Origin of the sequence: Chitinophaga sp. RCC_12 (assembly GCF_041360695.1) — a bacterium.
Lineage (GTDB): Bacteria > Bacteroidota > Bacteroidia > Chitinophagales > Chitinophagaceae > Chitinophaga.
In genome coordinates, this window is the sequence record NZ_JBFUPS010000004.1 from 403701 (window position 1) to 519043 (window position 115343).

Genomic DNA, 115343 nt, shown 5'->3' on the forward strand with positions numbered 1-115343 from the left:
TACCTACCGGATCGATAAACCTTTCAAGTGTGAGCTCGATCTGAAAATAGAGTACTGGAGTCAGCCCGACCAGGACGACCCGATTACCATTGAGCATGCGCGGTTGAATATTGATTATGATACCGCCTGGTTGACGCCCTACCAGGGAGAAAACATTTATTCCTTTACCAACGGCTACAAGGTAAAATTAACGGTCAATGATATCACGAGTAAAGAGCTGGGTACTGATCTGCCGGCAATTTTTTCGTTGAAGGGAGAGGTGATAGTGGACCGGCAGTATACCTCCAACAAGGAAGAAGAACTGTCGATGACCGCATTTTTTAAATCCGGGGAAACGGCCGCGGCTCCAAAGAAACAGGGGAAAGCAGCCATGGCGCCTATGGGTGCTACACCGAGTACGCCGCCTTTAACGGGTATTATAAACGTTAACTGGAATGAGATTATACCCGGGCAGGAATATGACCTGGAGTGGACCTATATCGACGATGAATCCACCAATGGGCAGTTCATCACTGCAAACCGTTCCTCGATAACGGATGCGCAACTGGAAGCAATGTTCCGGAATAATTCCACCCGTATCACCACCGATCAGCATAACTACGATATCACGCTTTTGCATAGCAGCAAATACCTGTTGCTCCGTATCCGTTATGTGATCTATGTAAATGGTTTTCGGGAAGAACATCCCTGGGTTTACCAGGCAAAGCTGGCAAGTGGGGAAGTGGCCAGGGTATTGGATCTGAGCTGGCATCAACCTGGGTTTAACTGGCAATTCAGCGCCAGTTATGCGGAAGGGGGTAAGAAAAAAGAAGTAGTCGCTTATTTTGATGGGATTTTAAAGAACCGGCAAACGGTTACCATCAACAACACAGATAAGAATGTAGTATTGCAGGAGAATGTGTACGACGAGTATGGAAGGGTAGCGGCCAATATTTTGCCCGCCCCTATTAACGCAACCGCTTTAACGTACTATGGGAGACAAAATCTGAACGCCCTCAACAAAGTATATTCCTACAAGGATATTTACAACAACAGCACAGGTGTCTGTGTCGTAAAGCCAGCGCCACTGGGAACGACAGGGGGCGCCGGTATGTACTATTCATCCGCCAATCCTTTTAAAGCGACGGACGCATCGATGAACTATGTTCCTGATGCCAGCGGATATCCTTTTGCCATTACTGCCTATACCAATGATAATACCGGTCGTGTGCGGGTAAAGGGTGGAGTGGGAGATGTAATGCAGCCTAACCAGGACGAAGCATTGAATCATTCCACCAGGTACTTCTATGGAAAACCTGTGCAATGGGAACTGGACCGGCTTTTCGGTTCAAGCGCGGGAAAGGCTTCCCACTTTTTGAAGAATATGACCATTGACCCCAATGGACAGATCAGTATCAGCTATCTGAATTCTTCCGGTAAGCCGGTGGCCACTGCTTTAAGTGGAGGATCGCCGGATAATGTGTTGCCCCTGGCTTCAAAAGGGGTTTCAGAACTGGTGGATGTGCCTGTGCTGGAACCGGAATCGTTTGTGTTTGATCCACAGGAACTGAAACTGAAGGGCGCCGCTACCTATCTCTGTGCGGTGCCGGATCATAATGCCAGCATCAGGTACCGGATAGATAAACTGATCAAGAAGTATAAAGAGAATGCGGTAGAGATCTGCAGTAATTGTTACTATGAACTGAAGATTGATGTGTATGATGATTGTAATAACAAGGTAGATGCGAATATAACACCGGTTAAGATTGGGAGTCTTGCTTCGAACTGTGCCGACGAGGGCAGTGTAGAAAACAGCTTTGTGGTAGACCTGGGAAAGGCTGGCGAGTACAGCATCCGCTTTGAATTGTCGCTGAACCCTGATGTCATTGCTGCCTATACTGATGACTTTATCAAGCGTAACACCAATTTGCAGCCGGAGTTCTATTTTATTATCAACCAGTTGAGAACAACTGATTTCACCGGCTGCGTGAGTGATTGTCATACCTGTGAAGTGGCGCTGGGTACAAAAGCGGAATTTCAACAGAAGGTATGGCAGCGAATTGCCGACAATCAGGTGAATGCGACCTTGTACACCAATGATATAAATAACTGGAGCGGCCCCTTGTATGATGTATTGAAGATGAGGTGTACCGCCGCCTTGTTGAATTGCGTACCTGATCCGTGTAGGGAGTTAAGAGAAACCCTGAAGCAGGATGTAAGTCCGGGTGGGCAATATGCGCAGTTCGACAGTTATGGCCGGCCGCTGGAACTGGCGGTGAATATATTATCCATTTATTTCAGAACAGTATTTCCGGTCGAAGCTATCGGTGGTTCACGTTATGAATCAACCAGGATAGTAAACGTTGATGGGGTAAGTATATCGCCCTGTGATGCCAGCTTTACATTGGAGGACCTGGTGAAGAACTGGAGACCGGAGTGGGCAGATCTGTTTTTGCCATATCATTGGGAATATTGTGCGCTGCAAAGCTGTGAGAGCCTGTCTGCCGTGAAGCGTTGGGATGAAAAGATCACTTCCCTGTGTTTAAAAGCATCCGACCTTCCTAAATATGTGGGAAGTAATTATGATCGTACTAATCCAACCTGGTTGCTGAATGCCGATCCTTTTGCAACAAACACCGCGGCGCAGCCGTTCATTGGTAGTTTTGTGAACGATCTAAACAATTATTCCAGGAACCGGACGCCGTTTAAAAGCAGCACTTTCAATAACAAGAATATCTGGCAGTATGTTGATTATCTGCTTTATTGTGCCGACAGCACAGGGAATACCAATGTTACTGCAGATGTGACTTTTGTATCCCGGTGGAATAACTGTGTGCCACAAACGCAGTGCCGGGTACCTGACAGGGAATGGCTGGCTTACGCGGAGTATTATTTCCAGTTGAAGGAGATTTATTATCAGCGTATCCGCGATGCGATGTGCGGCGATATCTGTAAAATAGGTCGCCCGTTGCCGATGCTGGGAGAAAGTTGTGCCACCGTGTCCGACTTTTCTTTTGCAGAAGATTCATTGGGCAATTGCAGTGCTGGAACAAAGCGGGTGCGGGTTAATTTTGAAGGAAACCGTTTTGTTACGGAAACGCGGGCGGCTGTTACATATTCCACAGGGACAACCAATACATCAGAGATATTAATATTTGGTGCAGGAGATCGATATAAGACGATATGCATACCACAATATCTTCCTTTGAGTGTGTTAAAAGTAGATTCGGTTTATTGCAGGAACAGTGGGGCTGTGTCTTTCCCTCCGAAAGGGCCCGTTACGCTCCCATGCAGGACCGATTATACGGTGGAGGTGGATCAAATAATACATAGTACATTAGGTTATAAGATAACATTTTTGTCTCCGCTATCAACTGATGTTGAGTATGTATTTACTCTGAAAATTGGAACAAATCCAAGCAATATAGTTACTGTTAAGATGAACCCACCTGATCCGGTTTATATTGGGTCAGTCTATATTGGTACTGATAGTCCAACGCCGGCAGAACAGCAAATTACGGTACTTTCTTATACCTGTAACGACCCCACTGGCGGCTGCTCTCCTTTATTCAGGAATAAAATCTCCCGTATGGAGAGAATTGACTATGATCAGACTTTCTCCATGAATCCGGATTCTTTAAGGAACGATGGTTTTGCACAGATAGCGAACCTTGTGGCAGACAATTGTGCCAACAATGCAGATGTATGGATGTCGCAATTAGAGGAAGGACTGAGTGGCTATACTTCTATTAAAAGAGATGCGCTTCGTCAGAAATTGATTGAGGTGTGCAAACTGGGTGGGGATACTGCTCACTTAAACGGTGCGAGTGCGGCAGTGCCTACCGCTACTGCGGAGGGTTATCGTTCCTTCAAGGATGTGATGTTGGGTGTATTGGGCGCAGGTAGTATTACAATGAAGAATAATCCCTGGATTCTTTCCGGGCCATATCCATTTAATGTGAAGGCACAAACAACAGAAGCGGTTATCGGCAACACGAACCCGGCTATCTGCGCCCGTTTGAGTGCTTTGCAGGCAACCTATAACAGCAATGCTGCGGGACGCACATTCTTAAAATATCTTACAGATACGTATGGCAGTGCGATGAATCTCAAACAGGAGGAGTTGGATCAGCTGATAAAAAGTTGTGGTAACTGCCGGTATCTGCTGGCCAGCCAGCTTACGCTGCCGGTATTCCTGGAAGTAAATACAAAAGGATGTATTACACCTGCTGAGTTCACTGCCGGAATGACGGCGCTTAACCAGGAGCCATGGTCAGGTGGACTGGATAACACGAAGGATAATTATGAAACCATTGTAGCTACTTATCTGAACCATCGCTGGGGTTTTTCGCTGGGGTATTTGGATTATGATGACTACAGGCAGAAGGTAACGGCGGGTACTTCGGCGTTGCTCTGCAATGAGCCGGTGTTCAGGTCAGTAACCCCTGATCCTGCTGAGTGTTTGATGGGAATGATAGATGGAGCAATTGCAGGTGGTCGTCGTCGTTATGTAGTATATATTGATTCTGTACGACAGGATTTCCGTAGACAATACGTTACCGTATGTGCCGGTTCAAAGGCTACTGCCAACCTGAAAACGCAGCAGCAGCTTTATCATTTTACGCTTTATTATTATGATCAGGCGGGTAACCTGGTGAGAACTGTACCGCCGGAAGGGGTGGATGTACTAAGTACGGAAAGATTGAATACCACCACCACGGAAGTTCCTGCCGACTTTACCTGTAATTACAATGGCGCTAGCGTTAATACAAGTTTGCCATTGACATTGACAGAACTGACTAATTCATTGAATATTCAGACCGGTGTATCGGTAGAAATGTGGATTAAAGGCCGGCCAACGGGAGCTACCCAGGTGTTGACTCCTACCTCCGATAATAATTACTTCTTTACTACCTGTATTAGCAGCACCTATTGCTATATCTCGATTTATAAGATGAATCCGGAGACTAATGCTATCAGTATTGTAAGGAGTAGTCATATAGCGGTGCCCATTACGGCTTTTAGCGGTGGCAACTGGCTACACCTGGTAGTACAGGGACCTAATTTGATGGATGGGGTACTGAGTACCTATGTAAATGGTCAATTACTGAATAATGATACGAAAGCACCACCGGCGCCTTGCGCCTGGGAGATTGTGGTTGGTACACGCGGAGTATCTATCACCAATGATCTCAGTGATCTGAAGCACTTAAGAACATATAACCGTCAGCTTACCGCCGATGAAATATGGATCAACTCCCAGGAGCCTTGTATGGCACAGATGGCGGGCCTGGATGCGAGACGTTTCTGGGGTCGTTTCAATGTACCGGCTAACGGTGCGCCGGGAACGGTAGGTGGTCCGAATTCCAATATTGAAGTACGGCCTATGCCGGTGCAGCCTCAACACAGGCTTGCTACTGATTATGCCTATACTTCTTTAAACCAGGTATCTAAACAGAAGACACCGGATGCCGGTGTCAGCGGTTTCTGGTACGATTACCTGGGAAGACTGATTGCCTCACGAAATGCAAAACAGTGGGCCCGAAATAACAATTATAACTATTCAGTATATGATGAACTTAGCCGTATTACAGAGAATGGCGAAGTTTTTAGTAACGCCAGTATTTTTGAACCTGGTTTTATTATAAACTATGGAGATCTATTGGTGAGTCCCGTTTCAAATCCTGAGCGCATTTATACTTTCTACGACAGCCCCATGCTGCCCTCCGGCTTGGGTACACAGGATAACCTTAAAAATAGGGTCTCAGCTCAGTACCGGTACGTTGCTGCCTCTACAGGAGGAACTACGACTGATAATTTTGTTTACAGCTATGATCTGCTTGGGAATGTGAAAACGTTCTGGCATGGGAATGGGTTGTACGACTACAAACAGACAGATTACAATTATGACCTGATCAGTGGAAAAGTGAATGCAGTTCGTTATCAGCCCGGAAAAGATGATCAGTTCTATTATGCCTATACATATGATGCGGAAAACAGGTTAGTAGAGGCAAAATCCGGTATCAATAGCGTATCTGTCGACAAGTGGGAGATTAGTGGTGCAGTTACAGATGCCTACTATCGCTACTATAAACATGGCCCACTCAGCCGCATGGAGTATCTTCGTAATGCCGTACAGGGTATCGATTACGCCTATACGTTGCAAGGATGGTTGAAAGGTGTTAACGGCAACTACCTCTCGCCGGCATCCGATATGGGAAGGGATGGTGACCCTTCGGGAACGAGACTGCATTTTGCCAAAGACGTGGCCTCGTATACCCTGGATTACTTCCAGGGTGACTATACCCCGATTGGCAAGCCTCCCACTGTTACGAATCCGTTCACATTGAAATGGGAGAGTAAGGCCGCTGATATTGCAGGTCAGGATTTGTATAATGGTAACATCGCCCGTTCAGAGCTTGCGCTGAAAGGCATAAACGGAGGAAATCCGATAGGCTATAGCTACCGCTACGACCAGTTGAACCGGTTACGAACCATGCGTCAGCATACACTAGTGGGAGGAGCCACCACCTGGGAAATGGGTACTACTCCTCCAACACCCTATGCAGAAGATATTACTTATGATGCCAGCGGTAATATTCTCACGTATAACCGTAATAATATGAGCGGTGCGGCGATGGACCGGCTCACTTATAACTATCCGCGGAATGGTGGTGGGCAGCTTACCCGCAACCGGTTGAGATATGTGAGGGATGGGATCACATCGCCACTTTATCCAGGTGTAGATATTGGAAATCAGGCTCCAGCTGTAGAAACAGCAAGTGAGATTGGGAATGTAGCGGGTGATGCCTACCAGTATGACGAAATTGGTAACCTGATAAAGGATGGAAACGACGTATCTGAAATAGAATGGAATATTATTGGAAAAATCAAGAGTTTTAAGAAAGGAACGCTTAAAACAGAGTATTTTTACGATCCGGCAGGTAACAGGTCCAGGAAAGTGGTGGAAACGTCTGCGCAAAACTTTACCACCACCGTCTATGAACGGGACGTAGCCGGTAATGTGTTGGCTACTTACGAATACAAAACAGGGTCAGCAGATATTACATGGAAAGAGCAGTATCTTTATGGTAGCAGCCGTCTGGGTGTGTGGAAGCCTAATATGAAATTGGGCTCTACCGCAACAAAGGATGCCCTATGGACCGCATTTAATAACCGGGAATACGAGATTACGAATCACCTGGGAAATGTGCTGACCACGATTACGGATAACAAGACACCAACCGGTAGCGTGTATGATGTGACGCTTAGCAGTGCCGTGGATTATTCGCCGTTTGGAATGCAGTTGGTTGGAAGGAAGATGAATGGAGGTGGTTATAGGTATGGGTTTAATGGAAAGGAGAATGATAATGAAATCAAAGGTGATGGGAACCAGCAGGATTATGGCTTTAGAATTTACAATCCTCAAATTGGTAGATTTTTATCTACAGATCCTTTAGCAAAAAAGTTTGCTTTTTATACGCCATATCAATTTTCTGGAAATAAGCCAACAGTAGCTGTTGATTTGGATGGTCAGGAAGATCATATATATACGATTTCATTTTTCAATAAACAAGGCCAGGCTGTATTTACAAGCTCCCACAACGAGGGACAGGTAGTTGGGATGGATAGGAATGGCTATGAAGTATATGATAGGCCAGAGAAATTTGTTGCAGCCTACAATATTGCGTTTATAGACGGGACGAGTTATAGCTTGACGCAATCATTTAACTCCTATAAAGAAATGCAAGGAGTTAAGCAATCTGGTTTTTATTCTCAAGCAGTTTCTCTTTCTCTATATAAAGGGTTTGACTTGGGACTGACTAGCTTTTACGGTTCAGAATTTGGATATGGATTGTATAATGCATCTTCGAGGATCGTAGGGAATCAGGTAGGTCGATTGGTTGCGGATAATACTCGTATAGCATCAAAATTAAATTGGGCCGCTCAAAACGAAGTATTGTTACCGGTGACTGCTTCTGAAAAGCTTGAAATTTTACGGGCAGCAAATAAGGTAGGGGGGCAAAAGACGCTTGCTATTGTTGAGGGAAATGTTGGCGGAAAGGATATATTTGAATATGCTGCCAGTGGGGATCATTTATTTCCAGGCGCATTAGCATTTCCGAAAGCAAGAGCATTTACCGTAGAAGCACCGCCTATCATTAGGCCAAATGATGCAGAGCCGAAGCTTTTAGAATACCTTAATAATTTGTTTAATAAGAATAAGCAAGTTCAAGGAAATATAAATATTATGACTGAGAAACCTGTTTGTGATGCATGTAAGGCGAAGATCGAGGATTTCAAGGGTGTATATCCTAATGTTAACGTAAAAATATCAGAACCCAGTAAATAATATGCAGCCTATTAATGATATGAATGACATTGCCAATTACTTAAGGTCTAATGGCGAGGATTTAGTTCCATGTACTGAGAATGAAGTAGCCTTTTTGCAAACTTATTTTAATATTTCATTCCCGCGAGTATATAAAGATTTTTTGTTAGTGATGGGAAAAGGCGCTGGTACCTATATGCGTGGAACTGACGTATTTTATGGACAATTGTTACCTCTTAGAGATTATGCCAGAGAAACTCTTGAAGAGGCAAAGCTTGATCCATTGCCTTGTGATGCTTTTGTTTTCTGGATGCATCAGGGCTATATTTATGCTTACTTTATGACAGACGGCGGCGAAAATCCTCCGGTTACTGTATTGTATGAATCTGGAAAGGTCATCAAATTTGATAATTTGTTGGAGTTTTTTAAAGCTGAGCTTCATTTGGATGGATTTGCGAAATTATGAGTACGATAAGGCAGATCATATGCTATGACGTATTCCGTAGCAAGAAGTAAGTGATGTCAGGTACAATTGATGTTTGTTGGTAGTGGTTATCGTTATGGGTTTAATGGGAAGGAGAATGATAATGATGTGAAGGGAGAAGGGAATCAGATAGACTACGGCATGCGTGTTTACGACCCACGGATAGGGAAGTTCCTTTCTACAGATCCTCTATCGAAACAATATCCACACTATACCCCATATCAGTTCGCAGGAATACGCCTATTCAGGCAATAGATCTGGATGGTGCAGAGGAATATCATTTTACACGAATAAAAGACAAGGATGGTAATACATCGCTTCGTTATTTGGGTAAGACTGATATTAAAGAGCGCGTTTTTGTTGGATATAGATTTGTTCATGGTTCATTTTATGATACGCCTACACCAGTTTATGAAACCCGTGTTAATCAGTGTGAGGCATTTACTATACATGACACATACAGGGAACCTGTAGATAGACATGGGGGACTTGATCCAAATCAATCGCAGGAGTGGAGGGATTTTGATGTAAGGACAACATATAGATCATTAGAAGATCTTTCTGCAGGGAAGAATGGTTCGAAATCAGCTGCAGATATCCTTGGGATGAGATTAACCCAATTTAGTGCAGCAATGGGGCCTGAGAATGCGGCACTGCCTGCGGGAGGACTGGGTAACTTACAGCGGCGTAGTGCTACTGTTTCTTTTTATACAGTTCAGAGTTCAGAAGATGCTTCGCGTTTATTGTCTGGTGGGAATCCTTGGCCAACAGCCTCTACGCGAGGCCAGTGGGGAGAAGGTTTGTATGCTTGGGGAAGCAAAGCGGAGGCACAGGCTTATTTAGATACGTATTTGAAGAGAGGTGTTACAAATGTATCAATTGTAGAATTTAAGATTGATGGATTTAAGCTTGGTAAACTAAGCCAGCACACAGTTATAAGAGGAACGGACGAAGCTACCTCGTTTTTTGACAAGTATAGCCGTCTTTATGGAGAAGGCTTGCCACATGGATTTGATTACATAAAAGCTCCAACTGCCAATTATGGTTCAGAACATTTTTTCTCAAAAGGAGTTTTTCAATTATTTAAAGGGAGTAAATAATAGATTATGGTTTATAAATTTGCGGTTTCAAAAAAAGGATATGGTGTAGCTATTTTTATTGACGTGGATGAAATTAGGTCTCCTATTCTTTTAGAAAATGACTTATTGATTGCTGATAGAATTTATTTGAGAATAAATCATCCAATATTTTTTTTATCAGGCGATGATGTTAATAAGTATATAGTTAGGGCTATAAGAGATCTTTCTAACGAAATCTATGATAAAATAAATGATTCAACAGTTTGTTTCTTTATTCATGGGTTAGATACTAATCCTATTTATTTTCAAGAGGAAGGGCTTTATTGTGCAATGAGAGGCTGGTTAGTTCAAAACTATAATCTTGAGGTAACTTCTATCTCTTTTGAGTTAGATGAAAAAAATAAGAAGTTTATTTTTGATTTTTAGCGGTATACTTACGTAATACAATTGTGTCCAAACGCATTAATAGTAAACCCAGGTCGCCGACTGGGGTTTACTATTAATGCGTATAGGTCTGTTTAGTTTTAACGTCCCTGATGAAGGCAGCGATAACCCGTAGTAATGCTGCTTTATCTTCTCCTGGTAGCGTCTCAATCTCTTTAAAATACCTGATTACTTCTGCGTCATGGAGTGCCGCACTGGCTTTGTCAGTAGAGCTACCGAAAATTAAATGATCCACAGCTTGGTACACGCCATACCAATTTGCAGGAAATAAACCCATTTGGGCGACTGATTTAGACGGTTTGGAAGAAAAGCCAAGTTTACTCAAACAGTTTATAGATGCGATAGGGTTGCCGAAGCTGATGCAAAAGCATTCCGATAATGTTGAAGAGGAAGCAGAGTTTCAACAGGTACAAGCACTCAAACATAGTGGACTTCAGCAAGTAACTTCAAATCTTAAAGATTTACATGATGCGCAGGGAATGGCAATTAGTTTTGTCCCGGGGGGAAGTACACTTTTCTCAATGCTTGATTATGGAATAGGAATTGACAAGAACCCATCAAACGTACTTAAGGCAGGAGGAACAGATCTCGCATTTGCATTTGGTGGGAGTTTATTTGGTAAAGTAGGTAAGGTTGGGGGATCATTACAGGATAAATTTATCAGTAATTTTAATAGGAGTGCGAAGAGGTTTGGTATAAGCTGGGGGACTTTGCATCAAAATGGGAAATTCACCATATCATACCTAGAGGATTGGCAGATCATCCATTAATTAAGAAATTAACAAATGCCAAATTGTTTGATATCGAAGGGCTTGAAAACGGTACTATCTTACCGAAATATAGTACAACAAGAGGTTTGTTTGATGGTATGCATGCTAGTCATCCTGAATATAACTTGTACATACAAAAACAGTTAAATCAGCTTGAGACTCAAGTTAAGGGTTTAAGGATGACTTTAGGAGAGGCAGAAAAAGAGGTGAGGCAAATAAATCAAAAGATTATTAGTGTCTTTGAAGATATAATGAGAGACAATAATAAAGTAGATAAAAGAATAAACGAGTATTTTCGGGAGCTAAATAAAACGGGACAAACACTATGATACAAAATGAAGTTTATTATGTCGATTATTCAACGGATTTGCGAGAAATTGGTATACTGCCACAGGCAAAGTTTTTATACTATCCCAATATGGATTCCGATCAGATAAGATATTCAATAGATCTGTCTGGAATTGTCAATGGGATTGAGGTTGTTACTCGAGCAAAATGGTCCGATTTTTTGAACGTAGTTGATTGTATGGGTCATGAAGGATTTGTATGTAGTGAAATGTGTGAATCTGTACTGCTAGAACTTAATCTTCCCCCCGTACAATCATTTAAGACCAATGCCTTTAATGGAGCAGATCAAAAGAATTATTGGATCAATTTATTTGATCATCAATTTTATGATTTTATTGATTATGATGGATCGAAATTTGTTGCTGAAGGAATATCGGCTGGCAAAATAGTTTTTGAATCAAGTAGCAAGCCTGATTTCGAGGATAAGGTAGCTAGCGCTAGAAAACAAGGACATTATGAAATATCACCTCAGATGGTAATTATAAAGAAAGAGCTGGTTAGAGATTACGATTTGTTTTCTTTTCCCAAGTTAGGCATTTCACTTTTTGCTACACATAAGTTTTACCAAGCTTATATGGATTTAAAGCTTACTGGATTGCAATTTAGGAAGGCAGAGGTTTTTAAATTTATATAAAAGCATTATTTTCTAAGGCTGTAAATGACTGGTATCAAAAGCTGAAAATCATTTCGGACTTTTAACACAGTTTATATTGTATGAATAAGGAGGATTTAAGTGTAATTCCACAAGGGAAGCGACTTTTAGAATAATTTACAAATTAAGATAGGGGGCTGGGTATATGTGAGAATTTGACAACCGGGTTTAATACGGGAGATCCAAATGAAAAGACATCTCAATTATTTTTGAGATACCTTTTTTAGTGACTTTATTTAAATTGAATTAGGTGTTCAATATTGGTATCCGCTGTACTACCATTATGATCAACCAGTCTGATTTTTTTTCTTGAAATGCCGTAGAATGTTAAATCCATATATTTATGCGAGTCCTTTGAGAATACACCAAGTTGCAGCTGGCTAGTAAGGCCGGGTTATATCGTTATGGGTTTAACGGCAAAGAAAACGACAACGAAATCAAGGGAGAGGGGAATCAGCAGGATTATGGAATGAGGATTTATGATCCACGCTTAGGTAGGTTCTTATCAGTAGACCCATTAACCAAAGGATATCCTCATTATACACCATATCAATTTGCTGGTAACAAGCCTATTAATAGTATTGACTTAGATGGACTAGAGGAATGGAATGTTATTCAGAATTATTTGAATTATGCTAAAGATATGTCTGCTGCTCCAGCAACGTATCAATCTATTAGCGGTAAAACAGTAACAACAACTTACAACTTGCATGGATGGCCTAGTAATAATCTATATTTCTGGGATAAAGTGGTAACAGATCATCCTAATTTTCTTGATCCGTGGAATAATAATAGAGTGTTAGTTGACGGGTATTCACCAATTTATACCCGTGATTTACAGGCTCATTGGGAAAGTACAGGGCAAAATACACAAGGACTGAGGATTGGTGATGTATTGGATCATCACCATTTAAATCAAAGACGTACTGCAGTCCCAATAACGAGGTCGGAGCATAAATTAATACCCAGACAAACGTATAGACAGTTATTGGCCTCTAAATTGGGAAATGCAATGTCCCTTTTTGGAATTGTATTTGAGTTTTCGGGTTTGATGACAGGAAATCCAGATGCAACTATTAACCAATTTGGGCCTCATACTGACTTAGGAACTGTTTATAAGAATACAGCTTCTGATTACTATTATACTTTGACTACTTTGAATAGAAACGGTGATGAGGCAACTGCAACTTTTGATATTTTTAGTAGCTATAGTTACGATGATAAACAGAAGAAATATATTGGAGCGAGTAAAATCGGAACAGGTACGAGGTATGAAGAGAGAGGCGGTTTTTCTGAAACCAGGGTATTCGATAATGATGGAGATATAAAATCAGTTGAGACACATGGTTCTAGTAAGCTTGTTCCCTCTGAAGCATTATAATGAAATGAATATGGAAATAAAAGAATTAATAAATGAAATCAATAGATATGCTCCTTCAGTGGATCAAATTATTGCAAAAAGGTTGTCCCGTAATATCCCAGTAACTCCTTTGGAGGCTGAGACTATACGTGATGGATTTAGATTGGCTTATCTTACAACTGAGGCTGTAAGAGGTAAGCTTGATGATTTAATTTACAATACAAATATTAAATATATTGGGACAGGCGGAGTTGAATTTGATTCAGAAATATCTTTGGAGGCGGATGTTTATAGATGTTTTGCTAGTTATAACTACTATAATGAATTTTGCCAACGTTTGACAGATATGAAAATTGTTGTATTAGACCGTGAAACATTGTTAGAGGGAGGCGTGATATCTGAATCATTAGATCAGTTTTTTTATTTTTTATGTTTACTAACGAACTATGATAGGAATGTAATTTATGGGGTTGCCTTGAATGATCGATTTTTAGAGAATGTAGAAGAGCTGATCAGGGCAGGCGTGTCAAAAAAGTGGGTAAAAATTTTGATGCCCACTTTACCGTTAGTTTGAAATTTACAGACGAGCAATTTAGCTCTTTAATAATTTATTATCATAAATAAAAAGCGTAGTTTACCGGCTACGTTTTTTACTTATGATAAGTATGCCTTGCTTTAGCATTACGGATGAACATGTCCAGTAGTTTAAGGGCGTCAGCTTTATCCTGATCATTTAATTTTTGTATATCCATTATTCTGTCCAGGATCGTTTGATCAAGTAGCAGACCAGTATTGCCTACCAGATAACCAAGAGAAACGCAAAATAATTCGTGGTAAACTATCCTAATTTTTAGAAATAGAATATGAAATGAGCGTAATTTTTATTTTCCCATCCTACGGTTAGAAGAATGGATGGGGATGCAACGATTATGCTGTTATCGTTATGGGTTTAATGGGAAGGAGAATGATAATGAAGTGAAGGGAGAGGGGAATCAGCAGGATTATGGGATGAGGATTTATGATCCACGCTTAGGTAGGTTCTTATCAGTAGACCCATTAACCAAAGGATATCCACATTATAGGCTTCATATAAAGATCCTATTACAGGGCAATATATAATGCCGTCGGATGTCCTTCGATGTCCAATTCCTCCTGGTGCTTATATGCCATCTTTAGGTGCGGCAGAAGGTGGAACTAAGCGAAATTGGGTCGCAGAAACGGCTGCTCCAATTTGTGGCTGCTGGGGCAGTTATTGCAGATGGCTCTGCAGGATTTTCTGTTACGAGAACTGCTATGACAGTAGCGACCATTGGTACTGTAACCAATATGGTTAGCTATATGCATGAGTCTGAGAATGCAATGAATCCCGAAGTTAAAAAGGAATTGGAGACCAAAGCAAAGGAAAGCGCAGCAGATTTATTAGTGACGTGGGAACAGGTAGGCTGTTACAAACAGCGGGAAGTATGTTGTCTGAATTTTCAGCGTTTAGGCCTGGTCCTCTAATGAAAGTTAATGGGAGCTGCTTTGTATAGGAACTTTAATTAATGTGAAGGAAGGGGTAAAGAAAATAGAAGAATTGGCTTTAGGTGATTTTGTGTGGGCTTACAATGAGATTACGAGGCAACCTCATCTTGGGGTACTCCTGATCACCCGTTTTGGATAGCTTCCCAATGGAAACCATCAAGTCAGGTGAATATAGGGGATAGTGTATTTTTATATACTGGTAAAAGCGTATAGTAACTAATATAACTACTAAAGATACCGCAGCTACAGTTTATAATTTTACAGTTTCCTTTGATCACTCCTATTATGTGTCATCATCAGGAGTTTTAGTTCACAATGAATGTTACTTACCTACAACAAAAGTTTCTGCGATTAAGTTACTTCATCAAGAATCAACAATTGTTAAGAGTGAGGGTTATAAGGCTATTAAGGGTTTATCGGATGAAGAGCTTATCAAAAGCGTAAGAAATCCAGCTGATGGTAAGTTTATACAATTAAATACTTCTACAGGAAGAGCTTTTGATGGGAATACCCGTATTTATGAGATGCAAAGGAGAGGGCTGAATGATGTGGTTGTACCGTATAAACCTTATCAACCTGATAATAGTATGTTTTATGATATGTAGGAATAAAAAAAAGAATTTATGTTTGAGCAGAAATTTTTAGCATATATTTTATATTCTACTTTTGTAGAATTTAGGGCCAAAGGTGTGGAGCTTGATGATAAGCCATTGTATTGGTTATCTCATTTATTGCACAATGTTCCTTTTAGCTTATCAGATGAGTATAGTTCAAAAGAGGAGTATGAAAGACTTGTTAAAGATGTTCATACATTTAATTTTGATAAATGGTTAGAAGCTAAAAAGGAAGACTTTTTTATAAGTTTTCCAGAGTATCTACCTGAGAATCCTAGAGAATAGGATTGCTCCCGAAAGGTTAGGTTATATAGGGATAAATTATTCTACAAAACAAAATGCAAAATCCTTAGGCGCTTTTCTGTCTTGACTTTTCAGATGTAAAAAAACTTAAAAAAATTATACATGTACAGAATACCCTATTAGCTCCAAATAGGTTGATTCTTCACTTGGAAAGTTCTTTGACTTTGCTAATTGTTAATGAGTTGTTATGCAGGTTGCATAGGGTTAATATTAAAGTAATACAATATTCTGAATTTGTAAATTCACATTTATTGATTTATAGGTTATGTATTACTGTAATATAAAAACGTTTTATAGACTGATATTCAATTGCAGTAATGGAGTCGCATCCTTTAACTTTTAAATTCGATAGCAAAAAATATATTGCAGGCGCAAGGTTGTCATACAAACGAGCAATAAATATAGGTCAGCCAGCGGGTAGCGTTAAAGGAAGGCCGCTATTAACAAGTATTAACTAAAATATTTCTGTCTAATTTACTATCTATTTCGAATAATTTTTAGATAAGTAAATAGCGATTGTCCCTATCGTTAATCCTGCTATATCCATAATTGGAGTTTGCTGCTAATTTTTGGGGTTAATCCTTTATAAATAAAAACATAATTCCCTCATGTTATGCTTGCTGAGAACACTAAAACTTTTTCCATTGAAGAAATACAAGGTGCCTTTGAAATGCTTTATCCTGATGAGTTTGAGTTTCTTACCTTGTATAATTTATATATAAATTATCACTCTCAGGAATTTCAGTATGCAGAAATCAAGCAAGCGATTGTTGATACCTCCCGTTTGCCCTTTATGTTAAATGGGAAGGATGTACAGGTAGAACGGAAATTTAAGCGTTTACTTCGTGCGTTTATTGAGAGAATTCCATCTAAATCTAACCGATTTGTATTGACACCGCATGCAGAGAAGATCATAGAAATTGCAGTGCAGCGGATAAATAACCCATATTTAAAATATCCGCTGAAAGATACGTTTGAGCAATTTTTCAGGTTACCAGATGATCTATCGGATGATATCAGCCGTTTGCAAAGTTGGTTCCAGTTTGGCTTTCATAATAATGCCAGACAAATGGTATTAGGGCACTTAGAGGCACTGAAGCTTTCTGTGGATGATTCGGTAAAAGCGCTGAATAGCGTATTGGAAATAGAAGATAAATCAGCGATACAGCTATTGGAGGAGTTTGCAGAGAATTTTAAGGTGCTGGGAGATAAGGCGAGGCAAATAACAGAGGCCATAAGAATGAAGGTTCATGTACATTATCGGTTACGTGACATTGCAGAGGTGTTTAGCCTTAAAAGCCTTGATAGCCTGCCGGGAGAAGAATATTTATTATACTGCAGGAAGGAGGCATTAAGAATAAAAGATGAAGTGAGCAGTTTTTTTGATAAGATAGATCAACAGCTTGACCTGATAAATCAGAAAATGACCTTCGCAGCCTCAAAGATATCAGAGCTGCAGGAATCTTTGCGCGCACAGTCTCATTTTAAGTTTAATCTGAAAAAACTATTGATATACTTGTTAGAGAATAGTAAACCAAACCTGCAATCCTGGGAGCTTCCCGCTGGTTTTCCTGCTAAAGATATGGTTACTCAAAAGTTCCGTTTCTCGGCATTGAGGTACTATGATATGGGCTTCCTCAAAAAGGCCAACGTTGTAGTACAGGAAACAGATGAGCTTTATGAGGAAGAGCAACGGCTTCAGTTTGAGATGGAACTTAAAAAACAGGAGTTGATCCAGCAATATTGCGACCAGGCAGAAAGTGATCTAGCACTATACGGAACGCTGGATTTAACCACCAGGATAATGGATATTATGCAGGAGGAGAATGGCCTTGAGCTGGCTGTGCATACGGGGTACGAGTTCATCCGAAAAGTGAGTCCGTTCGCAAATGTGGAAATTACAGAAACGCTTCAGAGTAACCAATCAAATACATTTCAATTATGGAAGGTAACAGTGCGGAAAGATCGGCATTCCAATTCCTAAGTAATGAACAGGTACAAAAACATTTTGCAGAGCTGAATATAGAACTTTTGAAAGGAAAGCATATCCTTCAATCATCCGTAGCCCTTTTTTCCCTCCTGGACAGGTTCGAAGAGGATTTTGTGCGGTACTATGTACAGTTATACGGATTAATACTTGAAAAAAGGACCGTTGACAGTACCTCCTATTTTTATCTCGAATTCCCAGCTACTGGCAAGGGCAGACTCACCAATCCCGGAATGTACGCGGAGTTAGAGGCCAGGCCAACTATTGTGGCGTGTATATTGGCTAACCTGTATTTTTCAAATTTTTTCAGCTATGATAAGAAATTTCAATGGGATGATATTCAATATGAAATAGAACATGGAGAGCATAGACATTCTTACCAGCAATTATTTTTCAATGATATGAGGTCTGAGTATTCCGATAAAGAATGGGAAGGTGTCAGAAAACATTTTAACATAGTCATCAATTTCTTTAATCGTATTGGGTTAGTAGAAAAGGAGGATAATGATGAAAGCATCCAGTTTACCATCTTGCCAACGATCCATCATTTCATAGAACTATACCGGGATGAGATTGATAACATAGATGACTTTTTACAAGAAATAAAACTATAAAATTAAATTAATATGAACCTGTATTCAATTTCAACTGTCTGTTTGCTCAAGCATTATAATCAGGATTACCTTTTACATTCATTAAGAACAGACTTTACCGGGGCAAATGGCGTAGGAAAGTCCATTATCGCTGACCTTTTTCAGATAGTGTTTATTGGAGACCCGAGGCATATTAAATTTGCTACTGAAGGGGTAGACAAGAAAAAGCGAAGAATTGAAAACCTGCCCTATGAAAGCGGAGTTGGTTATGTGTTTTTCAATGTGGAATTGGCAGAAGGGCGCTTCATTACCCTGGGTGCAGCTATTTTCTCGCAAGGACACCAGCCTATAAAAACTTTTATTATTACATCTTCCATCAGCCTGGATATAGACAAATTGGAGAACTATACATTTGGCAAAGAAGAACTTCTGTATAGCAAAGACTTTTTGGGTACTAACGGTCAGCCATATGCACCGGATGATCTGGCGAGAATACTGCCGGACAGCCATCAATTATACATGCATTATTTCAGTTCCCGTGAAGAAAAAAATGAATACTATGGCTGGCTTTATAAGAATGAAATTCTTCCGATAAACCTGGTGAAAGAAGGCAATTTAAGGGCCTTTGCCAAAGTAATTCAATCATTTTCTAAATCAAAAGCGCTAAATATAGATAACTCTTACAGTTTGATAGAATACCTGTTTGAGGAAGACGAGGTAGAAATCAGCCAGGAGTATGATAACCAGGAACAGGCAATTGCCAAACTCCTGCACCAGTTTAAGTTAACAAAGGGTCAAATAAACGATATTTCTACTAAACAGCGCATGCTAAAAAAGTTGAAGCAGTACAACGTAGAGAAAGACGATGCGGGGTTGAAACTTGATACAGCCCGCTATATAGAAGTGCTTCACAGACAAAAAGCTATCGGTAATGAACTGCTGCAAATCGGGAAAACGGTTGCATTTGATCAACAAAGACTGAAATTTTTGAAAGGACGTACAGTTAAGTATGCCAGGCTGGAACAGCTTGCGGAATCCTTATCCCGTGCAGAGTACAGGAAATTTTCTAATCTCACCTCCTGGCCAACTATGTTCTCACGTCTGGAAGATCTTAAAGATGAGGAACAGCAGATATTAGGTATTGATACCAATGGGTTGATGTTCCAGCTGATGCCTGATCGTGTAACTGAGCTGTTAGCAATAGATGCAGCGATATATGAGGAGAGTATTGAAAATTCCAGGGAAGTACTGATGCGTTATGCAACAGTGGAAACTATGGAGCAGGCCAAGATTGAACAAGATGCCTGGTTGCGCGATAGAGAAAGGGAAGTAGCATCGACAGAGCAAGAGTTATTGCAATTTCAATATACAATAGAGCAGGTAGAAGGCAATAATATCTTTTTAAACGCATTATCGAATAGCAGCGGACTGAACAAGGCGAAACAGGCGGTGGCGCTATATCTACGTGATGTTTCATTAAGTAAACCGCTACATCCTACAGCTGGTATGCGCTATACCACTTCTAAAAGTCTGTTGGAAGAATTAGAGATGTCAGCTGATGATGCCAATGGCGGCTGGTGGATCAAAACGGGTCCTTTGTTTGAATTTGTTCCCGAAGCTTCTGAACTTCTTCCTGGCTTAAATCTTGAAAAAACTAATAATATCGATGAATTGAAGCAGATGTTGAATGCCAGGCTTATTGAGTGTAAGCAACAAAAGTCCAGGCTTCAAAGCATTGCCAACGGCGTATTACCGGAAGGCTTTGCGGATTACCACTATGATATAGACCTCTCTGATGCTACGAAATTGAGAACCCATGTGCGTGCAGCAGCGCTATGTGCGATTGTTAACTATAAAGTTACTGATTTGAGAACACAGATCAGCAGGGAGCAAGAGAAAATAAAAAAGGCAAAACAGGATTTCGATATTACACTCGAAGGAATGGAATATGATCTGTTGCGTAGACAGCTGGAGGAGAATTACCAGAGACTGCATAAACGTTACGAAAAATTGAAGTCAGGTAATGACAAAGAAAAAGCTGATATCTATAATATAAATATTAGTCTGCCAATGCAGCAGCAAAAATATGAGCAAGTATCAGAAGTCCTAAAGGAATTAGATGGTCGCCGCGCTGACTTGCATCAAGGGTTCCTGAACAAATACCCCGGACTACCCCTTCCTGAACCTGATTTGGATATTCCCTGGAGTATTGATCTTGCCGAATTGGAAGAGGTATACCGAAAGGCTGCGGTGGCCTACACTAATGAATACAATCAGGTGGTTGGTCAATTTGAGGAAACAAAGCAGTCGACTGATATACGTGTAGATGAGCAGATTCGCAATAATACCTATTCATTTGATATATTAGAACAGGCGTTGTTAGGCAGGAAGATCCGCACTCTAGACGATGTGACAGGTCATTTAGAAACATTAAATGCGGAGCTGTTGTCTATTGCAGACGACTTACTAGGGAACCTGGTGAAGGTATTTGGTAAAACAGAGAGCTATTTTGACCGTTACAAAGAACTGGTACAATCATTAAATAATTTCTTCAAAGGCAAACTGATAAGTGGAAGATTTTACTTTCAGATTGACTTCAATACAGCGCATAAAATGGATATTAAATGGATTGAACATCTTCGGAAATTGCCGCTGAACCTGAGCGGTGTTGGTGAATTTGAAGACGTAAAACCAGATCAAATCATAGAAGAGCTATACATGAAATATTCAGGTAACAAATCTCGTGTTTCGCTTACCGATTTATTGAATCCAAAACGATATTTCCAATTAAAAGGAAAGCTAACCGATGAGCGACATCGGGAAACCTCCGGTAGTACAGGGGAAAGCTATACTGCACTGGCATTGCTTGGCATCGCCAGATTGTCTGTTGTACAGGATGGAGACAGACCGGGCTTACGTTTTATCATTCTGGAGGAGTCTGCGACGCTGGATAATGTTAATTTTGGACTGTTTCCGGAAATTGCAAAGCAATATGGTTACCAGATAATCACGATGACGCCAAAGCCCTATGCTGTTGGCGACGATGGGGGATGGTATATTCATCAGCTGATACCAGGGAAAAGTAATCAGGATATCAACTATCCGAAGATCATGAGTTACTTTAGAACAAATAGAACGAAAATGGATTTGAGTAGTTTTTTAAAGACGAGACCTAATGAATTGGCAGACATTCAAATCACTTCATGAGTTATATGTAGAGGGAAAGACCAGGTACCGGTCTAGCCTGGATAAAGAGCCGGTATTTAAGTATTATGCTGCTCAGGCGAAAGAGTTGCTAATTACAAAAAATGAAATCCTGGTTCGAAATAAGGCCTCATTTGAAAAGAGCTATAGCAGTCGTTATTTAGATAAATATAATATATGCAAAAAATTGTTGGATGACATCGGCGAAAATACTCCCCAGTGCAGGTTTGAGGATACAGACATTCTCTGCTTGCATGAAATGAAAGAACAAATGGAGACTGGTCTTCTGCAAGAGATACGCCAGCAAATAATTGATTCGAATGAAACACGGCGAGGTGTATCCAATATGTTCTTCAAGCACGAAAAGCATCTGGATACAAGCGAAGCATTGGAGCGAGCAGTCAAAACTATCTTACAGATCGAAGCATTTGCTGATACACGAGACCATCAATATCTATACGTATTGCAATGCCTGCACCCCAAAGCGATTGTATTATGTGAAAACCTGTATTTTTTAAAGATGCCGGAAAAAGCCAGGAATAACAAGCTAGAACTCTGGTATGCAGGCGGTAGAAACGTGGAGAAGCTTAAGTATAGCAACCATAGAAATCTACCGATCTACTATATTTGTGACTGGGACCATGATGGATTGGATATTTATAAAAGTGTAAAAGAGAAGCTGCCGCAGATTCAGTTGCTGACGCCCAATGGAGCCGGCAGGAGTATTTTGCTAACCGAACATCGTAGTCTCTGGCGATATCCAGATAGTCCGGAGCTTCTGTCTGGCCTGGAAGCGGACTTATTAACTACTGGACAACAACAGTTAATCCAAACATTGATAACAGAAGATAAGTGGATCGTAGAGGAGTCTAATGATTTGATGGTGTTGTTGCAAAGTTGATAAAGTCTTGTCTTCATCTAAATGAGAAAATCTCGATTATAAATACTGCAACTGGGATTTTTTACTGTAAATATCCTCAGAAATTTAGTCGGTTATTCACAAGTCGTGTTGGTAATACGCCCAATGAATATGGATCTTTAAATTAATAGGATTAAGATTAAGGCATTTATAAAAGCTAAAAACTAAAAGGTCGCTAATTACTGGTTGTTAGTTATTTATCTGATTTTTAAACCTTCTAGAAAAGTTAAAAGCGGTATAAGGGGTTCGATTGAGATCCCTCTCTCTCCGCAACCTCTTTGTTTATGGTCATCAGATTGTGGTACTGATGATTGTGTTCCGAGAACAGGAGCCGAACCTACACTCATTAATAATGAGCATCTGACTACGGATCAGAAGGTGATCAAGTCCACCTCAAAGGCAGATCAAGTTCAGGTCAAAGACTAGTCAAAGGCAGCCTTTAAAGCGTATTAAAGGCTACTGCCATTGCTCCGGGAATAAACACGTCCCTGCTACTCACCATAAAGCCCTGTTAGGTGAAAAGGTCTCACTGCGGGCTAGGTCGGCCAGCTCCCGGTCTGGTTAAGGGCTGTTTTAAATATTGGTTGCGTTAATGCCCGCCATCCCTTTGCTGTCCATTTTGTCCACTCCTGGTGAGATAAAGGTCGAAGGCACGGCCTGCTGTGACTCGCCCTCGCTGGGCCCTTCCGCTGCGCTCCAGGGCCTGCGCTCTGGCTACCGCCCCAGCGGCCAGGGGGAATGGCGGAGGGGGCGGCAAGGTCGCTTCTTAAAAGGCGAACTGAAAGCCGTGTACCTGTTAGGGATAGTTGCCTTGTGTCAAGGGTTCCGGGAAGAATATGACTGTGCGAGCACCATCGCCAGTACCCTGATCACCTGTAGTACTATCTTACCAGGACGGTTACCGGCATTTTACCCGCCTGCATTTTTTTCTTTCAAATGGGAAAACAGATGAAAGACATATTTATAGTAGTTCTTTGATTATGCGTCTTTGGGTATGCGGCTAATGGGAAGAAGAATGATAATGAAGTGAAGGGAGAGGGAACCAGCAGGATTATGGATTTAGGATATATGATCCGCGAATTGGACGGTTTTTAAGTGTAGATCCATTATCTCCACAATATCCTTGGTATACGCCATACCAATTTGCAGGAAATAAACCCATTTGGGCGACTGATTTAGACGGTTTGGAGGAAAAGCCAAGTTTACTCAAACAGTTTATAGATGCGATAGGGTTGCCGAAGCTGATGCAAAAGCATTCCGATAATGTTGAAGAGGAAGCAGAGTTTCAACAGGTACAAGCACTCAAACATAGTGGACTTCAGCAAGTAACTTCGAATCTTAAAGATTTACATGATGCGCAGGGAATGGCAATTAGTTTTGTCCCGGGAGGAAGTACACTTTTCTCAATGCTTGATTATGGAATAGGAATTGACAAGAACCCATCAAACGTACTTAAGGTAGGAGGAACAGATCTCGCATTTGCATTTGGTGGGAGTTTATTTGGTAAAGTAGGTAAGGTTGGAGGATCATTACAGGATAAATTTATCAGTAATTTTAATAAAACTGCCAAGAGGTTTGGTATAAGCTGGGGGGCTTTGCATCAAAATGGGAAATTCACGATATCATACCTAGAGGATTGGCAGATCATCCATTAATTAAGAAATTAACAAATGCCAAATTTTTTGATATCGAAGGGCTTGAAAACGGTACTATCTTACCGAAATATAGTACAACAAGGGGTTTGTTTGATGGTATGCATGCTAGTCATCCTGAATAATAAATTTGTAAGTCAAGCCTTGATGGCATCGGCGAACGATTAAAAAACAGAACACTTAAAGGCCTTAGTGAAGTAAGAGGGGAGATCAGCAAACTTAATCAGAGCTTAATAAATACATTTGAAAAAATAGGGACGGATCCGGCTGTAACAGATAAAAGAATCAATGAGTTCTTTAGGGAATTGAATAAATAAATTATTAGTTATGGATGTTTTTAGAATTGACTATTCCACTGATATGAGGGTTGTTGGTGCATTCCCTCAGGTACACTTTGAGTATTTTGATAATTTCGACGGTTTCGATATTAGGTATGATGTAAAACTGAACGAAATAGTTAAATATGGTAGGCTATATACAGGAGCACGATTTAGTGGTTTATTGAATGCAGTGGATCTTCCTAATTACATGGGGATTCTATATGATAGGTGTCTAGAAGGCGCTTTCGAACAATTGAACCTGCCAACAGGATCAGTGAACGTAGTCAAAATTAAGGGGCTAGCGGAAGAAAAAAATTATATTCTGAATCTATTTAAACATGATTTTAACGATTTCTTACAATTTGACAAATCATTATTTTGTGAAAATAACTTTACAACAAAGGGGGAACCAATAAATGTTAATAGTTATAATGATTATTTAGAAAAAAGAGATAATGCCTATAAGAGAGGTGTTTCTTTGTTTACTCCCGTCAGGCTTGCTGTAAAAAGTGAACTATTGGAAAAATATGATTTATTTGGATTCCCCGAAGTTGGAACGGATTTGTACGTTACTTCCAGGTTTAGAAACCTTTTCTTGGATAAAAAGGATTTAGGTATACAATTTATATCAAGTAATATAGAAGTTTTGATATGATTAAAAGTGCATCAATGAAATAGACGTACAGTTAAGTTGAAAGAATTATTTTTTTTGTTGGGATATTCTCTCAAGAAAATCCAGTAGTTTCGGGTTTACCAAAACACAGCTGGCGACCCATTTTTATTTTCGGTAGGACCCACGTCCAACGCATTACTCAATCACCACCACCATCAACATTGTCAAAAGTTTCGCGCGCTTTTGGTGTGAAGCTGTAACGGAGAGAAAAGATCGGTCCGTAGTAAATATCAAACTGGGTTCCATTCGTTCTTAACTGCATTTGTGCTATAACCCCCGCGAGCGCATGGATATTCTTTGTAATGCCGGCGCTGTAGTAAATGGATTGCCGCAAAATATCAAACTTGTTGGGAGCATAGTCTTTATCCGCAAATTTCAGCATCAGCTCCATATAGTAGGAAATGTTGGGGCTTTTCAGGAAGGCTTGCGGATTGTTCTGCCGGAGAAAGTGATTGACACCTACTCTGGCCCTGATCCTCGGTACCACCCTTGCTATACCCTGCCGGTCGTCAAAAAATTTTGTTTCAAACCGCACCTGCTGAAAGAGGCTTCCCTTGGGCAATTTCTCAGAAAAGGAACCCATAATGATTAACCGCCGCTCGAGGGTTTCATAGTTGCCGGCTTCCTTTATTTCATATTTCTTATTGCGGGCGTAGCCCAGCCACAACTTCATATTTTTGAACCCTGAGTAAGATATCCAGGGTCTGACAACAAACCGTTGTGCATAGGCAAATGGATTGCCTGTATCATATGAGCCCTGGGTAACTATCTGCAGGTCTACTTCCCCGTCGAGATGCCATTTTTTTATTAATGGAAAGGAAAAATCTGTTTCCCCTATGGAAGCAGGAATGAAACCGAAGGTGTATGGTGGGGGAGACTGCGCAAAAGCACCACTGCTTGCGAAAAACAGCATAACAGGAATGATCAGCCTGCATGCAATCTTAGGTTGCCACCTGCACTGTTTGGTATTTGTTTGCATTTCAAATTGCAATGACTCATCCCTCCCTTATTGAAGGAAGAATTTCTACCCGATGATATTGTTATGCTTAGTGAACTGAAGAAGAGAGCGAGAGGCACTGTTAACCGATAAAACGTTTACGAAGCTGGTTTGTTCACGTCGGTTATATAATAGTCCGGTTAGTTTTTGAAACCTGGTCGGGGCGACCTGTTTCCTGATCTATGAACAAGATCCCTTTTACCCGGGAAAAATACCCCTCAGTCAGTGCCTCTTTTTCTCCAAATTTTTAGTAACTTCCCTAAAGATGACCCCAATATCCATTAACATTTAATCTACCCCAGAATGTTCTCCAAAATACCCAATCAATCACCAGGGATTGCACGTCCACAGCATACCCCTTTTTTTAGTGCTAAGAATGATCTCCCGCAATCTGCGAAACCCAGCTTTTTTCAGCCCCGCCTAAAGGTCGGACAACCGGATACCCCGCTGGAAAAAGAGGCCGACGCTGTAGCTGATGCCGTTACCCAGCCTGCCGCCATGGATCATAAAATAAATGCTGGCCACAACACATCCTTACAACGAAAATGCGAAGCATGCGAGCATGAAGAAGAGCTGAACCGCAAAGAGATCAACGGCACGGAAGTCGCTGCACCATCCACAGACATGATAAATGAAGTAATTTCCACGGGGGGGCAGCCACTGAATAACGTTATCCAGCGGGAAATGTCAGAGAGAATAGGTTACGATTTCAGCAACGTAGTGCTGCATACAGAAGATAAAGCTGCGCAGTCGGCACAGGCTGTCAACGCCCGGGCCTATACCGTGGGCAATCATGTGGTTTTTAATGAACAGGAATACAACCCTCATTCCCGGGAGGGACAGCATCTGTTGGCGCACGAGCTTACGCATGTAGCGCAGCAAAGCGCCGCTCCGGCCACGGTACAACGCCAGGTAGCTGGTACGCCGGGTGGGCCGGATCCCTGCTTTAATTTGCTCCAGGAAATCATTGCTTTGCTGGAAGAAGTGGCACACCGTATTATGGATGCTGAAAACGACCGCCACGGCCTCTTTGGCAGGCGTACCCCACATCCTGAATATGGAAGCTGGGACGGTCACCGCGACCGTTTTAACTATGACCGTGGCCGCCTGCGCACCAAACTTGGAGAATGGGATATTAACGACAGGTGCCGGGGCTACCAGCTCACCAGGGAGCAGGCGCAGGATTTATCTGAAGCAAGGGAATTTGCTGAAAGAGAGTTTCCCACACGGCCTCTCCCTGCCATGCGGCGGGATGGAGAGCCTGTAACGGCTTCACCTGACCCGGAATTACGGCAACGGGTAGAGCGGTTCCTGATCAATATTGGCATCCCGGCTTTCGCCCTTGGAGGAATGGTGGCATTAGTGGTCGCTGCTTTAGCAGACCCTGAGCCTATAACCAAATTAGGACTAATCATCGGCACGGCCGCCGCCGCAGCCCTATTAATATTCCTGGGTGGAGATTCATCCTCCTCCACATCCGGAGGCACTGTTGCCAGCGAAGATCATACAACCGGAGACGACAGCGCCGCTGCATAAACTTAAAGCGGGTGTATCTGAACATGGATACCCCCGCTTCTCCTATTGACAATTATGACAGGAATGATGTAAATTAGTAATCAGCGACAGGCTTATACCCCGATAGTTTACATTACCCCAAAGTATTCAATCCCTTTATGAAAACGTTTTATGTAGCATCCGTCATTTGCTGCCTAATGGCCTGTAACTACGGCCGCACGTCCAAAGAGGTAAAAAGCAATGCTAATACCATTGGTTGCGCAGTTCCTGCTACTACCGACAAGGAATGGTATACATCCGGTAAGAAAGCGCCTTTGTTTGACGGGTTGCAAGGCATTCATTTCACGATTTCAACCTCCGTGAAAGCAGCACAAACTTATTTTAACCAGGGAATGATGCTCTCTTATGGATTTAACCATGCAGAAGCAGCCCGTTCTTTCTTTGAAGCCACCCGGCTGGATTCCACCTGTGCCATGGCCTATTGGGGCCTTGCGTATGTGCTGGGGCCCAATTACAATGCCGGCATGGAATCGGATAATTTTCAGCGCGCCTACGAAGCTGTTGTGAAAGCGCAGGCGCTTTCCTTTCGAAGCAGTCCAAAAGAGCAGGCGCTCATCGCCGCTTTGACCAGCAGGTATGCTAAAGATCCGCCGGCTGATCGCAGCGCCCTGGACAGTGCCTATGCAACAGCCATGAAAAAGGTATATACCCAATTCCCCGATGATCCGGATATCGGTGCTTTGTATGCAGAAGCGATGATGAACCTGCATCCGTGGGATTTGTATGAGAAAAGAACACAAGCGCCCAAAGCTTGGACACCCGCGATAATAGCAGTACTCGAACACCTGATGCAATTGCACCCTACTCATCCCGGCGCGCATCATTTTTATATTCATGCACTGGAAGCCTCTTCGCAGCCGGAGAAAGCTATGCACAGTGCGAAATTGCTGGATAGCCTGGTTCCCGGCGCCGGGCATTTACTGCATATGCCTTCGCATATTTACATCCGTACCGGCGATTACCATGAAGGTTCGCTGTCAAATATCCGCGCGGTAACAACCGATAGCGTTTACACCGTGGCATGTCATGCGCAGGGGGCTTACCCTTTGGCGTACTACCCGCATAACTATCACTTCCTGGCAGCTACTGCTACGCTGGAAGGACATTCCGCACTGGCCTGGCAAACCGCTGTGAAATTACAGCAACATACCTCCGAAGAGATTATGAGCATGCCGGGATGGGGCACCTTGCAACACTACTATACTATCCCGTTTTATATTGCCGCGAAGTTATCGATGTGGGATACCATACTGGCACTTCCATCGCCGGAAAAGCACCTGGTGTATCCCCGGGCCATCTGGCACTATGCAAAGGGAATGGCTTATTTAGGCAGGCATGAAGTAACAAAGGCCCGGAAAGAATTGGATAGCCTGCATTTACTTGCTGCTGATACCATCCTGAAAAGCCTGACGATCTGGAATATCAATACTTCGGCGGATCTGGTACAAATTGCCGGAAAGGTGTTAGCTGCGGGCATCGCAGTGCAGCAACAGTCGTCCGGCGTGGCTATTTCATTGTTAAAAGAGGCCGTGGCGATGGAAGACCGCCTCAACTATAATGAGCCGCCGGACTGGTTCTTCTCCGTGCGGCATCATTTAGGTGCAGTGCTCCTCAAAGCAGGGCAATACCGGCAGGCGGAGACAGTTTACCGGGAAGACCTGGGAATATGGAGAAAGAATGGATGGGCATTGATCGGTTTATATAACGCGCTGGTTTTACAAAAGAAAAATAAGGAGGCGAAGGAAATATTGGCTGCATTCGAATCCGCCTGGCAATATGCGGACGTGAAAATTAATTCATCGTCTAGCATAACAAATTAGTCCGCGATTCGGTAGTAGAGGAGAGGGTAGCAGCGCCTGCTGCCTGCCGTTGTTACAACCAATTACTTGATTAGCCAGGAAAATCACTACCTGGTAATCAAATATATAGTTATTTTTACTGCTGTTTGAATATCCTTTCTATGAAAATAAAAGATTCCGGCGACGGAAAATTAGTAATTCTATCAACTGCATTTGATACGAGATCCAAGATCTTATATTTATTTTACTTCATTGTTTTATTCACGTTAGGAACATTCATGCTCCGTGTAGTTTTAACAAACTCCGATAAAATAGTAGCGTTAATTGTAGGTGGCTTGTTTATGTTGTTGACTTATGCAGGAGCTTACCAGTTCGCAAATAAAATTGTTATGACGGAACAGCTACTTGTTACCAGGGAGTCCTTGCATTTAATAAGGAAAGGGATTTTCAGATCGGCAATACAGGTCTTCGACATACAGAAAATATCCAGTTTCAGACATCTGGCAAAACCAACCTTAACCCGGCATACTTTAGCAGGAGGAGAATTTGATTATCTGGGATTTCAGACCGGACAGCAGGTAATCAATGATATGCATGGGGATAATCAGCTTGCTTTTGATTATGGAGGAAGGACAATTAAATTCGGTAATAATATTCCTTCATGGGATTTTGAAGAGCTGGAATCAATATTTCTTAATCTAACCGGAAAGGACCTTACAGTCGCCGGGAAAGAAGATGACTCGTTTTCTGAAAACTGAATGAATAAAACGAACGGAACCCAAATATAATTTATCTTGTGCCAGCCTGATATTTAAAATTATTTTTCCTTGTTAAATAATTTCAGAAAGATGTTTGAGAACCCGTTGAAATGGCTGGTAGCAGCCACAATTATTTATACTGTATTTAGTTGCGGCGGAACAGCAGCAACCAAACACCCCGTAAAGCAATCCCCTCACCAGGCCTTGCCATCCATACAGGTAAGGGCGTTTTATCCTGGCGCCAATGCCGGGAAGTTATTCGATTCAGTATCCCCACCATTAAAAAATGCTTTCTCCCAGTATGCCGGAAACATGGATCACATGACCTATACGGCCAATAACGATGGTTCATTTATTATTACTGTTTATTTTAATCCAGGTATTAATCTGGACTCAGCTGCACCGGGTATATCCAACGTGGTGGCTGTAGCTTCGGCACAACTGCCGTCACCGGTAGTGCAGTCAGGCGTTACCGTTATCAGGCAAAATGAGTCCATTGTTATGGCGGTGGGCATGTATGCGGAGGATACCGGAAGTTACGATCAGGCATTCCTGGTAAATTATGCGGCAACCAATATTGTTCCTGGAATACGGGGAATCCCCGGGGTTAGTAATCTGATTACTTTTAACAAGAGTAAAGATTCGGTGATGCGTATCTGGTTAAATGAAGAGCACCTGGCCGCTGCTCATCTCACCCTAAAGGAAATATTAGCAGCCATTCCGGCAGGGCAACTGGAAGCAGTAACGGAGATCTTTTATAAGAAAAGTAAATCATCTTCTGATTATATTATTAAGTGCAACAGTAAGCAACATCAACCTGCTGAGTATGGAAATATGGTTATCCGCAAGAATGCTGATACCATCCTGAGATGGAAGGACGTGGCGACGAAGATTGAATTTGGCCCTTATACTTATGGAAACTTTTCGCGTATCAATGGTAAGCCTGGCGTCAACATCGTGGTAATGCAGTGGGCGGATTCAAATTATAACGGGATTCAGCCAGCGGTAGAAAAGGTGATGGAAACAGCATCGGCACAATTTCCAGTGGGTATAAAACACCTGATATCATATAACCCTAAAGATTCTTTATACATTTCAGCAGAGTAACTAGCCTGGATCTTTGCGTTTTTTACGAAAAGTAAGGGCAGTCATTCCTGTTTCTTTACTGAAAAACCGGGAAAAGTAAGAGTGGTTTTCAAAACCCAGGTCATCGGCTATTTGTTTTACATTCAGATCGCTGAAATATAGCAGTCGCTTTGCCTCTATAATGATTCTGTATTTTATCCAGAACGAAACCGGGGAACCGGTTATTTTCTTCAGGCACTCATTGAGATACGGCTCCGAAATATGGAGCATGTTGGCGTAATCCGAAGGACTTTTGTGTTGTCTTATATGTTCGCCAAGCAATTTTTTAAATTTGAGCGACAGGTCGGCTGGCCTTGAACTACCGGTACCGGCATCCCCGGAGATACGTACGGTGTCTGCTGCCATTTCAAAGAAGGAGCGAAGTAACGAATGAAGTACCGTTAAACTACCGGGAGGTTGATCCGTCATTTTGCTATACAGGATGCTAAGGAGCTGGTCGTAGTGATGTGCATCGTTGCGCGATAAAGTAACGGGTTCCTGGAAGCCCGACCAGCTATCGAAAGCATGGCGGCAGGCAGGATCTATCAACGAAGGATCTGCGGCGATGAACCACCCGTTTGCTTTGTTGGCTTTAATCCGGTAGTGGATCTGTTCCGGCAGAATATAATAGAGCTGATTTGCCCGGACGGTTTTCTCTTCAAAGTCTACCACCGCTGTGCCGGCGCCTTTCAGCATGATGAAAAAGATATAATGGTCATCCCGGTGCGCGCCAGGTTGTCCGGATTGTTTATCACCTGTACCCTTGTTTGTGAATGGCTTCAGCAGGTATCCCCGGCTGGTGCTGTCCTGTAATTTATGTACCGGAATATTTTTCATGAGTTTAAAAGTAAGTATTTTAACGCAGGTTCATGAAGCCTGCAACCGGAGCAATTTATCTGCATTTCCATGGGCAATTTTTGCTACCTGCTCTGCGGGAAGCTGGATGTTATTTAAGAAGTCGATGCCCATCTGGTTCGTGCTGAAAGGATAGTCCACAGATAGCATAATGTTGTCGATACCAATCGTATCGAGTGCAATCTGAAGGGGTGGTTGCGTAAAGAAGCCACTTGTGGTGATATATAGTTGCTGCCGGAATGTATCGATCAATGTGCGTTGATTGCGCCCGCCATTGCCGGGTTGAAACGACCGGTTGCATCTCGCCCACATCATGGGTAACATTTCGCCCATGTGACCGATGATTATTTTTAGTTCCGGGTAAACGTCAAAGATACCCGCCACCAGCAGGCGTAGCACGTGAATAGCGGTTTCTGAATGCCATCCCCATCCCCAGCAGGCAATCGCATCAAAAGGCCCGGTATCATGCCCTATGTTGCTGTAATAGGCATCTATCACCGGTTTGGGTGGAAGACCCGGATGGATGTAAATAGGCACACCCAGCTTTTCAGCTTTTGCAAGCACCGGCGCAAATTTAGGAGCGTCCAGGAATTCACCGTTTGTAAGTCCCCTGATCATGGCGCCACGAAAGCCATAAGATTTTACGGTGCGCTCAAGTTCGTCGGCCGCCGCTGCCGGGGCGGTCATCGGGAGATGTGCAAATGCGGTGAACCTGCCGGGATAGTTGTTGATTTTCTCCGCCAGCAGATCATTGTATTTTGAAGCAAACGCCGGTGCGTGGTTGTTGTCCAGCAGGTTTACATCCGTATTTTCAACGGACAATACCTGCATGGATATCCCGGATTCGTTCATGGAATCTAACCGTTCACCGGCAATGTCGGCCAGTTTGGGCATCATTTGAATTGCCGCGGCTGATGGCCGTGTATTGCTCAGGGTGCCCGCAGGAAGAAGATGGGTCATCTCCGGGAAGGATACATGTTCTTCTAAGGTTACTATTCTCATTTGGATGTATTTGAACAATGCAAAGGAAAGATAGTAACCCTGGAAAATCAATGTTCATCCAGTGGTGATGATAGCACAATTCGCGGTAAAATAAATGATCAGGGCTGCCCGCCTCCGCCGGAAGCGCCGTAAATTTGCCCATTGGCATAACTGGCGTCAGCTGCTGCGAGTTGTACGTATATAGATGCCAGTTCTACCGGTTGTCCGGGCCGGCCCATCGCGGTTTGACTGCCGAATTTTTTCAGTTTTTCGGGTGTTGCGCCACCGCTCACCTGCAGCGGTGTCCAGATAGGACCCGGCGCCACGCCATTCACCCGTATTCCTTTGGGGCCGAGCTGTTTGGCGAGCGACTTTACATAATTCATGGTGGCTGCTTTCGTTTGCGCATAGTCATACAAATCCGGCGAAGGATCATATGCCTGCTCGGAGGTGGTGGCAATGATGACGGAGCCAGGTTTCAGGTGAGGGAGTGCCGCCTTTAGAATCCAGAATGGCGCATAAATGTTTGTCTTCATAGTGGCATCGAAATCCTCCGACGAGATATCGGCTAAGGTTGGCTTTGTCTGTTGACGTGCAGCGTTGTTAACAACAATGTCAAGCCCGCCTAACGCCTCCACCGCCTTCGATACCAGTTTCTGGCAAAACGCTTCTTCCCTCAGATCACCGGGAATGGCTATTGCTTTGCGGCCTTCCGCCTTGATCAGTGAAATGACTTCCTGCGCATCCGGTTCTTCTGTAGGGAAGTAGTTGATGGCTACATCGGCGCCTTCGCGTGCGTAGGCGATGGCGGCTGCGCGTCCCATGCCGGAGTCGCCGCCGGTAATGAGCGCTTTCCTGCCGGTAAGGCGACCCGACCCTTTATAGCTGGTTTCGCCGTGATCCGGTTTAGGATTCATTTTGCCGGCGAGTCCGGGCCAGGGTTGGGATTGCTCCTGGAAGGGCGGTTTCGGATATTTGGAAACGGGATCTTCCAGTCCTTCAGGGCCAGGTGCATTGGGAGTGGCGGCCTTTGTGCCCGCGATAGGGGCCACTGCTGCCAGCGCGAGGGTGGCACAGAGCCCGGTAACTACTGTTCTCCGGTCCATTAAATGAGGGTCTTTCATTGTAGTGGGTTGTCAGATGATATAATGGCGATGATCAGTCATTTTTATCTGTACTGTATTCGTTATTTTCTTCATCTTCTGCGCCGTTCCGCTCCTGGTCATCGTCGAGTTCTGCGCCGGGTACATCCAGGTCGCCGGCTTCGTTCAGTGGTTCCCCGTCGTCATCTACATTATCTACCACGGCTCCGCGCATACGTAATTCTTCCGAATAGGTTGGATCTGTGGTAGATGCTTCTTCCAACAGTTCTTTTTCTTCTTCGCTTACATCTGCATCCGCATCTGCCGTTGTTTCTTCCTCCGGCAAATCATCTTCATTGAGCAGGTCTTCGTTTAAGTCATCTTTATTAATCATAACCGCTGTTTTATGGGTGAATGATAATCTGTTCCAACAAAAGGCAGACCGGATAGCAGCAGGTGGGCAATGCAGGCGGAGGGAAGATTCCGGGCGGGTAAAGTTGTTGGAAATAGTAGTGAGATTTGGACAAATTGTAGACCAGCCTGATCGTTGCGGTGTCCATTTTCAGACACCGGTGTTCATATCCGGACAGATGCCTGAAAACGGAATCTTTCCAGATTGGCCACCAGTAAGTATTACAGGTGTGGCAGTATTATTGTTTTTTCAATGGCAAACCAGTTAGCTATGTTAAGAAATCATGCTAAAATTGCCTGGAGAAATCTGTTAAAAAATAAAACTTTTTCGCTTATCAATATTGTAGGATTATCGACGGGTATGGCGGTAGCCATGCTGATCGGTTTATGGATATACGATGAGCTTACCTTCAGTAAAAATCATGCGAATTACGACCGTATTGTATCTGTGATGCAGCATCAAACCTTTAACGGCGTGGTGGGTACGCAAACGGCTAATCCTTACCTGTTGGGAGAGGAGATCCGGGATAAATACGGCAGCGATTTTAAATATGTGGTCATGGCATCATGGCCCAACAAACACCTGCTGGCTTACAATAATAATATTGTTTCCCAAACCGGGAATTATTTTGAACCGGATTTCCCGGAAATGCTGACGCTGAAAATGCTGAAGGGAACCCGCGGCGGGCTGAAAGATCCTGCATCCATCCTGCTGTCGGCTTCCACTGCGAAGGCGTTGTTCGGCAATGCAGATCCGGTAGATAAACTGGTGAAACTGGATAATCAAACGCCGGTGAAGGTAACGGGCGTGTATGAAGACCTGCCCTATAATTCGGCTTTCCGCGACCTGGCTTTTATGGCGCCGTGGGAATTATACCTGAGCAGTCAGCCCTGGATCAGGGAGATGGACAACCCATGGCGATCCAATTTTACGCAAACCTATGCGCAGCTGGCGGATCATGCCGACCTTGAAAAAGTATCTGCTAAAATAAAAGATGTGAAACTGCGCAAGGTGCGCGCAGCAGACGCCGCTTTTAAACCCGAAGTTTTTCTTCATCCCATGAGCAAATGGCATTTGTACGCCGACTGGGATAACGGGAAGAATATAGGTGGCAGGATCCAGTTTGTATGGCTTTTCGGGATCATCGGTGTATTTGTGCTGTTACTGGCCTGCATCAATTTTATGAACCTGAGCACCGCCCGTTCAGAGAAGCGGGCGAAAGAAGTGGGCATCCGCAAGGCGGTTGGTTCCCTCCGGGGTCAGCTGATCACGCAGTTTTTCAGTGAATCACTTTTGCTGGCGGCTATCGGTTTTGTGGGAGCGTTGGTGCTGGTGCAGGTCGGACTGCCGGTATTTAACGAGGTAGCTGATAAGAAGGTAAGCATTCCGGTTGGCAGCCCGGTATTCTGGCTGGTTTGTTTCGGTATCACCTTATTCACGGGTCTAATAGCGGGCAGTTACCCGGCGTTATATCTTTCTTCTTTTGAGCCGGTAAAAGTACTGAAAGGTACTTTCCGGGCCGGACGTTATGCCGCTATTCCGCGGAAAGCGCTTGTGGTGATGCAGTTTACGGTATCGGTGATCCTGATCATCGGAACGATTGTGGTGTTCAGGCAGATTCATTTCGCCAAGAACCGGCCTACGGCCTACACCCGTGAAGGATTGCTCCTTATCCCGGTGTCTACCGGCGCATTGAAAGACCATTTCGAAGTGATCAGGAATGAGTTGACATCCTCAGGCGCTGTTACAGAGATGGCTTATTCTTCCGCGCCTACAACAGACGTGGATGCAATAAACAACGGTTATACCTGGAAAGGGATGGCGCCAGGTGCACAGGGGAATTTTGGCGCGGTAACGGTTACGCATGATTTTGGGAAAACGATCAACTGGCAGATCATATCAGGACGTGATTTTTCGAGGGATTTTGCTTCAGATAGCACGGCAATGATCCTGAACGAATCGGCCGTTAAGTTTATGGGGCTGAAAAATCCGGTAGGAGAAATTGTAAAAAAAGACGGACAGCCTTTTACCGTGATCGGTGTGATAAAGGATATGGTGATGCAGTCGCCATACGAGCCGGTTTTTCGGACTGTTTTCACGCTGGACTACAATGCTGCCAATGTGATCAATGCGAGGATAAACCCGGCTAAACAAACCGCTGATGCGCTGGCGCGGATTGAGGGTGTCTTTAAAAAATATAACCCTGGTATTCCTTTCGTTTACAGGTTTGTGGATGATGAGTATGCTGCTAAATTTGATGCAGAGCAACGCATTGGTAAACTGTCGAGTTTTTTCGCGGTGCTGGCGGTATTTATCAGTTGCCTGGGGCTTTTTGGCATGGCGTCTTTCATGGCCGAGCAACGGGTGAAGGAAATAGGGGTGCGGAAAGTTATGGGCGCCTCCGTTTTCAACTTATGGCGTTTGATGACAAAGGATTTTATTATGCTGGTTGTTATTGCTTTGGTGATAGCGGTGCCGGTGGCCTGTTACTTTATGAACAACTGGCTGCAGCGCTACGAATACCGTACGGAAATATCGTGGTGGATCATTGTAGCTTCTTCAGCGGGTGCATTGTTAATCGCCTTGCTGACGGTGAGCTACCAGTCGATAAAGGCGGCATTGATGAACCCTGTTAAATCGCTGAGATCGGAATAGTACAACGCTATTTATCTTTCTATAAAAAAAGGAGAAAATGAATCCACTTCATTTTCTCCTTTTCTATATTAATTTATTTTCCATTCGGGCCTTACAAAGTGGCAGGTATATCCATGCGGATGTTTTTGGAGATAGTCCTGGTGTTCTTCTTCTGCGTTCCAGAACGCTGTTGCCGGCACCACTTCTGTTACAATAGGTCCGGGCCATTTACCGGAGGCATTCAGTTCTGCGATTAAGGCTTTGGCTGTTTCCTGTTGCGCTTCGTTCTGGTAAAAGATAGCCGAGCGGTAGGAGGTGCCTATATCGTTGCCCTGCCTGTTGCGCGTGGTAGGGTCATGGATCTGGAAGAAAAATTCCAGGAGGGAATGGTATGATAACACGGCGGAATTAAAGGTAACCTCGATAGCTTCCGCATGGGTGCCATGGTTCCGGTAGGTGGCGTTTTGAACGTCGCCACCGGTGTATCCTACTACTGTTGAGATCACGCCTGGTAGCTGACGGATCAGTTCTTCCACGCCCCAGAAACAACCACCGGCAAGAATCGCTTTTTCAATATTCATATGTCTTTCCTCTTTTAATCATGTGAAGTTAAGTTATGCTGCGGAATCCTTGGTGAGAAGCGCCACATTTTTATGGGTAATGGCTTTCCGCTTATTCAGTATACGCTGCCGGAGCCGCAGGAACGGCGCCTCTACGGCCCTATTCAGGATGAATGCTCCCAAAACGGCCATGAGCAGGCATAGTACTAACATGAGGTTTCCCTTTGGCGCGATGCCTGTTTGTGCCAGCAGGGGCTGTACCAGGTGTATCACTCCTTTGTGCGATAAATACAATGCAAAGGACAGTTTAGCTATTAAGGCAGTAACCCGGCTGTTGTACCGGTACAATATGCCTGTCGGACTTACCGCTGCTATCACCATCAATCCATATCCTGCTGCCACCAGCGGGTAACCGAATATGGAAGCGTAAAAACTTTCCTGTTCATTGCACAGGAACCAGGCGCCTGTAAGCACCAGCAGGGACAATAATAAAATAACGTTTCCACGTTTGATGATCCACGCTTTTACTGCAGGTTTGAATGCAAACAGCGCGGCAATGGAAACACCGGCAAGCAGGCCATCAAGGCGGGTATAAGTGGGGTAGTACATGTGCCGGTACCAGATCACCCAGAAATTGTCCTGCTCTGTGTGAGGGGCAATCAATGCGTACCAGCAGTACAGCCGGATGCCGATACCCAATATAAACAACGCCGGCAGCAGGAATCCCGCCTTTCTCCATACCTTGAAATGGAGCAGCGTAACCAGTACCAGCGGGAAAAGCAGGTAAAAATGTTCTTCCACGCATAGGGACCATACATGAGAGAACGTGCCGTAGTTTTTAATGTCGAAATTGAAGTTCTGCGTAAAGGTCAGGAACTTCCATAGCGGCGGCAGGGCTTCTCTTTCGTGGAATGCCGGAAAAAGGAAGTAGATGGTAAGCACGACCAGGTAAGCCGGAATGATCCGGAAGAAACGTTTGATAAAGAACTCCGGGAGGGAAATGTTTTTCCCGGATGCCATGTTTACAAAGAGGGGATAGGATATAAGGTATCCGCTTAATACGAAGAACAGGTCTACGCCCGTCCACCCGAAGCCCATGATATTATCCAGCCATTGCGGATGTTGGAACATGCGGTAGTGATAGAACAACACCATGAGTATTGCCAGCGACCTTAAATGATCCAGTCCGGAGAGTTTTTTAACCGTTATATCGGTGTTTGTCATGAAAAATGCCTGTCTGTTGATCCTTGTAAAATACAGTCTTTAAAAGAGATATGCAATGGATGGGGGTGCACATGCCCTGGAATGCCCTATGGCAGGGCAAGGAGTAGGGGAAGGCCCGGAGGAGAGGTGGACTTGATCCCGTGTTGAGTTGGTGTTGACGCTGCTGCGGTTAACTTTATCCGGAGCGTACCGCAGTACCTGTTTTACACCGGCCAGGCGGTTTCCTTTGCGGGATTTTTGTTTGGTGACCGGCAGTACGACCGCTATTATATCGGCGGCCATAAACCGGCGGTTTAGTGTAGGGGTAGTGCCGTTAAATATTCTCACCTGGAGTGTAATGAGCAAGGTGCCTTTTCCGGGAGCGTTAGCGTCCAGTGTGGTGCCATTGAATGGTTCCTCTATATTTGTGAACAGGGAGGTGCTGCGGGTGCCGGTTACCTGGTGTGTAACCGGATTAATACGAACGGCGATTACACTGATCTCCAGCAGATCGCCGGCGGTTGATGGCGACCAGGTTTGTGCGGGAATAGCCAATGTACCATCCGCAGACAGCACCGGGAGCCGGGAGAAGAATTTCTCCACGCCGGTGTGGCGGTTGAACCGGAAGCCTTCGAGTTGTTGCAGGCGGTCCTTGCCGCCTTGTATGAGGGCTTTATTGAGGCGGTTTACCAGCGTACCATCGCGGCCAATGCTTAATTGGGGCGTTATAGCCTGCCGGATCAGTTTACCTGTTCTACTGGCGACGCCGAAATTCCGGGATGACTGCCGTGTAGCGGTGGTTTGTCTTACTTCTTCGGGCATGGAACGGACGAAGTAACTTCCGTTCCTCCGGTAACCAATGAGGTTACCCAATTTCCCTGTAAAAGGGAGTATTCCTGTTTGTTTTGCCATGGGTTAACTTTTTGATTAAAAATACGAAAAATTGTGGAGGTGAGAGAGGGTGTTGCTGGATAAGTATATAAACAAAAACACTGATGAAGGATAAAATAATAGTTGTACCTAAGGATAAAACCGCCAAAGACGCATTAATTTACAATACAGCAACTTCTGAGCAATTAATAGAAGTTACGCTAAATGAAATGGAGTATAAAGAACTGTGGGACACCGGTTTTTTTGATCTTATAAATAATATAGCAGGTATTAATATTGATGACTTTGAAGATGAAGGTATTGAAGATGTTGGGCGATTAAAAAAGGTCTTGACCAGTGGTATCTTTGCAACAAATGCCGTAGGTAAGGTTAACCAGATTAAATCTCTTTTTGAAGAAGCCGTTAAACGTAAGACAGGAATTTATTTTTATTTTTAAAACCCGATTCCATAACAATACCCCATGAAGACTATTTATAAAAGATTCTGGTTTGAATTTGATATAGAAACTGCTTTTGGGTTTCCTCCAGGAATAGGCGTTGGCTGTGGGGTAACTGCCTGCGATTACAATGACGCAGTTAAAATTTTGGACGAGAAAGTATTTAAAGATATAGACAGACCCCCTTTTAAGAAAATTGTTGAAAATGTTGATATAAGCACACTTAATCAGGGCTGGATAATTCCAAACATGCAACCACCGGTGTACCGGGGTGTTTGGTTTCCATTGGGATATGATTGAGAATAGATAATTTAAACAATGGCAATGATTGAAGCGTTTCCACAACTAAAAAATAATGAAGTGGCCTTGCTTAGGGCTAAACGGAAGACCGGTCATGTCATTGACGACAATTTTCAGCTAGCGGTAAGCATTTCACAGCGCGTTTTTACGGTGTTTGATGATGTAAATACAGCGCTTCATTTTGCAAAGGAAATTATTAAGAGGAACAACGATATTGAGGTATGTATATATGAGAAAGATAATGTCTTATTACATTTTATAACAGCAGATAATATTAATCCGGATATAAAAACGATGTAATAAATGATACTCAATCTGAAAAAAATAACTCCGCACATTCCCTTGCTTATCATTACCACATTAATGGTATATAGCATTTATACCGTGGGCACAAGCAATATAGCTTTTTCCTATGAGCATTATATTGGACTATCGCTGATTATAATCGGTTGGGCTGCATGGAGGTACAGTGCTTTTATAAATAAGGTAGCCACACTTTTGGCGCTAGTGCTGGCCACTTTTAGTATTGCTGCATTTACGCCGGTAATTACCAGTTACAGGTTGGGATTTTCAATAGGTCGTTCAGGATTGGATGTTGTGTTACAATTTTACTGCCTGTTTCTACTGGTATTATTTGTAATACTGAACTGGAATTTTTTTTACAAGCGTGGCTAAATATGATCCCATGAAAATATTCTCCATTGCTTCGTATATTGCAGCTGCAAATAAGTGAATACAGGCTATGCAGGCTCCTTACCTAATAGGACAAACAAAACCCTTAACCCCGGCTGAATTTCAGCAAATAACCGATACGGTAACATTTCCTTTGCCGGTGAGCTACCGGGATTTTCTTTATACTTACGGATTGGGAGCCATCAACGAACTGCTGATGATCCATCAACCCGATGAAGCGTATATCCGGTCTAATTTCGGGGAGTATATGGATTTGTGGGAGTTGCCGGAAAGTGAAGAACCTGCGGTGCTGAATGGGTTAACCATTGCGACTACTATTGATGGAGATATCATTGCTGTAATTGACGATAGCCAATATCCTTTTATTATCCTGCCGCGGCATTCAGATAAGATCCTGCGGTTTGCCGCCTTTGAGGAGGTGATTGATTACTACGATCACACGTATCATTTTTCGGGAGATGTATATTTCGACAGTTACTATCACTACGAGCAGGAGAACATTACTTTCGTTAACGGACCGGGCATTGATAAAGCATTGTTTGAAAAAGTACACCAGGACTTTCTTGCAGGCGTGCCATTCGATAAAGTTTATAATACGGAAAGGCAGCCTAAATATGTGATCCAGGAGATGGGCGGCTGGGTGTATTTTGATAATATCTATCAGAGTTCGGTGCGGATTAAGTACCAGTCGCAATACCGGCCGGCAGCAGATAAGGTCATACAGTTTATCCGGGACCGGATGAAATGATGTTATTTATTTTTCAGCAGCCTGTTGTTGACGATCTTCTCCAGTAATTCTTCTTTCTGATATTTACTGATAGGCACTTCATGATTGCCCATGTGTAATACATTTCCTTCAATGGCGCTGATATGATTGATGTTAACCAGGTAGGATTTGTGTGGTTGCAGGAACTGCCGCGCAGGTAAACTTTCCTGTACTGATTTCAGGGTTGCATGGGTGATTATTTTTTTGTCTGTGGTATAAATCGCCACATAGTTGCCCAAGGCTTCTGCAAATAAAATATCATTGAATATTACTTTCTCCAGCTTATTATCTGTTTTTATAAAGAAGTAAGGTTGTTCTTTGCTGATGTGCTGGGAGGAAAAATAATCAAATGCTTTGTTGGCGGCTTTGAGGAAGCGGTCGAATGAAATTGGTTTTACGAGGTAATCCAGTACATCCAGCTCAAAACCCTGTATGGCATATTGCTCGTATGCGGTGGTAAAAATCACTTTGGGCGGATGGGGATAGCTTTTCAGGAATTCGATGCCGGTGATATAAGGCATTTCAATGTCGAGAAACAACAGGTCCACAGGTTGTTGCTTCAGCAGGGTATTGAGCTGTATGGCATCTTCACAAACAGCTATTACCTGCAGGAAAGGCGTTTTCTGGGCATAACGTTGTAATCCTTCTCCGGCGAGCGGTTCGTCGTCGGTGATAATGCAGCGTATCGTTAATTGGTCCATTACCGGGTAGTGAGTTTTAGTTCAGCCAAAAAGCTATCGTCTTTAATTTGCGCCGTAAACGTATGTTTACCGGGGTACAACAGTTCCAGTCTTCTTTTCAGGTTATCTAACCCGATGCCTCCTTTTTCCTGGAAGCTGATTTTATCGGGTATTGAATTCTCTACACAAAAAGATATTTCATGATCCTGTTTTTTCAGATGGATATTGATATGAAAATTACCGCCAACATATTTAAAGGCATTTTCCACCAGCGGCAGAAACAGCAGCGGATATACCTGTTCATCGTGCAGGGTTTCATCAAAAAATACGTTGAGCTGCAGCCTGCGTGACGACCTGATCTTCTGCAGGGCAATAAAGTTCTGCAGGTATTGTATTTCATTCATCACGCTTACCGTTTGCTGCTGATCGTATAATTGGTAGCGGAGCAGCTCTGAAAAACGTTCCACCGTTTTTTTGGCTGCCTCCACATCCATATCCATCTGGAAATATATTGTGTTTAGCGCATTAAACAAAAAATGGGGGTGGTATTGTGCCCGCAGGAATTTGAGTTCTGTTTGCAGCTGGTCGTTGGTGATTTTCTCCAGCTGCAGCCGGTTATTGATATATGCCTGTAAAAAAGAGTTGCTTCTGCGTACCCCATAGTAGATGAGGCAATACAACAAAGGGATCACATTGATATCGATGAGATCGAACGATTGCAGGCCGTTGTCAGTGAAGGCGGCCATGGGCGTGAAAATAGCGTTTTGTATAAGTTGATTGATGATAAAGACGTATAACAATTCCTTCAGAATGATTTTATATGAGAAGCCGGCCTGACTTTTCTGATCGAAATAACGGAACAGGAGGTTGAAGATCCACACAAAAAGGTAGCCCATCAGCATACTGGATCCTATTTCAATCATGTTAACCAGTAATGGCCGGTACCAGAATTTCATTTCTGTGATGCTGTCCGTAAGCAGGCGGATGGTAAAGTATACCAGCAGGCCATACAATGGGGGAAAGAAATATTTCCAGAATATTTTCATGATAGCTGATTAATTATGCCACTTCAGGTTGTGCCGGTATTAACTTTGTTGCTTTAGACCTGCGATCTTTCCCTTCCCGTGCCGGTGGTTTCATGCCAAACAGGAAACGCATGATGGCAAAGGGTCTGATAAACAAATGGAAGATGAATATACTGATTAAAAAAGTAACCAGAACGGTAAAAGTGTATTTCAGTCCAACGCCATCGGGTACCTGCACCAGGTAATAAGTAAGTATTACAATAACCGTTTGATGCAGGATGTAGAACGGATATACGGCCTGGTTGGCATATGCCAGGATGGGCAGGGGTTTATTGAGATATTTTTTTGCGTAGCCAACAATCGCCAGTACCCACATCCAGGCAACAATGCCGCTTAAAGCCATATATACGTAGGTAAAGGGAGCATGTTTAGCATTATCGTTGAAGAGCCAGGGTTCCATTTTATTCCAGCGCAGGTAGTTAATGATCATAACGCCGGCGAAAGCGATGGCTAGTGAAAACCGGCGGTTCCGTTCCAGGCTGTCCATGAACAGGGGATTGGCAATACAGATAAATCCTGCCAGTACATAAAACAACCAGTAGAAGAAGTAACCATAGTCGTGTACCAGGTCGCCGGTTTGCGGGAACCAGATGAGCAGAAAGGTGTGTACCAGTGTTCCCGGGATGATGAGCAGGTAGATATACTGTTTGCTTCCCATCCAGTTTAATTTTTGAAGTAGATTTTTGCCTTTGCCGGAGATCAGCCATACGAAAACGGGCGCAAAAATGATATCATATACCAGCAGGTAAGCAATAAACCACAGGTGGTGCCAGCTCATGTTGCCGTGCGGATAGGCGCCGGTGGTAAACATGCCGGTGTAGAAGTCGAAGAAGTTGCCTTTAAAGCCCTGGGTGAGGCGCTCCATGTATACCTGTGGAGGAACAATGATCAGTATGCCTACCAGCAACGGAATAAACAGCCGCCGGAAACGGAGGCCGATGAAGCTGCCGCCGGAATTGCGCTGCAACATAAGATAGCTTACTGTGCCGGAAACAAAGAACAGCAGGGGCATGCGGAAGCGGTGGAGGAAGTCGTTCATTTCAAGCAGCATATTGCTGGTTTCTTTATTTTTTATATGCCATCCCCATTCAGACACATAGGGCATCGCGGAATGGAAAAACAGAACGCCCAGGATAGCGATGATGCGGAGCCAGTCTAAATACGCCAGCCGGGAAGAAGATATTGGTTGCATAGATAATTGTTTAGTGCAAACCTATCTGACCGGCGGCTTTCAGGAAAACATTTTTGACATGTGGACAGTTTCCGGTGTCGAAAAGTCATTCAGGGGCGGGGAAGACCAGCGAGAGGGAGCGCGCCGCCATCGTTGTATGAATTGGGTGTAATGAATAAACTTCAATAACTTTAAGGCTCGTTCCATCTCTGATATTATGGCTGCTACACCAATCGTCCGTCAATCATACCGCCTTGAGAAGATCCCTGGGAAAGGTGGATGGACTTTCGCCCGTATCCCCGAAATTACGCCCGATAAAGTGAAAGCCTTTGGGTTGGTAAGAGTAAAGGGGTTTATTGACGACTATGAAATAAAAAAATGCCACCTGATGCCTATGGGCAACGGGTTGTTATTTCTTCCTGTAAAAGCAGCTATCAGGAAGAAAATAAAAAAGAAAGAAGGCGATTGGGTGGAAATTACTCTGTTCCGGGATGATGATCCGCTGGAAATACCGGAGGAGCTGCAGGCTTGCCTGGAAGACGAGCCCTCAGCTAACCGTTTCTTTGCATCCTTGTCTGAAAGTGAGCAGAAGTTTTATATCGACTGGATTTATGCTGCCAAAAGAACGGAAACGAGGGTAAGCCGTATGACTAAATCGATCATCCGGTTATCGAGAGGATTAAAATTGTATGAAAGGGAACAAACGTAATCTGGATTACTGAGGAAGATTATTAAATGTAAAGGATCATTCCTGAAAAGGCCGACATGAAAGACACCAGTGTTTCTTTGGTGAAGCCTTCCCGGCTGTCAACCACGTATTTTGTTTTTTTATTGATAACAACTGCCAGGTGGTAGTAAGATGGGGAACGTGCGTCATCATGGTAGTTGCGCAATTCGAGGATAGTGCCGGCGATGGGGAAAATTTTCTCCCTGTTCTTAAAGCACTTCCTGTAGTTAATGAGCAACTGGCCGTTATCGATCTTCATGCTGTTAGTGAATGTGCGGATGGCTTTGGAGCGGATGATGTAAATCCAGAGGGGAATAGATAGCGCCCATACGCCTCCTTTAAAAAAAACGCCAAACAAGGGGGCATAAAATAAGTAGTTGTCGTTTCGCATCAGGTACCGGAAGTAGTTTCCGGAGGCATTAATTTCCATAAATTATTTCATCAGGCAGGGCAAAGGTAGGCCAATTGGTCGTAAAGAGCAATGATTAAAGTATCTTTGATAACCGTTACGCCTAAAGGATACGGCCCCGTTTTATGAGTATTATCCTGTCGCCAGGTAATTATTTTGGCAAAGAACAACAGGTCAGCGAGAATGCGTCTTTCCGGCTGAACATTACGGCATACCAGCCGGATGTGCAGATCCGTGAGCACTATCATGAAAATGCGTACCTGAGTTTGCTGATCAGCGGCAGTTATGAAGAGAGGAGTAAAAAAACGGAGAGCGGGGTGGTTCCCGGCGAAGTGCTTTTCCGGCCGGCCGGATACAGCCATGCCAACCACTTCCAGGCAGTAGGCGGCAGGTGTTTGAATATAGAATTTAAGCCAGGCGGATTGCAGGAGCTGGAACTGGATCATTTGCTTCCCCGCACCGCGGCGATCTATAAAACCGGCACATTCGATTACCTGTACCGCTTGTTGTATGCCTTTGTACAGGATCCGGGCAGTTCATTACCGGAAGAACATATTATCAACTGGCTGTGTGAATACACCAATGACAAGATGCCTGAACGCCTGCCCTGGCTTCCCAAGGCAAAAGAGATCCTGGAAAATGAATTTGATACTCATCATACTATTCAATCGTTAGCCGCGCGGGTGTTTGTACACCCCGTTTACCTGGCCCGTGCCTTTAAAGAAAGGGAGGGGATTACGCCCGGCGAGTACCAGTTAAAGATGCGGGTGCGAAAAGCGATGACACTGTTGTTCACCACTACATTGCCGGTAACAGATATTGCCTTTACCGCCGGTTTTTCCGATGCTTCCCACCTGGTGAAGTGTTTCCGGTTGTTTTACCGTACTACTCCCCATAAATTCCGGGCATTGCTAAAAAGTTAATCCGGTACCATTTTATTTGTGGCGCCGGCCGTTACTTTGTAGAAAAAGAGTATGCGCCGATTGATCGTCTTTTTATATTTGTTAGCACCGGCATTATTATCAGCACAGCGTAACCTGGATTACCAGTTGCAGGTAAAAGCGGACCTGGTAAAGAAGTCGTTTTTTGTACAGGGCGGATTTAGTTTTGAAACCGACACGGCTATTGCCGACTCAGTGGATATCGTCATCAGCCAGGGCGCAGGACCGGTAACGTTGCAGTTGCAGGGTGCTGCCGCCGTAATGGATACCAGCCGCAAGGCTTCCGGGGATATTATTTACCGCTGGCATTTCCGATCCCCACTGCCGGCAGGAACGGCCCTGCACTTTACCTGTGCGTATGAGCGGGGTGGTGCGCCGGCGTTCCAGTATTATCTCGACAGTACCTTTTGTATGGCCGGCGGTTACGGCGCTGCGTGGTATCCACAGGTTACAGATGGCGCAGGTAATCATACCCGTGGTACTGGCACCATTGCTGTTACCACTTCCGCTAACGCGATGCCTATAATGGCTGCAAGTACGGTGACAGTGACCGGACACACCTATACTTTCCATTATGCACAACCGGATATTTTCTCACTTTATATCGGTAATTACACCCGCCAGGAATATAAAGGGCAGCGGTCTTTTTTTACTTACAGTTTAAGTAAGGGTGTTGATGGCAACGATTTAAGCCGCAAGTCCGCTGCGGTGCTGGACTACCTGTCGTCGCAATTTGGTCCGCTGGACATCCCTAACTTTTCCATTATTGAATACCCCGACTATGTGGCTGAAATCACAGGTATTGGCGGCGCCAGTATTTTGGGTGGTGTGGCCATGCCTACCGGGGCACTGCGCGAATTTAACTATGCGCTTTTTGGTCATGAGATAGGTCACCAGTGGTGGGGCAATAAAGTATTATCGGCCGGCAGTAAAGGTGAGGCCATGCTTTCCGAAGGACTGGCACAATATGGTTCTTTGCAGGTGGTGAATCATTTCGACAGCGCCCATGCGATGGCCTACCGTAGAACCGGTTACCCCGGCTATATCAGTGACCAGTGTGGGTTAGGCTATCTTAAAAACGTAGCTGCCGGCAATGATGAAGCGTTGGTGTCGTTATCAGGTAATAATGGTCATACTATTGGCGACAGTAAAGGGTTTCTTGCCCTGGAACTACTATCCAATACCGTTGGCAAGGCCGTCTTCCACAAAGCGTTGCGCACGATCGGCGATAAATATAATCGCAGTGGCATTACGTGGGACGGCTTCCAGATGGAAGTGGAGAAGGCGCATGGCAGCAATTTGCAATGGTTTTACCGCCAGTGGTTTGAGCGGTTGGGCGCACCTTCCTGGCAAAGTAGCTGGCAGCAACAGCAAAATAAACTGCAACTCAGCATTACGCAAAAAGACAGTATATACCATCTCCCGCTGGAAGTGCTGATCACGTATAGCAACGGAACCACTTCACTGCAGCAAGTCACTATACGCGACCGCAGCAATCAGCTGCAACTGCCGGTTAATGGCGAAGTAAAGGAGGTACAGGTAGATCCTTATTTTAAAGTGCTTCACTGGGACGACGCGCTAACACCGGAGGCGCTTGCCCAGGCAAAAGTGGTGCGGGTGATGAACCTGCGCCGTCAGCAAAAAAATGACGAAGCCATGCAGCTGGCGCAATCCTATATTAAAGAAGGTTTTCCCGATGATCAGTACAGTGTGGAGTTTACACTTTTTTACCACATGGGGCGTATTGCTGCCATGCAAAATAAACCGGCGGAAGCATTGGCCTATTATCAGCGTGCTTTGCAATGCGTATCACGCGCACCAGACCTGCTGGCTTATACTTATTACCGGATCGCTACGCTGGCTGCTCAGGGGAATGACGATGCGCTCATGCAGTGGGCGGCCGCTAACGCCGTGAAAGCAGATGCTGCCCGCAATAAATCAGATGGCATGGAAGCAAAGGTGGCGGGGTTGTTGTCGTCGACAGTAGCGAAAACAAAATGATGGAAGCAAATCAGATCAGCGTAACCGGATAGGGGGATACTTTGTAAGAGGCAGGAGAAACGCCGGTGAAGGATTTAAATTCCCGGATAAAGTGGGATTGATCGAAATACCCGCATTCATAAGCAATGGCTGTGAGGGAAAGTTTGTGTTGCTGCACCAGTTCCAGGCTTTTCTGGAACCGGTGCAGCTTTGTATAAAATTTTGGCGGAACGCCGGTATATTGTAAGAAGAGTTTATGAAGATACCGGGAAGATATAAGATGTTGCCGCGCGATACTTTCAATTTTTGCATCAGCGTCCGGCTGCTTCATCTGGTGGATGATATTGCCCACCATAGCGATGTTCAGCGGTTTCCGGTTTACTTCCTGTAACCTGTTTAACAGGAATTGTGCCACCAGTTTTATTTGCCGGTCCAGGTTTTCTTCTTCCAGCAGTTTCATATGCAACTGGTGGATGGACTTGCCCAGCATATCTGCAGGGTCGTTCACCTGGTCATTCAGCAGCATGATATCTTCCTGCATAAAAAATGCGGCGGTATGAGGGTAAAATCTCACGCCCAGCATTTTATTATAGCTGCCTGCTGCTTTCACGGGAAGGGGACGGGTAATCTGGCCCCAGAGTTCAATTTTAGGGGTGTTTTGAAAGATATTATTGCTGGCTGTTTTCCAGGTGGCTGTTCCCAGGTTGAAGATAATTTCCATATGACCGCCGGGAAATACTACATCGTCGATAGCAGTGTCTGCCTCGGATTCAAAATGGTAGTAACATTTTACATATGGTTTTAACAGTTGTTCCGGAAGGATTTCCCTGTATATCATTTTGGTTGAAAATTGCGGTAACTGCAATTTAAGTAAAATACCGGTTTATAAAAAACGCTGTTGTATCATTTCCATAAATGCGGGCCGGAATTTGTCGCTTAGCGGAATACGTTTGCCGGCGATGAACAGGTGATTATCCTGGATTTTGTCGATCCGGCTGGTGTTTACAATGTAGGAGTTGTGTACCCTGATAAAAGGCGGCGGTAGCTGGCTGGCAATTTCTTTCAGGCGTTTGTAAACCAGTATTTCTTCCCGCAGGGTAACGATCCTCACATATTCTTTTTCTCCTTCAATGTATAGTAGTTCAGAGAGTTTAATCTGCTGGAGGGTTTTGCCGGTTTTTACAAAATAGTAATCGGCGGAAGGCGCCGGAGCGGCGGTTTCCGGCATACGGGGATGCATAAACGCTGTTTCTATTTTTTGCCGGGCAGCCAGGAAACGTTTGAGTGTAATGGGTTTCAGGAGATAGTCGACCGTTTGAAAATTGTAGCTGGCGGCGGCATATTCCGTATAAGCGGTGGTGAACACAATTTTCATTTCCGGCGGCAGCAGTGCGGCCAGTTCCATGCCATCGAGCCGGGGCATGTTGATATCAAGGAAAATCAGGTCTGCCTTATTGCTTTTGAGGAACGTCAGCGCTTCCAGCGCGTGATAGCATTTGGCGATGAGCTGCCAGTCGGTGGTTTGCTGAATATGCAGTTCCAGCAAATTTACCGCATTGGGTTCATCATCCACAATCATACATTTCAGGCTCATAACGGAATGGATAAAAAGGCGGTGAAATAATTTTCTGACCGGGTGGTTTGCAGGATGAAGCCGGCGCCATACAACAGGGTAAGGCGTTTCCGGAGGTTGTCGATGCCGGACCCCAGCGGATGGTTATGTACCGGCTGTTGCGGTAAGCTGTTGCGGGTGGTGAAGAGTAACCTGTTTTCCTGTTTCACGAGTGAAATATCAATGTGGTTTTGTAAACTGGTTTTATCAATTCCATGTTTGAAAATATTTTCTACAAAAGTCATTAGCAGCATCGGCGGAATGCTGCATCCGCCGGGTACCTCGCGGGTAAATTGCAGATCAATATCGTGCCGGATGCGGATGCGCTCCAAAGCTATATAATTTTCCAGGAAGTTTATTTCTGTGGAGATGTCTACCTGGTCCTTCGGACTTTCATCTACAAAATACCGCATGATATCCGACAGCCGCTCAATGAGTGCGGCGGTTCGCGGCGCTTCCAGGTAGGCTTCATAATAGATGTTGTTAAGGGTATTAAAAAGAAAATGCGGCTGCACCTGTGATTTCAGGAGGTTGAGCGCTGCTTTTGTGTTCTGTAAAACCAGTGCGGCGGCCTGTGCTTTCAGCTCAAAGTAAACGATGGCCATCCGGAATACAAAGCTTAGTAAAAACAACATCGGGATGCCGGTCATATACCGGAGCATGATTTTTATGGAAACGGGTTCGGGTTGCGAAGTGAACCAGGTGTTATAGATCCAGCTGAGAAAGAAGCCCCTGGATAATCCCGCCACCAGTAAAAACAGCAGCACGGCTATAACGTATACCGCTATACGGCCTTTTAAATAAAGCCGTGGATAGAGCCAGCTGATATTGCCATAAATGACCAGCGCATAAAAAAGGGTGTTGAACAGTGAAAAAATGGCTGCCTGCCAGAAGCCATCTTCCGGCAGCATGGAGAAAAACATCATCAGGAAAACAACCAGCCAAAGCGCCCATTGCACTTTAGTGGCTGCCGGCATACGACTTATCAATTGCATGCCTCAATTTACGAAGCTTTTGCGCTCATTGGCCCCCGTACTGTTCAGGATTCAATAAATACCGGTAATGGCTCAACGGGCAGGCCCGGAAATTCAACGATGGCTGGCGATGGGTAAAACCGCCTGGTTATTAAAAATACAAGGTTTGTTATTGAAATCATTTTTTTGACAGACCGGAAACCGGGAATCTTTGAGCATAATTACACGTCCGTACGCCCTCCGGCGGCGGATATTGAAAACTTTAAATTCCCTGATAGATATGCAACCTAAACGTTTCCTGGTCCTTTCGGTACTGTTAGTCACCATTGCCATGCTCCCCGCTTTTGCACAAACCGATACAGTTGATCAGCAACATCACCGGCTGAATACAGCCTTCCTGAAGCCAGGAGTAAAACAATACCTCGTGTACTTCCAGATGCCTTCCCGCAGTAATTGGCTGGACCTGAGCCTGTGGGTGCGGGAGATTGAGAAAACGAGCCGCAACAATGAACCGGTATTCCGGATCACCCAACACTGGTATGGGAGTGACACCGCCCGGTATCTCGAAAGTATTTCCTATAACAGCGTGGCCGACTTTTCACCCTTGTATCATGCACAAACCAGGGGCGGGGAGCAGCAGGCTTATCGCTGGACGACTAATGGGATCAGCGGCGACACTGCCACCATGAACAATAAAGCAGCGGATTTTAAGCTGGCATTTGACCGTCCCAATTATAACTGGAATCTCGACATTGAAACGTTTGAAATGCTGCCTTTAAAGGCAGGCAAAACCTTTGCCATCCGGTTTTACGATGCAGGGCTGGAACCTCCTGCATATGTGATGTATAAAGTAACCGGCGGTGAAGTGCTGCAGACATTGGATCAGCGGCCGGTGGACTGCTGGAAGCTGTTGACCGAAGGAGATTCGCCCCGGGGGCATTACTCGCAAACATTCTGGATCAGTAAAGCGGGACATGAATTATTAAAAGAAGAAGATTCCTTTGGCGGCTTTTACCGGTACAAGGTAAAGCTGCCGGGCGCGGCGCCTTACCTGCAGTCCCGTTTTGTAAAGTAACCCCTGTGAATAATTTGCGCCCCGGAACTCCCGGGGCGTTTTGCATCTCCCGAAAACAAACAAATAAGGGTAACTGGTGATAATACTGATTGTCGTAACTTGTATGCTTCATTCCGGACGCATGCAATTACCTCATTAAAAATAAACAGTCATGGATATCCAACAGTTTGAAGACAAGGGATTGGCGCAGTACTCTTATGCTATTTACAGTGAAAAGTCGGGGGAAGTGATTGTGATAGATCCGGCGAGGGATGTTGCGCCTTACCTGGCGTATGCAATGGCATTGAATGCAAAGATCACCGGTGTTATTGAAACCCATCCGCATGCGGATTTTGTGAGCGGACACCTGGAGCTGCACCGCGTTACGGGAGCCACTATTTATTGTTCGAAGTATACCCATGCAGCTTACCCGCATGTAACTTTTGATGATGGTATGCGGATGATGCTGGGGGATATTGTGCTGAAAGCATTGAATACACCCGGTCATTCGCCGGACAGCATCAGTGTGGTGCTGGTGTATAAAGCAGCGCCCAGGGCTGTATTTACAGGCGATACTTTGTTTGTGGGCGATTGCGGTCGTCCGGATCTCCGGGAAAATACCGGCAATGTTATTGTGAGCCGCAATGAACTGGCCAAGCAAATGTATCATTCCCTTCATGAAAAGCTGATGGTGCTGGCGGATGATGTACTGGTGTACCCGGGACATGGCGCCGGTACGTTATGTGGTAAGTCGCTCGGCGATGCCGACAGCAGTACGATTGCCGCTGAGAAAGTGAGCAACTGGAGCCTGCAGCCGATCACGGAAGAAGAATTTGTGGTGGCGTTATTATCGGAGCAGCCTTTTATTCCAAAATACTTTCCCTATGATGTAGCTGTAAACCGGGAAGGAGCGCCGGATTTGCAGGCTTCGCTGGACAAGGTGGAAGTCGTAAAGGGCGTACCGGCGTTTGAGCAAAATATTGTTATAATAGACAGCAGGCCACAGTCCGGTTTTAAGCAGGGTCATTTGCCCAATGCAATTAACCTGCAGAATGGCGGAAAATTTGAAACGTGGCTGGGTAGCATGGTGGCGCCGGAGGAATCGTATTATTTGCTGGCAGAGAACGAAGCGGAGCTGCAGGAGGTGATCCGCAAGGCGGCTAAAATTGGTTATGAGCGTAATATCAGGGCCGCGGCGGTTTATACAAAAGGAACCGAAACAATGGCGCCCATACCATTGGCGGATTTCCGGGAACATCCGGAGCAGTATACGGTTGTGGATATACGCATGCCATCAGAAATAGAGGAGGAACCGCTTTTTGAGCATGCGATGCTCATTCCATTGGATCAGCTACGGGAACGGGTATCCGAAATCCCGGCAGATAAGCCGGTGGTGGTGCATTGTGCCGGTGGCTACCGAAGTGCGGCGGGCAGCAGCATTGTAGCGGCCGCATTAAAGACGCAGACACCGGTATATGATCTGGGAGAAGCAGTGAAAGAATTTATGTCGTAATACACCCGTTATTTGCCCTGTTTACCCCCTGTAACTGTGATATAATGGTGATATATTTATAGCTGCATATGCAATGGAGCAGGCCGCTGTGCGGGGGGGCACTGCATTTATTCTTCACCTGAAAAAAACAGTTATTATGTTTGGGAAAACAAAAGCATTCAGCAGTTTTTCGGTTAATGATCTGCAGCAGGCAAAGAATTTTTACCAGGAAACGCTGGGAATAGAAGTAGTATCAGCCGGCAAAGAGCCGGTTATCACACTTAAAATTGCGGGTATACCATCGGTTTGGATCTATGAAAAACCGGATCATACGCCTGCTACCTTTACGGTGCTTAACTTCCAGGTGAGTAATGTGGAAGAAGCTGTAGACCAGCTGACCGCAAAGGGGGTAAAGTTCCAGCAATATGAAGGGGAACTTAAAACAGATAAGAAAGGAATATTCCGCGGAGGCGGGCCGGTGATAGCCTGGTTTACGGATCCTGCCGGCAATATACTTTCGGTTGTGGAGGAAGGCTAACCACGTGTTAACGTAATAGCCATTTGTTTTTCCTACTTTTGCCGCTCAAATAAGGAACATTTATGGCTACAAAGATTACTGTTAACAACAATGGTTCACTGAAAATAGAAGGTGAATTTGAAATCGTGGATAAAGACGGCAACAAATACGACCTGGGCGGCCGGGAAGCGGTAGGGATCTGCCGTTGCGGACGTTCTGCCAATAAGCCGTTTTGTGATGGTTCACACAAGGGACATTTTGAGCACGACGCCGTGGCTTTTGCGCTCCCGCCTAAAAAGTAGGATCATAAAGATAACATTTCAGGGGCTCCATGCAGGTGTTGCATGGAGCCTTTTTATATCTGATCTGGTCGAAATGAGCAGAATTGCATCTGTTTTCAGAAAATAAATCACCGCATTTTTGTGTTACAAATTGCAGTAACATATGGAAGTAAGATTTTTTCAGGTAGATGCCTTTACCAGGCAGCCTTTTAAAGGCAATCAGGCAGGCGTGTGCCTCCTGGAGCAGATGCCGGACGATGAAGTACTGAAAGCTATCGCCGCCGAGAACAATCTTGCGGAAACGGCCTTTTTATTACGGGTGGAGAATGGCTACCACCTGCGCTGGTTTTCGCCGCTGGTGGAAATGGCGCTTTGCGGACATGCCACGCTGGCCAGTGCGCATGTATTATGGGAAACCGGGCTGGCGGCTCCTGATGAAACCATTTCCTTTACCACGCTGAGCGGACTGCTCACCGCCAGCCGGCAAAACGGATGGATTACACTCGACTTTCCCGCCAGGGACCATGAACCCGCTACGCTGCCGGAAGAGCTGCAACCATTGTTTAAAGACGAGGTGACGAACGTGGTGTTCAGCGTAGACCGCTATTTGGTGGAGTTGAAAACCGGAGCTGCGGTGGCGGGCTTTGTGCCCGACAGGAACCTGCTGGCGCCGTATCGACTGGTGCTGACGGGAAAGGGTGATGAAGGATCGCCGTACGATTTTATTTCCCGGTATTTTGCTACGCCGGTGGGCATTGATGAAGATCCGGTAACAGGTTCCGCACATTGCAGCCTGGCGCCATATTGGGCTGCACGTTTGCATAAAAATGAATTCTTTGCTTACCAGGCATCACAGCGGGGTGGTGAACTGAAAGTAGTATTACAAGGTAACCGGGTATTGCTGAAAGGAGAAGCGGTAACAGTGATAGACGGGGTGTTCCGTTTTTAGCGGAATAAAGAAACGCCCCAATAGCCCAGGGCCAGCCATAGCAGGCCTTTTATAAGGAAGAAAAGAAAGCCCCAGAAGCCGAGCTTTTTTATCCATTTGAGGATCTTTGCTTTCCTGTTATTTTCTGGTGTCATCGCCCTGCAAAATTAAGATTTTTGTGCAGATAAATGTATCTTGCCCGGGTGAATATATTTTGGCTGGCAATTACGTGTATGCGTCGGCGTGATCACCTAATCCCTGTATATGATTTTCAGAGAAGCAACTACTGCAGATATTCCCGGTTTGCAACGGGTACGTGGCGCTGTAAAGGAAAATGTACTGAATAACCCCGGCCTGGTTACCACTTCTGATTACATACAATATCTCACTACCGATGGCAGGGGATGGTTATGTGAATCTGCCGGTGTTATTGTGGGGTTTGCCATTGTGGATACGCACCGGCATAATATCTGGGCGTTGTTTGTAGACCCACGTACGGAAGCAGTGGGAGTGGGCAGGGAGTTGCAGCGCCTGATGCTCGACTGGTACTTTGCGGTGTATCAGACATCGTTGTGGCTGGGAACCTCGCCAGGTACGAGGGCAGAGCGGTTTTACACCCGCAGCGGCTGGAAAAATGCAGGGCTGATGAAAAACGGTGAGGTAAGGTTTGAGATGGACCGGGATACCTGGTTGCGCATCGCAGGTGCCGTTTCATGAGCCGGCAACGGCTTTCATGATTGAATAAATGATTTAATACGTACTTTTGCGCTCTTTTAGCAACGATTTTTAAAGATGCGTGTAGCAGTACCGAATAATAAACTACTGATATCCCTGTTCCTGGGCCTCTGTGGCAGCGCCACGGCGCAGCAGCGGGCCGACTCTGTCCTTATCACCCACCACCTGGATGAGGTGATTGTGCAGGAAAACAGGCTGGCCGCGCCTGTAAAGGCGGTGAACCGTAATATTACCATCATTACCCGCCGGCAGATAGAAGCCATGCCGGTGTCGTCTATCACGGAAGTATTGGCTTACGTGCCGGGACTGGACGTGCGGCAACGCGGTCCGGGCGGTATCCAGGCGGATATTGGCATCGACGGCGGTACTTTTGACCAGACGCTGGTGCTGCTGAACGGGGTGAAAATAACCGATCCGCAAACAGGCCATAACATCATGAACCTGCCGGTGTCTCTCTCCGATGTGGACCATATTGAAGTACTGAGAGGCGCCGCCGCCCGTATTTACGGGATCAACGCATTGAATGGCGCTATCAATATCGTAACCCGCAAAGCCACCCAAAGTGGCGCTACCGTTAGCGGCAGCGGGGGCAGCAGCTTCAAAAAGAACGAAAACAATCACCTTTACGGCGCTTACAGCATTGGTGCTGCCGGCGCACTGGTAAAGAATGGTGTGAGCCAGTCGCTTTCCGCCAGCCGCAACCAGGGCAACGGCTACCGTTATAATACAGCGTACAGCAACTACCGTGCATTTTACCAGGCCGCCTTTAACCGCGATACCCTGCACCAGTACAATGTAATGGCCGGTTTTGTAAATAACGGCTACGGCGCCAACGGCTTTTATGCAGCCCCCGGTGATCTGAATGCAGAAGAAACCGTGAAAACCGTCTTCGCCGCCGTAAGCAATACTTCGCGGATCAATCCCAACTGGGTAATGACGCCCAGGGTGAGCTACCGGTACACCAAAGATGATTACATCTACATAAAACCAGATAAATACCGTAATCTTCATAATACCCACGTATTTGATGCAGAGCTGAATAATACGTTCACTACTGCTGTCGGTACCATTGGCGCCGGTGTGGAAGGACGTTACGAGCATATTAAGAGTTCTAATCTTGGTAACCACGACAGAACCAACCTTGGGCTGTATGGAGAGTATAAGTCGGTGGCCGACCGCCGCTTTAGTTTCACGATAGGCGGTTATCTCAATTATAACACCGTATACGGTTGGCAGTTTTTCCCGGGAGCAGATGTGGGCTTTAATATTACCCCCGATATAAAACTGTTTGCCAATGCAGGTACCGCCCAGCGCTTGCCTACTTACACCGATCTTTATTATAAAGGCGGTGGTATTATCGGCAACGAAAACCTGGGACCGGAAAAAGCATCCTTTGCAGAAGCGGGGATACGGAAGTTCAGCGGTAAATTTTCTTTTGCAGGGTCTGTGTTCTACAGGCAGGTCAGCAACTTTATTGATTTTGTAAAAGATACAGCCGGTGGTGTAGACCCAACAAAGGTTCCCTGGCAGCCGCAAAATTTCCAGCGGGCAGATATGACCGGCTTTTCCCTTAACAGCGGCTATAATACTATTTTCAATGGTGGTTCGCTGGTTAACAGCTTTGGCGTAAATGCCGGGTACAATTATCTTTCTCCATCCTTCAAAGGGGATGCGATCACAACGAAGATTTCGCGGTATGTCATTGAAAGTTTGCGGCACCAGTTCACCGCCAATGTGCGCACGGATATCGGCCACTTCAGTGTTTCCGCTGCAGCGCGTTATTGTATGCGGGTGAATTATAAAGATTACACGCTGGTAGATGCGCGTATTGCGTATAGGCAACCACGTTACCAGATCTATGCAGATGCCAACAACCTGCTGGATGTAACCTATGTGGAAGCGGGCGCAGTGCCTATGCCTGGCCGCTGGATAACGGTGGGCGGCAAGGTGAGCTTCTGATAATAACTTATAGGAAAAAGCTGTCTCGAAAGTAATTTTGAGACAGCTTTTTTTGCAATATTATTTAGCGGACATATACAGTTGCCTGGATTGTTGAATGCCACTCATATTAGCGATGGCCCATTGTTCAAGACCTATAATATGTGGTAAAAGGCTTTCGCCCATAGCCGTTAAGGTATATTCAACCCTCGGAGGAATTTCGGGGTACATTTTACGGGATACCAATCCATCTTCCTGCAGCTTTTTAAGCGTTACGGTCAACATCTTTTGCGAGATATCTCCAATCATCTCATGCAGCTGGTTAAAACGCATGGTTCCCTTCTCACCCAGGGTACTGATAACGAGTACCGCCCATTTGTCGCCAATCCGGTCCATCAATGTTCTGACCGGGCAAGGGATGGATTTATCAAATTTTTTATATTCTTCTATCATGTCAACGGATTGATTTTTAGTATTACTTACCCGGAGGTAATTGGCGCACCTGTTAGTGCCTTATTGTTTGATAATCAATTGTTTAATAGCTTTGACTTACCAAAGGTAACTAACATACGATTAGTATGTAAAGGTAGTTACATACCGGTATTATTAAAAATTTAAAACTTAATATGATGATTCTTGTAACAGGCGCCACCGGCCATTTAGGAGCAGCGGTGATCGATTTTCTGCTGAAGAAAGTTCCCGCTAACCAGGTTGCGGCATTAGTAAGAGACGAAGCAAAAGCAAGTGGATTAAAAGAAAAAGGCATTAGCATCAGGGTTGGCAACTATCACGATTATCCCTCTTTGGTACCGGCTTTTAAGGACGTTGACAAAATATTGCTGGTATCTTCCAGTGATTTTAATGATCGTGCCGGTCAGCAGATCAATGTGATCAATGCCGCTAAGGAAGCAGGTGTGAAACATGTTATTTATACCAGCGTTGCGACCAATGCTCCAACTACCACCGTTATTCCTATGGTGGTAGATTCACACATCGCTACCGCTAACCATCTTAAAGCATCCGGATTGACCTATACGCTGCTGAACAACAATCTGTATGCAGATGTATTGCCGATGTTTCTTGGAGAAAAGGTAGTGGAAACCGGTGTTTTCATTCCGGGTGGAGAAGGCAGGGTACCTTACGCGTCCAGGTTAGATATGGCAGAAGCAGCGGCTAATGTGCTTGCCGGAACAGGACACGATAATAAGGAATATACCATTGCATCTGATGTTACTTATTCCTTTGCTGATATTGCGCAACTATTATCTAAACTGGCTAATAAGCAGGTAGTTTATGTTGACGCCCCGCATGATGCGTATACAGCCGCTTTAGCGAAAGCGGGCGTGCCACCGGCGTATGTTGGTGTTATGTCGGGCTTTGCAGAAGCGATTAAAAAGAATGAGTTCAATCTGCCAGGTACTGAATTGGAAAATTTGTTGGGCCGGAAACCAGCTTCCCTGGAAAGTTATCTGCAAAAGACTTTTTTCTAAGCATTAGTTTAACAAAAAAGCTGTCTCAAAATTACTTTGAGACAGCTTTTTTGTTGCAGGCTACAAACTTGTAGTGGAGAGTATTCCCGCACTCACCACGCCCTTGCTGTCGGCCCGGATAAATACGGTATAGATCTTTCCTGCTTCGAGAGCGATATTAGTGAGTGCCTGCTGATCAATAACAACCGGCGATGCATTTTCCCCTGCGCTGACGATCAACGAAACCGTACCTGCGTTTACGTTAGTGAACGGGGCGCTGTCGTATGCAGTGCCCTGCAGGTTGCTACCGCCGGAGCTGCCGTAGGGGATAGTGGTGAACAGCGGGGTTTCCGTATTATTTTGTTGTAACCGTACACTCACACCGGCAACGCCTTGCGCCAGGTGTACAAAGCGGAGCTTTGCTTTACCGGCGGCGGGAGCAGAGAGGTCGTCGTAAAAAAGGAGCAGGGTATCTTTGGCGGCATTATACTTTGTGGAGGCGGCAAATACCGTATGGTAGTATCCTGCAATAGGGCCGTTAGGTCCGCCGGTGGCGGAATACACAGCGCTGTTGCCAAACTGCCGGGAAGCTTTATAGGCAGTGCCGCTGCCTTCCGTGAAATTGATTTGTACATTTCCGAAAGTAGTAGTTACATAGGGAGATGCGGCGCCGGGGAGTACAGCATCCGTTGTTACCTTTTGTGTAAACGTCCAGAACTGGATCCCGGTAGCAGGGATGCGGGCATTTACAAAACGGATATTCGCGGAGAGGGGTGGCCGGTCGCCGGCGTTTACATCGAGGTAATCTGTTTTATTGCAGGCGCTGAAAGCCAGTATGGTGAAGCTGCCCAGCAAGAGGAGATTATTTTTCATGATTACATTTTTTAAGGATTAGAAACGGGCGTATAATCTTACAAACGGCTGGATGCCTGCGCTGCCGTTCTGGATACCTACTACGGATGGATTGCGTAATCCTGCTATTACTTTATCGGAGTAATCGCCCAGTACATTGAAGGCATTGTTTACCCCCGCGGTTACCTGTATGGCTTTGCTGATATGATAGCCTACTGAGAAATCGGTGACCCAGATGGGTTTCAGCTCCTGGAAGTAGTAATCGGGCCGCGGGAAGTTAGCATTGAGCGCAGAGGCGGTAGTAACGGAACCGAAGTAAATGGTGCGTGCAAGGAAGGTAAAGCGGGGTGTATTCAGTATAGCCTGCAACGTTATTTTTTGTTGCGGAATATTGGTGGTTACCCTGGCTTTTTCTGATTCGCTGAAGATAACATATTTGTATTGTTCCAATCCTTTGGGCGTATTTACAGCCGTTACTTCATTTTTCACAAAGTTGCCGCCTGCCAGCAGTTGGAGGCTGTAGCTGTGCAGGGGAATTTTGTAACTGCCGGTGAATTCAATTCCTTTGGTGCGGGTACTGAAAGCGTTGTAAAAAAACTTTGCCTGTGTGGTACCTGTTTGCAGGAGCAGCGCCCTTACATCCGCCGGGAGATTGGGATCGTTAGCGGAGAAATTACCGGTATTGCCTACACGGTTTTTAATATCCACGAGATAGGCGTCTACGCTTAGTTCCACATTCCTGGCGGGTTGTGAGGTGATACCGGCGGTGTATCCTGTACTTTTTTCCGGCGTAAGGGAGGGGATGCCGAGCACCCGGGTAGCGGCGTTTTTATTGGAGGCCGTTACCTGGTCGATGGCGCGGCCCTGCTGGAAGCTGGTGGAGGTTTCGGTATAATAGAACTGTGCGAGGTCGGGTGCGCGGAAGCCGGTGTTGGCAGATCCGCGGATACCGAGCCAGGGCGCAAAGCTATACCTGGTGGCTATTTTTCCGGTGGTTACATTGCCGAAGTCGGAGAAGTTTTCCGCACGGACGGCGGCAGACACCAGCCATTTTTCAGTGACGTTGAGCTCCACATCTGCATAGCCGGCTACGATAGCGCGACTTACATTCACTTCATTCGACGGCCGGAATCCGGCGTGGATTTGTGATCCGGGCGAGAGGCCGTTGAGTGCGAGGAGGCCGCCGTCGGCCAGGTAAGGGATGCCGTTAACAGAGGTATCTAGGGAGTAAATGGGGCGAAGGTCTGCTTTGCTGTAGGAAGCTTCTTCGCCGGCGATGATCTGGTAGGTTTCGGTGCGGTATTGTGCGCCGAATGCAACATTAAGGCCATGCAGTACCGAAGGGAAGTACCGGCTGATATCCAGGCTGGCGGTATTTTGTGAGGCGTTGTATTTGCCGGCGTCGAAGGTAGTGGGACTTTTTAATCCCAGGCTGGCGTTGAGTGAATTGCTGATCACATTGCCGAAGTCATTTTTACCAAATACATTGGAGATATCGAGGTTCCATTCGCCTGCTTTAGCTTTCAGGCCAATGGCGATGGATTTATCGGAGATGCTGTTATCCATGTCGGGTAAGAAACCGTCGGGGTAAAGACCGGTGTTGTTGCGTTCCGTCCAGCCGGGGAGGCGGTATACCGCCGTGAATTGGGAGTTGCGGTGACTGATACCGCCAAATGCGTATACTTCCGCCTGGTCACTAACGGGAATGGCTGTATTAAAAAACAGCAGCGCGTCTTTTGCTTTGTTGGAACCTCCGCCACGCTGGTCAAAGAAGTGGCGGTCGATGCCCCGGCTGGCGAGGATGGCATCGTCTATTTCTTTGGTATAAATATTATCGTATCCGCGGGTATTGGCGCCGCCGCCGTAAATGGGACCGTTGTACAGTCCTGCGTCGTCGCGGCCGGGCTGGAGGGAGACGGCTTGTGTGGCAAATTCGGCGGTGGCGTTGAGGTAGCCGCCACGATCGCCTATTTTGATGCCGTAGTTGATATTGGTGCGGGTGCTGGCGCCATCGCCGCGGCGGCGGATGCTGCCGGTGGTGCTCACGATTACATCGGACGTTTGTTTTTTCAGTACGATATTAATAACGCCGGCGATGGCATCGGAACCGTATTGTGCGGCGGCGCCGTCGCGCAGTATTTCAATGCGTTCAATAGCCCCGGCGGGGATGGAGTTAAGGTCGTAGCCGGTGGCGCCGTTGCCTAGACCGCCCCAGTTGACATTGGAGCTTTTATGGCGGCGTTTACCATTTACCAGTACCAGCAGCTGATCCACGCCCAGTCCTTTCAGTTGTGCGAGACTGAGGGCAGATCCTGCGTCGCCGGCGTTGGAACCGTTTACAGAATGGAAGGAGGGCGACACATATTGCAGCAACTGCGTGATGCTGGTTTGCGGCGCCGCTTCCTGGAGTGATTTGATATCGATGATATCTACCGGTACCGGCGAGTTCAGTTTGGTACGGTTGGCGCTGCGGCTGCCTACAATTTGTACTTCGCCCAGCTGGCTGGTGGTATCGGTGAGGTGTTTATCCTGTGCGGTAAGTGTTGCGGAAAACAGCAACAGGGGGGAGATGACCGGCAGTATAATTTTTTTCATGCCCTGGTTGATTTTTATGGTTAGTGATGTGTTGTTTTAAATCGGTCGTCTGTAAGTGCTACGAGAAAGGCTTCGAGATCTTCCATTTCTTCCTTGCTGAGATTCAGTGGTTTGTTGAGTGACAGATCGCGGTTGATGCCATCGTGTACAATGTTGTTGGGTGTATTGTAATAGGCAATTACTTCTTTGAGTGTTTTGAACATACCGTTATGCATATACGGAGCGGTAACGGCTACATTGCGCAGTCCGGGCACTTTGAAAAAGCCGCGGTGGGAGCTGTCTTTCGTTGTTTCAAAGCGGCCGGCGTCTGTAAGGGTAGTTCCGTTATAAAGACCGATATTTTTGAAGCGGTCTGCCGTAAAATCTTCTCCCGAATGACAATTATTGCAATTGGCTTTACCAATAAAAAGGAGGCGACCGCGTATAGCCGATGGCGTTAGTGCGTTGTCGTCGCCGGCGATGTACCGGTCGTACGGACTGTTGGCAGTTTCCAGGGTACGTTCAAAAGCGGCGATGGCCTGCAGCAGGTTTTTGCTGGTAGGCGGACTGTTGAACAGTTGCTGGAAATAGCGGCGGTAGCTTTCATTGTCGTTGAGGCGTTGTACGGCTTCTTCGATGGGCAGTCCCATTTCGTCCGGGTTAATGATAGGTTGCAGCGCCTGGTCTTCCAGGGAAGCGGCGCGTCCGTCCCAGAAGAAGTTGGGGCGGCCGGAGAGGTTGGTGATGCCTGGGGTATTTCTTTTGGTGGGCGTATGATGAATGCCCCTGCTGAAAGCGAGGGTATCGGCGAATCCAAATTGTGGGATATGGCAGGAGGCACAGCTGATGCTACGGTCTTTCGACAGCAGCGGATCAAAGAATAGTTTTTCTCCAAGTTGCGCTTTGGTTGGCGGATCAGTGGTATTGAACCCCGCGCTGATGGCAATGGCGCATAGCATGCCCGGTAAAATGAGCGTCATTTTTCTCAGCTTCATGGTGGTAAAAATTATGGATGGCATGAAATGCCTGGCAGCAACTTGGGAGTTGCTAAAAAGTAATTGGTCGATTAATAAAAAAGGTGTTGCTGTAAGGAGGCTGTAAAAAGAGAAATGGTTATTGGCATTCCCGGGAGCATGGGCGGGAGTGCCCGTGCTCCCCAGGAATTATATAATGGGGTAGTATAAACAAGAACGAATTATTTGGCAGCGGCTACCAGGGTTACATCCAGGTCGAAGTCGTCGTAGATGGCTTTGTCGCCGATGCCTTCAAAGAAGCTTTTGGAACCGTATTTAATATTGTATTTGGTACGATCCACTTTAATAGCGGCTTTGGCAGTGAGTTTGCTACCTGCCACCGTTACCGTTGCGGGGAAGGTAACCGGGTTGGTGATTCCTTTGATGGTTAGGTTGCCGGTTACTTCGTAGTTACCGCCGCCTTTGGAAGTGACGCTGGTAGTAGCAAAAGTGGCTGCCGGGAACTTTTCCACGGCGAAGAAATCTTCGCTTTTCAGGTGGCCCAGTAATTTAGCGTTGCCGCCGGCATCTTTGATATCGGTTACCGCGATGCTGCGGGTATCCAGTGAGAAGCTGCCACCTTTCAATACATTGCTTTCTACTTCCAGTTTGCCGTCGGCAATATTGATGGTACCCTCGTGTTGTCCGGTTACTTTTTTACCTGTCCAGCTTAACTTGCTTTCTTTAATGTCTACCTGGAAAACCGTTGCTTTCCTGGCGGCAGCAGCTTTGGTCGGTTTTTCTCCTTTGTTGACAGTAGCAGGTGTGGTGAAAGACATCAGGAAGACAGCTCCTCCAATAAAGAATAATGATGCTAATCGTTGCATATGTGTTGTGTGTTTAAATTAGGTGCAATTTAAGGTTGACGGGCGGATTAGCGTTTACGAGATCCGGAAATTAATGTTAAAATTACTTTTCAGCGATTAAAGCATCCAGGTCCTGGTTCCATTTTGCCACGTAGTCCTTGTAATACTGACCTGTAACCTCGCCGGTATAGCCGGTATGTATTTGCCGTACTTCGCCCTTGCGGTCTATTATAATAGTGGTAGGGAAGGCCATCATGCGGTTGAGCGCTGGCAGCTTCTCTGATGCCACTTTCTTATCAGCAATGCCACCAAAAAGAATATCATATTGTATGTTATATTTTTCTTTTAATTTCCCCAGGGTATACTTTGCATACTCCAGGTCATCTTTTTGTTCAAATCCGATGGCGATTGCTTCCACGCCGCGGTCTTTGTTTTTATTGTACCACGGTGAGAGGAACGACGTTTGATCGGTGCAGTTAGGGCACCAGGTACCGATGATTTCCACAATCACTACTTTTCCTTTGTATTTGTCGTCGCTCAGGGAAACGTTGTTGCCATTGAGATCTGGCAGGGTGAAGTCCAGTTTTTTATAACCTTCTTTCAGGAAAGTAAGTTTGTAAGGGTCTGGTAATTCGGCGGCGGCATTTTTTTCTCCATCGAATTTGATGTTATTGTAGATGCCTAAGCTGATTTCCCCGGTGAGGGATTTATCGTCATTCACTTTTCCTTTGATGTAGATGGGACTGGGGCCGGTGAAGCCGGACAGTTCAAATTCATCGCCATGAACGGTGCCTTCGAGCTCGCGGCTGTCGCCCACTACAGACATTACCACGCCGGTAAGTTTGTTGCCGTTTTGTTTCAGTAAGCCGATGCGGTTGGGGGTAGGTTCCTTGCTGTAAATTTTCAGGTCCCATTTACCGCTGATATCGTAGGTGGGAGCGGCTTCCGTACCTGGTTCCGCGAAGCGGTAGGTTTGTCCGTGTTCCGCGGTGAACGGCAGGGCATTGCCGCGGAAGTTAGGCACCAGGCTGCGGTATTCGCCGGTGATTTTGCCGTCTGATTCAATCTTTGCTACGAGTGCCGCATCATAGGTATTCATCTTTATAAATAAAGAGTCGTTGCCAATGCGCTGCACGTGGAAGTCGTCGCGGCGGGAACCGTTGATCAGCGTGAAAACGGCGTGCTCGGGGTCTTTCCCTTTCAGTTCAAAGTTAAAGGGTACCTGTGATTCGCTGAGGGTGAACACGCCTCTCCAGATGCCTTGTTTTACGAATGGTTTTTTAGGGCCAGCGAAGGAGCTGTTGCTGAATAATCCTGCCACCATCAGGCCGGTTAGAAATAGGTGCTTATGCGTTTTCATGTTTGTATATTATTGGTTGAACAATGCAAGACGTTGCCGGTCCTGGTGGGGCGACGAGGTATGCTACAAATAAAACTGGTGGTGGAGTACTGATGGAGTGGTGGCTTTATCAGTGGTGGTGAAACAAAGATAAAGGTGTCTTTTATTATTTCCAAATAAAAGTCTATAAATTTTGTAGACTATTAGCGCGGATTTTGTCTTTCTCAGGATTACGCTGATTTTACTGATTATAAGGATTTTGTTTTTTGGGATTTTATAAAGGATTTTGGGAGATAGAAGCGAGTTTTGTCTTTCTCGCTGATTACGCTGATTTTACTGATTATAAGGATTTTGTTTTTTGGGATTTTATAAAGGATTTTGAAAGATATAAATTGGTTTCATTGATCTGATCCTTTTAATTTAAAAAATCCAAAAGACATAAACGAAAATATCCGCTTTTATCTCCTAAAATCCTTTATAAAATCCCAAAAAACAAAATCCTTATAATCAGTAAAATCAGCGTAATCCTGAGCCAAGACAAAGTCCGCGTAAAAAGAGCTAGATTTGCGGTTTAAATAACCGGACTTGAGGAATACTGTTTTTTTAATAACACCACCATTTACCCAGCTGAACACGCCTTACCCGGCCACTGCTTATCTGAAAGGGTTTCTGAATACAAAGAATATTACTTCCTTCCAGTCGGATCTGGGTATTGAGGTAACGCTCCGTTTATTTTCAAAACAGGGTTTGGAGCAGTTGTTTGCGCATATTGCTGCGGCGCCGCCGGTGGCGGCCTCAGAGAATATTGCGCGGATGCTGGTGCTGCAGGACGATTATATACAGACTATCGACGCGGTTATTTTATTTTTACAGGGAAAGAATCCTACGCTGGCACATCTTATCTGTAAGCGGGATTACCTGCCGGAAGCGTCGAGGTTTGCGCAGCTGGATGACCTTAACTGGGCTTTCGGCTCTATGGGTACACAGGATAAAGCGAAACACCTGGCCACGATGTACCTGGAAGATCTCTCGGACCTGATCATGGAATGTGTGGATCCGCATTTTGGTTTTAGTCGCTATGCCGAACGCCTGAGCCGCTCTGCCAACAGCTTTGATGAACTATACGCCGCTTTGCACGCGGAATATACTTATATAGACAGTATCCTGACCGATCTCCTGGCGCTGCACATGCAACAGGTGGAACCTGCGATGGTAGCGATTTCTGTGCCTTTTCCCGGTAACCTGTATGCCGCATTGCGCTGCGGACAGTGGATCAAACAACATTACCCGGCGGTAAAAATAGCGATGGGAGGAGGGTTTCCTAACACCGAGCTGCGCTCGCTGGCAGATGCCCGTGTATTTGAATTCATGGACTTTATAACGCTCGACGACGGTGAAGCGCCGATAGAAAATTTGCTGCTGTTCCTGGAAGGAAAGAAAACGGCAGAAGAGCTGAAGCGTACTTTCCTGCTTACGGAAGAGAAAGTAACCTATGTGAACAGCAAAGCTACACACGATTATAAACAAGCCCAGCTGGGTACGCCGGACTACAGCAACCTGTTGCTGGATAAATACATTTCCGCTATTGAAGTGGTAAACCCGATGCACAGCCTCTGGAGCGATGGGCGCTGGAATAAGCTCACCATGGCGCATGGCTGCTATTGGGGGAAATGTACCTTCTGTGATATTTCTCTGGATTATATAAAGATATACGAACCCATTACCGCTTCGCTGCTATGCGACCGGATGGAAGCTATCATTGCGCAAACGGGGCAAAACGGGTTTCATTTTGTGGATGAAGCCGCACCTCCCGCATTGATGCGCGCGCTGGCACTGGAAATCATCCGGCGCAAGCTCACTGTTAGCTGGTGGACGAACATCCGTTTTGAGAAGAGCTTTACCCGTGATCTCTGCCTGTTGCTTAAAGCATCTGGGTGTATTGCCGTTTCCGGCGGATTGGAAGTAGCTTCCGACCGTTTGCTGGGGCTGATCCAGAAAGGGATTACCGTGGCCCAGGTGGCGCGTGTAAACCGGCATTTCACGGAAGCCGGTATTATGGTGCATGCTTACCTGATGTACGGGTTCCCTACGCAAACAGCGCAGGAAACCATTGACGCGCTGGAAATGGTGCGGCAGATGTTCCAGGCGGGGATACTGCAATCGGCCTTCTGGCACCAGTTTACGATGACGGCTCACAGCCCGGTAGGACTGGAGCCTGCAAAGTTCGGCGTACAAAAAGAAACAGAAGAGATTGGACCCTTTGCCAATAACGATATCCTGCATATTGATCCTACCGGTACGGACCATGAGGCATTCAGCTATGGATTGAAGAAGTCGCTGCTGAACTTTATGCACGGCGCCTGCCTGGATTATCCATTGTCCAAATGGTTCGACTTCAAAGTGCCGAAAACCACGGTGCATCCTGATTTCATCACTACCGCGCTGATGGAGGAGGAAGCGGGCACGGTTAAACCTACTTCCAAAGTGGTGTACCTGGGCAAACAGCCGGCGATGGAAATAATTACCAAGTCAAAGAAAGGGAGTACCTGGGAAATGTCTTCCTTAACTTTCCAGGGTAAAAAGGAGAAAGTAAATATCAGCGTGCAACCTCCCCATGGGGCATGGCTCACGGAAATGCTGCAACAGCTGGCCGTGACTAACGCTAAAACATATACGCTGCAGGAGGTGAAAGACAGCTATGAATCGGCGGGGCTGGATGATTTCGAATTGTTTTGGGATAATAAACCCGTGAATACCCTTCACAAGCTGGGTTTGCTGAGGTTGTAAAAGAGGACCGCTGCAGGTGGAAAGCAGTATTTTGTATTACCGGGGATTTTCCCGGTATCAGTCATGAGCAAAAAGTCAAATATTTGTTTCCACTAAACTGACCTAACATGAGTGATCAAATGTCCCTTGCAGGCTATGGCTGTAATGACCAGGGCTACCTGAATCCTATCACCGAACAGCTGGATTACCGGATGCCTTTTACAGAGGACCAGGCCGTGACCTATGGAATGCCTATTACTGTTGCGGCATATTTTGGTATGCTGAATAACTTCTACAAATTTCTGATTGCTAACCCGGGGCTGATTCCTTTATTCCAGGGATCTTATTCTGTGGATTTCAGTAAAGCCTCTCTTTTACGCATCCTCAGCCAGGAAGGTTGCGAATACGTACGTTTTCATTTTGCTATCCCGGAGCCCAATGAGAAGCTGAGCCTGGTAGCCGAGGGATTAATTTTCGACAGAAGCCAGGTAGGCTATGCGCAGTTGTTGCAGAAAGCAACGGACAACAACATGGTGCATGCCGGTGGTGATCCGAAAATAGAGGAAAGGGGTAATGGAACACCGGTTCCTTTTCCGCCGTTAAAACATTTATTTGAATTACTGAAAGGGCATGGATCGCCGTTAGCTACCGCAGATCTGGACCAGATATTTAGTTAACCCATATAAAAACTTTTTGTGCCGATGAACGGTTGGGTGTACGCATATTATGCTTTATTGATAGCCTGTTTTATTATCAGCTTATTTCACCTGGAACACAGGGAAGTAAAGTTACTGTGCGTATTGCTCGGCGTGTCTATTATTACCGAGATAATAGTAGAATTGATCGGCACAGAAGGCTTAGGTTTTTTTATAGTGTATCATTTTTTTGTGGTGCTGGAATATAGTCTGATTACAATTATTCTCCGATCGGGGATCAGGGATTATCGCTGGCGCTTACTGATGGGTATTTCCATTTTTGTGTTTTGCATGGTGTCCCTTTTCTACAGCTTTGTATTGGGCGGGTGGCGTGCCTTTCCGGGTATCAACATCACCATAGAAAGCTTCCTGGTTATTTGCTGGTGCCTTTTATCCTTTTTTTCAATAACCCCGGATAGTGAAGCGTCTATATTCCGGCACCCTGTTTTTTGGTTAACCCTTGCTTTCTTTATTTATTTCGCGGCTTCTGTGAGTGTAAATGCCTTTTATAACCTGTTGCTGGAAAACGATACCACCAGGGCCAGGCATTTTTTCGCGGTGTTGAACTCATTATCCAATTACCTGTTGTATATTATGCTGATAAAAGGCGTCGTATGCTTCCGGTCAAACAGGATCTCTTTGTAGCTGTGATTTTTATTTCGTTGCTGGTTACCATCATGGGACTGGTGGTAGTGGCAGCGGTAATAAGTTATAAGAAGAAGCAGGATGCATATTTACATCAGCTTAAGTTAATGAAAGAAGATTACGACAAACAATTAATGTGGTCCCAGATTGAAATGCAGGAAGAAGCCTTTGCCCACCTCGGGCAGGAACTGCATGACGATATTGGCCAGCTGCTGAGCAGTACCAAGCTCTTGATCAATGTAACCCAACGGAGCATGAAGGAAATCCCGGATACCCTGCAAATTGCGGAAGATACCCTGAGTACGGCCATTCAGCATCTGCGGGCGCTTTCCAAGTCCTTTAGCCGCCAGTGGCTCGACCAGTTCAGCCTGATAGAAAACCTGAAAGCAGAAGTGGACAGGATCAATTCCAGCAGGGCGATCACCATAAAGTTTACCCATGAACTAACGGTGCTGCCATTACAGGCAGAACCCCAGATCATCCTGTTCAGGATCATCCAGGAAGCGATCCAGAACTGTATAAAACATGCCCGTCCGCAGGTAATTGATATCAGTATCAGAACCGCGGGCCAGCAATTGATCCTCATTATCGCGGATGATGGTTCCGGCTTTGATAAAGCAGGGATGTCGTCTATCGGGATGGGCATCCGGAATATGCAGCACCGCACCAGTTTACTTGGCGGCGAAATCCGCTGGGAGGTAACCACCGCCGGCGGTACCGCCGTATTGATAACATTACCCCTTGAATAATTTTTGTTTATGAAGATCAACATAGGTATTGCAGATGACCACCAGCTGTTCCTGAAATCACTTAGTTTACTGGTGAGTGGTTTCACCGGCTTTCATATTGTAGCGGAAGCCATGAATGGCCGGGAGATGCTGGATAAGCTGGCGCAACTACCGCTACTGCCGGATATCCTGCTGCTGGATGTAAATATGCCGGTGATGGATGGCGCCAGGGCTACCGAGGCAGTGCTGAAATTGTATCCCACGGTAAAAGTAGTAGCGTTGTCGATGAAAGACAATGACGCCACGATCATAGAAATGCTGAAGGCTGGTTGCTGTGCCTATCTCCTGAAAGATATCCATCCCACAGAACTGGAAAAAGCACTAACGGAAATTTATACCACTGGTCAGTATAACAACGATGCTTCCAATGTTAACTACCGCCGGTTGCTGTTGCAGTCCGAACAAAAGCAAACGCTCACAGAGCGGGAGCGGGAATTCCTTCACCTGGCGTGTAGTGATCTTACGTACAAAGCTATTGCCGTTAAAATGAACGTCACGGAAAGAACCGTGGATGGTTACCGCGAAATCCTGTTTAATAAGTTGAACGTGCAAAGCCGTACCGGTATGGTATTGGAAGCTTTGCGCCGGCAACTGGTTTCTTTGTAAGGTTTAGTTTTCCCGCAGGTTTTTTACGGGGTTCGACAAGGCCGCTTTCAGCGCTTTGTAACCTACGGTGATCCATGCCATCATCAGCGACAGTATAATGGCGGCCGCAAATACGCCAACGCCAATGGCGGTATGATAATAGAACCCGGACAGCCAGCCCTGCATAAAGAAATATCCCAGCGGTGCGGCAATTACAAAGGCGATACCTATCAGCAGCATAAATTCTTTAGAGAAAAGGAAGAGGATATTGTTAACCGATGCGCCCAGCACTTTACGGATGCCCACTTCCCGGGTACGGTTGGTGACCATGAAAGAAACCAGTCCGTATAAACCCAGGCAGGAAATAAATATCGCAATGCCTGCAAATAACTGGAACAGCTTTGACGTAATAACATCTGCCGCATAAAAATCCCTGATCCGCTCATCTAAAAAGAAAAGGTCATACAGGTAAGTAGGGTAGATGCCGGTGAAGGTTTGCTGCACCGATTTCAGTGTGGTGCTTACCTTTCCGGGATCCATCCGCACAGCTACATATTCATAAGCCGCTGCCTGGGATCCAATGAACATGGGCACAATGGCTTCATGCAGGGATTTGCTGTTGAAGTCGTTCACCACACCTACCACGGGATAACTTTTATGATCGATGGTGATCGTCTTCCCGAGAATATTTTCGGGAGAGGATAAACCCAGTTTCTTTACGGTGGTTTCGTTCACGGTAATTTCATGCAACGTATCGCTGGGATAGGGAAGCCTGCCCGCTTTCAGTTTAATGTCGAAGGTCTTGTAGAAGTCGGCGTCTGCTGCTTTGGCGCCTATCTTGAAGGGTTGTCCTTCCGGGTTGGTATCAAAGTAAAAATTCTGCATGAATATCCAGTAGGTAGTGGGAGCATCTGCGCAGAAACTGACATTCGTAACGCCCGGCAGCGCAGCCAGACTGGCTTTCAGATAATTGTATTTTAATTTTAAAGTACTGTCGCTGGGCAGGTTGATCATTACAACAGCATCTTTGTTAAAGCCCATCGACTGGTGTCTTACATAATCCATTTGCTTCAGCACCACCAGTGTTCCTATGACCAGCAGCTGGGCAACTACAAACTGGAATACGACCAGGCCGCGGCGAAGCGATACGCCCCCGGTTGACTTAATACTGATTTTGCTTTTTAGCGCTGTTACCGGGTTGAAACCGGAAACGATCATGCCCGGATAAAAACCGGATAAAAGTGTTACCACAATGCCGCAGGCCAGGATGGCGGCCCATACGCGTGGCGTTGCAAGTAACGACAATGGCAGCTGCCGGTCGATCAGGTTGCCCGCATAAGGCAGTGCCACGATGGTAATAACGATGGCTACAGCAATGGAAAGCAACGTAATGACACCTGTTTCCGACAGGAATTGTGAAAACAGCTGCAGGCGGTTACTGCCAAGTACCTTTCTCACGCCTATTTCCTTTGCCCTGTTCACAGACAAGGCGGTGGCCAGGTTAATAAAGTTGATACAGGCTACTATCAGGAGGAAAATGCCGATGAGCGTAAGCGCCCACAATTCCCTGGTACTCAGCGTTGCATTGGTGAAATTGGGATAGCGCTTATCCAGGTGCATGGCAGTCAGCGGCTGCAATTTTAGCTGGGGCAACCGCGTATTATGAGGCTTGTAATACCGTTTGGCAAAGGCGGGTAGGCCCGCTGTGATGGCCGCGGCATTATCCGGTTTTTTCAGCAGCACAAAACATTGACCATAACCACCGGGTACGGCGTCCCATTGTGTACCCGCAGTAAAATCTTCCGGCACCAGTTTTTTCAGGGTGCTGTAAGATACACCCACTTGTACGGGGAGATCTGTATTTGCGGGAAGGTCTTTAAATACGCCGGTCACCTGCAATGGCACCCTGAAGGACCACATCTGGATAGTGCGCCCGATGGCGGCATGGATGTCCCCGAAATAGGCCTTTGCCACTTTTTCTGAGATAACCGCTGTATTCGGGGCTGATAAGCCTTCCGCGTTACCGGCCAGCCAGGAATAATCAAAGATGCTGTAGAAATCAGGCGAGGTATAGAAGATGTCATTTTGTTTGAAACGCTTTTCATCAGTGGCGCCGGGAGCGGGAACATACATCTGCGCTCCTCCCTGGAAAGAAATAAGCCCGACTTTTTCCACGCCGGAAAAATCGGCTTTTATTTTTTCCGGGAGCTCCCAGTTTACAGTACTCAACTGCTCTATCACTTCTCCGTTACTGCGGTTCATCACGTCGGTGGTAACACGGTAAATCGTGTTTGTGTGGGTATGCCAGGTGTCGAAGCTGCGTTCATAACTAATGACGAGAAAAATGATCAATGCAGCGGCGATGCCGGCAGACAGGCCCGCTATATTCAGGATGGTGAAAGTTTTCTTCCGGGTGATGCTGCGAAAGGCTGTTTTCAGGTAGCTGTTTATCATAGTGGTTATGCCACTGCAAAAAGCAGGTCAGAAATGTAAGGTACTCAGATTCAATGTTTTTATTGCTGCTTCATTGTCCGGTTCTGAACAACTGATTTCAATTCCGGACAATTGGCTTTCACCGTTTTATCTCCGCTGTTTACCGCCTTTCGGGTGGCATTCACCGGTTTAGCTGTGGTGATCAACCGGGTTGTTGTATTTTCGGCTGTACGTTTAAACTAAATGTGATCAGATGATCAATCAACAACAGGCCGCTGCTCCCGTTTTGGCTGTGAACCAGCTGAGCGTGCAGTATGGCGCTCTCCAGGCAGTGAAGGATGTTTCCTTTGAGGTGCATGCCGGTGAAATTTTCGGTTTGCTGGGCCCCAATGGCGCCGGCAAAACCAGTACACTCAGCGCTATTGAGGGCTTGCTGCATCCTGCTTCCGGCAGCATTACCGTAGCAGGTTTTGATATCAGGGAGAAGCCATTGCATGCGCGTGCCAATATGGGCGTACAATTGCAGGCCACCAGTTTTCAGCCCGAGCTGACTATTTCTGAAATCATCCGGTTGTTTGCCAGTATTTATGGCGTAAACTTAAAGGATGATGCGGTGAAGCAAAAGCTGGCGGAGATCAATCTTGAAGCCTCGGCCGGAAAGAAGATATCGCAGCTTTCGGGCGGACAGCAGCAACGCGTATCACTGGTGATTTCCACTATTCACAACCCGCAGCTGGTATTGCTGGATGAACCTACAACAGGGTTGGATCCGCAGTCGCGGCGCCAGTTATGGGAAAGGATGGAGTACTTCCGCGACAACGGTCATGCGGTATTACTCACCACTCATTCTATGGAAGAAGCGGAAGCGGTATGCGACCGTATTGCGATCATTGACCATGGCCGCATTATCGCCATAGATACGCCGGAGGCGCTGATCGCACGGCACCGGGATGATCCGGCGGTGCTGAGCGTAGTGAGGAAGGGGAAAGTTACTTTGGAAGATGTGTTTATTGGTTTAACCGGAACGGCTGTACGTTCCTGATCAAAATATTACGGATGGAAACAAGTGTACCAAAAAATATGACGGTGATGACTGCTTTGTTGCGGGCCGATTTTACAACGCTGTGGCGCAACCGCCGGTCGTTCGGACTGGTGTTGTTGGTGTCGCTCGTTATTTTAGTGTCCTGGAAGGGACTGGTGGATAAGCTGGGCGGCGTGTTTGTGCTGTCGTCCTGTATTACGATCGGGCTGACCAGTATCGGGTTAATGGGGTATTCCAATAGTATTGCCCGGGACCGCGACAGGGGCGTGTTTCAGCGTTTGAGAGTGGGCCCTGTATCGGCATGGACGATTATGATGAGCCGCCTGATCGTACAGATAGCGATGATTTTGCTGATGACGATCCTTGTGTTTGTGGTGGGTTATTTTGTGGATCATATTTATGTTTCGCCGGTGGGTTATATCGCGGGTTTGCTGATGGCGATGGTGGGAGGTTTGGTGTACCTGGGGATGGGGCAGGCTATAGTGGGACTCATCAAAAACCCGGATACGGTTAACTCCACTACCCGCCTTGTTTATTTTATATTTATTATGATCGGCATGTTCGGCGAGTTTGGTGTGTTGGGTAAGAAGATAACCCTGCTGGTGATCTGGTCGCCCTATGGTGTGGTAAGGAAAGTACTGGCGGCGAGCCTTGATCCTGCCAGCTGGAGTATGGATACCACCTGGGCATTACTGGCGTCTGCAGCTTATACTATTGTGTTTGTGGTGTTGGGGGTGAAGTGGTTTAAGTGGGAAAACAAGTAATGAATGGCCGGTATGTTCAACCGCGTTGAACATACCGGTGGTGTTTTTTATTTCGTTTTGTTTGTTTTTGGGTTGATGAATTCCCATTCATTGATATGTGCGTTCCGGTGTTCTTTTTTTACAATGTCGTTGAATACCGGCAGCATGGCAGTATGTGCTGCCGCCACATCGTGTGCTTCTGCTTTATCGGTACTGAGGTCGTACAGTTCCCAGGGTGCGGCGGGATTTTTCTTCAGGCCGTTTTTAATGGCTTTCCATTTTCCCATGCGGATAGCGATGGCGCCGCCTTTTTCGGGATATTCAAAATAGAGATATTTTCTTTCTGCTTGTTGGGCATGTTTGCCCGTCATTTCCGGCAGCAGTGAAATGCCATCGTTTGGTGGGGCGGGAATGCGGGCAATGGCGGCTAAGGTGGCCATCAGGTCGTATTGAACGGCCGGCAGCTCCGATGTTTTCCCTGCCGGTATTTTCCCTGGCCAGCGGGCTATGAAGGGTTCTCGGATACCACCTTCGTAAAGGTCCATTTTAAGCCCTTTCAGCCCCCCGGTGCTATTAAAGAAGGCAGCGTCCACGCCGCCGTTAAAAGTGGTGCCATTATCGCTGGAAAACATAATGATGGTATTGTTGTCCAACCCCAGACTGGCAATTAAGTTCATAATAATGCCCACCTGTGAATCCAGGTAAGTGATCATGGCCGCGTAGGCCGACAGCGGGTATTTCTGCGGGCTGTAGCCCTGCTGGCCGTAGTAGGGCTTTTCATTGAACTGCCCGAGGTATTGCTGCAGGGCGCTGTCGGGCACCTGTAATGACACATGTGGTATGGTGTAGGGGAGATAGAGAAAGAAGGGGCGCTGTTGATTTTTCCTGATAAACTGTGTGGCTTTTTTTGTCATTTCATCTATCGCATAATCTTTCCCTTTATAGTAATCAAAATCGGCGTCGGTGGCAGTGGCGGGCGACAGTGACTTGTGTACATCAATGAAAGTATTCCCGAGACTGTCGGCTTTACCGTTTTCCCAGAGGTGGGTAGGATAGAAGCTGTGGGATTGTTTCTGATCGAGGTACCCATAGAAGTAGTCGAAGCCCTGGCGGTTAGGATCGCCGGTGTTGTATTGCATGCCCAGTCCCCATTTACCGATGGCGCCGGTAGTGTAGCCGGCTTTTTGAAGCATGGTGCCGATGGTAACGGTACCTTCCGGCAGGGGCATTTGTCCCCCTTCCAGTGAATCGGGGAAGCCGCCCATTTCATAATTCCCGCGGATATACGAATGTCCGCCATGGCGGCCGGTAAGCAGCATACAGCGTGCAGGCGCGCACACGGGTGTGCTGGTATAAAACTGGTTAAAGTGGATGCCTTCCGCGGAGAGGCGGTCGAGGTGGGGTGTTTTTATTTTCTGTTGCCCGTAAGGTCCTGTTTCTGCATAACCCAGGTCATCTGCATAAATAAAAATAATATTTGGCTTTCGTGTTTGCGCAGTGGAAATAAGGCCCTGCAAGACCAGTAGTCCAAGCAGGCAGGTTTTTCTTACCATAACCATCAGATTGTTTGTGTCAAGATAGACATGTTATGGTAGATAAACTATAGTAAAAGCATTATTGCGCAAGCGTTTGCGTACGGATGATTACTTCATCGATGCGGTGGTGATCCATTTTTTTTATTTCGAAAGTTACCTGGTTGAGCATTACTTTTTCGCCCGGAGCGGGGATATGTTTCAGCTTATCGATGAGGAGGCCGGCGATGGTTATATCTTCTTTTTCATATTCGCGGAGCCATTCGAAGTTCAGTGTTTCGCGGATATAGTTTAGCCGTGTATAGCCGTAGGTAAGCCAGCTTTTGTCGTCCTGCTGCACGAGATAACGCTCTGTGGCGTTGAATCCCGGCAGGCTGCCGCCGAGTAAGCCGGAAACGATATCATGATAGGAGATCATTCCTTCGCAGGTGCCGTACTCGTTGATCACTACGCCTACATTCGTGTTTTCGCGGCGCAACTGCTGGAAGATATCGTACACGGCCTGGTTCACCGACAGGAAAGAAACGGGGGAGAGCAGTGCTTCCAGCGGCTTATCGGGATACAGCAGGAATTCCTTCGCACCTAATGCGCCCAGCACTTCCCTTTTATCGCTGACCACAGGGAAGGTGCGGTGTATACTGCGTTTAATCGTGTCCGTTATTACCTCCCTGCTCATTTGATTATTGATGTAGGTGATCATGCTGGCCGGCGTCATGATGTTTTCCGCTGTGAGGTCGTATGCGGAGAACAGGTTTTTGTGCAGCGTGAATTCCCCTTTATCTATCAGTCCCTGTTTGTATGCGGCGGTGAGCATACTTCGTAAATCGTTTTCCGTTAATTTTTCTTCGCGGATCGTATTTACGGAAAAGAGGCCGAGAATGAACTTGGTGCTGGCGGTAAGCAGTTTAATAAAAGGATAGGTGATTTTTGAAAAGATGATCATCGAAGGGGTGATCAGGTAAGATACTTTTTCCGGGTTCAGCAGGGCAAGGGTTTTGGGGATGAGCTCACCGATAACGATAGTGAGGTAGGTGATGCTGCCTACACCAACGATCAGCGCTACGAGGTGCGCCATGCTTTCATGCAGGCCCCAGGAAGCAAATACTGGTTCCAGCCACGCAGCCATGAGATCGCCTCCGTATAGTCCTTCCAGTATGCCCACCAGCGTGATGCCTACCTGTACTGCGCTGAGGAATTCATCCGGGTCTTTGATGAGGTTTAGTACGTTGAGGGCTTTTTTATTGCCGTTGTCCGCCTGTTGCTGGAGCAGGGGTTTGTCGACAGAAATTAAACCAATCTCCGCAATGGAGAAATAAAAGTTGAGCGCAATAAGTACGAGTATGATGATGATAGAAGTCATAGTTATTTAAACAACAGCGGCGGGTTATTTGTTTACCGGGCTGGTTTTCAGGGGAGTTGTAGTGGTTGACTGAAAAAATATCCCGGTGAAATTTTGGAAAAATAAAATGGCTGCTTATATTTGCAGCCCTGACACAATATCAGTTGCCCAGATGGCGAAATTGGTAGACGCACTGTGTTCAGGTCGCAGCGCCTGCAAGGGTGTGCTGGTTCGAATCCAGTTCTGGGCACTTAAAATAGCAAACCCGCTCGTAGAGCGGGTTTGCTATTTTAATGATATTCCGGGGATCAGGTTGAAAACTTGGGCATTATGATGTTACGCATGGATTTTAGCTAGTCTGTAAAGGAAAAATCCTATATCTCTCACACCCCGTAGGGCTTTTTACCCTGGTGGGAAAATTCGGTTTGCATTACCTTGGTTTATCAAACATATTTAATTCCCTACTCCAATTAAAGAAACGTTTAAGTTCGTTTTGGTATAACTTATCAAAATAATCACTTTAATACTTAAATAACAGAATTCTACATACTGAATAGAAGATTTTCTTTAATAGGGAAATGTCTAATTTTTATCCTGATGCAGTGATTTGATCACTTCTTTACGATTGGACAGTCCAAATTCAATTAAAGTATTCAAGACATGCCAGATTTCTTGAGCGTGTTTAGTTAATTGGTAGTAAGTTATATCTTGTGTGGGGGTATATTCAATATTTTTTTCGATTAGCTGATGAGCTTCCAACGTCGTAAGTTCAGAACTTAGTACTTTCGGAGAAATACCATTAGATACTTCAAAGAAATCTTTAAACCGCAACTTCTCATAATAATGTAAGTTTAAAAGAATACAGAAACGCCATTTTCCACTTAATAAATCCAAGGTGTCTCTCAATGCTAGAAATCTTTGTTTTAAGATTTTTTCATTTTCTATACAAGGTTTTATTTTCTTTTCCATAATACTTTCCTAAAGGTTACTAACCACAAATTTACTAAATAAGGAAAGTAATTTTGCTGTAAACAGTATTAAAATGAAAAGAATCTTAGTTACCGGTGCAACTGGAAAGCAAGGTAGTGCCGCAGTATATGAGTTGCTAAAAAACAATTTTGAAGTATTTGCACTTACCCGAAATCCTCAATCTTCAAAAGCCGATAATTTAAAAAACGCAGGAGCAATTTTGGTGAAAGGCGATTTAGAAGATCTTGAAGGTTTAAGTAACATATTTAAAAAAGTCGACGGGCTTTTTTTAGTCCTTCCTCCTGTCTGGATTTCCAGCAAAGAAACGGATGAGAAAGAAGCAGAAATTGGAATACAAGCAATCAAATTTGCAGAAGAACAAGGCGTTAAATTTGTTCTTTATTCATCAGTTCTTGGATCGGATAAACAGGATTTATTTAGGCCAAAATTTAAATTTACAATCGAAAAATACTTATTAGAAAGCAATTTACAAGGAGCAGTAATTAGACCTGCTTCCTTTATGGAAAATCTACTTTTGCCAGGTTTCGGATTGGGAGAGGGTAAGTTTATCAATCCCTTACCTGAAGAAAAAGCAATCCCTTGGGTAGCCACCGGTGATATTGGAACTTTTGCCCGAATAATATTTCAGAATTATAAAGAATTCAATGGTAAAACAGTTGATTTTGGAGGTGAACTTTTTACACCTAAACAAGTTTTAATGTTATTGGAGGAGAAGTTGAACCAACCAATCAATTTCGTACAAGTACCCTTAGAAGTACTTTATCAACAAAGTGAAACATTTGCGAAACTGGTTGAAATGATCGACAAAGAAGGTTATGATCCTATCGATTACAAATTTATATCATCTTGGATGCCAAAGCTAACAGGCTTTGAACAATGGATGGATGAAATAGGAATTAAAAAAATAAAGGAATTACGTTCTGAAGATAATTAATCATCATTAAAATTATGATAAGTACTTTTTTACTCATGGCCGGAAGAAATTCTGGCCATTTTGGTAATTACTATCGTCCCCCGAACTAACTTAGTAATTATCAAACATATTTGGTTCGACAATGGTCCGCTACCGGCACGAAGTAAGAAAAGGCCGGAGAGATCTCCAGCCTTTTTCTTTTTGTATTCCTCTTTATTCTACGTATTGATAGTTCTTATTGAATTGAAATTACTTTTACCGGCCCTAACAACCCCGATGGCTGCAAAGGCGAAGCGGCGCTGTAAAAAGGAAGCGTTGTATAAGTAATCCTGTTTGTAACACCAGGTTGTGCATCACCGATCAAACGGTTCACCCAAAGATTGGTGACCTTTATTTCCAGCTTATTATCTCCTGCTTTGACAGCACTGGTTGCATCTATCCTAAAGGGCTTCTTCCATATTATACCCAGCGGTTTTCCATTGACCACAACTTCTGCCAGGTTCTTTACATCGCCGAGGTCTAACCACAATTGTGTTCCTTTCATGAAAGCGTTTGAACGGAGATTGATATGCTTTGTATAGGTGGCTGTACCGGAAAAGTATTTGATACCTGCATCGCCGTTCTCCGTGTAAGAGGCCAGTGTGTTAAAAGTAGCGCTGTCCGGAGCGCCGCGGTTGGGCTGGAACATTACCGTCCAGGAACCATCTGCCGTTGTTATCTCCTTTTCAGTTTTGACAGGAAGGGTGACTGCACTTTTTTTGGTATCTGACAGAAATACCACAAACACGGCATCATTTGGTGTCAGCTTCAACGACACGGTGGTGCGGTTGTTTGCTATTTTGTAAGAAGCCGGTTCCATGCTTCCGGTCTCCGGATGCCAGATCTGTGGCACTTTTCCGCTGATCCGGAATGTTGCTTCTACTGCTTCATTCCGGTCGTTCCGGTTGTTTACCCAATAGATATCACCGCCTGATAGTTTGCGGTGCACATATAGCAGGTGTGAATTATTTTGCGGTTTGGCATACTCAAAATCAGGCGGAATATTTAAAGAAAAAAGGACTTCTCTCAAAGATTTATTTGCGGAAACGTTTGAATTTGAGGAAGTCCATATTTCATTTACCAGGGTATTAAATTCATTTGGGTCATCAGCCAGACTTGGTGTGGCTATTGGTTTTACACCGGTAACAGTGGCGCCGGATTTTACCAGCTCCCTTAGTTTACGCAATGCAGACAACGTCATTTTAACAGCGCTGCTGTCCAGCACCAGCACGCGGTAGCTCATGCCGGCCGGCGTAATTAATCTGCCGTCTTTTACCGACAAAAGATGAATGAGTGCATCTGTATTGATGAAATCATAATCATATCCTTCCGGAATGACCGGCGGCTTTCTCCCAAAGAGGTTGGTGATGTTATTATCTTCTCCATAGTAATAAAGAATATCAGCTGCAAACCTGCCCTGCTGTAATAAATAGCTGCTGCGGGCCAGATAATCGTTCCATACTTTTGCCTGCTCAGCCCATGTTTCGTGGCGCGTATACCACTGGCCGAATGGTCCAAGGCCAAGTCCGGGAATCTTGGTATCCGACGGCTGGTGGGGCGAACAATGAATAACAAAGCGGTTTACGCCACTGGCCAGTTCCAGGTCTGCACTTGCTTTTAAGTTCCCGGGGTAATATGCCCACGCAGATCCGCCTACCCCCAAGGCTGTTAATGATTCCGCGGCTACTAAGTTTTGTCCGTACAGATGCGCTACCGATGCGGATTCCCGGATATCAATCGTATATCTTGTTTGATCGTTTTGATTTATGACAGGGTTAGGTGTCCATAACGCGGACATAGGGATAGCCGCTGTCCTTTTTACCTCCATACCATCCCCAATAAATGCGCGTCCATCTTCATGCGATTCGGAATAGCGCTTTATGCCGTATGTCGCCAGAATAGTGGTCAGCGCATCATAATGATATGCGGCCACCATTTCTCCCAATGTTTTCCTGAAATCAAACAGAAACGCCTCGCTGGCATCAGCGCTTTTCACGATGGCGCCTGTTAGTACAGGCAGCCAGGGAATAATGCTGTAGCCACGGCGTTGCTGAAACTCCGCCGGAAGATTGGCCGTCCAGTTTTGTGCGCCGGCTTCCCAGCTGTCTGTTACAAGGTATTGCAACGCACCTTTGCTGCCCATCAGGCTGCCGGTGGCATTTTTATATTGATCCAGGTAAGTGGTGAAGTATTTTTTTACGGCAACCGGGTCCAGCTTATCTACCTCCAGTCCTGTTGCGGGGTAGGAGGCCGGGTGGTTTATTGTGCCCAGCAATGAATACCCGAAGCGGATAATTCTCCATTCGCCTCCCTGTGGGGCCGTCCAGTTCAGTGTTCCATCTGCACGCAGCTTATCCGTAATATTAATCACCTCATCTACTGTATCACTGGTTTCAGCAGTTTTTTTGAGATCCAATAAATTACCCGCCGGTGCAAACGCCGATTTTTCTTCAAACCTGTTTACCCGGTCGGCAGTATAGAGAACGATTTCTGCAATTTCGGTGCCGCCTGTATTTTTTTTGCTCTTGTCGGCGAGTCCCATAGTGGCGGCTCGGTTAAAGGGAGGCGGTGGGTTTTTCACGGTAATGCGAAAGTATTTTGCCGTTGTTGCAGGCACGGGGATGGTTTGCTGTAAAATGGCGCCAGGTGGAATATAGGTGATCAACCGGTAATTCACGCCGTCGTCGCTTGCTTCCAATGCGCGGCCATCTGCGGGGTCTGCCCCCTGACCGTACATGCCGGGGTTGCCACCGCCAACCATGCTGACCGCTTTAATCGTTTGCGGTTGCGGAAAGGCAAATTGTATCCATGCATATCCTTTCACCGTGTCTTTCGGTAAAAGAATGCTTGTATTTAAATCGCCATCGGTAAGTTGAGATAAGGTAAAGTTGTTACTGCCCGACGTTACCACCGCGCCTAAGTCACTTAATGATTTGTCGGCTTGCGGCACTTTGCAGGCAAGTACTGCCACATCTTTATAAAATATTATATTTTTGGAGATGTCAGTCTTCCGTTCACCATAAGGCTGAACGGGAATATTTTGAAAAGGACCGGTAATACCCGGTGCAGGCGCTATTTTAATACCGGTGGCTCCGCCTTTTACACGGACTTCCGTCCACACTATTTTTTTCATCCCGTCTTCCGGCTTTACCCAGGGACCGCCGGTTTCACTGAATCCCGGCGAAGCGGCGATTGTCATTTCTAATTTGAGGGAATCAGCAAGTGTAGTGGCGAATCTGAAAGCGTCGACCCACTCCGGCGTCATATAAACAAGCGGTTTATCAACTATCTGGGACTTCTCCGAGCGGCCCAGTTCCACTTCAAAATTATGAAAGCCGCCAATACCCACCCGATGCATCCATTCCAGGTCTTTTCGGATGCCATCTTTACTAATGTTGCCATTCATCCAGTGCCACCACACACGTGGCTTTGCTTCATCTGGCGGGGTAATAAAATTTTTACGGAGGATATCGTTGTTTACCTGTTGCGCATTTCCTTTAACAAAAAGGAAAAGAAGCACTAGAAATACGCTTGTCCTGTGCACGAAATGAAGTTTAAAATTAACGGATATTACAAATGCACGAATACCTCATTCGTGCATTTGTAATTATTTAAACTAGAATTTAAATGCCGCTGTCATGAAATATGCTCTTGGCGCAATGGCAACGGTTGAGTAAGGGCGGTTACTCTTCACCGCGTCTTCATACATCTGCTTGGTAAATCCCTGCCTGTCGAGCGCTTCGTTGAATGAACCCGGCCGGCTCCAACTCATTACACCGTAAGTATTGAAGATATTGTTGACAATAAAACTTAACCGGAAGCTTTTAGAGACATCATAACCGGCGCTAAAATTGAACTGGCTGAATGATGGCAGCAGAAAAGCATTGGCCACATTTGCCTGGCGTTTCCCCATATATGACCAGGTGAACTGTGCGTAGAATTTATCCAGGTTGTAAGAAGGCGTAATATTGATCATACTTCTCGCGATGTTATCCGTTTCGTTTCCGGAGAAGGTAGTGACCAGTGAATCATCCTGCGGGCCTGGATTGTTTGCCAGCCATGTTTTGAAGTCCAGGGCTTTTGACCTTTGCAGTGTAATTACACCGTGAATATTGAAATGCTTTGCAAAGCCATAATCCGCTTCCACTTCTACGCCATAAGTTCTGTATTTATTGTATACCGGTAATGGATTGTAGCTGGTCTGATCCGTATTTTGAAATGTTTGCAGGTTGGGCACATGGCTCAGCACACTGTAAAAGGGTGTCACAAATAAACTCAGGTTACCTGTTTTTGCTTTTATGCCGAGTTCAAACTGGCTTACCTTCTGCGCCTGCGGATCTAATGTTTTTACAAGAAAATCGCTGGTAGCATTGATATACAAATCAAGATCAGGTGCTTTATTACCCTGTGAATAACGCCCGTAAACGGAGAAGTGAGTATTAATTTTATAATTCAGGCCCGCCGAATAAGAGAAAGTATTTAAGCTGTTGTTGAAGTTGAAGGTGGATGGGGTAGTGGCGTAAGCATTATCGTACAAGGTGAGCGGGTTTTTATCTATACCGCCGGCCGTATCCTGGTTAGCAACGGAAGGGCTGTTGTAGCCTTTCACGCGCACTGTTTCGTAACGCACTCCCCAATCGAGATTTAATGCCGGCGTTATTTGCCAGTTATGCCCGAAAAATAGCGCCAGTTGGTTTTGGGTAACATGATTAATTGTTTGGCCGACCCTGTTTACGGTCATAACGCCATTTGAATTTGTTACCAGGGCTGTGGTACCATCAGGATTGGTACGTGTAATACCTATTATCTGTGGTTGAGCTTCTACCGTGCCCAGCGCAAAGCCCAGCCGTCCGTTAAGCCTGTCCAGTTTTGTGGAACCCAAAAAACCACCGAGTGTGAAGCTCATGTTTTCCAGTTTTTTGGTTAAAGAAAACTGGTCGAGATATTCTTTTGCTTTATTGCTCACAAACAGGAGCGGTTCATAGAACAAAGAATTAGGAACCACCTCACCGCCTGGCAGGTTACTCTGGGTTACCGTAAATTTACGCCCGTCCAAAGTTTCTACCGTTGCCAGGTCCCGGCCGTTTTTCAGATCACGGATGTGATAAGTACCCGGTTGCCCGATGGTATTCATGCGGGTATAGATCGCCTGATCAGTCAGTTGTATCGGATAAACCGAGCCGTTGGTATTCCAGATGGTGCTTTTATCGGAGTAACGCATCGCATTACTAAATGTCCAGCCATCACCAAACCGCTGTTCCCAGTTAAATCCCGCAGATTTATCTGTTGAGTGAATCAGGTCCTTGTTGTTGTATATAGCGTTTTGGCCGGTTTGATTGATACTGAAATTTTGCTGAATGGAGGGCATCAGCACATTTGAATTTTCTGAAAAACCCGGCGCCGGTTTAGGATTTGTAAAACCAAGCGTTGGTGTAAATTCAAACCATCCGTTGTGGTCGTTTAAATATTTCGCGTAGAATTTCAGTGACCCTGATGAATATTTTTTTACGAGGTTGCCACGGAATTGTCCTCCATTGTTCATCGGGTAGCCGGGATATCTGGCGCCTTCTGCGTAGCGGTAAAAACCACCGGCATTCCAGAACCAGTTTTTGCCAAGGGGACCGCCAACATTAAGGTCTGTACGATAGAAGCTATTCTTGCCGTTTCCTTCCAGGCCGTATTTAGCGACAACTTCTCCCTGTGTTTTATCGCCGCCTTCTTTTGTGATATAGTTGAAGATACCGCCCGGTGCGTTTGCGCCCAGAATGGATGCGGTGCCGCCCCGGACGGCTTCCAGCCGGCCCACGGTGGCATCGGCACGGAGAAAGTAGTCGGGGCCAAAATTGCTGCATGTTATATTGGATACCGGCAAACCATCTTCCTGCATACTCACATAATAATACCCTGAAGCGCCATCATTGGAACCTACCGATACGCCACGGGAGTAAACCGTGTTACGAACCTCTCCCAGGGAGGAGTTGACATAAACACCCGGAACATTTTTAAGGATGTCGGATGCGCTTACCAGTGCCAGTTTGGATGCCTGGGCTGCGGAAATGGTGCTTATCGCTACTGAGGCTTCCATCTTTTTCCGTTTATCGAACACGCCGGTAACGACCACTTCTCCCAGGCCTGTAGCCGATGGCTTCATGTCAACAACCAAAGAAAATGTGGCGCCTCCTTTTAGGGTATAACCAGATAATTTTTGCGACTCATAGCCAATCATGGTAACAGAAAAACTGTAAGGACCACCGGCAGGCACGCCGGAAAAGGTGAATACGCCAGCGGTATCACTTTTGGTGCCGGATGTAAAGTTTGTTTTGTTGTTGCGAATAATAACTGACACGCCTGCAAGAGGTTCGTTATCTGCGCCATGCACAATACCTTTCACTAAATTGGTACCTTCCTGTGCCTTTGCATAGAATGGCGGAAGGATTTGTATAAGCAATAGAAGAGCTACCAGAACAGCCCTGAATTTAAGCAGTTCAAATTTCATGTGGAATTTGTTTTAATAAAAAGTAAAGGTCTGTATCAGTATGACTGAAGGCTCATCCTGCAGGATGCAATTATTAACGTGTTATGATTCTACTTGCTGATGATGAAAACGCTATCCTTTTTGGTGATCGTTAAGTTGTGAAGGATGGCAATTTCTTTTAAAATGTTCTCTAAAGAATCTGTTCTATTGTATTTGGCTGTAAAATATATGTTTTGAATATCCTTCTTCTTATACACTATTTGCACATTGAATAGCTGCGACAGGTGATCAAACACTTCTGACAGCAATTGATTGTTGAACTGGTACCACGAACCCTCTGTGTTTTCAGGCAGGGAAGGCTTATCATCAGACAATTCATCATTGATGATTTGCTCGGGAGCAGCCTTGTTGTTTAATTTAAATGACTTCACATTGGCGGCGTTTTGATTGCCGTAAACGAACGACTGTCCTGGTAACAGGTACACATCTTCTTCCATTTTACTGTTCGATGTATCTACAGGCTTCACTACCACTTTACCTTTATATAAACGAACTATCACCTGGTTGGAATTGCCAAAGGAAGTAACGGTAAATTCAGTTCCCAATGCAGTAGTTGAAATGTCACCACTGGTTACGGTAAAAGGTTTTGCCTTGTCGTGCGCTACTTTGAAGTACGCTTTACCCGTCAGTGATATGTCCCGCTTATCCGTAAACGGGTCCCGGTAAGTTACTTCGCTGTTGTTCGCCAAAACAATCAAAGAGCCATCTGCCAGCTGAATTCTTTTTTCTTTACCTGTTGTATTCACTTCATGCCGCACAACGAACCTTACGCTTTCTGTCTTTTCCGGAATATGCCCGGCAATAGGCCTGTCTGCGTTGTTGTTGCGGGAAAGCAGCCAACCTACACCAATTACTAAAAGGATGGATGCTGCCACAGCTGCTGCAAGCCACATGTTGACAGGCTTGGAAATTTCCCGGACTTCCACCTCCGGGAAATTTTGTTCCAAGCGATTCCACTTATCTTCCAGTTTCGTTTCATCCACCAGATATGTTAAGTCGTGCTTTAGCTCCGTAAGTTGCCAGACTTTTTTCAAATGATTAAAGTAGCGCTGGTTCTCTTCACTTGCATTGAGCCAGTTTTCAACAAATACTTTCTCCTCAGCAGTTTCCTCATTAAACAAGTATCTGACTAAAAGCTCGTCATATTGATTATTATGTTCCATGTGCGCTATATTATTTATACACCTGATGATGAATTCTTCCCTACAAACGGAAAAAAAATATTTTTACTTTTTTAGCAAGAGGCTGAAAATCAATACAATAATAAAGAGGAGAAACTTCGACAGCTTTTCCTTCAATTTGATCATAGCCCTGCTTATCTGGGTGTCCACTGTTTTTACAGATATATTTAACCGGCTGGCTATTTCCGCGTACTTTAACCCTTCAGATTTTCTGAGTTCAAATATGATGCGCATCTGTTCAGGGAGTTCTGCAATAGCAGCGTCTATAGCGGAACTTAGCTGCTTTAAATCAATACTGTTAAAGTCCGTTTCAGCAATATCTTCAGAAGTTGTTCTCAACAGATGGACTGCATACTGTTGCTTTACTTTTTCATGCCTGAGCGTATTTAAACTGAGATTGTTAACAATTTTATACAGATAAGATATTGGAGATATGTCAGGGGCAAGCGTTTGGCGGATTTCCCAAAGTTTGATGAAACCTGAATGAACAATCTCCTCTGCTGCATGAATGTCGAAGCCATATTTCAACTTACAGTAAACACAAAGAGGTGGATAATGTTGCTTAAATAACTCCTTAAAGGCAGCTTTGTCGAACCGTGGATTATCAGGAGGTACGCCATCCGGATTGTTTTGTGTGTAATTGATGCTCATTGGCAAGTGCTCACCTTTAAGTGAAAAGATAATTTGAGTATAGCGGTTGGATCGGTAAAATGTAGCTCCGACAATAATAATAAATATATATAACCTGGGAAATAAAATTTCCAAAGGCGATGTTTGGGATATCAATTTTAATGGCTTGCGAAAACAGGTAGCTTTTATTGCTGGCCGCGCAAAATTTTCTCCATCTTTCTGCCTTTCGCCAATTCATCTACCAGCTTATCCAAATACCTGACCTGTTGCGTTAAAGGATCTTCGATGTCCTCCACACGGTATCCGCAGATGACGCCTGTGATGAGGTTTACGTTGGGATTCAGCGAAGCCTGTTGGAAGAATGCAGCGAAGGTTACATTTTCTTTTATCAGCTCCTGCAGCTTTTTATTGTCGAAGCCGGTCAGCCAGGTTATCACCTGATGCAATTCTTCTTTTGTTCTGCCTTTCCTTTCCACTTTTGCGAGATACAACGGATAGACGGAGGCAAATGTCATTTTTGCGATACGCTGATTGGCGTTGTCCATACTGTCTGTTTAGGGTGTTATGTTATTTTTTTAAAATAATATGTGTGGCTCTTTCTCCGTTAAATTTTTCGATTTGATGGAAGCCGGGGGCAGGGATATCATAACGATTTAGTCCGGGCGTAAAATATTCCTGCTAGTTGTTCGTCTACTAATTTACACATGTTTTTATCTATATGGCCAGAAGACTTTTCCTGATATTATTACTTTTCCTGATAGGCGATACTTATTTCTACCAGGCTGTTATTACACTTACGCCGAATCCGGTTATCCACCTGAGCTACTGGTTGATTGATATTTTACTGATGGCCGGGATTATATCGGCGATATCTATGCTCAGGGCGCGAAGGAAGGTGCAGCGTCTGCTTTCCGGGCTAATGACTGCCATGCTGCTGATTTTCATTCCAAAATTATTCTCTTCACCTATTCTGCTGGCAGAAGATATCCTCCGTTTGTTCCGGGGCTTTCCGCCTAGAAGCTTTTACATTAGCGAGGCGGCGCTTGCGCTGGCGGGCCTGATTTTTCTTATCATCGTTTTTGGTGTTACCCGTGGTAAGCACTTTTACAAGATAAGAAAGGAAACGATCTATTTCCCGGACCTCCCCGAGGCATTTGACGGTTTTACCATCACACAAATATCGGACTTGCATTCCGGAAGCTTCAGCGATGCTAAAGGCGTACAAAAGGGCCTTGACCTTGTAAACTCCCAGAACAGCGATCTGCTGGTGTTTACGGGAGATCTTGTCAACAACATGGCGTCGGAAATGGATCGATGGATTCCTATGTTTACGAAACTGAAGGCGCCTTATGGGAAGTATTCCGTATTGGGTAACCACGACTACGGCGATTATATCAGGTGGGACAGTAATGCGGCTAAGGAAGCCAACCTTAAACGCCTAAAGGAAATTCATGCGGAAACCGGCTTTAAATTATTGCTTAATGAAGCGGTGGAAATAAACAAGCAGGGAGAGCATGTTGCCCTCATCGGGGTGGAGAACTGGGGGAAAGGCGGTTTTCATCAATATGGCGATCTGAAAAAAGCGACCGCCAGGGTACATGATAACGCGTTTAAAATTCTGATGTCCCATGACCCGTCCCATTGGGACGAAGTAACGGTGGATCATGAACAACATGTACATCTTACCCTGGCGGGGCATACACACGGTATGCAGTTTGGCATTGAACTGTTTGGTTTCAAATGGAGCCCGATAAAATATTTCTACAAGCAATGGGCCGGTCTTTATAAGCAGGCGGGTAAATATCTTTATGTAAACAGGGGCTTTGGTTTTCACGGGTTAAAAGGCAGAATTGGCATATGGCCTGAAATAACGGTGCTTACCCTGAAGCGGGCCGGTGCCGCATTAATGCAGTAGTTCAAAGTGACGATAACTGTACGGATAATTTAGTATATTAGAATAGCGTATTCTATTTTTCCGCGTTAACCGTTAATCCGCTTCGTCCATGAAAAAAAAAGCACCCTATTTGTTTGCCTGGTTATGCCTTGCACTTTGTTCCGCGTGTAAAAAAAATAATCCCGAAAAGCTGGTGGGCCATCATGCCATGGCTATCGGGGCTAATGAAGTAAATGATGCAAATTTTACTATTGAGAACACCTTCACCAATCCGCTGATACCACGTGGGGCTGATCCCTGGGTAACCCAAAAGAACGGGATGTATTATTTCATGTATACACAGGGGAGTAAACTGGTGCTTTACAAAACAAGCGCCATGACCGAACTGGCTTTGGCAACTCCGCATGATGCATGGATTCCTCCACAGGGCATGCCGTACTCCAAAAACATCTGGGCGCCGGAGCTTCATGAAATTGATAATAAATGGTACATCTATTTTGCCGCCGACAACGGCACAAATGCCAATCACCGTATGTACGTGGTGGAAAACAGCTCTGCCGATCCAACGCAGGGATCCTGGGCATTGAAGGGAAAGGTTGCCGATTCATCCGATCAATGGGCAATAGACGGAACTGTTTTTAAGCATAACGGACAGATGTATATGTTATGGTCCGGTGGCAATGCGGGCGCTGCTCCGCAGCGTATCTACATCGCCCGCATGAGCAATCCCTGGACCATCACGGGCGCGAAAGTGGCCATCTCCAGCCCCACCTATTCCTGGGAAATGAATGGCAATGCCATTAACGAGGGGCCGCAGGTGATCGTCAACCCGGACGGGCGCCTGTTCATTGTGTATTCGGGCAGCGGCTATTGGGTGGATACCTATTGCCTCGGATTACTTAGTCTTAACCAGAACGGCGATCCCATGAACCCGGCGGATTGGGTGAAAACATCAACTCCCGTTTTCTCAATGAACGCAGATAGTGGTGCTTTTGGTCCCGGTCATAATGGTTTTTTTAAATCACCCGACGGTACGGAAGACTGGCTCATCTACCATGCGCGCAGTGCGGCTGGTGGGGGAGCCCGGAATGCCCGTATACAGCGCTTTACATGGAAGGCAGATGGCACGCCTGATTTCGGGGTACCGGTTAAAATCGGCTCGTTTGTGCAGAAGCCTTCCGGTGAACCGGTACGGAAGATGTATACCAAAGAGAATTGGTCAATTGCCGGATTCAGCTCGGAGGAGCTTAACAACAGCAGGTTGGCTATACGAATAATAGACGATGACTCGTCTACAGTTTGGATAGCCCGCTATTCCGCACCCGCCACCAGCTACCCTGACCATTGGATTGCGGTAGACATGGGCGATACGCTTGCAGTAGATGGGTTTGTTTTTATCCAGAAGAGTGGCGACCGGAAAATAAAAGAGCTGCAGATACTCGCGGGCAATGATAATCAGAACTGGGAAAATTTGGGTACCGCTGAACTGCTTAATCTCCATCCTAATAAACAGTATTTTAATCTTCCCGCCAGAAAGCATTTCAGGTATTTTAAACTGGTGCCGGTATCAGGGCTCGACAGTCAGCCTCAACCCGGCCTGGCCGAAGCCGGTACTTTTATTATTGATAACTAGGCGAAGTTGAAATTCATGTGTAACGTTGTCGTTTTTTTACAAACAGGTAAAAACGGTCGTTTCTTATCTTTACAAAAAGCATAAGATCTATGGCAGACACACATTCTGAAAGCAAATTAAAACACGAGCAGGTACAGTATCTCGAATTCCTGTCAAAAGACATCAGCCGCGCCAAAGCATTTTATACCAAGAGTTTTGGCTGGAAGTTCACTGACTACGGTCCCGACTATACGGCATTTGAAGGGGAGTATGTAGATGGAGGATTCACCACCGGTAAACCGGTGAAAGGAACTGTGTTGGTTATCCTTTATTCAAACAATATTGAAGCAACCCAGCAAAAGATTGTAGCAGCAGGAGGGACCATTGTAAAAGACATCTTCAGCTTCCCCGGCGGCAAACGGTTCCATTTCACGGATCCTGACGGGTACGAACTGGCAGTTTGGTCTTTGTAAGCGTTTGTTCCGTTTTGTACAATTTTAAAGTTTAGGGCTATCCTAATTTTACATCGTGAAACACAAAATCACCTTTAAACTTTAAAATTATGAAACGGAATTTTCGCGGTATAAGTAAAATACTCCTCATCATGATAACCGCTACACTGTGGTTATCCCATGCAATGGCAGCGCCCAATGATACGGTACTCCGGGTGTTCAGTCAAACATTCCCGGATGCGAAATCCACCTCGTGGATGGAAGATAGCGAGTATTATATTGTTTCCTTCACCAGAAACGATACGCAATGCAGGATATGGTATGATAAAGCAGGCGCACTGGTTTATGCTTTAAGGTACTGCCAGGAGAGTGAATTGCCGCTGAGCGTGCTGCTGACGGTAAAGAAAGAGTATCATAATAAGCATATAGAAGGGGTTACAGAGCTTACCAACAAAAGCGGCGTTACATACGAGCTTTTGCTCAGTGACAACAAAAAGTGGTATGTGGTTAATTCCACTTCTAACGGTGACGTATATCTGAAATATGCGATGAAGAAACAGCCTTAGCAGATAAGGTGTTGTACCGGAAGCGCCTCGCAGGTTTACCTGCAAGGCGCTTTTATGATTTAACAGAAATGAACTGTTTTATCTGGCCGGCTTGGTGGCACTGAAGCCGCTTTCACCATGAAACCAGCGACCAGCCTGACCGGTAAGCCATAAATAATAGTCGGACGACAGATCTTTTTCAATACCGACGAACTTTTTATCGCCATGTAGTGGCAGTTCGCCTTCCCTGGCACACTTGTAAATAGCGGTGCCTTCATCTACTTCGTCAAACATAGCTACGTATAACGACTGCGCCCCGGATATCCGTGCGCCTGCCACCTGCTTCCATAAGAAGTCGCCTTTCAGCCGCGGAATGGAATTGTAGGCTGCCACGTCGTTCTTTAAATTACCCCAGCTGAAGCCCGGAAACACCAGCGGCACATAATCTACTTTATTCGTGTTACACCACTGGATATCAGCCGCCAGCTCCGCGCCGGCCACGTTGTTGTAGCTGTTGTTGTCGTACCGGCCTACGGCCCAGGGCATAATAATATCGGAACGTTTGATGAGGGAATGCAGCAGGGAAGAATTTTCTGTATCATTTTTCAGCGAGCGCCAGTAATAAGGCACACCCAGCATAATGGATACCTTGTTGCCTTTTCCTTTGAGCTTTGTTACCAGTTGATCTACATTGGCAATGGTATACTTCCTGTTATCATTGAATCCCACGCCCCAGATGGATAACAACGGTTTGCCGTTGTGCCTTACATAGGAAGGGTGCTTTTTATTGTCGAAGAGGGAAAATAACGTTTGCAGTTCATTCCAGTCCTGCTCAATATACGCCACATCTTCACTGGTGCAGCCGCTGAGGTCATACATCACGCAGATAGCGCGCTGGTACTTATTGGCCGCTTTCAGTGCATTTTCCAGCACTTTATTGAAATGCCGTTTCCCTTTCGGGTTGGAGTTTTTGATCTCCACCACAAAACGTTGCATGAAAACGCCGTCGATGCCGTAATCTTTCATCCATTTAAAGTGAAGGTCCACGCTTTCTTCATCGTAGGGACTGTACAAATATGCGTCGGTGCCATCGGCGAAGCTGAAAGGGGATTTATATTTTTTCACATATTCGCCCATGTCCGGCCAGAAATCAATTGCAGAACAACCTGGCAAAAAGCCGCCACAGCTGCCATTCTGATAATGATACCATCCGCGGTCAGACGCATCGCCTGCGGCTGCAAACCAGCCCTGGTAGCCAGCCATCACCAGGTTCTTGTAACTCTTGTACAAACAACCGGTTTCGTCATACACTACATTTTCCGTATCTGATGGAGGACCTGGAGGCGGGGTGTCAACTTTTTTTTCTTTTTTGGAACAACCGCAAGCCATGTAAAGCGCCAATACACAAAAGAGCCAACTTAGTTTTTTCATAATATTTATTTTTGAGAACAACGATTGATGAAGTCCCGCAGGGAGGCGGAACTTCATCAGTCGTTACTGTGGGTTAAATATCCAGTCGAACTGCCGGGCGGTAATTAGGTTTCGCTTCACCGGCATCAATAAGCGCACCTACCCGGAAATAGTATTTGTTGCCGGGTTTTAGTATAGAACTGTTGGCAGCCAGGTCAATCTCCAGTGTATATACCTGTGCCGGATCGCTTACTGCATTTAACTGTATTTCGGAGGCCACCAGGCGCATCGGTTCCCCGACCCTTGCATCCGAATGTGCATATAGCCCGATTTTCTTTACGTTGTTGATCACATTCTGTTCCAGCTTAAAGGTGGCGGTTACCTTGGTGCCGTTTTTTACAATATTTACATCCTTCACACGGATGTAGGGCGTTACCGCAAAATCAAGGGTCACCTGGCCGTTGATGTTTACCACCTGCGAATCCACGGGGATAAAGTTACCCCTCACCGGTGTAACGGTATAGGTATTGGCAAAGAGCATGGTGTTGGCGTAGGTGCCGTCGGTTTTTACAATCAGCGGTTGCGGTGTGCGGGAAGCATAACCATGTTCAATAATTTCAATGGTAGTGCCCAGGATGATGTCCTGTTCTATCAGTTCACCGCTTTTAACGTCCCGGAAGCTGCCGGATAATCCTGCGGTGGGGCCATCGTAATTATCCTTTTCACAGGACATTATTCCCAGTGCCAGCGCGGCGATGAAGAAAAAATATCTTAGCTTATTCATAATCATTTTTTTAGAATCACACATTAATACTGCGGGTTTTGGATCAAGCCATTTGAACCGATACCCGGAATAGGTCTGTAATAGGATTTAGGCTGGAAAGTTTTGGTATTGGTATTGGGCACGTTTACGCGGACGAAGATGTATTTCGTGGCCGGTAATGCGCGGAGGTCCCGTAATGGTAACAGCGAGTGCAGCATCCGGTTATTGAATTCAGTATGATACTCTCTTCTGCGGATCAGGTCCCAGAAGCGCTTGTTTTCAAATGCCAGCTCTACTTTTCTTTCCCGCTGTACGTTAGCGGCGGTTAAGGGGATATCGGTAGTATGACCGGCCCTTTTACGGATATCGTTCAGCGCCTTTACGGCGATGGCCGCATCACCCGTTCCGCTTTCCACAACAGCTTCCGCATAGTTGAGTAATATTTCTGCGTACCTGAAGTCAATAAAATCGGTGGTACTCTGGTTCCATCCCGGTATAATGGGTGCATTCTGATTCATGAATTTTTTGAAAGAGAAGCCGGTGCGCGTGTTATTACCTCCGTAGGTATCAAAGCCGGAATACAGGCTGGTGCTGGCGGCGCCGTATGTATAATAGGTAGTGCCATTGATGGTGATGTGATCATTGGTGCGGATCACTGCGGTGCCATCCGGTTTTACGTAACCCGCCTGTATGATGATCGGGATATTTTTCCAGAGCGTGGAGGGTAATATAGCGGTTCCCCAGAGGCGGGCATCTTTATTTTTAAAGATGTCGTTGGGAGAATCGAACTGGATATACGTTCTGGAAGGATTATAGCCGTTATAATCTGTCACATTTGCATCTGTAGAGGTAACAACGGGCGATGAATGACCGGGATTATCGTAGCTTTCGTAAGTGTCCACGAGATCCAGTGTAGGGTTCATCCTGCCGGGGTGCGGCCAGCCATTGGCCACCTGGGCAGGCTGGTACCAGATGTCGTAGTTATGACCCAGGAATGCACCGGGAAGTGTATATCCTTTTGCAAAGATGACTTCCTTATTTCCAGGGTCCTGGAACAGGAGCCGGTAATTTTCTGCTGCTGCTTCCCGGTTTGCCGGGCTGGCCGCATACAGTTCAAATTTGTTGGCATTCATAATAGCCAGGGAAGCGCTTTTACAAGCTTCATAATAACCATTGGCGAGGGAGGCTTCCAGTCCTATCAGCTTTTCATTCACTGCCTGTCCGGACATAGGCGCCAGGCTGCCGAATTTTGCAAGCGAAGCGGCATGTAACGCAACTCTTGACTTCAGCGCATAAGCCGTCCATTTCGAAGCTCTTCTACTCACCCCATCTCCGAGGTTACTGATCGCCTGATCGCACAATTCCAAGGTATAATCCCATGTTTGCTGTTCGGTGCTCCTGGGCACTTTCAGGCTTTCTGCGTCACCGGTATATTGCTGGGATGCTTTAATGAGCGATACGCCGCCATATCTCTTTGCCAGCGCGAAATAAGCGTATGCTTTAATAAAGGCGCTTTCGCCAATTAAAGCCGCACGTTCTTCTTCACGGATCTTTAAAGTTGGAATGGCATCTATCAGGAGGTTTACATCGCGGATCAGCTTATAAGCGCTTTCCCAGCAATTAAAATCACCGTCGCCCACGAAGTCGCCAAATTCGGTATGCACGGCTTCATCTGTAGCCATGGCAGGAGCGAACCCACCGTTGTTGGGATCTCCGCTGTTCCAGTTGAACCCGTTCCGGAAGTAGGTAAAGTCTTCCACCGGTAACTGGTAATAGAGATTAGCCATATAAATTTTCACCCCTTCCGGGTCGCCAAACAGGGCTTCTGCCTGTATTTTGTCGGTAGGCTTCAGATCCAGTACTTTATTACAGCCGGAAAAGAGGATGCCTGTCAACAGTATAATAAAAGAGAATTTATTGGTAGTCATGTTGCGTGCTTTTAGAAGTTGACGTTGATCCCGAAATTGTAATTCTTCGTGAGGGGATAGTTGAAGCCGGCGTTGAAGAGGCCTTCCAGTCTTTCAGGATCAAACGCTTTTACGAATGGATCTGCAATCGTGAAGAGGTTGAAGCCGTTGGCATAGATTCTGATCTTCTGGATGCCGCTTCCACGGAGCAGGCTGGGACCAAAGGTGTATCCCAGTTCCAGGCTTTTTAACCTGACATAGGAGGCGTCTTTTCTCCATACGGAGCTTTCTGCATACATTTTACCTACGTCGCCGTTGAAGCGGGAGGCTGGCCATTTGCCGGGCACCCATTCGCTGTTTGGATCATAGGGATCTGCCTTATGCCATCTGTCGAAGAAGTAGGCGGGGGTGTTACCACGGAACGCCAGCATTTCTGCATACACTTCGCTGAAACGAACGGTATACATGGCAGAGCCCTGCAGCAGCAGGTTCAGGTCGAAGCCTTTGTAGGCGGCGCCGATAGAAAGGCCATAGTTTATTTTCGGATTTTTGCCACTCGGGTTTTGATTGTCGTTGTTACCAACGGCGCCGATGAAAGAGGGCGTCATATCTTTATCATCCACAACGCCATCATTGTTGAGATCAGCGTATTTAAAGTCACCGGGCAGCTCGCGGATGTTAGCCTGACCGCCGTTCTGCAAGGGCCAGTTGGCGATTTCGTCTAAATTCTGGAATTGGCCCAGGTACTGGTATCCCCAGATCACATCGTTATACCGGTAGTCGTTACCATTTCTCCATTTGTCGTAGCTGTTCTGGTAAGCGCCTCTTTCTACATACAGATTTTGTGCACGGTAAAAGTTGAAGTTAGCAGAGATATTATAAGAGAATTCACCGATGCGGTTGTTGTGCGTGATGGTAAATTCCACGCCTTGTACGCGATCGCTGTTCAGGTTTTCTTCCGGTAGTCCTGCGCCAAAAGTATTGGGCAATGATACATTTCTCCGGGCGGGGAGGCCGGTCCTTGTTTTCCGGTAAACGTCCGCTTCCAGTCCCAGTTTGTTGTTCCATAAACCGATATCGATACCCAGATCGGTGGTGGTGTTGGTAGCCCAGGTGAGGTTGGGATTGGTGATACCGGGGGCCGCGGCGCCGTTGGTAAGAATTCCGTTTGCAAATTCATATCGTCCGCCGCCAGAGGTGGAGAATCCCTGGATCCATTGGAAAGGCTGACCGGCATCTTCGCCCATTTTACCATGGGAGGCGCGTAACTTCAGGTTGGAGATTGCTGGTATCTTGTTTTTAAGAAACGGTTCTTCAGAAATTCTCCAGCCGCCGGAGATCACCGGGAAGAAGCCCCACCTGCTGCTGGCGGGATACGCATAGTTACCCATGTAACGGAAGGCAAATTCTACCAGGTATTTGGATTTGTAGTCGTAATTGAAACGGCCCAGCAGCGACTGGTAGGCCGATTGTCCTTCCTGGCCGGAGTTGGTCATGCCGGCTTCTGAAGCGCCGTTGACCTGGTCGGTGGTATAAAAGGAATACAGCCTTCTCAGGTCCGCATTGCGGCTCCAGGATTGCTGCTGCTCAAATACAAGAGAGCTGCCGATATTATGGGCGCGGGCAATGCTGGTAGAATAATTCAGCTGGGTTTGTAACGTAAGACGGTTACCATTACCATAGCCGTTGCTGATAGCGCCGGCGCCTACACGTTGCGGAGCCACGAGGTATTCGTCGTTTACATACGTGTAGAGATTATAAGGTTTGGATACATCTTTACCCTGGTAGCTGTTCATGTCGTAGGCGGCCAGTCCTTTTACCGAAAGTCCCTGCAGGAAAGGAAACGTGTAGGTGAGCGCGAGGGAAGTTTGCACACTCCTGTTCACGGTTTCACTGTAGCCGGTGGCGCCTCGCTGCGACAGCAGCAGTGGATTCTGATTAGAAGGCGTTACTACTGCCGGGTATTCAGGATTGCCGTTGGCATAGGGTTGTTCCGTGGGGAGGGTAACGCGGGTACCTTTAAAGATGTTGAAGAAGTTTTCTCCCGGCGCTTCTTTTTTATCGTACCGGCCGCCGATCAATACTTCTGCTTTCAGGTTTTTGGTGAGCTCCGTAGTGATGTTGGACCGCAGGTTAAAGCGTTGGTAGTTCAGGTCGTTACTGCGCAGCAAACCGCCTTCCTGGAAATATCCCAGGCTTACAAAGTACTGGGTTTTGTCGGTGCCGCCGGTGGCCGACAGGTTATGTTGCTGCTGGGTAGCGGCTTTCTTCATGGTTACGTCGTACCAGTCGGTAGTACCATAGCCCGGAGCGCCGTCGATATATTTTTGTAACTCTTCTTTTGTTACAAAGGGTGCGCCGGTACCTAATACGGCGGCGTCGTTGCGCATCTGCATCCACTCGGAGGCACTGGCCATGCGGGGAACGTCTGTAGGTTTCATCATACCCACCGTACCTGAATAGTTGAAAGCGGTTTTTCCCTTTGCGCCTTTCTTCGTGGTTACAATGACCACGCCGTTACCGGCATTGAATCCGTAGATGGCGGCGGAGGCATCTTTCAGGAAGGAAATACTTTCCACGTCTTCCGGGTTGATACGCTGAAATTCGCCGGAGCCATCTCTTACAATGCCGTCTATAACGTATAGCGGCGTTCCAAAGCCACGTATATTGATCATGTTATCGAAGTTACCCGGCTCGCCGCCTAACTGGCGGACCATCAGGCCGGCTACTTTACCCTGGATCTTTTGCGCAAGGCTCACATTGGTGGAGGTTTGTATTTCTCTTGAAGTGATATTGGATACGGCCCCGGTAAGGGTTTCCTTTCGTTTGGTGCCATATCCCACCACCACTACTTCTCCCAGCTGGTCTTCGCCGGCCGACAAACTAACGTTGATGGTAGTACGGGCATTGATCTTTTCGATGGCGCCTTTCATGCCCATAAACGAAAAGGCCAGTTCAGTAGCGCGGGCATCTACGGTGATATGGTAGATCCCTGCTGTATTGGTGGTAGCGCCGGAACGGACAGGAGCATTATCGTTCACCGTTACGCTCACTCCCGGTATGGGGCTGCCATCTTTGGCATCCGTTACTTTGCCGGTGATGGTCCTTTGCTGGGCCAGCACACTTAACGGACAGATACATATTAAAAGGAATAGGTAGTAGATTCTTTTCATAACGTTACTATTGCATTGGATAAATTTGTTTTCGCCAGAAAGTCGTCAGGAGAGGGGTGCCTGATGATCCTTCCGGGATTACGGTGGAAAAAAATGAGTACAATACATCATATCAATACTTGATTTTGGTTAATACGCGAAACAGGAATATGCTACATGATGGCAGGCAAGGTGATATGCACAAACGAAGCTGAAGTGTAAGGATGTTTTCTGATGGCAGGCACACAGGAGTAAACCAACACAAACAGGTGTACTGAAAGGAATATAAGTCGCTTCATAATCGTGGAATCGTTTTGCTGCAATAAGCTGCTGCAATAAATCGGAGAGCTTCTAATAAACCGGCTAATGAACCGACTAACTGGAAAATTAATTTTCCGGGAGAATGATAACTAGTTGGTTTTCATTATATTGTAGTCGATAAAAAATAAGACAAAAAATGGGTCATCTTCAATATTTAAAAAACCGGTTATTCTTTGGATTAATTTTATAATATTGCCTCAGGGATAATATGACAGGAGGATCTGTGGCTGAAAACACTGTGCTGAAAGCATCCTGGAGGTAGTTTACCTATGATTATCTCTCATCAACCAAAGTAAAAGATTATTTATCCTGCTGGCGCAAAACAGGGCAGATGCTGTCCGCTGGTTAATTGTTTATTGTAACTGTTCACGTTGATTAAAAATTCCGACATTAATTCCACCAGCGTATTAGCCAGGAAATTATTGTAGTCCTTATTAGAATGGATCTAATGTTAAGATATATCTTATGTATATGCGGTGTGTTGTTAGCTGGCCACGGGGGGTATTGTCAATCACACGGATTGCAGTTCCGGAGCCATGAGGTGGTACAGGAGAAACGGACATCCCTTCATCTAACCCCCACTGCCCCCATATGCCTGCAACATAACACGGAAATATCCTTCGATCTTACCTTTCTGCCTTATCATGAAACTTATTTCGGGTATATCATGCGGCTGATTACCCCCACCAATCAGAGTATCGACCTGGTATATAACCAGCGGCTGGCCAGGTTGAATTTTGTTATCGGGGAAAACTATATAGGGGGGTATGATATCGACTCTGCTAAATTATTCGGGAACTGGAGCCAGGTTCGTATAAAATTTGATACAGAGCGCCAGGAAGCTTCTTTTTATATGAATGGCCGGCTAATCAGTAAGGGCAAAGGCAACTTTTCCGCCGGTACCTGTTGCAATATCTATTTTGGCGCCAATAGTTTTGAGGGATTCCAGATGTTGGATATCCCGCCCATGAATATCCGGGATATCAGGATCAGTGAAAACGGTCACCCGATGCATTATTTTCCTTTGTCAGAAGAGAAGGGCAATGAAGCCCATGATGAGATCGGGAAAAGGGTGGCCCGCGTGGGCAATCCCGTTTGGATCAGTCCTAAACACCGGAAATGGGAAAAGGCGGTGGACTTTGACACCAAAGGCGCTGCCAGTATTGCCTTCGACGGTAAGCGGGAAGTGCTCTATGTAGTGTCGGTTGATTCCATTTATGAATTATCGTTCAGCAATATGCAGCTGAAAGGAGAAAGGCTTACCCGTAGCCGTCACCTGCTGCCTCCCGGCAACCAGTCCGTTTTTGATCCGGTAAATAACAGGTTGTATAATTTTTATGCAGATGAAAAAAAGGTAAGCACATTGGATCCTGCCAAACCGGAGTGGGACGTTAACTTTACCACGGATTCCCTGACCGTATTCTGGCAGGTCAATAAGTTCCTTTCTCCCACTGACTCTTCCCTGTATGTGCTGGGTGGCTACGGGCAACTGCAGTATAAAAACCTGTTGCAACGCTATCATTTTCCCAGTAAAAGCTGGGAAGTGGTTCTCTACGGAGGGGAACGTCCCATGCCGCGTTATCTCACCGCACTCGGTATGAATGCGGCAAAGGATACCGCGTATATTATAGGTGGCTACGGCAGTAAATCCGGCGATCAGGGGATCAACCCGCAATATTGCTACGACCTGATGGCTTATAGCATCAGGGACCGGACCTTCCACCCGGTTTTTGAATTTAAAAAGCCGGAAAGACAATTCTGCTTCGCCAACAGCATGATCACCATACCGGGGACCACTGATTTCTATGCACTCATTTATCCAACGGATAAGTTCAATACCACCCTGCAACTGATCAAAGGTTCCCTAAACTCCCCGGAATATCAGCTGATGGGAGATTCCATCCCTTATTCCTTTTATGACATCGCCTCTTTTGCAGACTTATATTATTGTCCGCTTAGTAAAAAGCTGGTAGCCGTAACGTTATACAATTCCAAAGGGAATGTTACCAACGTGAAAGTACATACGATCTTTTTCCCGCCAAACCAGGCAGGCGTGTGGACGGCCGTTCCGGCAACCGGCAGGACTTACTGGTGGTACCTGTTGCTGCCGCTTGCTGCAGCGGGCCTCGTATTCCTTTATTACCGGAGCAGGAAACCCGCTTTTCCAAAAGCCCCGGAGCGCCCCGTGCCGGCTATGGTACCTTCTCCTGTTAGCAGCAACGTAGCGCCGGTTGTTCCCGCACCGGAGCCACTAGCTCCTTTACCAGAGGAGAACCCCGAAATTGCCGCCGTATTTCTTTTCGGTCCCTTCGAAGTATTTGACGCCAACGGTCAGGATATTACGCAACATTTCACCCCGCTGCTGAAAGAGCTTTTCCTGTTACTGCTCATTTATTCCCTTAAAGACGGAAAGGGCATTTCTCCCGAAAAACTCTATAGTACGCTCTGGCCGGATAAACTACAGAAAGATGCCAAAAACAATTACTCCGTTAACATCTTAAAACTGAAAAACCTCCTGGAAAAAGTAGGCGACTACCAGGTAGTAAAAGAAGCCGGCAAATGGCGGCTTGAAATACTGAATAACTCCATCCGGGTGGATTACCACCAGTATATCCAGCTGGTGGGCGCAAAGGCGCCTGTTAACCGCGACTGGATACTGGAATTGCTGCGCATAGCGGGCAGGGGAGCCTTCCTTAAAACAAGCCAGTACGAATGGTTGGATCATATCAAAGCAGACGTTTCCAACCAGGTGACGGACGCCATACTATCTTTTATTAACCATGCTGATATGAGTGCAGATGCAGAACTTATTGTGCGGCTCAGCAACTGCATCTTCTTTTTTGATACACTGAATGAAGAAGCTCTGGTGCATAAAAGCAAGGCGTTGATCCTGCTGGGAAGGCATGGTACCGCCAAAGATGTTTACCAGCGCTTTGCAAAGGAATACAAGGAAAGTTACGGGCAGGATTTTGAAAGGTCGTTCCAGGAAATTACGGGGCATCCGCATTGACACACTACTCCCATCCATGCACCAGCGTCATCGTACAATTTTCAGTAGAACGCCACCTGATGGCCTTTAGCGGCTGGTATTCCGGGTCATGATAACATTGCAGCGCAGCTGCTTCCGACGGGAATTTAATAATGGCAGTCATCTTCTTCACCGTTCCTTCTACAGCAATGGCCTGCAGGTCTGATGCCAGTACTTCCGCGCCATATTTATGCAATAATTGAACTACCGGCGGGCCATACTTTGCATATTCTTCTTCATTGACGATGTCGTAGCTATTGACATAATATACAGGCATATGATTTTTTATTTGAAAGATCAGTAAACGTATTCAGGAGGTACAATTCCTTGTGTGCGGAGATAGACAGTCGCCTGTCCGCGGTGATGTGTAACATGGTCGATGGTGGCATAGAAGCCGGCCACCACCTGGTCCGACAGCGGCATTTCTTCCATACTTTTTTTCAAGGCGGCAAAAACCTGGTTCAGGTAAGCGATAGTAGCTGCTTTGCTGGTAGTAGCAGCGGGAGGGTTCCATTCTGAAGGTTGTTGTCGGATGAGATTTTTTTCCCACCAGCCAACGCCATAGCCCATGTGATGCAGTAGTTCTCCAAACGTCCATACGGCTGGCGTTGGTTTAAAGTGATAGTTCTTTTCCGGCATGGCCTCCGCTACGCTCAGCGTATAATGCTTCGCATTTTCCAGGGTCGTTAATAATTGCGTTTTCATAATATTGTGTTTGTTACCACAAAATTAACCGGCAGGAGAAACATCTGTTTAAGGAAAATTGCTCTTTTTAAGAACGCATAGCGGAGGGTGATTGGCCAAATTGTTTTTTATAGGCAGCAGAGAAATGTTCGAGGCTGTTAAAGCCTGTGGAGAATGCAATGTCGGTTACGGGTAGCCCGGTGTTGCAAAGTTGCAGCGCAGCCTGTTTGAGCCTTACCTGCAGCAAATAACTGTAGGGAGTGGCAGCGGTAATCTGTTTAAAAAGACGGTTAAAATGAAACGGGCTCATATTTCCCTGCGCTGCAAGTTGCGGAAGTGTAACATTGTCTGCATAGTTTTCATGGATAAACGCTTTCACCTTTTCTATCGCCGGCAGGTAATTCCTTTTTTGTTTATCATTTAATACGGGCAGGGGATGGCGCGGAGCTCCGGCAGACAATACCAGGTGGAAAAGCGCGGTCATTAGCTGCTCCGCCCATAAGGAAGGGTAGTGTGTTTTTTGCAGCAGGCTGAATATGCGCTGATGCAGGAACTCCATTTCCGGGGTGGCTTTTACCAGGATGGATTGAATGTCGGGGTTATTAAAGAACCAGGAAAAGCCGGCGGCATGTTTCATCAACAGTTCTTCACTTGCTGCTGTAAAAGAAAAAATGGTGCATTGATCCGGTATGTTGTGCACATGCGCTACCTGATGCTCGTAGCCGGGCTTACAGAGCAGGAAAAGACCGCTGTAAGCATCCAGCTCATTCCTGAAAACCCGGAAGCGGAAGTTTCCTTTCCGGATATAAGCAATGGAAAATGTTTCCTGGTATTCTTTTGCAGACACGGAACATTCCTGGCACCGGCACAGAAAATTATGTACGGTGCAAACGGGAGATTGATAGAGTGTTTGAATATCCGCCTGCATGATATAAAGGTATCAAAAAAAAACTGATCCAGTTACAGGAGAAGCCGTTCTATCTCCTTCATCAGCGTTTTCTTTTCTGCGGTTGATTTTGTAAGATGGATCGCTTGCTGATAATGTGCAACCGCTTTTGCTGTGTCGGTTTCCGCGTATAGATAGCCCAGCAGGGAATGATAATGGCTGTTGCTGAGAAGGTCAAGTTTCTCCGCTTCCTGTATGCCGGCGGAGTGTCCGTAAACTTTTGCAAAGGCAAAGGTTCTGTTCAGTGCGGTCATAGGGGAATATTCAATTAATATCAGCTGGTTATACAGCTGCAGGATATGCGTCCATTTATTATGATCGGTGGGCGTGGTATGCCAGTAGGCGATGCCTGCTTCGAGGTGGTACTTCGATATTTCATTTCCGGAACAGGCATTTACGAGGTAGTAGTTACCCTGTTGGATGAGTTCCTTGCTCCACAGGTTTTTATCCTGTTGTTCATAGAGTACGGTTTCTCCTTCGTTGTTGGCCCTTGCATCCAGCCTGGAGCTTTGAAAGCACATCAGTGCCAGCAGTGCATTGGATTGAGTGGTGTTGGTGAGCGGGTTTTCGGTGAGTATCAGCGCCAGCCTGATGGCTTCTGAGCAGAGGTCTTTCCGGATGAGGTGATTATTGGATTTGGAAAAGTATCCTTCATTAAATAAAAGATAGAGGGTTCTTAAAACAACGTCTAGTCTTTCTTTTATGGTTGTCTCCTTCATTTGCCTGATCTGGAAGTTGTCGTTGCGCAGATTGGCCCTTGCCCGGAGCAATCTTTTTTTGATGGTCGCTGTTTTAGAAAGAAAGGCATCCGCAATTTCTTCGATGCTGAATCCGCACAGGATTTGGAGGGCGAGGCAGATCTGCGATTCGGTGGAGTTAGCGGGATTGCAAACCGCAAAGATCATGGCCAGCTGGCTGTCGCTGATAGTTTGCGGGCTGAAATCAAAGTCGGGTGCCATTTGCCATTCGCTGGCAGTAAGCGCGCCTTTTACCTGTGTTTCAAAGATGGAAAGATGTTTGAGATAATCTTTCGTTTTATTTTTTGCCACGGTGTACAGCCAGGCGGTGGGATTTTCAGGGGTGCCCTGCACGCGCCATACTTCGGTGGCTTTCAGAAAGGTTTCGCTCACAATATCTTCGGCTGTTTCCATATGTTTCAAGCCAAAAAGACGGCATAATACAGCCGTCATTTTGGAATACTCCAACCTGAATAATTGAGGTAAAAGCTCCGGGTGGGGAGGGGTGCTTGCCATGGGCGTTAGCTTTTCTCTTCCGGCCGGAGTATAGCCCTTACTTCTACATTGCCGCCGGCTTTAAGTACCGGGTTGGCCTGGGCAAATGCCACCGCTTCTTCAATATTGGCTGCCTTCACAATCATATAGCCACTGATAAATTCTTTGATTTCCGTGTAGGGGCCGTCTGTTACCATATCGGGCTTCACGGTTTTGGCGTCGCTGGCGGATAACCGGTTTCCTTTGTCTGCCAGTTTGTTTTGGGCGGCAATACCAGCCAGCCAGTTCATCCTTTCCTGTAACTGTTCAGGAGAGGGGTTCTCGTGCGAGTTGGTACTGTTTCTGAAAATTAACATGAATTCTTTCATTGCATAATGTTTTATGGTTTCGTTTTAATAACGACTGAATATTCATGAGGGGGACAAATAACTTCATTTTTTTTATCCGGAAAAAAATATTTTCTGTCGTTGTGCAGATCATGGATGCTGCTCCATATCATACCGGTGGAGCCCCGGACCATAAGCATCTTTCGTGATGCGGGTAACCACAAATCCCAGTTTCTCGAAAAAAGGATAAGAATGTTGGGTAGTGTCAAGCCTGATGCTGCATTGCGGGCATACCGACCGGATCACCTGTACGCGGTACAGGAATAGTTGCCTGCCATATCCCTGTTTATGTAACGCCTGTGTGATAAGGCCCCAGGTCATGGCTGCTTCCTGTTTTGCAGCATCGATATAATAACCTCCGCAGCCGATTACCTGTTCCTCCAGGGTGGCTACATAATATTGTTCGTTGTTATTTTTTTGGGGAGATGCATACCGCGTATCCTGTTCCCCGAGCCATTCCTCAAAACCGGGTAATTCTGCCGGTGCAAAAAAGCCAGGCATATTACTTTTAAAAGCAGCTATGCAGGCTGGTTTGTCGGAGGGCGTATATGGTCTGATGATCATGTTCATTAACAACGGTAAAATGAATAACGGGAAGTTAAGTTTTATATACCAGCCGGAGAAAAAAGAACCGGGAGTGGAGCGTGGCTTTTATTTCTGTCAACAAAAATATAACAACAAAACACAGGCATCTTCCGGTATTATAAAAATTAATTGTCAAATTGACGATTAATAAAATAGTTTTATTATTTTTCCTGTCAGAAGTAAGCCGGCGCACCTGCCAGGCAGCTACAAAAAACTAGTACGCGTTATGAAAAAGCATGTAAGAAAAGAGATCCTCTTTATGTTCTTTATTGGCTTGTTGGGTACACACCTGGCGGGTGCACAAACGAAGCACAAAGCGGGCAAAGCTATTTCCCCCGATCTGTTCGGAGTTTTTTTTGAAGACATCAGCTATGCGGCAGATGGCGGCCTGTATGCAGAATTAATCCAGAACCGTTCGTTTGAGTATACGCCGGCCGACAGGCGGGAGTGGCATGCTTTCACGGCCTGGGAATACGTAACAAAAGGCTTCGGCTACGGAGCGGTGAACGTGGAAAGCAAATCGCCGGTTCATCCCAATAACCCGCATTATGTAGTACTCACCATTGAGGAACCCGGCCAGGAAGGCATCGGGCTGCAAAACAACGGGTTTGATGGCATCGCCATCAAAAAGGGAGAACAGTATAACTTTTCCGTATTTACCCGGCTGCTGTCGGCAGCACCCATTCCCGTATCTGTACAGCTGCAGAGCCGGAAAGGGGAGGTGTTTGGAGAAGTAAGCATCACTGCAGATGCAAAGGAATGGAAGAAAAGCAGTGGCGTTCTTACAGCACAACAAACAGACGATAGCGCCGTGCTGGTGATGGTCGCTAAAGGGCGCGGCAGCCTGGCAATAGATATGGTTTCCCTGTTCCCGGTAAATACTTTTCATGGCAGAACAAACGGGCTAAGAGCCGATCTCGGGCAGGCCATCGCGGATCTGAAACCGAAGTTCATGCGCTTCCCGGGAGGTTGCCTCGTGCATGGCGACGGCCTCGAAAACATGTACCGCTGGAAAAATACCATCGGTCCTGTTGAAGAAAGAAAAGCACAGCGGAATATATGGAACTATCATCAGTCGCTCGGACTCGGCTACTTCGAGTACTTCCAGTTTTGTGAAGATATTGGCGCCAAACCTTTACCGGTAGTGCCTGCGGCGGTGAGCTGCCAGAACTCCGGCGGCACCTGGCGCATTGGCGGTACCGGGCAAAAAGGATTGCCCCTGGAAGAAATGCCCGCTTATATCAATGAAATACTGGACCTGGTTGAATATGCCAACGGACCAGCCACCTCCACCTGGGGCGCCAAAAGGGCTGCTGCAGGTCATCCTGCGCCGTTCCACCTGGAATACCTGGCCATTGGCAACGAGGATAAACAAACGCCCGAATTCAGGGAGCGCTTTAAATTAATTGAAGCGGCTGTAAAAGAAAAGCACCCGGAAATCACCCTGATCGGAACCGTAGGCCCGGCTCCGGCAGGAGAAGACTTTGAGGCAGGATGGGCATTTGCCGACAAAAATGCTTTGCAGATCGTAGATGAACATTACTACGAAAAACCGGAGTGGTTCCTGCAAAATAAAAACCGCTACGATTCCTACAACCGCAAGAAATCCAAAGTATACCTCGGTGAATATGCTTCAAGAGGAAACACCTGGTTCAACGCATTGGCGGAAGGCGTATACATGACCGCGCTGGAACGCAACGGCGACATAGTACAGTTATCTTCCTACGCTCCGCTGCTGGCCCGTACCGGTCATACTTCGTGGAACCCGAACCTCATTTATTTCACGGGCACTACAATCACCCGTACCCCTAATTATTACGTACAGCACCTGTTTTCAAATAATGCCGGCGATATCTGCTACCCGGATATCGTCACACTGAATAATAATACCAATACGGGCGTGTCTTGCGTGAAAGACAGTAAAACCGGTGATCTCATTATTAAACTGGTGAACGCCGGTGAAACCGGTGTAGCCGCCAAAGCCAATGTGGCCGGCCTCGTAGGGCGGCATACAAATGCAGCAGTAACGGTACTTACAGAAAATGCCACGGATAAAAATGCGCCCGCAGTTCAATCTGCTACCAGTAATCTCGAAATTGACAAAGTGATTAGTTATGAAGTGGCGCCCCGCTCGGTGGCGCTTATCCGGATTCCGGCGTCGCGTAGATAAGAGCGGGTTTTGTCTTACTCAGGATTACGCTGATTATACTGATTAGCTGGATTTTTACTTTTGGATTTTTTTGGATTTTAAGATTTAATAATATCTAATAATAATTAAGGGAGATAAGAGCGAATATCCGCTTCTATCTCCCTTAATCCTTTATAAAATCCAAAAAGTAAAAATCCAGCTAATCAGTATAATCAGCGTAATCCTGAGTAAGACAACATCCGCTATTCCACTGGTTGCAGATACTGCGCATAGGCATAGCCTTCTTCGCCTGCATCCGTGCGGATCAGCCACCACTGATCGCTTTGTTTACTGATCAGCGAAACAATTTCATTGTGTGCTGCCTTTCCTACAACAGGCTGGTCGGTGCCGGGCCCCTTGCGGATGTTCAGGTTAGATGATTCTGTGATCACTTTCAGTTTAGCGCCTGCTACGGCAGTAGCTACGTTGATATTCATTACTACGTCGCCGGTGAGGAAGTTGGGATCAATCTTTCCGTAGATGTTCCACAGCTGGTCCTTTACGGCGCCGGTAGGTGCTTCTCCTTCGATATGCAATACGCCATCCAGTTCGTTTACTTTCAGGTTGCTGGTGCCTGCAGCTTGTGCTGCATCAATCAGCTCTTTATATTTATCCTGTAATGCTGCCATGATTATTGTATTTAAAGAGAAAGATTATTTTACTTTTAAACCGGAAGCATCTACCTTTTTAGGCTTCAGGGCATCTAGCGCCATTTTCAGTTTTTTCCAACGGTCTGCTTTCTGTTCGCCGGTAATAGTAATTACTCCGTCTTTAACATCTGCCTGGATACCAGGAAAATCTTTCACAATACTTGCTACCGCTGTTTTCAGTGAGTCGTCAGCAGTAACTTCTACCGGTGCGGCTGGCGGTGGCGGAGGAGGGGCTACGGTAACATTGTTAACAACACTCTTAACACCCTGGTTCAGCTTAACAGCAGCTTCTGCGGCATCTTTGTCAGCCTGGGTGGCAACAGATCCGGAAAGGGTTACTACGCCATCCTTCACATCTGCACTAACGCCGGGCGATGATTGTAATGCAGTGGTTACTGCAGCCTGTATGTCTGCATCCTTGGGTTTCGATTTGCAGGAAATCATGAACAATAGTCCCACGGAGAGGATCACTGTGGTCAGGTGTTTCAGTTTCATAATCATACTGAGGTTTTAATGATGAAAAAATACTTTCTTAAGTTAAGTATCTTTTTTCATCCGGCAATAAGACGGTAAGAGTTGTTTATTTTTTAATACAGACGGCCCATCTCTATTAATGTGATTTTAATTTTGACTGTCGGCCGTATTCAATAAATTTAGGCCAGGCAAAAAATAATGCAGTAAACTCCGGACCTATGAAGAAATGGTACCTGTTGTCATTCCTGTGCATCCTGTTTTGCACGGCATCTGCGCAACAAAACGATCAGATAGCGACTCATTTTTTTGAGCAGCTCGGTAAAGGAAACTGGGACGGCGCAAAAGAAAATATGGATGCCACCATGACGGCAAAGGTAACGCCGGACATGCTGAAAGGGATCTGGCAACAGATGGAACAATCCCATGGGAGGTGGGAAACTGTTATCTCCCTGAAAACAGCAAAGGAAGGCGCATATGATATGATACTGGCGGATAACAGGTTTGGCAAAGCCATTATCACCTTTCGTGTGGTGTTTGACAACAATCACCGGATTGCCGGCTTTTTTATTGCCGGCACCAAACTCCTGACTACCGCATTGTTGCCTTATGAAGAAACAGATACGGTGATTACTCCGGACGGTGGTATCCTGTATGGCGTTCTTACAAAGCCCGTGGAAAAACAACCCTGGCCGGTGGCATTGATCATCGCAGGTTCCGGGCCAACTGATCATAATGGTAATAATCCATTATCAGCGGCTACCAACGGTAACTCTTATCAGCAGCTGGCAGCAGCTTTAGCGGCCAATGGCATTGCCTCTTTGCGTTACGATAAACGCGGCATCGGGCAAAGCACCGGTTTCAAAAAAAGCAGCAGCGCCACCTCACTCGACGATTTTACGGATGATGCCATCGCCTGGATAGATCATCTGCAGAAAAATACGCAGCAGTTTAAAAGCGTGGCGGTTATTGGTCATAGTGAAGGGGCTTTAATAGGCCTGATGTGTGCCGGCCGCAGGAGTTTCAACAGCCTGGTATCATTATCCGGGCCGGGGGAATGTATGGATAAAGTATTGCTGACACAGTTAAGGCCGATGCTGGCTGATTCGTTATATGATAAGGCGACCGTGATTTTAAATGAACTCCGGCAGGGCAATAATCCGCAGCAGGTACCGGCGGTATTAAGCACGCTTTTCAATCCTTCCCTGTATACTTTCTGGAAAAGTACTTTTCATTATGATCCCTGTACCTTGCTGCCCGCCGTAAAAATGCCGTTCCTGATTATTGGTGGCACCAACGATGTACAGGTGCCGCCCGTACAAGCCGATATTCTTCATCACTGTAAGCCGGGTTCGCAGCTGTTGATGATCAAAGGGATGACGCACGCGCTGAAAGACACCGCTCCGGTTCCGGCAGGGAACAAGACGCCGTTACCACTGTCGTCGCAGCTGGTACCGTCGTTGGCGGCGTTTATAAAGCATTAGCTATACCGGTCATTTCTCCAGGGGTAAGCGGTATTGGAGTAACCTCTTTCTTCCCAGAAGCCCAGCCTGTTGGCAGTGAGGAATTCAATGCGCCGTATCCACTTCGCGCCTTTCCAGGCATATAGTTCAGGGGTGATCATTCTTACCGGTCCGCCATGTTCTTTTGGTAATGGCGCGCCTTCAAATGTATGTACCAGCAGCACATCCGGTTTCAATGCTTCTTCCAGTGATACGTTGGTAGTGTAATCATCGTATCCGTAACAGAGTATATGCGTGGCCGTGTCTTTTGGTTGTACCAGCGCGGCCAGGTCCAGCAGGCGAACGCCTACCCAGTTCATATTCAGCTTCGACCAGGTGGTAACGCAATGGAAGTCCGAGGTATCGGATGTTTGCGGCAACGCGAGGAAATCGTCCCAGCTCAAAGTTACCGGGTGTTCCACAGCGCCATCGAGGACAAGTTGCCATTCTGTTTTTTCAATTTCCGGCTGTATGCCCAGGTCCAGTACCGGCCATTTATGCGTGATAGTTTGCCCCACCGGTAACACCGGCATGCCATGCCGGTTGGGATTGCCACTGCCTTTGGGTTTATTGTCGGCTACAGATGGGGTGAGCCGCATCTTCTCCTCAAAACGGGATTTGAGCTTCATTCTCGCCTCTACGATTCGCTTTAGTTTATCCGCCTCTTCCATAAAGTAATTTTTGGGTCTCAGGGCATAAATATACGGATTTGCGCCTATCCGGGCGGTAGGGCCTGGTGTATCGGGCGCGGCGTTATCTGAAAAAAAGTAGCTGTTTGGCTATACTTTGTTCATACAAAGTTGTATATTGTACGAACAAAGTAAACTTAAATAAAGGCGCGTTATGGAGGTCATTCAAACGATATTCAAGGAGATCATCGGGTTCCTGGGTATCTCGCAACTAATAGAAGTATGTAAAACGGGGAATTATAAGGTGCTGCTTACGTTAAACGGGATCTTCTCGGTTATCTCACCGCTGGTACCTTTTCTGCTGTTGCTGGAAATAGGCAGGGCTGTTTTTTATAAGAAATTCAAGATCGAAGACTATAAAATGCCTTTCCTGATCTTTGTAGCCAACCGGTTCATTTCCCGGTTCATCTCTATTGCGGCAGTCGCTTTTTGTATCGGCTTGCTGGAGAAATATGCGTTGATCAATACTTCTCTTAAATGGTACTGGTTTATTTACGGATATGTGATCTGGGAATTCTCACACTTTATTTACCATTATTATGGGCATAAGGTGCGTTTATTCTGGTGTCTGCACTCTACCCATCATGCGCCGCAAACCATGAACCTATCAGTTACTTATGCGCACTTCTTCCTGGAAGCGCCCTATGCAGACGTAATCCGCACCAGTATCTGTATCCTTATGGGCGTTAATCCGCCATTGCTTTTTATCATTATGTTCATCGACGGCACCTGGGGATCTTTCATTCATGTGGGTGAAAACCTGATTAAAGACGGGCGTCTCGGCTTTCTCAATAAAATCATTCTCACGCCATCGCATCACCGGGTGCATCACGCAAAGAATCCTTTGTACATGGATACCAATTTCTGTAACCTGCTGAACATCTGGGACAAGGTATTTGGCACTTTCCAGCATGAAAAGAGGGATATGCAGATCGAATATGGTATTTCCAGGGAAATGAATCCCAATAATTTCCTGGATGTTTATTTTGGTGAATTGTACGGGTTGTGGAAAGATATACGGAAAGCGCCTGGCATAAAAAACAAGCTGCTGTACATTGTAATGCCGCCGGGATGGAGCCATACAGGGGATCATAAAACCGCGAAAGTGGTGAAACAGGCTTTCCTGGAAGAGGTGCAGCATCAGCAACCATTGCGGCAGCCCACAGCAGATCAGGTCATCTGATCAAA

Annotated in this window: 104 protein-coding genes, 1 tRNA gene and 1 pseudogene (2 of these 106 cut by a window edge); 59 read left to right on the forward strand and 47 right to left on the reverse strand. The window is 45.8% G+C overall.

Annotated features, from left to right (window positions below; translation table 11 throughout):
• The 5 genes from AB6805_RS14715 to AB6805_RS14735 all read left to right on the forward strand — a co-directional run.
• On the forward strand, nucleotides 1-8332 hold the 3' portion of the coding sequence (locus tag AB6805_RS14715) for an RHS repeat-associated core domain-containing protein (protein WP_370910185.1). Its footprint begins 245 nt before the window's first position; the window shows 8332 of its 8577 coding nt (coding positions 246-8577); the start codon falls outside the window, past its left edge; it ends in the stop codon at nucleotides 8330-8332.
• Nucleotide 8333: 1 nt separating this feature from the next.
• Nucleotides 8334-8777 (forward strand): SMI1/KNR4 family protein, encoded by a 444-nt coding sequence (locus AB6805_RS14720; RefSeq protein WP_370910186.1) that lies wholly within the window; start codon nucleotides 8334-8336, stop codon nucleotides 8775-8777.
• Between the two features lie 69 nt (nucleotides 8778-8846).
• Nucleotides 8847-9050, forward strand: coding sequence for an RHS repeat-associated core domain-containing protein (locus tag AB6805_RS14725; RefSeq protein WP_370910187.1), 204 nt, complete (start codon nucleotides 8847-8849; stop codon nucleotides 9048-9050).
• Nucleotides 9051-9121: 71 nt separating this feature from the next.
• Nucleotides 9122-9895: a hypothetical protein gene (locus AB6805_RS14730; protein WP_370910188.1), complete on the forward strand. Its 774-nt coding sequence runs from the start codon at nucleotides 9122-9124 to the stop codon at nucleotides 9893-9895.
• 6 nt (nucleotides 9896-9901) lie between these two features.
• A complete protein-coding gene (locus AB6805_RS14735; protein ID WP_370910189.1) occupies nucleotides 9902-10300 on the forward strand; it encodes a hypothetical protein in 399 nt (132 codons plus the stop codon).
• Nucleotides 10301-10373: 73 nt separating this feature from the next.
• On the opposite strand, the gene AB6805_RS14740 is transcribed toward AB6805_RS14735, so the two are convergent.
• Complete coding sequence (locus tag AB6805_RS14740; RefSeq protein WP_370910190.1) at nucleotides 10374-10595, reverse strand: hypothetical protein; 222 nt, start codon at nucleotides 10593-10595, stop codon at nucleotides 10374-10376.
• A 22-nt stretch (nucleotides 10596-10617) separates the two neighbouring features.
• Here AB6805_RS14740 and AB6805_RS14745 point away from each other — a divergent pair, with 22 nt between their 5' ends.
• From AB6805_RS14745 to AB6805_RS14825, 17 genes and pseudogenes are all read left to right on the forward strand, one after another.
• A complete protein-coding gene (locus AB6805_RS14745; protein WP_370910191.1) occupies nucleotides 10618-11088 on the forward strand; it encodes a hypothetical protein in 471 nt (156 codons plus the stop codon).
• Nucleotides 11070-11417 carry an AHH domain-containing protein gene (locus AB6805_RS14750; protein WP_370910192.1) on the forward strand — a complete coding sequence of 116 codons (348 nt, stop codon included), beginning with the start codon at nucleotides 11070-11072 and terminating at the stop codon, nucleotides 11415-11417. Before AB6805_RS14745 ends, AB6805_RS14750 begins: the two co-directional genes overlap by 19 nt.
• The gene (locus AB6805_RS14755; RefSeq protein ID WP_363435778.1) at nucleotides 11414-12070 is read left to right on the forward strand and encodes a hypothetical protein; all 657 of its coding nucleotides are present in this window, start codon (nucleotides 11414-11416) and stop codon (nucleotides 12068-12070) included. The genes AB6805_RS14750 and AB6805_RS14755 overlap by 4 nt, the downstream gene beginning before the upstream one ends.
• Nucleotides 12071-12458: 388 nt before the next feature.
• Nucleotides 12459-13469, forward strand: coding sequence for an RHS repeat-associated core domain-containing protein (locus AB6805_RS14760; RefSeq protein ID WP_370910193.1), 1011 nt, complete (start codon nucleotides 12459-12461; stop codon nucleotides 13467-13469).
• Between the two features lie 10 nt (nucleotides 13470-13479).
• Complete coding sequence (locus AB6805_RS14765) at nucleotides 13480-14022, forward strand: hypothetical protein (protein WP_370910194.1); 543 nt, start codon at nucleotides 13480-13482, stop codon at nucleotides 14020-14022.
• Nucleotides 14023-14366: 344 nt separating this feature from the next.
• On the forward strand, nucleotides 14367-14567 hold the full coding sequence (locus AB6805_RS14770) for an RHS repeat-associated core domain-containing protein (protein ID WP_370910195.1): 201 nt from the start codon (nucleotides 14367-14369) through the stop codon (nucleotides 14565-14567).
• A gap of 69 nt (nucleotides 14568-14636) precedes the next feature.
• Nucleotides 14637-14951 carry a hypothetical protein gene (locus AB6805_RS14775; protein ID WP_370910196.1) on the forward strand — a complete coding sequence of 105 codons (315 nt, stop codon included), beginning with the start codon at nucleotides 14637-14639 and terminating at the stop codon, nucleotides 14949-14951.
• Nucleotides 14952-15193: 242 nt separating this feature from the next.
• On the forward strand, nucleotides 15194-15577 hold the full coding sequence (locus tag AB6805_RS14780) for a hypothetical protein (protein ID WP_370910409.1): 384 nt from the start codon (nucleotides 15194-15196) through the stop codon (nucleotides 15575-15577).
• An 18-nt stretch (nucleotides 15578-15595) separates the two neighbouring features.
• Nucleotides 15596-15871: a hypothetical protein gene (locus AB6805_RS14785; protein ID WP_370910197.1), complete on the forward strand. Its 276-nt coding sequence runs from the start codon at nucleotides 15596-15598 to the stop codon at nucleotides 15869-15871.
• A gap of 631 nt (nucleotides 15872-16502) precedes the next feature.
• Entirely contained in the window at nucleotides 16503-17873 is a 1371-nt protein-coding gene (locus AB6805_RS14790; RefSeq protein WP_370910198.1) for a hypothetical protein, read from the forward strand.
• A complete protein-coding gene (locus tag AB6805_RS14795; protein ID WP_370910199.1) occupies nucleotides 17831-18490 on the forward strand; it encodes a hypothetical protein in 660 nt (219 codons plus the stop codon). The genes AB6805_RS14790 and AB6805_RS14795 overlap by 43 nt, the downstream gene beginning before the upstream one ends.
• Nucleotides 18491-18502: 12 nt before the next feature.
• On the forward strand, nucleotides 18503-21676 hold the full coding sequence (locus AB6805_RS14800) for a hypothetical protein (RefSeq protein ID WP_370910200.1): 3174 nt from the start codon (nucleotides 18503-18505) through the stop codon (nucleotides 21674-21676).
• Nucleotides 21645-22574: a hypothetical protein gene (locus AB6805_RS14805; RefSeq protein WP_370910201.1), complete on the forward strand. Its 930-nt coding sequence runs from the start codon at nucleotides 21645-21647 to the stop codon at nucleotides 22572-22574. The genes AB6805_RS14800 and AB6805_RS14805 overlap by 32 nt, the downstream gene beginning before the upstream one ends.
• 610 nt (nucleotides 22575-23184) lie before the next feature.
• Nucleotides 23185-23544 (forward strand): hypothetical protein, encoded by a 360-nt coding sequence (locus AB6805_RS14810; RefSeq protein ID WP_370910202.1) that lies wholly within the window; start codon nucleotides 23185-23187, stop codon nucleotides 23542-23544.
• Between the two features lie 106 nt (nucleotides 23545-23650).
• Nucleotides 23651-23767 (forward strand): annotated as a pseudogene (locus AB6805_RS14815) (RHS repeat-associated core domain-containing protein); the annotation flags it as partial.
• Nucleotides 23768-23776: 9 nt separating this feature from the next.
• Nucleotides 23777-24247: a hypothetical protein gene (locus tag AB6805_RS14820; protein ID WP_370910203.1), complete on the forward strand. Its 471-nt coding sequence runs from the start codon at nucleotides 23777-23779 to the stop codon at nucleotides 24245-24247.
• 324 nt (nucleotides 24248-24571) lie between these two features.
• The gene (locus AB6805_RS14825) at nucleotides 24572-25219 is read left to right on the forward strand and encodes a hypothetical protein (protein ID WP_370910204.1); all 648 of its coding nucleotides are present in this window, start codon (nucleotides 24572-24574) and stop codon (nucleotides 25217-25219) included.
• 157 nt (nucleotides 25220-25376) lie between these two features.
• Here AB6805_RS14825 and AB6805_RS14830 read toward each other — a convergent pair whose 3' ends face one another.
• On the reverse strand, nucleotides 25377-26150 hold the full coding sequence (locus AB6805_RS14830) for a DUF2490 domain-containing protein (protein ID WP_370910205.1): 774 nt from the start codon (nucleotides 26148-26150) through the stop codon (nucleotides 25377-25379).
• A 387-nt stretch (nucleotides 26151-26537) separates the two neighbouring features.
• Here AB6805_RS14830 and AB6805_RS14835 point away from each other — a divergent pair, with 387 nt between their 5' ends.
• The 4 genes from AB6805_RS14835 (at nucleotide 26538) to AB6805_RS14850 (ending at nucleotide 31473) form a co-directional block, all read left to right on the forward strand.
• Nucleotides 26538-27770: a DUF4157 domain-containing protein gene (locus AB6805_RS14835; protein WP_370910206.1), complete on the forward strand. Its 1233-nt coding sequence runs from the start codon at nucleotides 26538-26540 to the stop codon at nucleotides 27768-27770.
• Between the two features lie 137 nt (nucleotides 27771-27907).
• Nucleotides 27908-29629 (forward strand): hypothetical protein, encoded by a 1722-nt coding sequence (locus AB6805_RS14840; RefSeq protein ID WP_370910207.1) that lies wholly within the window; start codon nucleotides 27908-27910, stop codon nucleotides 29627-29629.
• Nucleotides 29630-29769: 140 nt separating this feature from the next.
• Nucleotides 29770-30366 (forward strand): hypothetical protein, encoded by a 597-nt coding sequence (locus AB6805_RS14845; protein ID WP_370910208.1) that lies wholly within the window; start codon nucleotides 29770-29772, stop codon nucleotides 30364-30366.
• Between the two features lie 90 nt (nucleotides 30367-30456).
• Nucleotides 30457-31473: an efflux RND transporter permease subunit gene (locus tag AB6805_RS14850; protein WP_370910209.1), complete on the forward strand. Its 1017-nt coding sequence runs from the start codon at nucleotides 30457-30459 to the stop codon at nucleotides 31471-31473.
• On the opposite strand, the gene AB6805_RS14855 is transcribed toward AB6805_RS14850, so the two are convergent.
• The 4 genes from AB6805_RS14855 to AB6805_RS14870 form a co-directional block, all read right to left on the reverse strand.
• A complete protein-coding gene (locus tag AB6805_RS14855) occupies nucleotides 31474-32328 on the reverse strand; it encodes a helix-turn-helix domain-containing protein (protein ID WP_370910210.1) in 855 nt (284 codons plus the stop codon).
• Between the two features lie 30 nt (nucleotides 32329-32358).
• Nucleotides 32359-33348: an amidohydrolase family protein gene (locus tag AB6805_RS14860; RefSeq protein ID WP_370910211.1), complete on the reverse strand. Its 990-nt coding sequence runs from the start codon at nucleotides 33346-33348 to the stop codon at nucleotides 32359-32361.
• Nucleotides 33349-33446: 98 nt separating this feature from the next.
• The gene (locus AB6805_RS14865) at nucleotides 33447-34451 is read right to left on the reverse strand and encodes an SDR family oxidoreductase (RefSeq protein WP_370910212.1); all 1005 of its coding nucleotides are present in this window, start codon (nucleotides 34449-34451) and stop codon (nucleotides 33447-33449) included.
• A 34-nt stretch (nucleotides 34452-34485) separates the two neighbouring features.
• Nucleotides 34486-34803 carry a hypothetical protein gene (locus AB6805_RS14870; RefSeq protein ID WP_370910213.1) on the reverse strand — a complete coding sequence of 106 codons (318 nt, stop codon included), beginning with the start codon at nucleotides 34801-34803 and terminating at the stop codon, nucleotides 34486-34488.
• A gap of 288 nt (nucleotides 34804-35091) precedes the next feature.
• On the opposite strand from AB6805_RS14870, the gene AB6805_RS14875 reads away from it, so the two are divergent.
• Nucleotides 35092-37476 (forward strand): ABC transporter permease, encoded by a 2385-nt coding sequence (locus AB6805_RS14875; protein ID WP_370910214.1) that lies wholly within the window; start codon nucleotides 35092-35094, stop codon nucleotides 37474-37476.
• A gap of 68 nt (nucleotides 37477-37544) precedes the next feature.
• Here the strand turns inward: AB6805_RS14875 and msrA are convergent, their stop codons facing one another.
• Genes msrA through AB6805_RS14890 form a run of 3 tightly spaced genes read right to left on the reverse strand, consistent with a single transcriptional unit; the run spans nucleotide 37545 to nucleotide 40130 of the window.
• Nucleotides 37545-38036, reverse strand: coding sequence for a peptide-methionine (S)-S-oxide reductase MsrA (msrA, locus tag AB6805_RS14880; protein ID WP_370910215.1), 492 nt, complete (start codon nucleotides 38034-38036; stop codon nucleotides 37545-37547).
• Between the two features lie 33 nt (nucleotides 38037-38069).
• On the reverse strand, nucleotides 38070-39239 hold the full coding sequence (locus tag AB6805_RS14885; RefSeq protein ID WP_370910216.1) for an acyltransferase family protein: 1170 nt from the start codon (nucleotides 39237-39239) through the stop codon (nucleotides 38070-38072).
• 39 nt (nucleotides 39240-39278) lie between these two features.
• On the reverse strand, nucleotides 39279-40130 hold the full coding sequence (locus AB6805_RS14890) for a hypothetical protein (RefSeq protein WP_370910217.1): 852 nt from the start codon (nucleotides 40128-40130) through the stop codon (nucleotides 39279-39281).
• 83 nt (nucleotides 40131-40213) lie between these two features.
• Here AB6805_RS14890 and AB6805_RS14895 point away from each other — a divergent pair, with 83 nt between their 5' ends.
• From AB6805_RS14895 to AB6805_RS14910, 4 genes are all read left to right on the forward strand, one after another.
• The gene (locus AB6805_RS14895; RefSeq protein ID WP_370910218.1) at nucleotides 40214-40546 is read left to right on the forward strand and encodes a hypothetical protein; all 333 of its coding nucleotides are present in this window, start codon (nucleotides 40214-40216) and stop codon (nucleotides 40544-40546) included.
• Between the two features lie 24 nt (nucleotides 40547-40570).
• On the forward strand, nucleotides 40571-40846 hold the full coding sequence (locus tag AB6805_RS14900; RefSeq protein ID WP_370910219.1) for a hypothetical protein: 276 nt from the start codon (nucleotides 40571-40573) through the stop codon (nucleotides 40844-40846).
• Between the two features lie 18 nt (nucleotides 40847-40864).
• Nucleotides 40865-41146, forward strand: a complete 282-nt coding sequence (locus AB6805_RS14905; RefSeq protein ID WP_370910220.1) for a hypothetical protein — start codon at nucleotides 40865-40867, stop codon at nucleotides 41144-41146.
• A 442-nt stretch (nucleotides 41147-41588) separates the two neighbouring features.
• The gene (locus tag AB6805_RS14910; RefSeq protein WP_370910221.1) at nucleotides 41589-42287 is read left to right on the forward strand and encodes an SMI1/KNR4 family protein; all 699 of its coding nucleotides are present in this window, start codon (nucleotides 41589-41591) and stop codon (nucleotides 42285-42287) included.
• A gap of 2 nt (nucleotides 42288-42289) precedes the next feature.
• On the opposite strand, the gene AB6805_RS14915 is transcribed toward AB6805_RS14910, so the two are convergent.
• From AB6805_RS14915 to AB6805_RS14925, 3 genes are read right to left on the reverse strand one after another with little or no spacing between them, the layout of a single operon-like run.
• A complete protein-coding gene (locus tag AB6805_RS14915) occupies nucleotides 42290-43006 on the reverse strand; it encodes a LytR/AlgR family response regulator transcription factor (RefSeq protein ID WP_370910222.1) in 717 nt (238 codons plus the stop codon).
• Nucleotides 43006-44031: a sensor histidine kinase gene (locus tag AB6805_RS14920; protein WP_370910223.1), complete on the reverse strand. Its 1026-nt coding sequence runs from the start codon at nucleotides 44029-44031 to the stop codon at nucleotides 43006-43008. The genes AB6805_RS14915 and AB6805_RS14920 overlap by 1 nt, the downstream gene beginning before the upstream one ends.
• Before the next feature lie 13 nt (nucleotides 44032-44044).
• The gene (locus AB6805_RS14925) at nucleotides 44045-45262 is read right to left on the reverse strand and encodes an acyltransferase family protein (protein WP_370910224.1); all 1218 of its coding nucleotides are present in this window, start codon (nucleotides 45260-45262) and stop codon (nucleotides 44045-44047) included.
• A gap of 196 nt (nucleotides 45263-45458) precedes the next feature.
• Here AB6805_RS14925 and AB6805_RS14930 point away from each other — a divergent pair, with 196 nt between their 5' ends.
• The gene (locus AB6805_RS14930; protein ID WP_370910225.1) at nucleotides 45459-45950 is read left to right on the forward strand and encodes a DUF1905 domain-containing protein; all 492 of its coding nucleotides are present in this window, start codon (nucleotides 45459-45461) and stop codon (nucleotides 45948-45950) included.
• A 22-nt stretch (nucleotides 45951-45972) separates the two neighbouring features.
• Here AB6805_RS14930 and AB6805_RS14935 read toward each other — a convergent pair whose 3' ends face one another.
• A complete protein-coding gene (locus AB6805_RS14935; RefSeq protein WP_370910226.1) occupies nucleotides 45973-46398 on the reverse strand; it encodes a hypothetical protein in 426 nt (141 codons plus the stop codon).
• 104 nt (nucleotides 46399-46502) lie between these two features.
• Between AB6805_RS14935 and AB6805_RS14940 the strand changes: the two genes are divergently transcribed.
• On the forward strand, nucleotides 46503-47300 hold the full coding sequence (locus AB6805_RS14940; protein WP_370910227.1) for a helix-turn-helix transcriptional regulator: 798 nt from the start codon (nucleotides 46503-46505) through the stop codon (nucleotides 47298-47300).
• Nucleotides 47301-47351: 51 nt separating this feature from the next.
• Nucleotides 47352-49319, forward strand: coding sequence for a M1 family aminopeptidase (locus tag AB6805_RS14945; RefSeq protein WP_370910228.1), 1968 nt, complete (start codon nucleotides 47352-47354; stop codon nucleotides 49317-49319).
• Nucleotides 49320-49329: 10 nt separating this feature from the next.
• Here AB6805_RS14945 and AB6805_RS14950 read toward each other — a convergent pair whose 3' ends face one another.
• The 3 genes from AB6805_RS14950 to AB6805_RS14960 are packed head-to-tail and all read right to left on the reverse strand — an operon-like array spanning nucleotide 49330 to nucleotide 51905.
• The gene (locus tag AB6805_RS14950; protein WP_370910229.1) at nucleotides 49330-50136 is read right to left on the reverse strand and encodes a DUF6597 domain-containing transcriptional factor; all 807 of its coding nucleotides are present in this window, start codon (nucleotides 50134-50136) and stop codon (nucleotides 49330-49332) included.
• Between the two features lie 45 nt (nucleotides 50137-50181).
• A complete protein-coding gene (locus AB6805_RS14955) occupies nucleotides 50182-50892 on the reverse strand; it encodes a LytR/AlgR family response regulator transcription factor (protein ID WP_370910230.1) in 711 nt (236 codons plus the stop codon).
• Entirely contained in the window at nucleotides 50889-51905 is a 1017-nt protein-coding gene (locus tag AB6805_RS14960) for a sensor histidine kinase (RefSeq protein WP_370910231.1), read from the reverse strand. The genes AB6805_RS14955 and AB6805_RS14960 overlap by 4 nt, the downstream gene beginning before the upstream one ends.
• 259 nt (nucleotides 51906-52164) lie before the next feature.
• Here AB6805_RS14960 and AB6805_RS14965 point away from each other — a divergent pair, with 259 nt between their 5' ends.
• From AB6805_RS14965 to AB6805_RS14985, 5 genes are all read left to right on the forward strand, one after another.
• Nucleotides 52165-52959 (forward strand): hypothetical protein, encoded by a 795-nt coding sequence (locus AB6805_RS14965; RefSeq protein ID WP_370910232.1) that lies wholly within the window; start codon nucleotides 52165-52167, stop codon nucleotides 52957-52959.
• Between the two features lie 151 nt (nucleotides 52960-53110).
• Nucleotides 53111-54451 carry an MBL fold metallo-hydrolase gene (locus AB6805_RS14970; RefSeq protein WP_370910233.1) on the forward strand — a complete coding sequence of 447 codons (1341 nt, stop codon included), beginning with the start codon at nucleotides 53111-53113 and terminating at the stop codon, nucleotides 54449-54451.
• Between the two features lie 136 nt (nucleotides 54452-54587).
• On the forward strand, nucleotides 54588-54968 hold the full coding sequence (locus AB6805_RS14975) for a VOC family protein (protein WP_370910234.1): 381 nt from the start codon (nucleotides 54588-54590) through the stop codon (nucleotides 54966-54968).
• Nucleotides 54969-55030: 62 nt separating this feature from the next.
• Nucleotides 55031-55249 carry a CDGSH iron-sulfur domain-containing protein gene (locus AB6805_RS14980; protein ID WP_370910235.1) on the forward strand — a complete coding sequence of 73 codons (219 nt, stop codon included), beginning with the start codon at nucleotides 55031-55033 and terminating at the stop codon, nucleotides 55247-55249.
• A 142-nt stretch (nucleotides 55250-55391) separates the two neighbouring features.
• On the forward strand, nucleotides 55392-56177 hold the full coding sequence (locus AB6805_RS14985; protein ID WP_370910236.1) for a PhzF family phenazine biosynthesis protein: 786 nt from the start codon (nucleotides 55392-55394) through the stop codon (nucleotides 56175-56177).
• Here the strand turns inward: AB6805_RS14985 and AB6805_RS14990 are convergent.
• Nucleotides 56174-56311, reverse strand: a complete 138-nt coding sequence (locus tag AB6805_RS14990; protein WP_370910237.1) for an alanyl-tRNA synthetase — start codon at nucleotides 56309-56311, stop codon at nucleotides 56174-56176. The genes AB6805_RS14985 and AB6805_RS14990 overlap by 4 nt on opposite strands.
• Before the next feature lie 109 nt (nucleotides 56312-56420).
• Here AB6805_RS14990 and AB6805_RS14995 point away from each other — a divergent pair, with 109 nt between their 5' ends.
• Nucleotides 56421-56873 carry a GNAT family N-acetyltransferase gene (locus tag AB6805_RS14995; RefSeq protein ID WP_370910238.1) on the forward strand — a complete coding sequence of 151 codons (453 nt, stop codon included), beginning with the start codon at nucleotides 56421-56423 and terminating at the stop codon, nucleotides 56871-56873.
• Nucleotides 56874-56948: 75 nt separating this feature from the next.
• On the forward strand, nucleotides 56949-58850 hold the full coding sequence (locus tag AB6805_RS15000) for a TonB-dependent receptor plug domain-containing protein (protein ID WP_370910239.1): 1902 nt from the start codon (nucleotides 56949-56951) through the stop codon (nucleotides 58848-58850).
• Nucleotides 58851-58910: 60 nt separating this feature from the next.
• On the opposite strand, the gene AB6805_RS15005 is transcribed toward AB6805_RS15000, so the two are convergent.
• Nucleotides 58911-59282 carry a winged helix-turn-helix transcriptional regulator gene (locus AB6805_RS15005; protein ID WP_370910240.1) on the reverse strand — a complete coding sequence of 124 codons (372 nt, stop codon included), beginning with the start codon at nucleotides 59280-59282 and terminating at the stop codon, nucleotides 58911-58913.
• Between the two features lie 173 nt (nucleotides 59283-59455).
• On the opposite strand from AB6805_RS15005, the gene AB6805_RS15010 reads away from it, so the two are divergent.
• Nucleotides 59456-60319 (forward strand): SDR family oxidoreductase, encoded by an 864-nt coding sequence (locus tag AB6805_RS15010; protein WP_370910241.1) that lies wholly within the window; start codon nucleotides 59456-59458, stop codon nucleotides 60317-60319.
• Between the two features lie 60 nt (nucleotides 60320-60379).
• Here AB6805_RS15010 and AB6805_RS15015 read toward each other — a convergent pair whose 3' ends face one another.
• The 5 genes from AB6805_RS15015 to AB6805_RS15035 form a co-directional block, all read right to left on the reverse strand.
• The gene (locus tag AB6805_RS15015) at nucleotides 60380-61171 is read right to left on the reverse strand and encodes a DUF4397 domain-containing protein (protein ID WP_370910242.1); all 792 of its coding nucleotides are present in this window, start codon (nucleotides 61169-61171) and stop codon (nucleotides 60380-60382) included.
• An 18-nt stretch (nucleotides 61172-61189) separates the two neighbouring features.
• Entirely contained in the window at nucleotides 61190-63745 is a 2556-nt protein-coding gene (locus AB6805_RS15020; protein WP_370910243.1) for a TonB-dependent receptor plug domain-containing protein, read from the reverse strand.
• Between the two features lie 20 nt (nucleotides 63746-63765).
• Nucleotides 63766-64719: a cytochrome-c peroxidase gene (locus AB6805_RS15025; protein WP_370910244.1), complete on the reverse strand. Its 954-nt coding sequence runs from the start codon at nucleotides 64717-64719 to the stop codon at nucleotides 63766-63768.
• A 200-nt stretch (nucleotides 64720-64919) separates the two neighbouring features.
• The gene (locus AB6805_RS15030) at nucleotides 64920-65564 is read right to left on the reverse strand and encodes a YceI family protein (RefSeq protein ID WP_370910245.1); all 645 of its coding nucleotides are present in this window, start codon (nucleotides 65562-65564) and stop codon (nucleotides 64920-64922) included.
• Nucleotides 65565-65646: 82 nt separating this feature from the next.
• On the reverse strand, nucleotides 65647-66903 hold the full coding sequence (locus tag AB6805_RS15035) for a peroxiredoxin family protein (protein WP_370910246.1): 1257 nt from the start codon (nucleotides 66901-66903) through the stop codon (nucleotides 65647-65649).
• Nucleotides 66904-67467: 564 nt separating this feature from the next.
• Here AB6805_RS15035 and AB6805_RS15040 point away from each other — a divergent pair.
• The 5 genes from AB6805_RS15040 (at nucleotide 67468) to AB6805_RS15060 (ending at nucleotide 72382) form a co-directional block, all read left to right on the forward strand.
• Nucleotides 67468-69669, forward strand: coding sequence for a radical SAM protein (locus AB6805_RS15040; RefSeq protein WP_370910247.1), 2202 nt, complete (start codon nucleotides 67468-67470; stop codon nucleotides 69667-69669).
• Nucleotides 69670-69776: 107 nt separating this feature from the next.
• On the forward strand, nucleotides 69777-70325 hold the full coding sequence (locus tag AB6805_RS15045) for a hypothetical protein (protein WP_370910248.1): 549 nt from the start codon (nucleotides 69777-69779) through the stop codon (nucleotides 70323-70325).
• Nucleotides 70326-70349: 24 nt separating this feature from the next.
• Nucleotides 70350-70988, forward strand: coding sequence for a hypothetical protein (locus tag AB6805_RS15050; RefSeq protein ID WP_370910249.1), 639 nt, complete (start codon nucleotides 70350-70352; stop codon nucleotides 70986-70988).
• Nucleotides 70958-71737: a sensor histidine kinase gene (locus tag AB6805_RS15055; RefSeq protein WP_370910250.1), complete on the forward strand. Its 780-nt coding sequence runs from the start codon at nucleotides 70958-70960 to the stop codon at nucleotides 71735-71737. The genes AB6805_RS15050 and AB6805_RS15055 overlap by 31 nt, the downstream gene beginning before the upstream one ends.
• Nucleotides 71738-71746: 9 nt before the next feature.
• Nucleotides 71747-72382, forward strand: a complete 636-nt coding sequence (locus AB6805_RS15060; RefSeq protein ID WP_370910251.1) for a response regulator — start codon at nucleotides 71747-71749, stop codon at nucleotides 72380-72382.
• A 3-nt stretch (nucleotides 72383-72385) separates the two neighbouring features.
• Here the strand turns inward: AB6805_RS15060 and AB6805_RS15065 are convergent, their stop codons facing one another.
• On the reverse strand, nucleotides 72386-74815 hold the full coding sequence (locus AB6805_RS15065; protein ID WP_370910252.1) for an ABC transporter permease: 2430 nt from the start codon (nucleotides 74813-74815) through the stop codon (nucleotides 72386-72388).
• Between the two features lie 232 nt (nucleotides 74816-75047).
• On the opposite strand from AB6805_RS15065, the gene AB6805_RS15070 reads away from it, so the two are divergent.
• Together AB6805_RS15070 and AB6805_RS15075 are read left to right on the forward strand one after the other, a co-directional pair.
• Nucleotides 75048-75836: an ABC transporter ATP-binding protein gene (locus tag AB6805_RS15070; RefSeq protein WP_370910253.1), complete on the forward strand. Its 789-nt coding sequence runs from the start codon at nucleotides 75048-75050 to the stop codon at nucleotides 75834-75836.
• A 14-nt stretch (nucleotides 75837-75850) separates the two neighbouring features.
• Nucleotides 75851-76600 carry an ABC transporter permease gene (locus tag AB6805_RS15075; RefSeq protein WP_370910254.1) on the forward strand — a complete coding sequence of 250 codons (750 nt, stop codon included), beginning with the start codon at nucleotides 75851-75853 and terminating at the stop codon, nucleotides 76598-76600.
• A gap of 47 nt (nucleotides 76601-76647) precedes the next feature.
• Here AB6805_RS15075 and AB6805_RS15080 read toward each other — a convergent pair whose 3' ends face one another.
• Together AB6805_RS15080 and AB6805_RS15085 are read right to left on the reverse strand one after the other, a co-directional pair.
• A complete protein-coding gene (locus tag AB6805_RS15080; RefSeq protein ID WP_370910255.1) occupies nucleotides 76648-78132 on the reverse strand; it encodes an arylsulfatase in 1485 nt (494 codons plus the stop codon).
• A 61-nt stretch (nucleotides 78133-78193) separates the two neighbouring features.
• Nucleotides 78194-79471: a hemolysin family protein gene (locus AB6805_RS15085; RefSeq protein ID WP_370910256.1), complete on the reverse strand. Its 1278-nt coding sequence runs from the start codon at nucleotides 79469-79471 to the stop codon at nucleotides 78194-78196.
• Nucleotides 79472-79616: 145 nt separating this feature from the next.
• Between AB6805_RS15085 and AB6805_RS15090 the strand changes: the two genes are divergently transcribed.
• Nucleotides 79617-79700: transfer RNA gene (locus tag AB6805_RS15090), tRNA-Leu, on the forward strand.
• A 332-nt stretch (nucleotides 79701-80032) separates the two neighbouring features.
• On the opposite strand, the gene AB6805_RS15095 is transcribed toward AB6805_RS15090, so the two are convergent.
• Nucleotides 80033-80419 carry a winged helix-turn-helix transcriptional regulator gene (locus AB6805_RS15095; RefSeq protein WP_370910257.1) on the reverse strand — a complete coding sequence of 129 codons (387 nt, stop codon included), beginning with the start codon at nucleotides 80417-80419 and terminating at the stop codon, nucleotides 80033-80035.
• 73 nt (nucleotides 80420-80492) lie between these two features.
• Here AB6805_RS15095 and AB6805_RS15100 point away from each other — a divergent pair, with 73 nt between their 5' ends.
• Nucleotides 80493-81374 carry an NmrA family NAD(P)-binding protein gene (locus AB6805_RS15100; RefSeq protein ID WP_370910258.1) on the forward strand — a complete coding sequence of 294 codons (882 nt, stop codon included), beginning with the start codon at nucleotides 80493-80495 and terminating at the stop codon, nucleotides 81372-81374.
• A 214-nt stretch (nucleotides 81375-81588) separates the two neighbouring features.
• Here AB6805_RS15100 and AB6805_RS15105 read toward each other — a convergent pair whose 3' ends face one another.
• The 5 genes from AB6805_RS15105 to AB6805_RS15125 form a co-directional block, all read right to left on the reverse strand.
• Nucleotides 81589-84936, reverse strand: coding sequence for a glycosyl hydrolase (locus tag AB6805_RS15105; protein WP_370910259.1), 3348 nt, complete (start codon nucleotides 84934-84936; stop codon nucleotides 81589-81591).
• 72 nt (nucleotides 84937-85008) lie between these two features.
• The gene (locus AB6805_RS15110; protein ID WP_370910260.1) at nucleotides 85009-87888 is read right to left on the reverse strand and encodes a TonB-dependent receptor; all 2880 of its coding nucleotides are present in this window, start codon (nucleotides 87886-87888) and stop codon (nucleotides 85009-85011) included.
• 89 nt (nucleotides 87889-87977) lie between these two features.
• Nucleotides 87978-89090, reverse strand: coding sequence for a FecR family protein (locus AB6805_RS15115; RefSeq protein ID WP_370910261.1), 1113 nt, complete (start codon nucleotides 89088-89090; stop codon nucleotides 87978-87980).
• A 63-nt stretch (nucleotides 89091-89153) separates the two neighbouring features.
• A complete protein-coding gene (locus tag AB6805_RS15120; RefSeq protein ID WP_370910262.1) occupies nucleotides 89154-89759 on the reverse strand; it encodes an RNA polymerase sigma-70 factor in 606 nt (201 codons plus the stop codon).
• Between the two features lie 164 nt (nucleotides 89760-89923).
• Complete coding sequence (locus tag AB6805_RS15125; RefSeq protein ID WP_370910263.1) at nucleotides 89924-90283, reverse strand: DUF2200 domain-containing protein; 360 nt, start codon at nucleotides 90281-90283, stop codon at nucleotides 89924-89926.
• 173 nt (nucleotides 90284-90456) lie between these two features.
• Between AB6805_RS15125 and AB6805_RS15130 the strand changes: the two genes are divergently transcribed.
• From AB6805_RS15130 to AB6805_RS15145, 4 genes are all read left to right on the forward strand, one after another.
• On the forward strand, nucleotides 90457-91653 hold the full coding sequence (locus AB6805_RS15130; RefSeq protein ID WP_370910264.1) for a metallophosphoesterase: 1197 nt from the start codon (nucleotides 90457-90459) through the stop codon (nucleotides 91651-91653).
• Between the two features lie 88 nt (nucleotides 91654-91741).
• Nucleotides 91742-93265: a family 43 glycosylhydrolase gene (locus AB6805_RS15135; protein WP_370910265.1), complete on the forward strand. Its 1524-nt coding sequence runs from the start codon at nucleotides 91742-91744 to the stop codon at nucleotides 93263-93265.
• Nucleotides 93266-93354: 89 nt separating this feature from the next.
• Nucleotides 93355-93717, forward strand: coding sequence for a VOC family protein (locus AB6805_RS15140; RefSeq protein WP_370910266.1), 363 nt, complete (start codon nucleotides 93355-93357; stop codon nucleotides 93715-93717).
• A gap of 89 nt (nucleotides 93718-93806) precedes the next feature.
• The gene (locus AB6805_RS15145; protein WP_370910267.1) at nucleotides 93807-94262 is read left to right on the forward strand and encodes a hypothetical protein; all 456 of its coding nucleotides are present in this window, start codon (nucleotides 93807-93809) and stop codon (nucleotides 94260-94262) included.
• Between the two features lie 78 nt (nucleotides 94263-94340).
• On the opposite strand, the gene AB6805_RS15150 is transcribed toward AB6805_RS15145, so the two are convergent.
• From AB6805_RS15150 to AB6805_RS15170, 5 genes are all read right to left on the reverse strand, one after another.
• Complete coding sequence (locus AB6805_RS15150; RefSeq protein ID WP_370910268.1) at nucleotides 94341-95672, reverse strand: glycoside hydrolase family 71/99-like protein; 1332 nt, start codon at nucleotides 95670-95672, stop codon at nucleotides 94341-94343.
• Between the two features lie 73 nt (nucleotides 95673-95745).
• A complete protein-coding gene (locus AB6805_RS15155) occupies nucleotides 95746-96435 on the reverse strand; it encodes a DUF3823 domain-containing protein (RefSeq protein WP_370910269.1) in 690 nt (229 codons plus the stop codon).
• 23 nt (nucleotides 96436-96458) lie between these two features.
• Nucleotides 96459-98342, reverse strand: a complete 1884-nt coding sequence (locus AB6805_RS15160) for a RagB/SusD family nutrient uptake outer membrane protein (protein WP_370910270.1) — start codon at nucleotides 98340-98342, stop codon at nucleotides 96459-96461.
• 11 nt (nucleotides 98343-98353) lie between these two features.
• Nucleotides 98354-101494 (reverse strand): SusC/RagA family TonB-linked outer membrane protein, encoded by a 3141-nt coding sequence (locus tag AB6805_RS15165; RefSeq protein ID WP_370910271.1) that lies wholly within the window; start codon nucleotides 101492-101494, stop codon nucleotides 98354-98356.
• A gap of 152 nt (nucleotides 101495-101646) precedes the next feature.
• Nucleotides 101647-101772, reverse strand: coding sequence for a hypothetical protein (locus AB6805_RS15170; protein WP_370910272.1), 126 nt, complete (start codon nucleotides 101770-101772; stop codon nucleotides 101647-101649).
• Nucleotides 101773-102314: 542 nt separating this feature from the next.
• On the opposite strand from AB6805_RS15170, the gene AB6805_RS15175 reads away from it, so the two are divergent.
• Nucleotides 102315-104804: a hypothetical protein gene (locus tag AB6805_RS15175; RefSeq protein WP_370910273.1), complete on the forward strand. Its 2490-nt coding sequence runs from the start codon at nucleotides 102315-102317 to the stop codon at nucleotides 104802-104804.
• Nucleotides 104805-104808: 4 nt separating this feature from the next.
• Here the strand turns inward: AB6805_RS15175 and AB6805_RS15180 are convergent, their stop codons facing one another.
• The 6 genes from AB6805_RS15180 to AB6805_RS15205 form a co-directional block, all read right to left on the reverse strand.
• Nucleotides 104809-105099 carry a DUF1330 domain-containing protein gene (locus tag AB6805_RS15180; protein ID WP_370910274.1) on the reverse strand — a complete coding sequence of 97 codons (291 nt, stop codon included), beginning with the start codon at nucleotides 105097-105099 and terminating at the stop codon, nucleotides 104809-104811.
• Between the two features lie 20 nt (nucleotides 105100-105119).
• Nucleotides 105120-105527, reverse strand: coding sequence for a DinB family protein (locus tag AB6805_RS15185; protein ID WP_370910275.1), 408 nt, complete (start codon nucleotides 105525-105527; stop codon nucleotides 105120-105122).
• Between the two features lie 67 nt (nucleotides 105528-105594).
• Nucleotides 105595-106434 (reverse strand): helix-turn-helix domain-containing protein, encoded by an 840-nt coding sequence (locus AB6805_RS15190; protein WP_370910276.1) that lies wholly within the window; start codon nucleotides 106432-106434, stop codon nucleotides 105595-105597.
• Nucleotides 106435-106466: 32 nt separating this feature from the next.
• The gene (locus tag AB6805_RS15195; protein WP_370910277.1) at nucleotides 106467-107705 is read right to left on the reverse strand and encodes an RNA polymerase sigma factor; all 1239 of its coding nucleotides are present in this window, start codon (nucleotides 107703-107705) and stop codon (nucleotides 106467-106469) included.
• Between the two features lie 5 nt (nucleotides 107706-107710).
• Nucleotides 107711-108052, reverse strand: coding sequence for a YciI family protein (locus AB6805_RS15200; protein ID WP_370910278.1), 342 nt, complete (start codon nucleotides 108050-108052; stop codon nucleotides 107711-107713).
• 108 nt (nucleotides 108053-108160) lie between these two features.
• Nucleotides 108161-108640 carry a GNAT family N-acetyltransferase gene (locus tag AB6805_RS15205; RefSeq protein WP_370910279.1) on the reverse strand — a complete coding sequence of 160 codons (480 nt, stop codon included), beginning with the start codon at nucleotides 108638-108640 and terminating at the stop codon, nucleotides 108161-108163.
• Between the two features lie 241 nt (nucleotides 108641-108881).
• Between AB6805_RS15205 and AB6805_RS15210 the strand changes: the two genes are divergently transcribed.
• Nucleotides 108882-110825: an alpha-L-arabinofuranosidase C-terminal domain-containing protein gene (locus AB6805_RS15210; protein ID WP_370910280.1), complete on the forward strand. Its 1944-nt coding sequence runs from the start codon at nucleotides 108882-108884 to the stop codon at nucleotides 110823-110825.
• A 221-nt stretch (nucleotides 110826-111046) separates the two neighbouring features.
• Here the strand turns inward: AB6805_RS15210 and AB6805_RS15215 are convergent, their stop codons facing one another.
• A complete protein-coding gene (locus tag AB6805_RS15215; protein WP_370910281.1) occupies nucleotides 111047-111472 on the reverse strand; it encodes an SH3 domain-containing protein in 426 nt (141 codons plus the stop codon).
• A gap of 24 nt (nucleotides 111473-111496) precedes the next feature.
• Nucleotides 111497-111988 (reverse strand): BON domain-containing protein, encoded by a 492-nt coding sequence (locus tag AB6805_RS15220; protein ID WP_370910282.1) that lies wholly within the window; start codon nucleotides 111986-111988, stop codon nucleotides 111497-111499.
• Nucleotides 111989-112185: 197 nt separating this feature from the next.
• On the opposite strand from AB6805_RS15220, the gene AB6805_RS15225 reads away from it, so the two are divergent.
• Entirely contained in the window at nucleotides 112186-113448 is a 1263-nt protein-coding gene (locus tag AB6805_RS15225; RefSeq protein WP_370910283.1) for an alpha/beta fold hydrolase, read from the forward strand.
• Here the strand turns inward: AB6805_RS15225 and AB6805_RS15230 are convergent.
• The gene (locus AB6805_RS15230; protein ID WP_370910284.1) at nucleotides 113445-114137 is read right to left on the reverse strand and encodes a sulfite oxidase-like oxidoreductase; all 693 of its coding nucleotides are present in this window, start codon (nucleotides 114135-114137) and stop codon (nucleotides 113445-113447) included. The genes AB6805_RS15225 and AB6805_RS15230 overlap by 4 nt on opposite strands.
• A 172-nt stretch (nucleotides 114138-114309) precedes the next feature.
• Between AB6805_RS15230 and AB6805_RS15235 the strand changes: the two genes are divergently transcribed.
• Nucleotides 114310-115338, forward strand: a complete 1029-nt coding sequence (locus tag AB6805_RS15235; protein ID WP_370910285.1) for a sterol desaturase family protein — start codon at nucleotides 114310-114312, stop codon at nucleotides 115336-115338.
• Here the strand turns inward: AB6805_RS15235 and AB6805_RS15240 are convergent.
• Nucleotides 115326-115343 carry the end of a metallophosphoesterase gene (locus AB6805_RS15240; RefSeq protein WP_370910286.1) on the reverse strand. It continues 1083 nt past the right edge of the window, so the window shows 18 of its 1101 coding nt (coding positions 1084-1101); the start codon falls outside the window, past its right edge — the gene reads right to left on this strand; it ends in the stop codon at nucleotides 115326-115328. The genes AB6805_RS15235 and AB6805_RS15240 overlap by 13 nt on opposite strands.

Excerpts from the sequence above, each read along its gene's own strand:
- AB6805_RS14720 (WP_370910186.1), top strand. The coding sequence starts at position 8,334 with ATGCAGCCTATTAATGATATGAATGACATTGCCAATTACTTAAGGTCT.
- AB6805_RS14725 (WP_370910187.1), top strand. The coding sequence starts at position 8,847 with ATGTTTGTTGGTAGTGGTTATCGTTATGGGTTTAATGGGAAGGAGAAT.
- AB6805_RS14735 (WP_370910189.1), top strand. The coding sequence starts at position 9,902 with ATGGTTTATAAATTTGCGGTTTCAAAAAAAGGATATGGTGTAGCTATT.
- AB6805_RS14740 (WP_370910190.1), bottom strand. The coding sequence starts at position 10,595 with ATGGGTTTATTTCCTGCAAATTGGTATGGCGTGTACCAAGCTGTGGAT.
- AB6805_RS14755 (WP_363435778.1), top strand. The coding sequence starts at position 11,414 with ATGATACAAAATGAAGTTTATTATGTCGATTATTCAACGGATTTGCGA.
- AB6805_RS14765 (WP_370910194.1), top strand. The coding sequence starts at position 13,480 with ATGGAAATAAAAGAATTAATAAATGAAATCAATAGATATGCTCCTTCA.
- AB6805_RS14770 (WP_370910195.1), top strand. The coding sequence starts at position 14,367 with ATGCAACGATTATGCTGTTATCGTTATGGGTTTAATGGGAAGGAGAAT.
- AB6805_RS14785 (WP_370910197.1), top strand. The coding sequence starts at position 15,596 with ATGTTTGAGCAGAAATTTTTAGCATATATTTTATATTCTACTTTTGTA.
- AB6805_RS14790 (WP_370910198.1), top strand. The coding sequence starts at position 16,503 with ATGCTTGCTGAGAACACTAAAACTTTTTCCATTGAAGAAATACAAGGT.
- AB6805_RS14795 (WP_370910199.1), top strand. The coding sequence starts at position 17,831 with ATGGAAGGTAACAGTGCGGAAAGATCGGCATTCCAATTCCTAAGTAAT.
- AB6805_RS14800 (WP_370910200.1), top strand. The coding sequence starts at position 18,503 with ATGAACCTGTATTCAATTTCAACTGTCTGTTTGCTCAAGCATTATAAT.
- AB6805_RS14805 (WP_370910201.1), top strand. The coding sequence starts at position 21,645 with ATGAATTGGCAGACATTCAAATCACTTCATGAGTTATATGTAGAGGGA.
- AB6805_RS14810 (WP_370910202.1), top strand. The coding sequence starts at position 23,185 with ATGCCCGCCATCCCTTTGCTGTCCATTTTGTCCACTCCTGGTGAGATA.
- AB6805_RS14825 (WP_370910204.1), top strand. The coding sequence starts at position 24,572 with ATGGATGTTTTTAGAATTGACTATTCCACTGATATGAGGGTTGTTGGT.
- AB6805_RS14830 (WP_370910205.1), bottom strand. The coding sequence starts at position 26,150 with ATGCTGTTTTTCGCAAGCAGTGGTGCTTTTGCGCAGTCTCCCCCACCA.
- AB6805_RS14835 (WP_370910206.1), top strand. The coding sequence starts at position 26,538 with ATGTTCTCCAAAATACCCAATCAATCACCAGGGATTGCACGTCCACAG.
- AB6805_RS14840 (WP_370910207.1), top strand. The coding sequence starts at position 27,908 with ATGAAAACGTTTTATGTAGCATCCGTCATTTGCTGCCTAATGGCCTGT.
- AB6805_RS14845 (WP_370910208.1), top strand. The coding sequence starts at position 29,770 with ATGAAAATAAAAGATTCCGGCGACGGAAAATTAGTAATTCTATCAACT.
- AB6805_RS14850 (WP_370910209.1), top strand. The coding sequence starts at position 30,457 with ATGTTTGAGAACCCGTTGAAATGGCTGGTAGCAGCCACAATTATTTAT.
- AB6805_RS14855 (WP_370910210.1), bottom strand. The coding sequence starts at position 32,328 with ATGAAAAATATTCCGGTACATAAATTACAGGACAGCACCAGCCGGGGA.
- AB6805_RS14860 (WP_370910211.1), bottom strand. The coding sequence starts at position 33,348 with ATGAGAATAGTAACCTTAGAAGAACATGTATCCTTCCCGGAGATGACC.
- AB6805_RS14865 (WP_370910212.1), bottom strand. The coding sequence starts at position 34,451 with ATGAAAGACCCTCATTTAATGGACCGGAGAACAGTAGTTACCGGGCTC.
- AB6805_RS14870 (WP_370910213.1), bottom strand. The coding sequence starts at position 34,803 with ATGATTAATAAAGATGACTTAAACGAAGACCTGCTCAATGAAGATGAT.
- AB6805_RS14875 (WP_370910214.1), top strand. The coding sequence starts at position 35,092 with ATGTTAAGAAATCATGCTAAAATTGCCTGGAGAAATCTGTTAAAAAAT.
- msrA (WP_370910215.1), bottom strand. The coding sequence starts at position 38,036 with ATGAATATTGAAAAAGCGATTCTTGCCGGTGGTTGTTTCTGGGGCGTG.
- AB6805_RS14885 (WP_370910216.1), bottom strand. The coding sequence starts at position 39,239 with ATGACAAACACCGATATAACGGTTAAAAAACTCTCCGGACTGGATCAT.
- AB6805_RS14890 (WP_370910217.1), bottom strand. The coding sequence starts at position 40,130 with ATGGCAAAACAAACAGGAATACTCCCTTTTACAGGGAAATTGGGTAAC.
- AB6805_RS14895 (WP_370910218.1), top strand. The coding sequence starts at position 40,214 with ATGAAGGATAAAATAATAGTTGTACCTAAGGATAAAACCGCCAAAGAC.
- AB6805_RS14900 (WP_370910219.1), top strand. The coding sequence starts at position 40,571 with ATGAAGACTATTTATAAAAGATTCTGGTTTGAATTTGATATAGAAACT.
- AB6805_RS14905 (WP_370910220.1), top strand. The coding sequence starts at position 40,865 with ATGGCAATGATTGAAGCGTTTCCACAACTAAAAAATAATGAAGTGGCC.
- AB6805_RS14910 (WP_370910221.1), top strand. The coding sequence starts at position 41,589 with ATGCAGGCTCCTTACCTAATAGGACAAACAAAACCCTTAACCCCGGCT.
- AB6805_RS14915 (WP_370910222.1), bottom strand. The coding sequence starts at position 43,006 with ATGGACCAATTAACGATACGCTGCATTATCACCGACGACGAACCGCTC.
- AB6805_RS14920 (WP_370910223.1), bottom strand. The coding sequence starts at position 44,031 with ATGAAAATATTCTGGAAATATTTCTTTCCCCCATTGTATGGCCTGCTG.
- AB6805_RS14925 (WP_370910224.1), bottom strand. The coding sequence starts at position 45,262 with ATGCAACCAATATCTTCTTCCCGGCTGGCGTATTTAGACTGGCTCCGC.
- AB6805_RS14930 (WP_370910225.1), top strand. The coding sequence starts at position 45,459 with ATGGCTGCTACACCAATCGTCCGTCAATCATACCGCCTTGAGAAGATC.
- AB6805_RS14935 (WP_370910226.1), bottom strand. The coding sequence starts at position 46,398 with ATGGAAATTAATGCCTCCGGAAACTACTTCCGGTACCTGATGCGAAAC.
- AB6805_RS14940 (WP_370910227.1), top strand. The coding sequence starts at position 46,503 with ATGAGTATTATCCTGTCGCCAGGTAATTATTTTGGCAAAGAACAACAG.
- AB6805_RS14945 (WP_370910228.1), top strand. The coding sequence starts at position 47,352 with ATGCGCCGATTGATCGTCTTTTTATATTTGTTAGCACCGGCATTATTA.
- AB6805_RS14950 (WP_370910229.1), bottom strand. The coding sequence starts at position 50,136 with ATGATATACAGGGAAATCCTTCCGGAACAACTGTTAAAACCATATGTA.
- AB6805_RS14955 (WP_370910230.1), bottom strand. The coding sequence starts at position 50,892 with ATGAGCCTGAAATGTATGATTGTGGATGATGAACCCAATGCGGTAAAT.
- AB6805_RS14960 (WP_370910231.1), bottom strand. The coding sequence starts at position 51,905 with ATGCAATTGATAAGTCGTATGCCGGCAGCCACTAAAGTGCAATGGGCG.
- AB6805_RS14965 (WP_370910232.1), top strand. The coding sequence starts at position 52,165 with ATGCAACCTAAACGTTTCCTGGTCCTTTCGGTACTGTTAGTCACCATT.
- AB6805_RS14970 (WP_370910233.1), top strand. The coding sequence starts at position 53,111 with ATGGATATCCAACAGTTTGAAGACAAGGGATTGGCGCAGTACTCTTAT.
- AB6805_RS14975 (WP_370910234.1), top strand. The coding sequence starts at position 54,588 with ATGTTTGGGAAAACAAAAGCATTCAGCAGTTTTTCGGTTAATGATCTG.
- AB6805_RS14980 (WP_370910235.1), top strand. The coding sequence starts at position 55,031 with ATGGCTACAAAGATTACTGTTAACAACAATGGTTCACTGAAAATAGAA.
- AB6805_RS14985 (WP_370910236.1), top strand. The coding sequence starts at position 55,392 with ATGGAAGTAAGATTTTTTCAGGTAGATGCCTTTACCAGGCAGCCTTTT.
- AB6805_RS14990 (WP_370910237.1), bottom strand. The coding sequence starts at position 56,311 with ATGACACCAGAAAATAACAGGAAAGCAAAGATCCTCAAATGGATAAAA.
- AB6805_RS14995 (WP_370910238.1), top strand. The coding sequence starts at position 56,421 with ATGATTTTCAGAGAAGCAACTACTGCAGATATTCCCGGTTTGCAACGG.
- AB6805_RS15000 (WP_370910239.1), top strand. The coding sequence starts at position 56,949 with ATGCGTGTAGCAGTACCGAATAATAAACTACTGATATCCCTGTTCCTG.
- AB6805_RS15005 (WP_370910240.1), bottom strand. The coding sequence starts at position 59,282 with ATGATAGAAGAATATAAAAAATTTGATAAATCCATCCCTTGCCCGGTC.
- AB6805_RS15010 (WP_370910241.1), top strand. The coding sequence starts at position 59,456 with ATGATGATTCTTGTAACAGGCGCCACCGGCCATTTAGGAGCAGCGGTG.
- AB6805_RS15015 (WP_370910242.1), bottom strand. The coding sequence starts at position 61,171 with ATGAAAAATAATCTCCTCTTGCTGGGCAGCTTCACCATACTGGCTTTC.
- AB6805_RS15020 (WP_370910243.1), bottom strand. The coding sequence starts at position 63,745 with ATGAAAAAAATTATACTGCCGGTCATCTCCCCCCTGTTGCTGTTTTCC.
- AB6805_RS15025 (WP_370910244.1), bottom strand. The coding sequence starts at position 64,719 with ATGAAGCTGAGAAAAATGACGCTCATTTTACCGGGCATGCTATGCGCC.
- AB6805_RS15030 (WP_370910245.1), bottom strand. The coding sequence starts at position 65,564 with ATGCAACGATTAGCATCATTATTCTTTATTGGAGGAGCTGTCTTCCTG.
- AB6805_RS15035 (WP_370910246.1), bottom strand. The coding sequence starts at position 66,903 with ATGAAAACGCATAAGCACCTATTTCTAACCGGCCTGATGGTGGCAGGA.
- AB6805_RS15045 (WP_370910248.1), top strand. The coding sequence starts at position 69,777 with ATGAGTGATCAAATGTCCCTTGCAGGCTATGGCTGTAATGACCAGGGC.
- AB6805_RS15050 (WP_370910249.1), top strand. The coding sequence starts at position 70,350 with ATGAACGGTTGGGTGTACGCATATTATGCTTTATTGATAGCCTGTTTT.
- AB6805_RS15055 (WP_370910250.1), top strand. The coding sequence starts at position 70,958 with ATGCTTCCGGTCAAACAGGATCTCTTTGTAGCTGTGATTTTTATTTCG.
- AB6805_RS15060 (WP_370910251.1), top strand. The coding sequence starts at position 71,747 with ATGAAGATCAACATAGGTATTGCAGATGACCACCAGCTGTTCCTGAAA.
- AB6805_RS15065 (WP_370910252.1), bottom strand. The coding sequence starts at position 74,815 with ATGATAAACAGCTACCTGAAAACAGCCTTTCGCAGCATCACCCGGAAG.
- AB6805_RS15070 (WP_370910253.1), top strand. The coding sequence starts at position 75,048 with ATGATCAATCAACAACAGGCCGCTGCTCCCGTTTTGGCTGTGAACCAG.
- AB6805_RS15075 (WP_370910254.1), top strand. The coding sequence starts at position 75,851 with ATGGAAACAAGTGTACCAAAAAATATGACGGTGATGACTGCTTTGTTG.
- AB6805_RS15080 (WP_370910255.1), bottom strand. The coding sequence starts at position 78,132 with ATGGTAAGAAAAACCTGCCTGCTTGGACTACTGGTCTTGCAGGGCCTT.
- AB6805_RS15085 (WP_370910256.1), bottom strand. The coding sequence starts at position 79,471 with ATGACTTCTATCATCATCATACTCGTACTTATTGCGCTCAACTTTTAT.
- AB6805_RS15095 (WP_370910257.1), bottom strand. The coding sequence starts at position 80,419 with ATGGAAAAGAAAATAAAACCTTGTATAGAAAATGAAAAAATCTTAAAA.
- AB6805_RS15100 (WP_370910258.1), top strand. The coding sequence starts at position 80,493 with ATGAAAAGAATCTTAGTTACCGGTGCAACTGGAAAGCAAGGTAGTGCC.
- AB6805_RS15110 (WP_370910260.1), bottom strand. The coding sequence starts at position 87,888 with ATGAAATTTGAACTGCTTAAATTCAGGGCTGTTCTGGTAGCTCTTCTA.
- AB6805_RS15115 (WP_370910261.1), bottom strand. The coding sequence starts at position 89,090 with ATGGAACATAATAATCAATATGACGAGCTTTTAGTCAGATACTTGTTT.
- AB6805_RS15120 (WP_370910262.1), bottom strand. The coding sequence starts at position 89,759 with ATGAGCATCAATTACACACAAAACAATCCGGATGGCGTACCTCCTGAT.
- AB6805_RS15125 (WP_370910263.1), bottom strand. The coding sequence starts at position 90,283 with ATGGACAACGCCAATCAGCGTATCGCAAAAATGACATTTGCCTCCGTC.
- AB6805_RS15130 (WP_370910264.1), top strand. The coding sequence starts at position 90,457 with ATGGCCAGAAGACTTTTCCTGATATTATTACTTTTCCTGATAGGCGAT.
- AB6805_RS15135 (WP_370910265.1), top strand. The coding sequence starts at position 91,742 with ATGAAAAAAAAAGCACCCTATTTGTTTGCCTGGTTATGCCTTGCACTT.
- AB6805_RS15140 (WP_370910266.1), top strand. The coding sequence starts at position 93,355 with ATGGCAGACACACATTCTGAAAGCAAATTAAAACACGAGCAGGTACAG.
- AB6805_RS15145 (WP_370910267.1), top strand. The coding sequence starts at position 93,807 with ATGAAACGGAATTTTCGCGGTATAAGTAAAATACTCCTCATCATGATA.
- AB6805_RS15150 (WP_370910268.1), bottom strand. The coding sequence starts at position 95,672 with ATGAAAAAACTAAGTTGGCTCTTTTGTGTATTGGCGCTTTACATGGCT.
- AB6805_RS15155 (WP_370910269.1), bottom strand. The coding sequence starts at position 96,435 with ATGAATAAGCTAAGATATTTTTTCTTCATCGCCGCGCTGGCACTGGGA.
- AB6805_RS15160 (WP_370910270.1), bottom strand. The coding sequence starts at position 98,342 with ATGACTACCAATAAATTCTCTTTTATTATACTGTTGACAGGCATCCTC.
- AB6805_RS15165 (WP_370910271.1), bottom strand. The coding sequence starts at position 101,494 with ATGAAAAGAATCTACTACCTATTCCTTTTAATATGTATCTGTCCGTTA.
- AB6805_RS15170 (WP_370910272.1), bottom strand. The coding sequence starts at position 101,772 with ATGAAGCGACTTATATTCCTTTCAGTACACCTGTTTGTGTTGGTTTAC.
- AB6805_RS15180 (WP_370910274.1), bottom strand. The coding sequence starts at position 105,099 with ATGCCTGTATATTATGTCAATAGCTACGACATCGTCAATGAAGAAGAA.
- AB6805_RS15185 (WP_370910275.1), bottom strand. The coding sequence starts at position 105,527 with ATGAAAACGCAATTATTAACGACCCTGGAAAATGCGAAGCATTATACG.
- AB6805_RS15190 (WP_370910276.1), bottom strand. The coding sequence starts at position 106,434 with ATGCAGGCGGATATTCAAACACTCTATCAATCTCCCGTTTGCACCGTA.
- AB6805_RS15195 (WP_370910277.1), bottom strand. The coding sequence starts at position 107,705 with ATGGCAAGCACCCCTCCCCACCCGGAGCTTTTACCTCAATTATTCAGG.
- AB6805_RS15200 (WP_370910278.1), bottom strand. The coding sequence starts at position 108,052 with ATGAAAGAATTCATGTTAATTTTCAGAAACAGTACCAACTCGCACGAG.
- AB6805_RS15205 (WP_370910279.1), bottom strand. The coding sequence starts at position 108,640 with ATGAACATGATCATCAGACCATATACGCCCTCCGACAAACCAGCCTGC.
- AB6805_RS15210 (WP_370910280.1), top strand. The coding sequence starts at position 108,882 with ATGAAAAAGCATGTAAGAAAAGAGATCCTCTTTATGTTCTTTATTGGC.
- AB6805_RS15215 (WP_370910281.1), bottom strand. The coding sequence starts at position 111,472 with ATGGCAGCATTACAGGATAAATATAAAGAGCTGATTGATGCAGCACAA.
- AB6805_RS15220 (WP_370910282.1), bottom strand. The coding sequence starts at position 111,988 with ATGAAACTGAAACACCTGACCACAGTGATCCTCTCCGTGGGACTATTG.
- AB6805_RS15225 (WP_370910283.1), top strand. The coding sequence starts at position 112,186 with ATGAAGAAATGGTACCTGTTGTCATTCCTGTGCATCCTGTTTTGCACG.
- AB6805_RS15230 (WP_370910284.1), bottom strand. The coding sequence starts at position 114,137 with ATGGAAGAGGCGGATAAACTAAAGCGAATCGTAGAGGCGAGAATGAAG.
- AB6805_RS15235 (WP_370910285.1), top strand. The coding sequence starts at position 114,310 with ATGGAGGTCATTCAAACGATATTCAAGGAGATCATCGGGTTCCTGGGT.